This is a genomic window from Litchfieldia alkalitelluris, assembly GCF_002153425.1.
GTDB classification, from domain to species: Bacteria; Bacillota; Bacilli; order Bacillales; family Salisediminibacteriaceae; genus Evansella; species Evansella alkalicola.
Map to the genome: position 1 here is coordinate 115,071 of NZ_KZ119600.1, position 101,522 is coordinate 216,592.

Consider the following 101,522-nt stretch of genomic DNA (forward strand, 5'->3'; position numbering starts at 1 on the left):
GACGGCATCTACTTTTTACTGAGTCCCCTTGAAAAACTAAAGGTTCCTGTTGATGAAATAGCATTAATGCTATCCATATCCTTAAGGTTCATTCCAAACCTGTTGGACGAAACACAAAAGGTCATGGATGCGCAGCGAGCTAGGGGAACGGAATTCGGGGAGGGTTCCTTACTAAAACAAATGAAAACACTAGTCCCCATCTTTCTGCCGTTATATGAGAGTTCCCTCAATCGGGCAGAGGATATGGCCAATGTGATGGAGGTTAGGGGATATCAGTCTGGACTGACAAGATCCAACTTTCGCAGACTAACTTGGCACACCAAGGACACACTTGCACTAGTGACGATGGCCCTTCTTACATTGGGACTGCTCCTTTTACAGTAGGTAAGGATAGTGTTTTAGTATATAAAAGCAAAACTTCTAGTAGAATATGTAGTTTCGTTCGTGAGGAGAAAATTCAAATATGACCGTAATTCCTAGTCCAATAAGATATCTACTTGGACTAGGTTTTTTTATTGATTCAACGAGGTTTTTCCTTAATTTAGTCTTAAATTGGCTCCCGAATTTTCTTACTAAAAATAACAGACTAATGACTATTATTCAATAATTATTTTGTATTTAAAGTAGTTGCTATTTGTCTATCTGAAATGAGTTCAATTAGGCGGAAACTAATTAACCAGTAAAGATACATGTAAAAGAACCAACTATATAGGAGTAGTCGGTTCGTTAGGGTTAAATATAATTATTTCATCTTCAACTAACTCCCTCGTTACTTTAAGTGTAACTATTCACAATAAATGAAACAGTGGCCAACCCCTCTACACAAAAAAGACTAACCCCGCTTTGAGGATAGTCTATTCATTTGTTTCTATTATTTTAGTGAGTAATTTTTCCAATAAGCTGCTGTCCCCTTTAACCGTTCCATCCATATATAAATGATATATATCATCATCTAAATTTAAATTTATTTCTAGTATATATCCTTTAGTTAAAGCAAGTACTCGGATCACTTCCCTTTGTGTCCTGCCGTTTCCTTCTCTAAATGGATGCATATAGTTTAAATTATCCAATATCTCCGCTAAAGTTTTTATGATTGTGGACTTATCATTTGCTTGTCGATGATAATCTGTTATCAGTTTATTCATATATTCTGAACCGGTAACAAAGGCTTGCATTGCCATAAACGGATTTCCATCTTTTGATATATTAACTTGACGAAATTCTCTCCAGCCCAATGATAAATCTCTTCAAACAGGAATTGATGTATCTTCTGAATGTCTTTCATCGAATAAACATGAATGGGATTTTCGAACAAATCAAGTAATTTCTTCGTAACAATACGATATTCCTTGGTCTGTAATTCTTGTGCAGATTTAATGTTAAATTCATTCCGCAGGACTCCGCTGTCAGGGTCTACATACAAATAATCTGGGTCTTCATATTTGTATGATGCATATCTTTTCCTAGTCATCGGATTTTTCCTTTTGTTTTAAAATAAGATAATCCTTTACTTGTTCGACATCCTGTTTCGTAGGCTGCCAGCCTTCAATCATATTCGAACTAATTGCGTACAACGCACCTCTAAATTCTTTCTGATTCTTAAATTTAACACCCATAATAGTTAGTTGAGGTTTATTGACATCCAACTTCAATCCATACACCTCCAAGTACTCATACCCTTATTATATCATGGTTAAAACCTACATAGAAACATGCTTCTTCTGCAAGGATTGCCTCCGTTTGTTATACAAGAAAAGCACCCATTTTTTGAGTGCTAGTTATCTTTATAAAACCATCCCTAAGATTTCATCAACCCACTCAGGTTCTTCTTCAATTTCTACTTTTTCACATAAGCTCTTATGTGTTTTTTTAAATTCAGGAATAATTTTTTTCAGTACGTCCATTAAATCATTCGGTTCTCTACTACTATGCCAGTCTGCTAAAAGTGCAAGTTGCCAATTATCTAATTCGCTTCTTTCACCTTCATATTTTGCCCAATCCCCGAACGCATTTGGTTGCAACCCTTTGTCCATATACCAAGCCATTGCCATAGACATTCTTAGATTATCCAGGCAATTTAGGGCGTAATACATTTCTTTTCTGTTTACCCTTCGATAAGCCTCATGAACATATGCAAAAAATTTAGTTCTCCACATCTCAACTTCTTGAACATTTGGTCGAAAAAAAAGATTCATTGATTTTTTTAGGAGTTCTTCCATAAATCCTGTTGTGTCCAAAACAATGCTAATGTTTTGTAACCATACAGATGGTTGAATATCTTCTTTTCTATAATAAAATGTATCAACCTTTATGAAATTATCATAGTGAGCAACACTATATGTTCCCCAAGGGAAATCTTCGAAAAACAATACCTTCCCCCAGTTTTTAGCTCTCTCTCTTTTGTTCAATCTATATTCTTCAAACACTTCATCTTTAACAACTATACGGAGGTCAATATCAGAATATAAGTCTGTATTTCGATTTCCTATTGAACCCCCATAAAAAACAGCTAATACATTTTCATCTTTCAATAAATCTTGCTCAATTTCTTTTAGCATAGTTTGACGATATTTTGGTATATTTAAATCTCTATCACGATGTTTATATTCTAATCCCACACATTAAATAACCACTCCTTTAATGTTTCTTTTATATTTGTTCGCCATAAAGAAAAAAATTCCTTCTTCAGCTATTCTCCCAGTTACTTCAATATCTTTTATAATCAATTTTAATGTTAACACTATTTTCCTTTTATTTGGTATGAAAATGTAAAAAGGCATCTCTGCTTATTGCAGAAACGCTTTCCCGTATGATTAAGTGAATCATTCACAAATTATATAGTAATTAGCATACAATTCTATTATCTAGTACCAGTATCCATAAGATTTCCTAGTATATATATATTACTCCTGGTTATTCAGCTTCTGGCATAAAATTTCCTTCAATCTCAAAAGAATACCCTAAGCGCCTTTATATGTCCCAGAACCACCATCGCCTGCGATAACAATTGGTTATTACTAACTTGGTTAACACAAGAAGCAACTAGTCTATTCCTTACCACCCTGTCTATTGATTAAGTTATCAAAGTCTCCTCGTTTTATAGATATTATTGCAGACAGTAGCGCCAAAGATGCAAACAAAGAGGACCATTTAAGATGGAATTCTCCAGTTTCCTGCAATAAACAGTAAGCAACATATGGTACATCTGCAAAACTGATTACTGCAACAATCCCTAAAAACCAAAGTAAAAAGATTTTTAATTTATTATTCATTTTTAGTTAACCGCCCCAATAGCTTAAGTGTATTTTTCCACAATCAATGTCATTATTGTTTAATTATACCATAATATTTTCCATTAACTTTCCAAAAAAGCGGAATAATGTAGAAAATATGCTAATTAGATGTATATTTAATTTGTTTTTCATGGTAAAAAAACGAGACAAATTCACTATGTAAAAAGGGCTCGTTTTTGCTGTGTAATTTTCATTTACCTTCCTCTAAACGGAACTTCTTACTAGTAGAAGAGTACCTTTCATCTTTTGAGTAATAGTTGTAAAATATAAATGAACTGGAAAATTGTAGCTAGGGTTCCGCTTTCTTAGAAGGTCTGTGACCGAGGGCTACATCTTTTACCATAACGTAAAAGGCACCTATTGACATAAAAGGTCCGAGGGGAAAGGTTCAGCGTATTTGCAATGCGTTGAAATCCTTTTCTCCTCGGGCCTTTTTTATTATTTGAAGGGAGGATTATAAGTTGAAAAGAATTGATGAATTAAGAGCTGGCGTGGCAGTTATAGTTTTGAATGAGGAAAACCAAGTTTTGTTACAGAAAAGAGCGGATGTAGAACTATGGGGTATTCCTTCAGGACACATAGAAATTGGAGAAACCGTTTCTAACGCAGCCATTAGAGAAGTAAAGGAGGAAACTAATTTAGATATAAGAATTAAAAAGCTGATTGGAGTATACTCTGAGCCTAACTCGCAGGTTTTTACTTATCCAAATGGTGAGGTAGTGCATTTTATAACAACTTGTTTTCTTGCTGAAGTTAGGTGTGGAGAACTTAGATGTAATTCTGATGAATCACTTGAGGTGAGATTTTTTGATCCAGAAAATCTACCGCGAAACTTACTGAAAATGCACCCCCGCTGGTTAAAGGATGCCCTTGCTAATCGAGATCAGGCATTTATTCGATAAATGTTATCCTATTTTCATAGTTATAAAGACAACTCCAGGTACATGCTGGATTACTTTTAAACTATTATTACGATTAAAAAGTTATAATATTTTAATTTTTTAAAAATAGTGTTAAACTATGAACATAATAAAATTTACTTCAGAAAGATGTGCCCAAGTCAGGCGGTCATTCTTTCTGTAAATCTTATGATAAGGACGGGAAAAATGGATAGCAAACACACGAAAACAGACGTTATCTTAATAGGTGCAGGTGTCATGAGTGCGACATTGGGGACGCTTCTGAAGGAATTAGTACCAGACTGGGATATTACAGTTTTCGAGAAGCTCTCAAACGCAGGGGAAGAAAGCTCAAATGAATGGAATAATGCAGGAACAGGGCATGCGGCTTTATGTGAATTAAACTACACATCGGAAAAACCTGATGGATCTGTAGATATTAGTAAAGCAATTAAGGTAAATGAACAGTTTCAAGTTTCTATGCAGTTTTGGTCTTATTTAGCAAACAACAAATTGCTCAGAGAACCACAGAATTTTATTAAGGAATTGCCACACATGAGTTTTGTCCAAGGGGAAGCTAATGTCAATTTTTTAAGAAATCGTTATAAAGCGCTATCAAATAACCCCTTATTTGAAGAGATGGTGTTCTCTGATGATCCAGATCAGTTAAAAGAATGGGCTCCCGTTATGATGAAAGACAGGGAAATCACAGAACCAATTGCAGCAACGAAAGTGGATTCTGGTACGGACGTAAACTTTGGGGCATTAACGAGAATGATGTTTGACCATTTATCTAGTAAAGGTGTCAACATCCACTATAATAACAGTGTCACTAATATTAAACGTAATAGTGAAGGTTCCTGGGACCTACAGGTGCTAAACTTGAGAAGCGGTAGCCTTAAGACTTACACTTCAAAGTTTGTTTTTATTGGTGGCGGTGGTGGAAGCTTACATTTACTGCAAAAATCAGGTATCCCCGAAGGAAAGAATATTGGAGGATTCCCTGTAAGTGGTCTTTTTATGGTATGCAACAATCCATTCGTAACGGAGCAGCACCATGCTAAAGTATACGGTAAAGCAAAGGTAGGCGCACCTCCAATGTCTGTGCCCCACCTTGATACTAGATTCATAGATAATAAGAAATCGTTACTGTTCGGTCCGTTTGCAGGCTTTACACCGAAGTTTTTAAAGTATGGTTCTATGTTTGATTTGCTGTCTTCTGTGAAGCCAGATAACGTGTTAACAATGCTTGCTGCTGGTGCAAAAAATATGTCGTTGACGAAATATTTAATCCAGCAAGTTATGCTATCCAAGGAAAAGCGCATGGAAGAGTTACGTGAATTTATTCCAAATGCAAAGAGTGAGGATTGGGATTTAGTTGTGGCAGGCCAACGTGTGCAGGTTATTAAAGATACGGAAGATGGAGGAGTCGGAACCCTTCAATTTGGTACAGAAGTGGTAACAGCGGAAGACGGCTCTATTGCAGCATTACTCGGTGCATCACCAGGTGCTTCCACTGCAGTTTCCGTTATGCTTGAGATCGTGGAGAGATGTTTCCCGGAACACTTAAAAGAATGGGAGCCTAAAATCAAAGAAATGGTACCGTCATATGGTTTGTCCTTAATGGAAAACCCTGAGCTTCTTAAGGAAATTCAAAGATCAACATCTGAGTCACTCGGGTTTGTTGAACGTGAGGTTGTATACAGTAACGCCTGACAAGGGGAAAAAATCGCAGATTGACGTCTGCGATTTTTTTATATATTGAGGTTAACGTCGAGAGTTCTGTAGTGGTATAAAATATGACTTAGTTGAACGATAAAACAAATAAAGGCATGAGAATCAACGATAAGTAGTTCCATTTAGAGGGAGAAAAACTAATAATTATAACAAAAACGAGACCTGTTCACATAGTGCATTTGTCTCGATTTTTCAATCTAAAAAAAATAGTAAATATACATCTAATTAGCTCGTTTTTGTAGCGTTCGTACTCTGCTTATTCCGGAAGCGACTGGAGATTTAATGGTATAATTAAATAATGGAAATTAGATTGTTAAACAGTGTACTTAAGTGAATGGATAGAAGAGTGAAAGAAGCAATCATGTGCACGATATCATTTTATAGTAAAATATTGGAAACACCCCTGGTATACTTTGAAATTTCAAAATATTTATTATATACTAATATCATACCTAGTATTACTATGTATTTAATGAAAGGGTTAAATTATGATTGGAGGAGATTTATTATGAAAAAAGTATTATTGTTAATATTCTTAGTATTTTGTTGTGTTTCTTTAATTGCTTGTCAATCTGAAAATGAAGAAATGGCATTATTAGATACTATAGCTGATATTTTAATCTCCAAATCAAATGGTTATGGAGGGTTAAATGAAGATTATTTTCTTTCGTTTAACCAAGAAGAAACTATATCAGTTTTTGAAGTTATTTTGAAAAATACAAAAGGAATAAGTCAAACTGTGGATGTGACTAATGAAAAACCTGATTTCGACATATTGATACGTTATGAAGATGGTAATAATCAAGGATTACATCTTTCACTTGGAAATGAGGGGGAAGAAAGCGTAATAACGTATATCGGTCACGAAAGAAATGGCTTTATTGTTTCTGCTAAAGATACAAATGAATTAAGACTGTTATTAGGCGTTTAATAAGACATTATTAAATAAACGGGATGCGCTAGTAATATAAGCTGTCGAGACCTTGTAGAATAAACAAGGAGGTTACTTAAACAAATACCTTTGAAATGCAGAATAGTGAGAGTATAACTTAGGAGGTAAATTCTAATGGAAGCAACTATTCCAACACATATTGCTATTATGATGGACGGAAATGGAAGGTGGGGAAAACAGAGAGGGCTTACTAGAAGTCAGGGACATTATGCTGGTTCTAAAACGATGGAAAATCTTATTAAGGACTCATTAGACTTAGGTATTAAAGTTTTGACTTTATATGCGTTTTCTACAGAGAACTGGACAAGACCTATAAAGGAAATCCAATACTTAATGAATTTACCTGCAAAGTTTCTAAATGCAAAGCTACCTGATTTTATGGAGAATAATATAAAGATATGTATCTCTGGAGACATTGAAGGACTACCAAGTCATACTAAAAAGGCTGTAAAAATTGCTGTTAGTGAAACAAAAAACAATAATAAACTTATCGTAAATTTCGCTTTAAATTATGGAGGAAGACATGAAATAATTGCAGCTGTTAAAAAAATAGCAAATGATATTCAAAATTCAATAATAACTAATAAAAATATAGATGAAAAACTTATAAATTCATACCTCTATACAACTGGTCTCCCCGACCCTGATATAATTATTAGAACTGGAGGAGAGAAGAGAATTAGTAACTTTTTATTATGGCAATCTTCAAATTCAGAATTATGGTTTACTGATACCTACTTTCCAGATTTTAATAAAAGACTACTCCTTCAAGCAATTGATGAAGTTAATAGAAGAAAAATTAAATAAATTCAATACATTTATGTATTTTATAATCGTTTTTACTTTTAATGGTATTATTTTACCTACTTACATAGAATATCTATGTATCGGAGGAGTTGACTATAATATGAACAAAAGAAAGTTGTTTTGTTGGAATGTTGTATAAATGGGGAAAAATTATGGGATGTAACAAGAGGAGGAATATATGAAAAACATAATTAGTGCTGGTCTATTATTTTTAAATATAATTATATTTTTCAATGTTGCTGGTTGTGGCAATTATATAACTCGTGAAGAAGCTATGAATGAGGTAAAATCAATTGACTTATCAAACGAAAATATTGATGGGATTATGTTAGGAATGGTCATAACTGATGATAAATTTGTCGAAGAACATGGGCAATTTGTAGTTCACCCTGATAATGATGATAGAGCTCCAGATGCACCCAAAAAGCATTATGACTTGTATTGGAATGGAGATATTATTATTAGAGTCGACAAGGAAACAAATGAAATTCTAATGGTGCAACCATTGGAAAGCAATACCAATGCAACGACAATGAATGGGATTGCAATAGGAACTTCCCTTGAAGGTGTCATCGACTTATATGGAGATGATTACTATATATACGAGGATAGTAGTCAAACATTAAAAGAAATCGGTTATGCTGACCATAATAACAATATAAGAATATCATTTGGTCATTTTTATGAAAAGGTTACTTCTATTAGTTTAGGATATATTGTTGACTAACTAAAGGGTAAGCGTTTCTGCAATAAGCAGAGACGCTTTTTTACATTTTCAACCCAAATAAAAGGAAATTAGTGTTAGCATTAAAATAGAGTATAAAAGATAAAGAAGTAACGGAGAGGTTAGGAGAAAAAATAGAAATAGTATTGGAGATGAAAGTAATGAACGAAGAATTAGATAAAGCAATTGAATTACGGAAAAGGGGAAATCACAAAGAGTCGAACAAATTACTAATGAGATTAGCAGAGGAGTATCCTGATGATACTTCAATTAACTACCAATGTGCCTGGAGTTATGACATATTAGGGGAAGAAGCAAATGCAGTGCCTTTTTATGAAAAAGCCATCAAGCTAGGGCTGCCTGAAAAGGATTTAGAAGACGCATTACTGGGATTAGGTAGTACATACAGAACATTGGGAGAATACGAAAAGTCAAAAAACACATTTGAAAAAGGCATGGGACTATTCCCCAATAACAGAGCAATGCACACGTTCTATTCGATGACTCTATATAACTTGAATGAACATAGTAAAGCTATGGAGCTATTACTAAAATGTTTAATAGATACGACTAAAGACCCTGAGATTTCCAGTTATAAAAAAGCAATTGAATTCGATTCGAACAAATTAGATGAAATTTGGAAGTGATTTGTGAAAATATACTTACATTAACGGAAGCAATAGTAAAGTATCTTTCGCTTCTGTTGTGGTGCTAACGGGGAGTTCAACGGAAAAAACCAAAACTTTAACAAATGTGCTTACCAAAAATAATAAAAGTGTTAAATAGGGGGATTAGAGAGATGAAAACATCAGATTTGCCGAAAGTTCAAGTAAGAGAATTAACTCTCGACGATGTGGAAGACCGTTATCAATGGTGTTTAGATAAAGAAGTGACCAAACACCTAAATATGCCAGAGAAGTACCCACCGTTTAGCAAGGATGAAACCAGAAGTTGGGTTGAGAAGTGCATTAACAAAACAAATGGGTACGAACAAAAAGCCATTGTAACAGAAGGAGGAAAGCACATTGGTTGGGTTGACTTAAAGAACATAGATAAAATGAATAAGCACGCAGAATTAGGGATTGCAATAGGTGATAAGGAATATTGGGGCAAGGGCTTTGGACTTGCTGCAATGAAGGAAATGCTGCTATGGGGATTTAACGAATTAGGTTTAAATAAGATTTGGTTAAGAGTTGAAGTAGATAATGAAAAGGCAATCAAATCTTATATTCGAATGGGTTATGTGGAAGAGGGGATTTTGAGACAAGACCGATTAAGAAATGGAGAATTTGTAGACCGTTTAAGAATGAGTATTCTTAAGCAGGAGTTCTTCAAGTAACGGGGAGCGGGAGTTGCACAAGTCTTCGCTTTCGTTATGGCGCTAACGGGGAGTTTCCTTAAACAATTGCTATTAGTAATTGAAACTTTTTATTAAGTCTTTTCGTATGTAAGAGAAAATTAAATGATGGGGTGTTTGTTATGATGAGTAATGTAGGAATTCCAGGGTTAATGATGATTTTGGTTATACTTGCCGTAATTGTAGGAGGTATTTGGCTATTATTTCGTGCATTATCAAAAAAGTAATCGCTCTTGACTTTGAACTGAACGGGCATTGAACTGTCGCTACCCTTATGTCGCTAACGGGTAAGCGGTAGTGAAACTAGCTGGTGCTGCTGTTACGGCACTAACGGGGAGGTGAGCTTATTAACAAAGGTAAGATAATTACAGTTATTGTTGTTTTAGTTATCATAGGATTCTTTTCATACCACGGAATACGTTCTGGTTTAATTCATATGTATTTTTCACCTGATGTAGAGGAGAGGGTGGTAGAGGAAGAGAATTATGTAAAGTATAGTAGTGGAGATATAAGGTTTAATGTAGATGAACAACATGGTGGTCATGTAATGCCAATAACGATTGAAAACGAATCAAGTAAAATATACGCATATGCTGATAGAAAGTCATTCGGCTTTCCCAGCAATACAATAATCGTTGAATTGTGGGAATCTGAACCAAATACTCTTTTAGGTAAGTGTTTAGTAACCAGTGAAGAGTTATGTGATTTTGAAAAGAACCAAGTTAGTTATAGGGAGGAAGGTGGATTCAAATATTTGAGTGAAAGTAACGAAAACTTAACACTTTCTGCTGGAGATTATTGGGTGTATTTTATTTCACAAGATAAACACACTTGGGAACCTTGGGTTAAGGTGGAGTAATGAAAAAGTATTTATTACTGAACATTATTAAGAACACAATTGATTATAAAGGACAAAGTTTGTTAAACAAACGGGTTGCGTTAATGGAACAAGGTGCCACTACTGTTTTGACGCTAAAGGAAAGGATTCTTTAATAAGCGATGTTGTGTTATGCTTTTTAAGGACTAACTATTATAGAGGAGATTTGGATTATGATAGACCAACAGCTTTTTCACGGTTATGCAACTTTAATTCTTATTATTTATGTAATCTACGACCTCATTCGTAATAGAAAGAAGGAACATTCGCTACTACGGCGGTTTGTATTTTACAGCTTTATTTATTACATGATTAACGTAATAAAATTAACATTACTTCCCATAATGTTTATACCATTTACAGTTTCAGTTCAATTAGTTCCCTTTTATTTTGTTATTGATTCACTTAATAGTGGCTATATCGCGACGGCTTATTTGCAAAATATCATATTACTCTTACCTTTAGGTGTGTATTTACCTTTATTGTTTCAACGTTTACGTAATCTGAAATTAACAATTTTTGTAGCATTTTTAACAAGCACTTCAATAGAGACTATACAATTAATAAAAGGTTTAACTATTGGTTCACATAGAACTTTTAACGTAGATGACATTATATTGAATACATCTGGAGCTATATTAGGCTATTTTATTTTCAAAATAATATTTGTTATTTTAAAGAAATTTAACCTTTCTATTTTAGACAAGTTTGATGTTAGAACTTAGGGAATTATTGTTCAAGTAACGGGTAGCTTTAGTGGAACAAGCTGTCGCTTCCGTTGTGTCGCTAACGGGTTGCGTTAGTGACAATCCGATTACAACATTATAGTAATAATTTCAGACACTATATCACTTGATACAGTGTCTTTCTTTAACTCATTTCATTATTAGTAGTTTGTAATTGTTGAAGATTGCCAAAAACAGTAATAAAACTATTAAGGAGGAACTATGATGTTGTTATCGGAAGCTTGGGAGAACTATCAATCGGATAAGATGCTTGAAGGTTATTCACTACAAACATTAAAAGCCTATACCGTTCAATATAATCTATTAGTCAAGCACTTTCCTCAAGAAGTAAAATTAGAAGAAATAGAACATAGGGATTTAAAGGCGTACTTAGTGAAGGATTCTGAACGACTCAAACCAGCAAGCTTAGGGCATCGGATTCGCTTTGTTAAGTCCCTTTTTAAATGGGCAAATGATGAAGGATTTATTAAAAATAATCCTGCCAGAAAACTGAAGGAACCCAAAACATCTATAAGGATACCGAAATTTCTTACTGAAAAAGAAATCGAATATTTACGAGAAGCTTGTTGTAATTCATTTGAGAATGCATTATTTGAATTTATGTATTCAACAGGTTGTCGTATCGGGGAAATTGTATTACTAGATAAAGAAAGTATTAGCTTAGAAAGTCGGTCTGCCATTGTAAGAGGAAAAGGAGATAAAGAACGGGAAGTCTACTTCAATATTCGTTGTGAGATATGGCTAAAAAGGTACTTGGAAGAACGATTGGATACCAATAGGGCTTTATTTGTAACGGAGAGAACCCCTCGTCGGTTGAGTATTGCACAGATGAGATATGTAATAAAACGGATATCCAGTAGAGCTGGAATAAATAAAAGCATTCATCCTCACCAACTGAGACATAGTTATGCGACTCATATGTTGAATAATGGTGCTCCACTGGAAGTTATACAGAATTTATTAGGACATGAAAAAAGTGAGACAACAAAGATTTATGCACAACTTAGTGGTGCAATGCGGAGAGAATTATACCGCAAGTATTTCTGATAAAATGAATAAATATCCCCTTTGGTTAGACATTTATTTGGAAATTCATGTTAAACTAAAGGGGAGATTTGAAAAAAGGAGATGTCAAAATGGGTGGTTTAATTATTGTACTTCCAATTATTACAGTTTTGATTGGGCTATATTTAATAACATTAGGGTTATGGGAATTAAGAGAAGGCGTAAATAGAAACCAATACATAAAGTATATGTTCACTGGATTATTCTTACTAGTTTTAGTAACCCCTATGATTTGGCTTTTTGGAAGCAGCCTTCTAATCTGAATTGTTTAAGTGTGCGAAATGCTGTATTTAACAAACGGAGAGCGTTAGTTATAGATGAAATAATTACATTTAATCCTAAAGAACCGACTACTCCTGCGCAGTTGGTTCTTTATTATGCTCACCATATCACAAAGAGGTGAATGGGCTATTATACTTATTTGTATATATTGTTACATTTTTAACAAGTATATACGGAAGCATAATTATTGCTTTATTTAAATAACAAATTTATAATTACTTACATAAAGTAACTAACTTAATTAAAATAATATTTTACCCAAGAAAGGGTTGATCTTATGGAATCTAAATTTTTCAGTAAGCCAACTGTATATGTTGGTGAAGTTAGCATTAACGTGATCAATATAGAGAAATCACTACAGTTTTATAATGAATTTTTAGGCTTAAGTGTACTGGAAAAAGGGGGACGTAAAGCTGTACTGACAGCAGATGGTACTAATCCTTTACTTACTTTACATCAACCGGAAGATGTTACAGGTAAGAAAGCCCGAACAACAGGATTATTTCACTTTGCGATTCTTTTACCAACTAGAAGTGATTTGTCCGCGTTTTTAAATCATCTTGTTCAAACAGGGGTTCAACTTGGCGCGTCTGATCATCTTGTAAGTGAGGCATTGTATATTAGTGACCCTGATGGGAATGGGATCGAGATTTACCATGACCGTTTAGCTTCAGAATGGGATTGGGTGAATGGGGAAGTAGTGATGGCTACGGAACCGTTAGATGGACAAGGTCTCTTAGCAGAAAGCAATGAGAGTTGGAATGGTTTCCCACCTGAAACAGTGATGGGTCATATTCACCTCCATGTTTCTAGTTTAGAAGGTTCACAGGAGTTTTACACAAAAGGGCTAGGATTTGATATTGCTACAAGCAAATATCCAGGTGCTTTGTTTCTATCAACTGGCGGATACCACCACCATATTGGATTAAACGTGTGGAATGGCGAAGGGGCATCTGCGCCGGCGAAAAATAGTGTTGGATTTGTTAGCTATACGTTGGTTTACCCGAATCAGGAAGTGAGAGATAAAGTTGTCTCCAATCTTACTAATATTGGAGTAAGTGTAGATAAGAAGGATTATCGAACCGAAGACCCATCAGGAAATGAGATTGTTTTAGTAGTCGGTGAATAATCATATCTTCTTCACTAGATTTACTTGGTTCAAAAAAAGTTAGCTCCATGAAGGTGATATTGGAAACTCTATTTCCACGGTAGCCTTTAAAGAGGTGCTGTTTTGTGATAAATTGATTATAGATATTTTCCTTTGGCACGAGCGCAGGAGATAATAATCACAACAAAACAATAAACCTTTAGAATTGAGGAGAGTAACTGTGAAGAAAGACAAGTTATATACAAAGCCTTACAGGATCTTTCAAATAAGCCTGTTCATTATCATTATCCTAGCTTACGTACTATTTCTAATATTCGGTAACGGAGAACCACTTGGGGGATTACTTCCTGTTGAACTGGTCCACTTTGTCGTAGTATTGATTTTAATTATGCAAATTCAAACCCTTTTAGATATTTATAAAAAATTAAATAAGAAGCTTGAACTTGTTCTAAATATCGTTGTTGCAACGTATGCTGGTTTCCTAGCCTTATTATTTTATATGACGAATATCCATCTAGGTTTTACAATCGTTCTTGCTATTATCTCACTATCAATGGTTGTGAATGTGTACGCGTATTTTAAAAGTAAACAATAAATGATAAAGAAAAAGCCTATCGTCTCAACGATAAGATCAATTGAGGCAGACAGGCTTTTTTGTGTTCGCAGATGTCACACTTGTGCCTGTGGTAAAAGCGAGTACCTGTAACAAAAAATCAACATCAAAGTTTAATATAGCCTTCTTAGTAATGTGAAAGCAATCCTTTTTTCATGGCAAATCTCTCGCAATAAATAAAGAACACGAGACCAAGAAGTAAATAGAAAACCGCGTTGAACCCTAAGATTAAGAAGTCACCAGTACCGATTTGACTAAGGGTGGTGCCATCAATCATAATGCTGCGGACTAAGTCCACTCCCTTTACGAATGGGAAGTATGCTAAAAATGGCGCGACAGTTAGTGGGACAAACGTCAGTCCTGCTAATATAAATTGTAAGATCTGCAAGAAGGCCTCCACTTGTTTTAAAATAATCGAAATTCCCGCAATGATAAATCCGAGTCCAAACATGCTGATAAGAGTAAGTATTAGGATAGGCATGAGCGACACGACATCGATATTTAGCCATTGCCCTGTTGTTAGCATGGATGAATAAAGGAGCACGACGATAATAGTAAAGTTAATGATTGTAGAGGCAACTAACCTCATCATCATGATTTTCCAAATTCCCATGGGAGACATACTAAGCTGCTCCAATGTTCCCCTCATTGCCTCTCCAGTAATCTGCCAGCCTACAGAGTTAATGATCATCATTGCAAGGAACCAAAAGATGTAGTTGACGATGACATACTGAATGTTTGCGTCCTGTGTGGATGGATCTCCGACAATTTGAATACCAAAAAACATACCTAGAAAAATTATATAAAAAGTAAAGATCATGGCGATTGTATTTGGCAAATACCGCTTTAGTTCTATATATTCCTTCCTTGTATTTGCCTTAAGAAGATTTAACCATTGCATCGTTCGTTCCTCCTTTTACGATTTGCATAAATATTTGTTCGAAATTTACTGTATTGCGGTCAATGGATTCTACAGGTGTCGCTTCCATTTTTAAAACATCAAATAAGTTATAAATCTCTTCGCTCTTTGCGAGATCTACTTCTAATTTTGATTGAACCGTATCAGGGGTATAAACGTGATTAGGAAACTGTTGCAAAAGTAGCTGTTGTTGTTGGGCACTAAGCAAACCACTTAAAGTGACAGTATAGGAGCGAATGTCAAACAGCTTCATCAAGTTTTCCACACGGTCATCCGTCACAATCTTCCCCTGGTTAACGATAACGGTTCTTTCACAAAGGTCTTGTACAACATCCATATCATGCGTACTGATAATAATGGTTCGATTGTAGTCACGGACAATTTCCCTTAAAAGCTGCCTCACTTCATACCCAGTTTCCACGTCCAAGCCCAATGTTGGCTCATCGAGTAGAATAACATCACTTTCTGCAAGCATGGCCACAGCGATAGCAAGCTTTTGCTGCATACCGCGGGAAAGTCGATTCACGAGTTCATTTTCCTTATCTTTTAAACGGAATTTTTCCAACAGATCATCAATTTTCCCCGCGACCTCTTTGCGAGAGGCGCCACGATTTCCGGCAAAATACTCGAGGTTTTCCCTAACAGTTAATCGCCAGTAAAGATTTCGGTTTCCTTCCAGGACTGCACTTATATGTCGCAGGGAATCAAACCGTTTCTTTTGGTTATTCAACCCATTAACAGTGATGGTTCCGGAATCAGGAATGAGTAGTCCACATATCATTTTAATCGTCGTTGTTTTTCCGGCCCCATTAGGTCCTAGAAGACCGAGGATTTCTCCGCGATTTACGGTAAATGACACATCTGTTACTGCATGGACAAGTTCTTTTGTCCTTCTTTTCTTGTAAGTTTTCATTAGGTTTTTCACTTCAATGATTGGTTCCACGAGGCTCAGCCCTTCCTGTAAAAAAATAGTAGTGTTTTTCCTAAATACAATACTACCGCCACCTGTAATATCCTTCCACATGCTTTAGATGGAAATAGTATCCGCCTTTAGACGGAGATTTTTATTTTTTGATATTAATTACTTGACGTAACTATTTATATAATATATATTTAATTACATAAAGTAAGTAACTTATAAAAAACAAGTTTAAGCGGTGAAAAATGAGGAGGAGATTTTTATGTCAACATTTACATTAGACAAAGTACACAGTGGGATTTCGTTTCAGGTAAAACATATGATGATTGCAAAGGCTAAAGGGGAATTTAAAGACTTTGATGTGAAAGTAGAAGGGGATATTGATAACCTAGAGGCACTTAAGGTTGATGTGACAGTGAATGCAGCATCTATCGATACAAACAATGAGGATCGCGACGGTCACCTACGTTCCGCAGACTTCTTCGATGTGGAAAACTTTGAAACAATTAAAATTCAAGGAGATTCTATTAAAAAGGTTTCTGATGGAGAATATGAATTAACAGCACAAGTAACAATTAAAGATGTTACAAAAACAGAAAAATTCACTGTAGAGTTTAACGGAACATCTAAAAATCCAATGGACGGAAGCACTGTAACTGGATTTGATGTAGAGGGTAAATTAAACCGTGAAGATTACGGCCTTACTTGGAACGCTCCACTAGAAACAGGCGGAGTATTAGTTGGTAAAGAAGTTAAACTAAGTGGAAACTTCGAATTTATCGTAGAATAATAGATTCATTATGTTAGTCTAAACTTGATATAGTTTTAGCAGAGGGCGAAGAATTTTTCTTCGCCCTTTAATAGTTTATTAGGTGCCTTCCCGCTCTCTACAGCCGCGGCTTTTTGTTTTGCTGTAGTTTTGTTACTAGAAAAAACTAAATAGGTTTTGGTTTTCATTAAAAAACTAGATTGATTTTGGTGATTAAATAAAAAACCAATTTGATTTGGTGATTAATGGTCGGCAGTCTCGCTTGACCTATGAAGCGGTGATAGTTCTTGGTGGATCCTGGGCCACACTCAGTTTTAGGGCAGTATCGGGGGATGGTAGTGCCCGAAGCGGAGGTAGTGTGAAGGTTTCGGGCACTAAAAAGAGATGATAGTTCCCGAAGGAGAGATCATGCAAAGGTTTGGGGCACTAAAATGTGTTGATAGTGCCCGAAGGAGAGATCATGCAAAGGTTTCGGGCACTAAACTGTGTTGATAGTTCCCGAAGGCTAGACCGTGTAGAGGTTTCGGGCACTAAAAAGAGATGATAGTGCCCGAAGCCGAGGTCGTGCAAAGGTTTGGGGCACTAAACTGTGTTGATAGTGCCCGAAGGAGAGATCATGCAAAGGTTTGGGGCACTAAAAAGCGATGATAGTTCCCGGAGCCGAGGCCGTGCAGAGGTTTGGGGCACTAAAAAGCGATGATAGTTCCCGGAGCCGATGCTGCGCAAAGGTTTCGGGCACTAAATTGTGTTGATAGTGCCCGAAGGGGAGATCATGCAGAGATTTCGGGCACTAAATTGTGTTGATAGTGCCCGAAGGAGAGATCATGCAAAGGTTTGGAGCACTAAAATGTGTTGATAGTTCCCGAAGCCGAGGCTGCGCACTAGTTTCGGGCACTAAATTATGTTGATAGTGCCCGAAGGAGAGATCATGCAAAGGTTTGGGGCACTAAAAAGCGATGATAGTTCCCGGAGCCGAGGCTGCGCAAAGATTTCGGGCACTAAATTGTGTTGATAGTTCCCGAAGGAGAGATCGTGTGAAGGTTTCGGGCACTAAACTGTGTTGATAGTTCCCGAAGGCTAGACCGTGTAGAGGTTTCGGGCACTAAAAAGCGTTGATAGTTCCCGAAGCCGAGGTTGTGCAAAGGTTTCGGGCACTAAATTGTATTGATAGTGCCCGAAGGAGAGATCATGCAAAGGTTTGGGGCACTAAAAAGAGATGATAGTTCCCGAAGGAGAGATCGTGCAAAGGTTTGGGGCACTAAAAAGCATTGATAGTTCCCGAAGCGGAGGTCGTGCAGAGGTTTCGAGCACTAAATTGTATTGATAGTGCCCGAAGGAGAGATCATGCAAAGGTTTGGGGCACTAAAATGTGTTGATAGTGCCCGAAGCCGAGGCCGTGCAAGGTTTGGGGCACTAAAAAGCGTTGATAGTTCCCGAAGTGGATACCACGCTCTGGCTACGGTCAAATAAACGCAATTTAAATTCCCTTTACGCGATGTGTCAAGCAGCTTCGGTTAAATAAACGCATTTTAATTTCCCTTTACGCGTTGAGTCGAGCAGCATCGTTCAAAAACCCAAGGCAAATTACCTTTTTTTTGAACTAACTAGAGTTTCCGATACTGAACCGGAATTTTCTCTTCCATTCCCAATAAACCTACACCATCTTTAGCTACTCCCTTCCAAGAAGATTAATCCAACTGAAATTCTATCTTAAAGTAGTATGTCAGATTACATATGACATGTATTGCATTTCAATCTAAATTTGCTCTTCAAATTACACAAATTAATCCAACTGAAATTCCATCTAAAGTAGTACTTCGAATTCCCCCACACCGATTTATCTGATATTCCATCTGAAATTCCATCTAAAGTAGTATTTCAGATTACATATGAAATGTAATTGCACTTCAATTTAAAGTAGTTGTCCAAACTAAATATCACATTTTTCCTGAATTTTGATTTACGTCAAGGTTTAAGCTGAGCACTCCCGATATGATGAAGGTAATCAAACAGAAGGGGGAATGAAACCATGAAAATAGTAAAGCTACAATTAGAACCATTGTCTTGTCCAAGTTGTATTCAAAATATTGAGAAGGCGTTAAAGAGGGAGAAGGGGGTTCAAGGGGTGAAGGTGATGTTTCACTCAAGTAAGGTGAAGGTGGAGGTCGATGAGGGAGTGACTCCCGACCAGCTGAGGAGTGTTGTTGAGGGGATAGGTTACTCGGTTCAAAGAGCGATTTAAACAAAGGCTTTTAAACTAGGAAAGAAACATCAATTATTGTTTTCCAAAAAAGGTGGTGGTTGTTATGAAAACGAAGGGGAGTGCTCGGGTCTTTGTTTCTGGCGGTTTATTGTTAGTCGCATTGTTGCTCCACTTTCTAGAATTTCACGTTCTCAAGGATGCTACGTTAAATCTTGTGTCCGTCATAGCTGGGTATCCGATTGTCATCAAGGCGTTTAAGGCGGTTCGAAACCGTGTGTTCACGATCGAGCTGCTCGTTACCATTGCAGTTGTTGGTGCTTTAATCATTGGGGAGTATGTGGAGTCGGCGGTTGTCACGTTTCTATTTTTGTTCGGGGCTTACTTAGAGATCCGGACGTTGGAAAAAACGAGGTCGTCGCTCCAATCGCTCATGGACATGGCTCCGCAAGAGGCCACGGTGGTTCGAAGCGGGGAGTCGGTGAAGATTCCTGCTGAAGAGATTGTGGAAGGGGACAGGGTGCTCATTCAATCTGGTGAGAAGGTAGCGGTGGATGGCGCTGTGGTCTCAGGGCAAGGGTACATCATTGAAGCGGCGATCACTGGTGAGTCTGTTCCTGTGAAAAAAAGAATGGAAGATCATGTATTCAGTGGGACGATCGTGGACAATGGGTATTTAGAGGTTGTCGCAGAAAAGGTCGGGGAAGATACGACTTTTGCAAAAATTATCGAACTGGTGGAAGAGGCGCAAGAATCAAAGGCGAAAACACAGAAGTTTCTTGAAAAATTTGCTTCGTTTTACACGCCAGGAATTTTAGTTTTATCCATCTTGGTGTTCATGTTGACGAGGGATATTCGATTGACGCTGACTTTTCTCGTCATCGCCTGTCCAGGTGCATTAGTCATTTCGGCTCCAGTATCGATTGTTGCTGGAATTGGTAATGGAGCGAGAAATGGGATCCTTGTAAAAGGTGGAGAGATCATGGAAGGCTTATCGAAGGCGAGCGTAGTTGTTTTCGATAAAACGGGGACGTTAACGAAAGGGAAACCAGAAGTTACGGCGATCCGCTCCTTTGGTGTGGAGGAAGATGAGCTATTGAGGCTGGCTGCTTCGGCGGAAGTGATTTCAGAGCACCATTTAGGAAAGGCCATTGTGACTGAGGCGAAAAAGAGGGGTTTGGAGTTTTATCAAGCGCCTAGTGAATTTAATGTTGTTAAGGGAAGCGGAATTGTAGCCGAGGTGGAAGGCCGGAAGTTGTTTATTGGCAATCGTAAAGGGGTTGTGCAACATCTCGAGTTTGGGGAGGGTGTTGAAGGACATGAGTTCGTGGGTAAGCTTGCCCATGATTCATTAGAAGCTATTCCTGCAGAGGTGGAAGCATATGTACGTGACCAAGAGAATAAGGGGTGTACAGCTATTTTTGTAACGGGTCAGTCAGGGATATTAGGTGTTATTTCCATCGCAGATCAAATTCGTGACGATGCCTTGGACAACATCAGGGAGTTAAAGGGTAGTGGAATTAAGAAAACGATGATGCTTACTGGGGATAACCGTCGTACTGCTAAGTTGGTTGCGAATCAATTGGGAATCGATGAGGTGCATGCGGAGCTTCTACCAGAAGAAAAAGTGGAAAAGGTGAAGGCGTTACGTAACCAAGGCTATAAAGTAGTAATGGTGGGGGACGGGGTAAACGATGCTCCAGCTATTGCTACAGCTGACATTGGGGTGGCCATGGGTGGTGCAGGTACTGACGTTGCTTTGGAAACGGCGGATATGGTACTCATGTCTGACAAACTAGATCGCCTTTCTTATGCCTACAGTCTTTCGAAGGCGACGGTGAGGAATATGAAGCAAAACATGTTTTTTGCCGTAGGAATTGTGTTTCTATTGTTGGCAGGTGTATTGGCGAAGGTTGTTTATTTAGCATCTGGCATGCTCATTCATGAGTTAAGTGTTTTACTCGTCATCTTAAATGCTGTACGACTTGTGCGGTATAATAAAGGGAAGAGAAGTATTGGAGTTGCTGCGGGAAATGCTGATGGCCAAGATGGATTAGGGGAGCAGAAATCCTCCATAGGTGAGAAGGACGTGGCTTAAGCTTAAATTAATATAGGATTAAGTTTTGCTAGGTTTTAAAAAAATCGTGGCATATGCATACCTAAGGTTTAATTTCCTCAAAACGACTGGTCAGCGAAGGGAGGAGAATCAATGGAAAACAATGAGCATCGATGTGAATCATCTGGGACGCATTCTTGTGAGCACACTTCCTACCAACTATGTGTATCAAAGGTTCCGATTTTTAACCACTTGAAGTATGAAGAGTTGTTAGAGGTCGTGAATGCGAGTCAACAGAGGTTATATGATAAGGGTGAACATATTTATCAGGCGGGAGATTTGCTGGGATCCTTGTATATTGTTCATAAAGGTAAAGTGAAAATCTACAGGCTGACGGAGTCTGGCAAGGAGCAACTGATTCGGTTTATGGAGCCAGGGGATTTCATGGGGGAGCTATCTATTTTCTCCAATGATGTTTCATCAAGTTTTGCTGAAGCGGTGGAAAAAACAGAGATTTGCATGATAAGTAAGTCAGACATTATGAAGTTGCTAGAGAGTAAGCCTGCTATTGGAATGAAAGTATTGGAGGAGTTCAGCAGACGTCTAAGGGATACGGAAAAAACGGTGGAGAGACTTAGTACCCAAGATGCTGAAAAAAGGTTAGCCTCTTATTTACTGGAGCTTGCCGAGGGTCAAATTGGTGAAGGTATTAAAGGGGAAGATATACAGGTGTCTAGTATCCGTGTCGTTCTTCCAATGAGAAAAAAAGATTTGGCTTCCTATATTGGAATAACCCAAGAAACATTAAGTCGTCGCTTGAGTGGTTTTCAAGAAATGGGCGTTGTGGAGCTTGTAGGGCAAAGGGAAATAATCATAGTAGACTATGATGCACTTGTGGATATGGTGGAATAACCATTGTATCTACAAGTGTTTTTCATTATATTTTTGGGTGTCCGTCCTATCTGTCAACGCAACCGATCAGCTTCATCAGTTACGCTGCCATTCCATCCACTGTTACGCCCACCGTTCACTCCTTTTCATACTTTCTTTTTTCATAAATTAAGATACCAAAGAGAATACATAGAGACATCATGAGAAGTGCGACAAACCAAAAGATTTTAAATGGATCAATGATTAAAAATACGATGATGCATACTTGTGAAATCGCAGTAATTGCTATTAATAGATATTTAAGAAAATAACTCAATGGAGTTCCTCCTCTGCCTTCAAAAAGGTCAGTTTTTTACCAGCCTTGTCATTTCGACTAGTGGCAACTTTTTTCTATGTTTGCTGTTAGGAATTGCGTTTGTTCTACTAGTATCTTCAGCAAAGAACAAGATTAGTGTTCTTATATGATTATAGGAGAAATTCGCTTGTTTTTCGATAGATTCCTGCTTGGTTGTGTAAATTTCCAGGGGAATAATGGTGGCAAGCGCTTGAATGGATCAGTTATTGCAAAAAATATGTAGATAACAGATTTATTTGGTAAAGGGTGTACAATTTTGCTGACATATAATGAGATTTTTATAATAGTGGTAGTGCTTGGGGCATTTAGGCGGAAATTGTACTTTAAAGTGAGAAGTTGGAGAAAACGCAAAGGGTGTTGAAAAAAGGGGGACGTCACAACAGTCCTTGAGGAAGTCTCAGCAGAACTGTTGCACTAGAATATGAGGCTTGAAGCACCTGGAAAAATATATATACACTGTGGTAATGTTACTTTAAGAGGTGTTGTTCGGTAAATAAGGCATAAGATAAGGTCTTGTGCTTGTCTCAATTACTTATGGGAGGGATTGGATATGGATGAATCATCTAGCCGGGATCTTATGGGTGAAATTTATAAAGAGTATGAAAAACGGGGTGGATTCGAGCATTTAGAAGGAAAGGGGAAACCTTTATCACAGGAAACCCTAAACAGTGATCCCCTTAATAGCGTTATCAAAAATGCAAATTATCTTCCTGAATGGATTAAGGCACAACATAAAGTAAGGGATACTATTCTCGAGCTTTTACAGAAGCGTGAAAAAAGTACTGTAACAGAGAAGGAAGAAAAGGCAACCATTAAGGAAATAAATAATCTCATTAAGAAATACAACCGGCAATGTCCAGTGAGGCTTCAAAAAGCATTTGTGTCATTGGAGACATTAGAACGAGATCAACATAAGTGGTTATAATCTCCCACCAAACAAGCAAGAACAATCTTGCTTGTTTTTTGATGTTAGTATTTTGGACGAAGTGGGTAAAGCTTTATGGAGGATACTTGTACATTAGAGAATATTTCCAGTAGGAAAGGAACAAACTATTTGTGAGTGAACACATGGTAATTTTTACAAAAAATAAGATGCAAAGGGGTTACAAAAAATGGAAAAAGTAAAATTGGCAATTATTTATTATAGCTCAACTGGAACAAATTATCAGTTGGCACAATGGGCAAAAGAAGGGGCAGAGGAAGCAGGAGCAGAAGTAAAACTACTAAAGGTTCCTGAATTAGCTCCAGATGAGGCGATTGATTCGAACCCGGCATGGAGAGCACATGTTGATGCTACAAAAGATGTACCTGAAGTGAAACTTGATGATTTAGAGTGGGCGGATAGTCTGATTTTTAGCACACCAACAAGGTTCGGGAATATGCCAGCACAAATGAAGCAGTTTCTAGATACTACTGGCGGACTTTGGGCAAATGGAAAGTTAGTGAATAAGGTTGTCAGCGCCATGTCCTCTGCAAGTAACGCCCATGGAGGCCAAGAAGCAACCATATTATCCCTCTATACAACGATGTTCCATTGGGGCGCAATTATTGCTGCACCTGGTTATTCCGACCCAGTCATTTTTAGCTCAGGGGGAAATCCTTATGGTGCAAGTGTAACGGTGGATCAAGATGGAAATATGAAGGAAGATGTGCAAGGAGCAGTTAAGCATCAAGCTAAGAGAACTGTGGATATTGCGCAAAAAATAAAGTAGATCCAGCCGGAATGATGAGACGAAAGCCTTAGCTCGAAAAGACGAGCTAAGGCTTTATTTAATTCATATAAAGCAAAGCAGTAAAATAATTAAACAAATAAGGCAAGTAGAATTAATAAAGCAATTAAAGCAAGTAGAACTAATGCGATTAAAGGGGATTTAAAGCATTTGATCCAACAAAACGTACTTAATAAACAAAAATGTTTATTTATTTCCTTGTGAATAATTTAACTTTTCTGAATATTTTAGGCTGTTTTTGTTTGAAAATCAAATGGAAAAATGATACTTGATGATAACGGTTGATGATCTAGGCTTTACCGACAGATTTGAATTATTGGCGAGCAAAACTGTCAATAAGGCAAGGTGATACCGACAGATTTGCATTTTTCAGAAGCAAAACAGTCGATAAAGCGAGTTGATACCGACAGATTTGCATTTTTCAGAAGCAAAACAGTCGATAAAGCGTGATGATACCGACAGATTTGAATTATTCGCGAGCAAAACAGTCGATAAAGCGTGGTGATACCGACAGATTTGTATTTTTCAGAAGCAAAACAGTCGATAAGGCGAGTTGATACGGACAGATTTGAAATTTTCGCGAGCAAAACAGTCGATAAAGCGAGTTGATACCGACAGATTTGAAGTTTTCACGATCAAAACTGTCAATAAGCCAAGCGAGCTTTGGACTTATGCGCAAAAACGCAGATGAGCAAATACACAGATGTGCAAACTAAATGTACAACAGCAGCCAAAAATCAAGGAGTATCCTCAGAAAAAGACACCCCCTAACTAAGCGTCATTTCATTATTGATGGTAACACGCACAAAATGCACGCGACGATCATCGGACTCAGTAATTTGAAGATGAATATGTTCGTATGTTAACTCTTCATTTTTTTGTGGAATGCGTTGAAAAATATCCGATAGCCAGCCGCCGAGTGTGTGATAGGTTGTATCAGGCAATTCTATCCCAGTTAAACGAACGAAGTCATCAATAGGATAGTCGCCATTAAAAATGAAAGTCGATTCATCAATCTCCTGAAAATGTTTCTCATCATCATCGTGCTCGTCCCATATTTCACCTACTAATTCTTCAAGAATATCTTCTAATGTGATAAGACCTGAAGTTCCTCCATATTCGTCAATTACGATTGCCATATGCCCCTTATTCTTCTGTAATTGTGGAAGTAGTGTATGGATTTTCATTGTCTCAACAACAAAAACAGGCTGTCGTAATAATTCTTGTATACGGAAATTGTCTCCTTCCTTTATATATGCTTTTAAAAAATCACGTTCTGAGAGAATTCCAATGATATTGTCTATATCGCCATCGAAGACAGGGATACGGGAGTAGCTCTCCCTTATAAAAACTTCTTTAATAGCTTCGATAGGTACATTACTGTCTACAGCTATCATATCTGTACGTGGCTTAAAAACTTCTGCAACAATGATATCGTTAAAGTCAAAAGAACGATGGACCAGCTCTTTTTCAACTTCATCAATAATCCCTTCTTCATTGCTTATTTTTACTAGCTCCTTTAGCTCCTCCTCGGTCACGGAAGGATTATCACTTTTTCGAATGAGAGATGAAACGAGTTTTCGTAGCTGTAAAAAAAGCCAGGTCACAGGTGTTAGTATCTTCATTAATGTAACAAGAATGAATGAATACTTAGCGGAGGTGAATTCTGCAAATTCCTTAGCAAATGACTTTGGTAGTATCTCGCCAAAAATAAGTATGATTGTTGTTACAACAAATGTACTGATAAATACTCCTAGACTAGGACCGAATATATCCGTGGCTAGTTGTGCAGATATTGTCGCCAATGCGATGTTCACCAAATTATTTCCGACTAGAATTGTCGAAAGTGCATTATCAAAATGGTCGAGAATGTAGAGCGATCTCTTTGCTCCTATATTCCCTTCCTCACTTAAAGTTTTCACACGTAGCCGATTGGCACTGGAGTAGGCAGTTTCAGCTGATGAGAAAAATGCAGACATAATGGTTAGGAGGATGAGCATAATCGTTAATCCAATTGGAATTCCGGTCATTTTTCCCACCCTTTCTGATTGAGCTTTATGTATTCTTCGATTAGAACATTTTAAGTATTAGTCCTTTTTAGGATTATACTTCCCAAGTTTCCCGATTTGATCATCATAAAACACTAGAAACTGGGAGGAATCCTAAGGAGATCTAAGAGAACAATATAAGTACTGTTACTGTTAATTGGAAGTTTTGAAAGGTGAAATAGAAGTTAAATTCAACATTTGTTATATGTAAAAAGGTATGTCCTTATACAAAGAGTAGATTAATCAAAATAACGATTGGAGCTGAGTAATGATGAGGAAAAAAGACGCAAAAGAAACAGGTAATTATGCTGCTGATAAGGTCACATTAACAGACACGCCAACGGAAGCTGAATATACAATCCGTACTGATACAAGCTCTAGGGATCCGTTAAACACAAATCAATACTATCCTGGCGATTCAGTTAATGAGCATAAAAACTTAGAGGAAGCTAATCGTGATATAGCTAGGGAAGAGATCAGGCAGCAAAATGAAAATAATTCGTTGTAATTGACAGTATTCAAAAAAATAGAGTTGTTTTTTAATAATTGGTACTACTCGAAACGCTCATGAAAAACCAATTCAACCAAACATCTGTAAATTATTGGAACGTAAACAATCTCTAGATGAATAGGCTATGTTATGTGTGCTTTAAAAATAAGGTCCTGTTAAATCAACATCAATGTTTAACAGGGCTAAATATTCACAAGGAGAGGTTAAAGTATGGAGAAAAAACACTTAGCATGGCATGAAACCCTAGAGATTCACGAATTAGTTGCATTTCAGGCAAATGGACTTATGAAGCTAAAAAAGTCTTTGCCAGATGTGAAAAATGAAGAACTAAAGAAAATTTTCCAAAAAGCTATATCAGAAATAAGCAATAATTTAAATGAATTACTGTTATTTTATCCGAATATGCCTCGGGATGTAGAGGAGCCACCACAAATGCCTCGGGATGAAGAGGAGCCACAAGAAAGAGATGACATGACAGCTTTTTTTGCAGGTGATTTATTAGGTCTTGCAAAAGCAACAGTCCGCAATTATAGTATCGCAATAACAGAAACAGCGACACCACAGGTACGCAAGACATTAAAAAAACAGCTTACTAAGTCCATCGATCTTCATGCTGAGATGTATGAATTTATGGAAAAACAAGGCCTCTATCCAGCATATAATTTAAAGGAATTATTAGATGGTGATGTAAAAACAGCAAGAAAAGCAATGTCAATGAAGTCTTAAATAAGAATCATCATTTATTTCCCTTCAGTAAACAAAAGCTGAAGGTTTTTCTTTTATAGCCTAATTATGACATAGAGATTCCAAAATCTTTGTAGAGAGTTGTGGTTGTTAGGAAGCATACTACAAGAGAAGGCAAAGATTTGGAGGTGATCTGTTGCTTACAAAAGAACAGTTAACAGAGCTAAAATCATCACTTAAAGGAATGAAACATGAACTTGAAGAACGTCTGAGTGGTCAACATTATGGACTCGACTTTGAGCTAATAAAAGAATCAGTTGGAGAATTGTCTAATTACGATAATCACCCTGGTGACCATGGAACTGAATTATACGAACGAGAGAAAGATATAGCTTTAAATGAGCATTCTGAGCATTATCTCGATCAAATAAATGCAGCATTACAAGCAATAGATAAAGAAGAATATGGTGTTTGTGAAAAGTGTGGAGAACCTATTCCTTATGAAAGGCTAGAGGCTGTACCGACAACAAGAAGGTGTATTGAACACTCAGAAGAAAATATCGTTACAAATCAGCGACCTGTGGAAGAAGACGTGTTAAAGCCGGCGTTTGGAAAATTTGAGTACGATGAAAGTAATGAAAATCAAACCTTTTTCGATTCTGAAGATGCATGGCAAGCAGTAAGCGTGTATGGATCATCTGAATCACCATCAGACTTTAGCGATACGGAAAAAGACTATAACAGTATGTTTGTTGAATCAGAGGAAAACGTTGGTATAGTAGAAGACGTTGAAGGGATTATAACAGCCGATATTTCAGGTAACTTTTCTGGAGTTAGTGTTGATCACAGAAAATATGAGAATTATCTAGACGAAAATGATGCTGATTCCATTTTTGATAATAATGAGCAATAAATGACTAAGTACCACCTCATATAACCGATGGGGTGGTCTTATATAGTGTAATCGAACGAAACAGGGGTTTACTAGGGTAAAAATATTATTATATCAACAACCACCCTCCAAACATCAAACATCTTGAGGGTGGTTTATTTAATTTAATTAAATTTACAAATTCTTAATATATAAGTCATTGCTTATATAAGTGTTTGCTTATATAATGGGGTTGCAAGTAAAAGGAGGGGTATCATGACGATAGGAAATAAGCTTGATATTGACCAAGGTGCAAAAATTGTCAAGATTCTTGGGGATAAAACGAGACTGAATATTGTATCTTTGTTGATGCATGATGAGTGTTGTGTTTGTGAGCTTGTAGAATTATTGGAAATGAGTCAACCGTCCATTAGTCAACATGTCGCAAAGCTTAAAACTGCTGGAATTGTTAAGGAACGTCGACAAGGACAATGGATTTTCTATCGTGTAGACCCTGATTCTGAAGCATTTCCCCTCGTCGAAAGTATTGTGCAACACTTTCCGAACCAAAAGGATCGAATTCGAGAGCTAGAGGTTAAGGGTCTAAGAGTGTGCTGTGACTGACATATGTAAAATTAAGCTAATTTTTTTCTAAATAGTAATGGTTGGAGGAATGTCGAACATGAGTAATAATGAAGCCCAGGATAAGGGCCAAGGCCTCAGTTTTTTTGAACGATACTTAACACTTTGGGTCGCACTTTGTATTATTATTGGGATTGCTGTGGGTCATTTTATTCCTGCAGTACCTAATGCGTTGGAACAATTCGAATACGCAAGTGTATCGATTCCAGTTGCCATTTTAATTTGGTTAATGATTTATCCGATGATGGCAAAGATTGATTTTACTAGTATCGTAAATGCTGGGAAAAAACCAAAGGGACTTGTGATAACACTTGTTGTTAACTGGCTCATCAAGCCATTTACAATGTTTTTCTTTGCATGGTTGTTCTTCAGGTTTATTTTCACGCCGTTTATTCCAGAAACTCTAGCTACGGAATATATAGCCGGGGCAGTTTTATTAGGAGCGGCACCTTGTACAGCCATGGTGTTTGTGTGGAGCTATTTGACGAAGGGTGATGCAGGTTATACCCTTGTTCAAGTTTCCGTTAATGATCTCATTTTAATTTTTGCATATGGACCGATTGTTGCACTACTTCTCAGAGTTAATAACGTGATTGTACCATTGGATACTGTATTTTTATCCGTCCTATTATTCATTATCATTCCATTAGCAGCAGGTTATATATCCCGTGTCTTAATAGTAAAAAGAAAAGGGATGGATTGGTTTGAGAACGTTTATCTGAAAAAAGCAGGGAACTTTACGATTATTGGGTTATTACTTACATTGATTATTATTTTCTCCTTCCAAGGTGAAGTAATTTTAAACAATCCGCTCCACATTGGATTGATTGCTATACCATTGATCATTCAAACCCTCTTCATTTTTGCCATCGCATATTATTGGGCGAAGTGGTGGAGAATTCAGCATAGTGTAGCAGCGCCAGCAGCAATGATTGGAACTAGTAACTTTTTTGAATTAGCAGTTGCCGTGGCCATCGCCCTATTTGGTTTAAACCATGGTGCAGCCCTTGTTACTGTTGTCGGTGTGTTAGTGGAAGTACCGCTTATGCTGTACTTAGTAAAAATCGCAAATCGCACGAGGCACTGGTTCCCAGAAAGCAGTCTAATCAAAAATTAAATCATAAAGGAGAATACAATAATGTCAAAACAAATCATTTACTTTTTATGTACAGGAAATTCTTGCAGAAGCCAAATGGCAGAAGCTTGGGGTAAAAAATATTTAGGAGATCAATACGATGTGTATTCAGCAGGAATCGAAGCCCACGGCGTAAACCCTAAGGCAGTAAAAGCGATGAACGAAGTGGATATTGATATTACGGACCAAACATCAGATACGATTGATCAAGATTTATTGAAAAAAGCAGATTTAGTTGTCACCCTTTGTGGTCATGCAAATGATGTCTGCCCAGCAACACCACCAAATAAGGAACGCGTCCATTGGGGCTTTGATGACCCAGCAAAAACGGAAGGAACAGAAGAAGAAAAATGGGCTGTCTTCCAGCGTGTGCGTGATGAAATTGGAGAACGCATTAAAACTTTTGCAGAAACAGGAAAGTAAACATTAACTTGCTAAGAGGAGCCGAAAGCCTATTTCGGCTTTTCCTATATGTTTTTAAAAGGAGGCCTTTCTATGGCGAGAATTCGTATTTATGATCCAGCGTTATGCTGTCCAACGGGTGTTTGTGGTCCTAGTGTTGATCCAGAGTTAACTAGAATAGCTACAGCTATCTTTTTGCTAGAGAAAAAAGGTGTTGATGTTAAACGATTTAATCTTTCCAGTGAGCCACAGGAATTTGTGGAAGAGTTAAAGGTGCAGAAGCTATTAGAGGAAAAGGGAACTGATGCACTGCCTGTAGTGATAGTAAATGGTGAAGTCGAAAAAATAGGGGAGTATCCGTCAAATGATGAGTTAGCTTCCTGGACAGGTTTAAGCAAAGGGGAGCTTTCGAAAAAAGATAAGTCGAAAAATAATATTACCCTTTTGTAGAGGGAAGGGATGATAAAAATGTACCCAACATTTTCAATAGACTCTATGGAATTAACGCCATATCTATTTTTTTCCGGTAAGGGAGGGGTTGGAAAAACGTCCACTGCCAGCGCAACGGCAGTAGGATTAGCTGATCTTGGGAAAAAGGTGCTGATCGTCAGTACAGATCCTGCATCTAATTTACAGGATGTATTCCGTATGGACATTCCACCTACGATCACACCAGTTCCGACTGTACCTGGTCTAGATGCCGTGAACTTAGACCCTGAAGCGGCTGCAGCGGCATACAGGGAGAAGTTGGTGGGGCCATACCGAGATAAGCTCCCACAACCTGTAGTGGCACAGATGGAAGAACAGCTTTCTGGAGCTTGTACAGTGGAAATAGCAGCCTTCGATGAGTTTGCCAATTTACTAACTAAGGAAAAGGTAACGCAAGGGTATGATCATATTATTTTTGACACGGCACCGACAGGACATACATTACGGTTACTCCAGCTCCCATCTGCCTGGACTAATTTCCTTGAAGACAATACTCATGGTGCCTCCTGCTTAGGCCCTTTATCTGGACTAGCGGAGAAAAAAACGTTGTATGAAGCAACTGTTGAAGCCCTTTCAAATAAGGACCGAACAACCCTTATGCTGGTTACGCGGCCTGATCAAGGTGCTCTAGCAGAAGGGGAGCGGGCAGCGAGGGAGTTGTCTGATATTGGAATAAAAAATCAAGTTGTCATTATGAACGGAATTTTCGAAGTGAATAGTGCAGTTGATGATGACATTGCAGATTCCATCTATACTAAACAGCAACAAGTCCTTAAGGATATGAGTGAGTACATGCGAAGTCAAGCAATTTACCAGCTTCCATATGTGCCTTTCCCTTTAACGGGTATTGACTCCTTGAGAAAGTTCTTCACTTGGAGGTCTGAGGGTCTAGGTCCAGATTATGCCGAGGATATCAGCTTCTTACCTCAAGTTTTACCTGGACTCCAGGCTATCAAGGAAGACTTAATGGAAAAATCACAGGGAGTCATCATGACGCTTGGAAAGGGTGGTGTTGGGAAAACGACAGTCGCAACTGCTTTGGCATTAAGTTTAGCAAAAGCAGGTAAAAAGGTTCATCTTACAACCACGGACCCAGCTGCTCATATTGATCAAGTATTAAAGGACGAGCATATATCAGAATTTTTAACTGTAAGCCGTATTGATCCTACAAGGGAAACAGCAGCGTACCGTGAAGAAGTCCTATCTACATCAGAGAAGGAATTAGATGAGGAAGCCATGGCATTCTTAGAAGAGGATTTAAATTCTCCATGTACTGAGGAGATCGCCATATTTAGAGCTTTTGCGGAGGTTGTTGATCAGGCTAATGATCAATTTGTCATCATTGATACGGCGCCGACAGGACACACCCTTCTTCTTCTTGATGCATCACAATCTTTTTCCAAGGAAGTGGAGCGATCTTCAGGTGAAGTACCAGATTCGGTGAAAAAATTATTACCGAGGCTTCGAAATCCGGAGGAAACAAATGTTATTATTGTTACCCTACCAGAGGCGACGCCAGTACTGGAAGCTTCTCGGCTGCAAACAGACCTGCAACGGGCAGAGATGTCACCAAGCTGGTGGGTAATCAATCAAAGTTTTGCTGCTACAAAAACTACACATCCAGTACTAAGGGCAAGAGCAATAGAAGAAAGAATATGGATCAAGCAAATAGTGGATGTAGAAGCTGAAGAGGCAGTGCTTATTCCATACATGAAAGAGGAACTCATAGGCTCAGAAAAACTGCTAAAACTAGTAATGGAGGGGGATAATAATGCAAATTAGTAATGAAGCAAAAGAATTTTTAACTGGTGTCATGAAGCGGGAAGAGCGAAATACCCTTCGCATCTATTTCGCAGGAATGGGCTGAGGAAGTCCACGAATTGGCGTGGCTCTGGATGAGCCCGAGGAAAATGACGAAGTTAACGAAATAAATGGTGTACAAGTTGCGATTGACCCAGTGATTAAAGCCCAAACGGAAGGGATTACTTTGGACTATGAGGAGCGTGGCGGTCAAGGTGGCTTACTATTTAAAGGGGTAGATGATTGTTGTTAGAACTAGAATAGGTTCTTTTTATTCTGCTAGGCATTCTAAAAAGCCGAATTGATGGAATGAGATCCATCAATTCGGCTTTTCCCACTTATTATGCTGAGATGGATTATATGTCTTCAGTTGCATCATTATTTCTTCTAAGTTATCGTCCACGATCAAATTTTCGAGGAATTCTTTTTTCATAAATCCTTCTCTCACCATATGTAGTAGTAAGTCACGAAAAGGATTATAGAACTGGTTGATATTCCAGACAGCTACTGGTTTTTGATGATAGCCAATTTGCTGCCAAGTGAAAATCTCCGCTAATTCTTCGAGTGTACCAATTCCTCCTGGTAAGGCAATGAATGCATCTGCCAAATTGTACATCATATTTTTCCGCTCATGCATTGTTTCGACAATATGTAGTTCTGTCAGGTCGATGTGGTCCACTTGTTCATGGATTTTCTTCGGAATAATTCCTGTCACCTTTCCACCTGACTCAAGTGTGGTCTTTGATAAAGCGCCCATCAGACCAGAATTCCCACCGCCATAAATTAACTCGATACCATTTTCACCAAAGAGCCGACCTATTTTTTCTACCTCATGTTTGTATAATTCATTACTACCAAAACTTGAACCGCAAAAGACACAGATTTTATTAATCATAATCATTTCCCTCCTTAGGTTATTAAGTATAGAATTGTATTGAGATAAAACGTTACCTTATTAATGTAGTGGCGTTATCAAGTCAGGAGTGTAACTAGTGAACCTTCTTGAAAAACTGTATACAGTTATCATATTTGCCTCAGTCGTTATTGGAATTTTATTAGGTCAAATAGGTGTTATTAGTAAGAACGCAGAGCTCGCAATTCTCCCTTTACTAATTATTATGTTGTTTATTATATTCTTTCAGATTCCCCTGGAGGAAATAAAGGATTCAGTAAAAAACATAAAGTTTGCAAAATGGAGCTTAATCATCAACTTTATTTGGACACCACTACTTGCATACATATTAGCTACCATTTTTTTAGCCGATCATCCTGCACTCTGGGTAGGGTTTATCATGTTAATGGTAACTCCTTGTACAGACTGGTATTTAGTTTTCACAGGATTAGCCAGAGGGAACACAGCCCTAAGTGGAACGATATTACCAATTAACTTGATCCTACAGCTACTATTATTGCCAGGATACCTTTTCCTGTTTGCAGGAACTACTGGTATGGTAAAACTAGACTATGTATTGGAAGGATTTATATTAGTATTAGTTATTCCATTTTTATTAGCAGGTATGGTCAAACTTGTTTTTCGAAAAAGGGAAGAGACATATCATAGGTTATCTAATCGGCTCAGTCCGCTACCTATAGTATTACTCAGTTTAGCCATCGTCGCCATGTTTGCTTCACAAGGTCAGTATCTTATTGGAAATTTGCAGTTATTATGGGTATTATTGCTTCCAATTGTAGCTTTTTTTATTATCAATTTTATTGTTAGCCAATTTATTGGGAGAAAACTCTCTTTTTCCTATAAAAATAAAGTGAGTTTAACGATGACTACGTTGGCACGTAATTCACCAGTAGCTTTGGCGCTGGCCATCACTGCCTTTCCAAATGAGCCCTTGATAGCCTTAGCTCTCGTCATCGGACCATTGTTGGAACTTCCCATTTTAATGGTTGTAGTGCAGGTGTTATTGTGGAAAAAGAGAGTGGAAAAGTTACAATAAAAAAGGCGAACCGTCCGATCGGCTCGCCTTTCTAAAAACGTTCATAAAGCTGAACGTCATATTTATGATTCTTACTTTTTTACTGCCGCGGTAGATTTGCAATGCTCTTTGAAACTACTTAAATAATGAAAGCCCTACCTCTCTTTCATCCTTACGGCTCCGAGACCGTGCCAGTGTAAATAAGGCCACTCAGAGTGAAATACAAATTGCCAAACTTAACTATCCTTTTATTGCAAAAACATGTTCGTTTTATATAGTCAATGTAATTATCATTCAAAGTAAAAACCAAATGCTGTGAAATGCACAACTATTAGTATAACACAAATAAAAAATAAAGCAAATATAGGTTATCATAAATAGCTGGGGAGTGTACTTATAATGTCAGAAGTAATGATAAAACAATTAGATGTATCAGATGCTACGGTATATTGGGATCTGCGTTTAGAGGGGTTCAAGACCAATCCCAAGGCATTTGCAAATACTTATGAAGAAGCGATAAAAAGGGAAAATCCAATTGATACAGCCAAAAAGCAATTAAGCAGTAAGAGCTCCTATACTTTTGGGGCCTTTATAAATGGGGAACTAATGGGATCTGCTACATTAATGCTTAGTCAATATAAAAAAATGGCCCATAAAGGAGATATATTAGGAATGTATGTCTCACCAAAGGCAAGGAAAGCAGGTGTCGGAAAGAAATTAGTTGAAGCTGTGATTGTCCAAGGAAAGAAATGTGGGTTAGAGCAGCTACGCTTAATGGTGGTATCAGATAATGAGGCTGCAAAAGCTTTTTATAAAACGTTTGGATTTGAGACGTATGGAATAGAGAAAAACGCAATCAAATATGAAGGTGAATATTTTGATGAAGATCTAATGGTGTTGTTTATATAAACGAGTACCTATTATAAAAAATTCAACATCAAAGTTTAACTAAGATAAAAAGTTGTAACAAAGACAACCTTTAGTGAATTAGCTGATATTGAGCAAATTTGTTAAAGGAGATGTTTGACTATGTTTTATCACATAAAGGAACTTCAACATGAAGCAAGGCCTTCACGTCCAGATCCAATCATGGCTAGACAGCTACAAGAAATCTTAGGTGGGCAATATGGTGAAATTTCTGTTGCCATGCAATACTTATTTCAAGGTTGGAACTTCAGAGGAAGTGACAAATATAGGGATTTATTAATGGATGTAGGTACAGAGGAGTTAGCTCATATTGAGATGCTTGCCACTATGATTTCAAGACTCTTGGACGGTGCACCAGTAGGAGATCAAGAAAAGGCTGTGAAGGATCCAGCAGTTGGAGCGATCTTAGGTGGAATGAATCCACAGCATGCCATTGTATCCGGTTTAGGTGCGATGCCAGCAGATTCAAATGGAAATCGCTGGACAGCTGACTATATTGGAGCAAGTGGCAATTTATTGGCTGATTTTAGAGCCAACTTAACAGCGGAATCACAAGGAAGACTACAGGCTGTACGTCTATATGAAGCTACATCTGACCCAGGTGTAAAAGATATGCTTTCATTTTTAATTGCTCGTGATACGATGCATCAAAACATGTGGAAAGCTGCGATTGCTGAATTAGAAGCACAGGAAAATATTGTTGTACCAAGTACTTTCCCAAGAGAACTAGAGAAAAGTCAAGTTGCTTACGACTTCTATAATTTATCTGAAGGGGAAGAAAGCAGCAAGGGGAGATGGGCACACGGTAAGAGTATGGATGGCTTAAGCTCATTCAAATATTACTCCCAAGCGCCTGCATACGGAACAAAGCCTTCTTTGAAGCCTGCGCCTAAATATACTCATGATACGTTACCAAATATCAGGTCTGGATCTGACCACGAACCACCAAACAATGCCTAATTAAATTTATATTAAAACATCCACCACTATGAGAATAGGGTGGATGTTTTTTTGGCAAAGTAAGAGAAGTGCTGTAGGAGGTTCTGTGAGTTTGTTGACTAAAAACCCTTAATTATAATTATTATTATTTGATATCTAGTATACTTTGATATATAATATAATTAAAGAAAAGGAACACCAAACAACTAAAAATAAAATCATTATTAATAATTAAGGGGAGATTTTAAATGAGTAAAGAAAATTTGATTAAAGATATGAACAAACAATTAGCAAACTGGAATGTTCTGAATACGAAGCTTCATCATTACCACTGGTATGTGAAAGGACCTGACTTTTTTACATTACATGAGAAGTTTGAAGAAATTTATAATGAAGCAGCAGGATACATTGATGAAATTGCAGAGAGAATCTTAACGATTGGTGGGGAGCCTGTTTCAACTCTTCGTGACTACTTAAACTTGTCTACACTTGATGAAGCAACAGGTGGAGAGTCAGCGAATGATATGGTTGCGGCTTTATCACAAGACTTTACCAACCTTACAAGTGAACTTAATACTGTCATTGAGGTTGCAGAGGAAAGTAATGATCACCCAACAGCAGATTTATTCATCGGAATAAAAGCATCTGTTGAAAAGCACAATTGGATGTTAAAAGCGTATTTAGGGAAATAATAGAGGTATGAGGCTGGGCATTTAATGATAAAACATTATTGCCCAGTCTTTTTAGTAACGGAGGTAAATTTGGCTTATCACCAAGTCCATGTACTCTTATACTTACTAGTAAAATAAGCAGAGAATTACCGTTTAAAACCAATATTCACCAAATTTAGTGGCAAATAAGGGGAATTTTTCCGCCTAAGCAAAGAAAATCCCCTCTTTTTAAATAGATTCGAGTTATAAGTGGAATTTCTCCGGTTATATAGACTATTTTCCGTGTTATTTAATAAATAAGCGGAAATTCTACGTTTATTTATTTGTTATCAATGGAAACTGTCGCTAACCAAAAAAGGCCAGGACGTTTATACCAGATGTTTCTTATAGGACCTTTACACATATCACAAAAGAAGCCCTTTCTTTTTAAACATAAAGATAGGATAATAGTAAAATATTTAGAAAAAAGATATTTATTAATTTTTTACTATACTATTACCTTTATATGGGTGGGCTATATATGAAATTAAAGGGAAAAGTGATTGTCTTAAGTATTATAAGTGTGACTTCGTTACTGCTATTCCTATTTCTCCTTGTTAATCCCTTGCTATTAGAACGATATCGGGACTTAGAGGAAACGATAATGGCCGAAAATGTTAAAAGAGTCGAAAATGCTTTTAATAATGAAATAAATCGGCTAAGTATGATTGTCAGGGATTATGCTGTTTGGGATGATACGTATGAGTTCATACAGGATAAAAATGAGGACTACATAAGAAGCAATTGGGTAGATGATACATTTCTGTCAAACCAGATTCACATGGTGCTGTACTTTGATGAAAATGAAGATTTGATATATGAAAAGGGACTAAATCTTAATGATGAAACGACGTTTGATATTGCTGATGAAATTGATAAGGAGGACTTAGTCAGTTTTTATGAAACGAGAAAATCAGGGTTGATAGCAGGGAAAGAACACCCTATTATTTTGGCATCTCATCGGATCTATCCTAGCTTAAAGAATCAAACTTCAACTGGAATATTAATCATGGGGATAATTGTTGATGATGCTTTGGTGGACCGCATCGCAGATAATGTGCAATTACCACTAGTTATAGAAGAACAAATAATACTAGATACAGAGTCGAGTAATGATTATAACATTCAAATATTAGACAAAGAAAAGGTTCAAGGATCAACGTATTTTACGTATGATAATAATCTAGGAAATATGGAATTGAGTTTTATCGTAGATAGAACAGTATATCAATCGGGGTCAGATATACTTACGTGGTTTTATATTTTTTATGGCATTATAAGTGTTATATTGACATTTTTTATTGTAGTTATTTTGGATAAGTACTTTATTGTCAGACTTAAGAATTTATCCAATGAAATTAAATATATACAAGAAACGAGAGATCTTAGGAAACGAATTGTCCCTAGGGGAAAAGATGAGGTTGGGACGCTAGAACATGGTTTTAACCAAATGCTAGACTCTTTAAAATTATCACAGCATGAAATACAGGAGTTAGCAATGAAGGATAGTTTAACAGGACTTCCTAACCGAAGGCATTTCGTTGATCAACTAAACAAAATGTTAGAAGAAGATTCTCAACAGAAAGTAACTGTTATCTTTCTAGACATTGACTTATTTAAAAGAGTAAACGATACCCTCGGTCATTATTCCGGAGATAAATTGTTGCAGGAACTTTCCGCTCGTCTGAAAAGTTGTTTCGCAGATAATAGTTTAGTTGGAAGATGGGGCGGAGATGAGTTTGTTATCGCCATGACTGTTGTTGATGAATCTGCTATAGATAAAAAGGCAGAGGAACTGTTGAAATCTATTTCTGACCCTGTAGAATTAGGTTCCTTTGTATTTGATATCACCATGAGCATGGGAATCAGTCAGTACCCTGAAGATGGAACGACAGGGGAATCATTAATTCAAAATGCAGATATTGCTATGTATGAGGCGAAACGCTCAGGTAAGAGCCAATTTAAATATTATCGAGATATTAAGCAGTTATCTTACTTTCAGAACTATGTAACTCTTGAAAGGGAATTGAAGCAGGCTTTGAAAAATAAAGAATTTGTTCTATATTACCAACCAATTTTTTCAGATGGTGGAAAAGTGATTAGTGGAGTGGAAGCATTAGTTCGTTGGATACATCCAGAGAAAGGCTTAATTCCACCCTTTGAGTTTATAACAGCTGCTGAGGAAATGGGAATCATGCCTGATATCGGAGATTGGGTATTAAATGAAGGACTACGCCAGCTTCATCAATGGCATACCTTAGGATATGACAAGCTTACTTTATCGATCAATGCCTCGAAAACACAAATGATGGACGATAGGTTTTTCAAAGAGGTATCTGAAAAACTTAGGGAATATGATATTCGTCCTGACCGTTTAGGGATAGAGATTACAGAAAGTGATGTATGTGATTACTTAGATAAAATTACAGAATTTACTACAAAGCTAAAGCAATTAGGAGTTAAGATTTCACTTGATGACTTTGGTGTTGGACTTTCTTCCTTAAATTATTTAAAAGAGATAAAAGTAACACAATTGAAAGTAGACCGCTCATTTATGAGAAGAATCCCAGAGGACCAATATGACTGTGCGCTTTTATCGGGAATATGCACTTTATGTGAGAAATTAAATATTGAAGTAGTAACTGAAGGGGTAGAAACGAAACAACAATTTGAATATATAGCTAATCAAAACCATAAAATGCAAGGGTACTATTTTAGTCATCCAGTACTTCCAGACCAGTTGGAGGAACAGCTTCGCAGATTGAATTAAGTATACTTTACCAGTTTGGAGCAACATTATTAAATTAATCCTATAGAAATAGTAAGAAATGATTCACATCTTTCTCCTATGCCTTTATAATGAATATAACAAATGTAATTCGATCGTTCGGTGGAGGTGGGAAGGATGAAGAAAAGAATTCTTATTTCGGTGATTGGAGTTGCGTTGGTCTCTATCTTTTTTATTGTATCCTTCGTTTCTGCTACACCAACAGAGTATGTGTATGCGGAGCAATTTGCAAAGGAATTCATTGCAGATGAATATAGTTTACAAGAAGAAGAAATAGAAGTAGAGGTCATTCATTACTGGGAAGAAGAAGACAGGTTTGCACTTGGTTTGAAGCATGTATCTGAGAAGAAATTTGAAGTGGCACTTCGACTCGAAGAAGACTTGGATCTTGCCTTTATTTTAGATGTGACAGGTCTATATGATGAGTTTGGCTTAGCGTATTGTCATTGATATCATGAAATTAAATAAACGTTTAATTAATCTACGTGAAAAATGTGGGCTTCCAATTGGAGACCCACATTTTTTCTTGTGGTATTTTATGAATGAACTAATTAGTTTAAAATGTTATTCCCATTTACAACTTCATCTTTGAGATTTAGTGCAGTAGCGACAAGAAACAGTAGAGACCCACTGAAAAACAAAACTTTTATTAGTAAACTGAGGTTGTCCTCTTCTTTCATTTGCATCAAATCACTCCCATTTTAATGATCCATAAGAAGTTAGTACAGAGATAATTCATTGTCCATCACTTACATTTTATGAATGTATAAAGTGAGAGTGTTTGTCCCAGTAAAAAATTACAGGGAAAGCAAGTACCATGCAGCGGGTTAAATTACACTCAGAATCTATACTTTTATGAAAAAACATATTCTCGTAGTTGCTATGGGAATCTTGAAAGATCGAATGGAAAAAATAATAAAAATATATTAATATTGTAAGAAGTGAATTAAATAATTGTCGAAGTGAAGGAGTGTTCCAGATGTCCTGGAAAGAAGATTATAACAGGTGGATAAAATTTGAAAATCTAAATGTTGAATATAGAACTGAATTGGACAAGATGAGTGAAAATCAAGAGGCCCTTGAAGATGCCTTTTATAAGACATTAGAATTTGGGACTGGCGGTATGCGTGGAGAAATTGGTCCAGGTATTAACCGAATGAATATATATACTATTCGCAGAGCAACTAAAGGTTTAGCTGCACTGATCACAGAAAAGGGACAAGCTGAGATGGATCGTGGCGTTGCTATTTCCTATGATAACCGCCATTTTTCTAGGGATTTCGCTATAGAAGCTGCAAAGGTTCTAGGAACAGATGGCATTAAAGCCTATGTTTTTGAAGAACTAAGGCCAACACCACAGCTCTCATTCGCTGTTCGTCATTTAAATGCTACTGCAGGAATTATGATTACAGCAAGTCACAATCCACCAGAATATAATGGTTTTAAAGTTTACGGAGATGATGGAGCCCAACTAGTAGGTCGTGACTCTGAGGCACTTCTAGACCTAGTGAATGCTGTGGAAGATGAATTACAAGTACCTGTGAAAGAAGAAGAGGAATTAGTAGAAGCAGGGTTATTAAATTTCGTTGGACAAGAGATGGATGAAGCGTATGGAAAACAGCTCTTATCCGTAGTAAAGGATAATGACTTATTAAAAGCTTCTGGAGAAAAATTAAACATAGTTTTTACACCATTACATGGCGCATCGAAAAAGCCCCTAATGGAAAGTTTCAAAAACGCAGGTTTTTCGAATATCAGTCTTGTGGAAGAACAAGCAATGCCAGATCCTGATTTCAAAGGTGTTTCTTCTGCTAATCCAGAAGATCACATTGCTTTTGATCGAGCTATGGCTCAAGGAGAAGAGGTTGGAGCCGATATTTTAATTGCTTGTGATCCAGATGGGGATAGAGTTGGTATTGCAGCTAAATCATCAGAAGGTAAGTATCAAGTATTAACAGGGAACCAAACAGGTGCATTATTGCTTCATTACCTGTTCTCTACTCTAAAGAAAAAGAATAAACTCCCTAATGATGCAGTTATGATTCAGACTATCGTTACTTCGCCATTAGGGAAAGCAATCGCAGATTCTTTTGGTGTAGAAGCGATGGACGTTTTAACAGGCTTTAAATTTATTGCTGAAAAAATTAGGGAGTTTGAAGCTACTGAGTCGAAAACTTTCTTATTTGGTTATGAAGAAAGCTATGGTTATTTAATTGAGCCTTTTGTAAGAGATAAAGATGCCATTCAAGCTGCTCTCCTTGCAGCGGAAGTAGCTCTTTACTATAAAACGGAAGGAAAAACTTTGTTCGAAGGCTTGAACGAGTTGTATGAAACGTACGGTTACTTTTATGAAACTTTACGATCCTTTGTTTTTAAAGGAAAGCAAGGGGTAGAAGTAATGAGTTCAACTATGGAGGCATTTCGAAGGGAATCATTGGAAGTTGAAGGCTTTAGTTTAATGCTTTCAGAGGACTACGCTACAGGAAAAGCCTATGATCATATTAGTAAAAAAGAACAACCTATTGATCTCCCAAAATCAAATGTTCTGAAATATATGATGACAGATGGTTCTTGGGTTTGTTTACGCCCATCAGGAACTGAGCCAAAGCTGAAACTGTATTTCGGTGTTAATGACAAGACGTCTGACAGTGCTCAGAAAAAGATGGAGAATCTCATTGAACCAGTTTTAAAGCAACTTGAAATTTTACAAAGTAAATAAAGTAGCTTGCATGATAAGGGATGATTTTCGGTGTAAAAAGCCGTTAATCATCCTTTTTTTTCGTTGTAAAAACCAAGACGGGTGTGCTTTCTCCATATTATTTTTCCAAATCTAGTCTCCTCCCTATCCACTCTATTCATGTTAAGCATACGCTAATGTAGTGTGACATTGTAAGGAGGGATACCAGTGGGTAACCAAGATAAATTGATGGATGTTTTTATTGACCGTCTATTCAGGAAACACAATATCTCTGATGACAATATCGAATTATCAGAAGACGAAAGAGAACGTATGCGAGGAATTGTGGAAAACATTCAAGGTGAAGTTGAACAGTTTTTAGAGAATACAGAAAAAAAGGTCACAGAAGACGATATGCCAGCAGGCCTCAATACAACAAATGAATACACAGAAGATGCAGTAGAGAGTTTTCAAGAGGATAATAGTCCACTAACAAAGCCGAAAGTCTACTTGCAAAATAAGAAAAAGAAATAAAAATTGTGCGAAAAACCTAAGATGTTTGTCCAATCTAAATAATTATTCAAGCATACAGTGTAAGTGAAACCAGATAAAGGAGGAATTAAGAGTGAACCAAGAAGTGTATCGTTCAAATGAAGGGCAACAATCTTGGAGCGCATTGGACACATCAAGAAAGCATCCTCTATGCTTTGATGACCAAGATGAGACACAAGATGCCGCAAACAAAAATAAAACATTGCAATTAAATGAAGAATATATTTTTATTAAAGATTCTTGTGATGTAACAGTTAATACTACAGATACGAAGGCAGCAGTAAACCTACAAGCTGGTTTACAGGCAGCAATTGCAGTGTTAATCAGTATTTCAGTGGCAGACTCTTCAACAAGAGAGGAACTTACTCAAGAACTAATGAATACTGCCAAGGTAAAACAGATCTCTTATCAGAAAACAGTTGTAGAAAACTCAAGAAACGTAGACATTGCAACGACAGACACACAAGCAGCAGCAAACATTCAAATCTTATTGCAATTACTAATTGCATTAGCAGTTAAGCTAGATATTCTATAATAAATGAACGGAAGCAGGGTGCAATAAAGCATCCTGCTTATTTCATTTTAAAGTGTCCATTACATACACAGTGAAAATTTATAGGACTTTTAACTTGATTCAGTGATGTCGAAGTTTGACCAACTTTGATAGAATTTGTCATGGTATAGTAAAGGTATTCTTGATAAAAAAATGGGGGATCAACATGAGGTTAAGCAACATGAAGATGAGGAATAAATTAATTAGTAGTTTTGCATTAGTTTTAATTATTATTTTTACTGTTATTGCATTGACTTATAAAAATTTTACTGATCAATATGAAGCGATGCAATGGAATAATCATACATATGAAGTGGTTATTGAAGCTGTAGAAATTGAGGGTAGTTTTGTTAATATGGAAACTGGTGTGAGAGGTTTCGGGATAACTGGAGATGAAACATATCTTGAACCATTTACCCAGGGTTTAGAGGAGTTTGATAGGCATTTTTCAGCAATCAAGGAATTAACTTCTGACAATCCTAATCAACAGGAACGATTGGAGAAAATCGAAAGCGACAAGGAACAATGGCTTTCACTTGAAGCGTACCCTTTAATTGAATTACGACAAAACGCTGACTTGGATGATGTTAGGCATTTTGTTCAGGAAGGTAATGGGAAACGCGCGATGGACGAAATTAGACTTACATTAGTCGAAGTTATTGCAGAAGAAGAAGCATTACTTGAGGAGCGAAGTGAGTTAACAGAGCAGTTGTTTGTTCTTACGAGATCTACCATCATTATTGGAACAAGTATATGTATTTTATTAACTGTGGCAATCATATTTATATTAAATAAAACTGTTACACAATCAACAAAAAGGATTTTGGCTGGGATAACTAATGTGGCAAATGGAGATTTGTCACAAAAAGTTGAGGTTACAGGAAAAGACGAAATGGCAGAAATGTCAAAAAGACTAAATGATATGATTGATCGATTAAATGGCTTATTACACGCTGTTAATAGTTCAAGTGAATCAGTGTTACATTCATCAAATTCATTAAAAGAAATTTCAGATCAAACCGCTAAAGCTAATGATGAAGTTGCTATAACAATTTCAGAAATTGCTAATGGTGCTAGTAATCAAGCAACTGATATTGAAGAAGGGTCTACTAAGATAAATGAACTTGGCAAAGACATTGAAAATATTACGTTAACTTCAGAAAATATGAAGGACGCATCAAATAAAACTCATATCCTATCTAGTAAAGGCGAAGACATTGTAAAAGTTTTAACGGAAAAATCAGAAGAGAGTAATAGTGTAACAAATAAGGTTAACGACTCTATTATAAAAGTTAATGAAAGTACTGCACAAATTGGAACTATTATAAAAAGTATTAGTGATATTGCTGAACAAACAAACTTATTGGCTCTGAATGCTTCCATTGAGGCTGCTAGGGCAGGAGAAGCAGGTCGTGGATTTGCAGTAGTTGCAGATGAAATAAGAAAATTAGCTGAACAATCTACGAAATCTGTGAAAGATATAAATGATATATTAGTTATGATTCAAAATAACTCAGATATAGCCTTCACCTCTATGACAAGTGCAAAAGAAATTACTGAACAACAACATGAGGCAGTACTACAAACAAGTACCATTTTTAATGATATATCGGATTCGATTTTAACATTAATTGAGAAAATATCAGAAGTAACTAATTCCAGTGTAGATATGAATAATAAAAAAGAAAGTATTTTAAGTATGATAGAAAAACTGTCAGCATTGTCCGAGGAAACGGCTGCGTCTACAGAAGAAGCATCTGCAGCAACTGAAGAACAGGCGGCCTCAATGCATAGTTTGTTACAACATGCAGAAGGCTTACACGATTTATCAAATAGTTTAATACAAGAAGTGAATAAGTTTAAGTTAAGATAATCTAGGAAAAAATGAGTGTTATTTATTAACTCTGTTAAAGGATAATGTTGATATTTAACACTTTTGATTTTTTGTGGAAGGTATGCCTGTCTCTTCCTCTACGAGCAAATGCTTCGTAGCGTATCCGTCGAGACAACTCGCAGCATACTCGTGATGTTTATGCTCGTTCCTGCGGGATTAAAGGCAGGGGTAAGACCCCGCAGATGCAAAGCATCGAGGAGGCTTACCAGCCGCCCGCGGCAAAGAAGACACTGCGAAAGTTGAGCAGATGTCGCACTTGTACCTTGCGTGAAAGCGAGTACCTGTAACAAAAAATCAACATCTAAGTTTAACAGAGCCTATTTATTTAGAAAAACTTCATAAAATCTCAAGGCTCACATAACTTGATAACAGCATAAAAATTCCACATGTCATCTGCATGTGGAATTTTTATAATTAGTGAAAAGTAACTGTTCAAATTCAAATTTTCAAAGTAAACTGAATTTATAATAACCGACCGTATCGGAGGGGGAAAATGAAAGTATTTGCTATTATTCTTATTGCATTATCAACGATATCGTTTCGCGCTTGTGACCATCAACAACCACATGAAGATTTGGAGCTGTCATTATCTCCTAACTATTCAGAAGGGGTATTGTATTTAACACCAGTCATTACATATATTGGGGAGGATCCTATTAAATTGCATTATGGGAATAACATTGCATGGATTGAGCGTGTAGAAAAAGATGAGGAAACCTATTTTGAATATGAGGAACCTACCGCAGTGTTAGAGCATCGTTCAAAATTAGTGGAAGAAGATGAAAGAGCGGGTCAGACCATTAAAATTGAAGTGGATCCAGGTACATATGAAATTGTATTAAAGGCAGAATACACAGTGGAAAAAGACGGTGAAAGGGCTACAAATACGGACGGAAATAATGGGTTTCAACATACCAATCGAGTCGTTCAGACCATTGAAGTGAAACGGTGATAATCCCTACACGAAAGGAATGGCAACGCTATCATAAAAGGGTTGAGAAAGGAAAAATGTGTTTACAGAGGGAAGTGCTGTGTGATATGATCGAATGGTAAATTGTTTTGAAATCGAAAAACGTTTTCGGCCTCGAAAGCATTGTATTACATCAGGCATCAGGCATGAAATGGTTTTACGGTATTCAAAGATTTAACTTTTCTATTTATTTTTAAGGAGGCCGTTAACATGACAGGCAAAGTAAAATGGTTTAACTCAGAAAAAGGTTTTGGATTTATCGAGCGTGAAGGTGGAGACGACGTATTCGTACACTTCTCTGCAATCCAAGGAGAAGGATTCAAAACTTTAGAAGAAGGTCAAGATGTTGAATTTGATATCGTAGATGGCGACCGTGGCCCACAAGCTTCTAACGTTGTTAAGCTATAATTCAAACACTAACCTAAATATATAATTAAACAAAGGTCTGCTCCTAATGGGGTAGACCTTTTCTAATACTACATACATTTGCAAAGGGGTGTAACTAGTGGAAGGAAACAAATCGCATAAAAGTTTTGAGAGAAGAATATCTGGTGTGCATGGTGAAAAGGGTAAAGAGTGGCTACGTAAACTCCCAAACATTCTTAATGAGGCAGAGACTAGGTTTGATATATCCATTGGTACACCATTTGATTTGTCATATAATTATGTCACACGTGCTTTCTTAAAAGATACGTATGAACCTTGTGTTTTGAAATTAGGAGTTGACGGTAAGGAATTCTTAACTGAAGTAAAAACTTTAGAAAAGTTTCGTGGGCAAGGGTATGTACAGTTAATTGATAAAGAAGAAGAATTACGTGCGTTTTTACTATCTTACAAAGAAGGAGATACTCCACCATTAGATGATGTTGAGGCAATATCATCTGTAATGAAGAGATCCCCTAAAATAAAAACAGATATTGAAATTTTTCCAACAATAGAGGAGCAATTTCATAGTCTTCAAAAGTATAGAAACTCAAAAGACTTATATGAAAAGGGTTATGTAAACGAAGCGTTATTAAGAAAAGCCGAAGATATGATAGAAGTGTTGTTAAATAGCGAGACGGAAAAAGTACTCTTGCATGGTGACCTTCATGCTGGAAATATTATATATGATGGTGAGCGTTACACAGCCATTGACCCTAAGGGAGTCGTGGGGGAACTTGCTTTTGAACCAGCACAGTTCTTTTTAAATGCTCCAATTTCACTATTAAAGGATGAAAAGATAGTAAATAAGTGGCTATTATTCTTTAAAGAAAATAATCACCTCGACCCTGATAGAGTTATCCAGTATGCATTTTGTAAAGCTGTCTTATCATTAGTTTGGCTTGTGGAAGATAACGACCCTAATTGGGAAGAGGGGGTTGAATATGCTAAGGTTATTGAAATGCATGTATAGGAGGCTGTTCTCAAGAATTATATTTTTATGGCAATTGTAAAAAAGGGATGAGATGTTCTTCATGAAAAAACATGGATTAATTATATTAAGTATTTTTATCGGAGGCGCCATAGGGACTATGTTTCGCTATTTCATTAACTTACACTTCCTCGGAGTTGGTGGCGTGATTTTTCCTTTTGGAACCCTTATTGAAAATCTTGTTGGAAGCTTCCTTCTTGGAGCATTAACGGGATATATAGTCGCAAAAAAGTTACCAGCTTTTTTAGAAAAAGGAATAGGTGTAGGTTTTTGTGGAGGATTTACAACAATGTCTACCTTGGCAGCAGACACTGTTTTTTTAAGTAGTGCGGCAATTTCCTGGCATGTAATGGTATACATAATCGCCTCCTTATTTGGAGGCATATTATTAGCTCTCCTAGGGCTCACTCTTACCCAAGCATATAATAAAAAGAGCTTGAGAAGGGAAGGGTTCGAATGAATTTAATAATCGTTGCAATTGGTGGAGGTTTAGGGGCTGTTATACGTTATATTTTAGGAATATGGATAAAGGATAAAACAAAGGAGAGGGCTATTCCAACGGCAATGCTTGTAGTAAATGTGGTAGGAGCGTTTGGGCTTGGGTATTTTTTAAGTAGCTTTTATGGCGAAATTCCAGTAAATGCATATGACGAGAGGCCTTTTCTTATAATTGGTATTGGTTTTTTTGGCGCGTTTACGACCTTCTCTACCTTTAGTGTTGAAGCAGTTACGTTAATGCAGAAAAAGAAATGGGGTGCATTGACCACTTATGTTTTGTTGAGTATAGGTGGAAGTGTCTTAACATTTCTCATAGGATTCTACCTAGGGTTGTAACAGGAAAGTCCTTTCTTAATAATTTCATTGGACTCACTCGGACCAATAGAATGAAGGAAGCTGCAACAAGGGTTGATGTAACTATAAGGGGAGAAACTACCCCTATTAAAGAAATGGCACTGAAAATAGTTTAAATAGATGGAGAAATTCCCCCTATGACTCAAATAAACATGATAATTTGATTTTTGTGTATCCTTAAAGGGAAAACTTACCCTTATTTATGCCAATCTAGCAATATTCTAGAGTTTAAAGGGAAAGTCTCCCCTTATCTAAACTAAAGATAAGGTTCTTCACGTTGGGGGTTCTCTTTCAAGTGGTGTGAGTGGATCAATGGTTGTTGCTTAGAAGTAATAATCATTGTTTTATCAGGGTAGCTTTTAGCTTATTAAATAAAAAGGTGCGAGCCAAAAATTAGGCCCGCACCTTTTCCTTCAATACTTATTATTTCTTATCATCTTTTTTCTCAGACGTGGAATCATCCTTAGGTGGGTCTAAGTCACCATTTAATTGATCACCTAAGTCATCCCGCAGATCTTCATATATTTTCTCTTTAAATTCTTCATACACTTCTTCTCTTATTTCATCGTATACTTCTTCTTTAAAGTCGTCATATACTTCCTCTTTAAATTCCTCGTATACCTCTTCTTTTACCTGTTCGGCAACTTCCCCTCTAATTTCATCATACACTTCTTCTTTTACATCATCATACATGTTTTCCTTCATCTTATCGTACATTTCACTGTGTACTTCTTTTTTCATTTTCTTCGTTCGCTTACGAACAGTCCACAGTTGTTCTGCCTTCATGTCTCTCCCCATCATCATCAGTAAGGAGAAGATCATGGCGACCATGATGATGGCAAATGGAAGGGCAGCGACAATGGAGGCTGTCTGAAGTCCTTCTAATCCACCACTCCAAAGAAGGACACTGGCAGTACCTGCAATAAGGAAGCCCCAAACGACTTTTATGATGAGTTTAGGATCTAAACTTCCGTCACTAGATAATGCTGCTAAAACATAGGAAGCAGAATCTGCCGATGTGATGAAAAATATTAAAATTAATAGGATGGAAAGGATGCTCATTATAAAGCCTAATGGAAGCTCAGCCAGCGTAACAAATAGAGCGACTTCCACATTACTCTGAACAAGATGTCCGATTTGTTCGTTACCATCCATAATCATATTTAATGCCGTACCACCAAAAGCAGTAAACCATATTGCAGCAAGAATAGACGGTACGATTAACACACCTGCAACAAATTCACGGATCGTCCTTCCCCTAGAGATCCTTGCAATGAAAATACCCATAAACGGTGCCCAAGAGATATGCCAAGCCCAGAAGAAGATGGTGTTTGCGCCAAGCCAAGCGCCGTCATCGAAAGGATTCAAGTCGAGACTCATATGAACGACATTATAAATGTAATCCCCAATCGTGGACACAACACCATTAAAAATAAAAATAGTAGGACCAACAATTACCATAAAGATAAGTAGAATAGCAGCAATAGTTAAATTTAATGTACTGAGTATCTTAATCCCTTTGTTAACCCCTGATGCTGCAGAAAAAATAAATAAAACAGTTACGATCGCAATAACGATAAAGTGGGTAAGTGATACATTTGGTATGTCTGTTAAGTGAGATAGACCACCAGAAATTTGTAATGCACTTAAACCAAAGGTTGTTGCTACCCCAGTGGAAGTAGCTAATACAGCTAGAACATCGATACCTTTACCAATAGGACCTCTAGTGTGGTCACCTATTAAAGGTTGGAATGCTGAACTAATTAAAGCTGGCTGGTCTTTTCTAAATTGAACATATGCCAAGGTTAAAGCAACTAATGAAAAAATCGCCCATGGGTGTAGTGCCCAATGGAAGACAGCATAACGGAGTCCTGCACTTGCCCTTACTTCGTCAGGAGATCCAATGTAATTTGGATGTGGATCCATAAAGTATAAAGCAGGTTCTGCAACTCCCCAGAATACGAAACCTACCCCAATTCCTGCTGAAAACAACATACCTAGCCAAGTGTAGAATTTGTATTCAGGACGTTCTCCTGGTTTTCCTAAGCGAAGCTTTCCAAAAGGGCTTATTGCTAAAAATAGTACGAATGCAATAAAGAATGCGGTGGAGAGCATATAGAACCAGCCAAAATTACTCAATGTGGATGCGAGGGCACTGTTCGAGAAAGATTCTAAAGATCCTGGTGATAAAGCCCCCCACAGCACGAATAATGCGACTAATGGAGCAGATATCCAAAAGACAATACTTTGTTTCTTTGTTTTATATTCATAATTGTTTTCCATAAAATTCATCCGCAGTATACATCCTGCAGATACTCCTCCTCTCTAACTTTAAATCCATAAATATAGACTTTGTAGAAATAATGGTTTTTATTAATTCAAGTAACAAAGAGAAAACTTATGTATATTATTGGTCTTAAAAAGACAATGCTGTATTAATGGAAAAGTCCCTTGGCACAAGACCAAGGGCCCTTACTGTAACAACAATTACCCAAATTTATTTATTAATTTAGTGATTTAAAGTTCACTATTTTCCATTGCCTCAAGAAGCTTTTTCTTTTTTACTTCCCGTTCTAGATCATTTAGAAACTTTTCTAAACGTATTTGGAATTGTTCATCTAATTGCAAATCAGAATTCGTATCCTTTTTACTGATTGCAAATTGTTGGGGAATAACAAGACCATGGAGATTTCGAAAAACTAGTCGGAGATGGTTTACAGTATTCGTACCTGACTTCACTCCGCCTGTCGTTGTTACTAAGCCGATAGGGGTGTTTTGAAATTCTTCAAACCCTAAAAAATCAAGGAAGTTTTTTAAGGCACCTGTATATGAACCATGATATTCTGGGGAACCAACAATTACTCCGTCTGCATTTTTAAGATCTTGAGATACCTTCTCCAGTTGATTTGGGGTATCAAGGTCAGGAGCGAAAATAGGTAGTTGCAAATCTCTAACATTTAATATTTTGGCCGCAGAACCATTTTCATTAAGTTGTACTGCCATTTTATCTAACAGCTTTTTAGTGAAGGATTCACGATTCATACTCCCATTAATTAAAATAATGGAATGCTTCGTATTTCCTATCATAATAAACGTCCTCCATTTTATAAAAAATCTAGTTGTTACATGATTAAAAACCATTGATAATTATATCATATATAAGTAACCTGAATAAAAGTGACGGATTTTTTGTACATTATGACACAATTTAGTAAATTACTAGTTAAGAGGTGATAATGATGGCAACCATTGAAGATTTTTCAAAGCTTGATATTAGAGTTGGAACAGTAATGGAGGCAGAATCCTTTCCTGAAGCTAGAGTCCCTGCAATTAAATTAAAAATTGACTTTGGGGAAGAGGTGGGGCTAAAGCAAACTAGTGCACAAATAACAAAACGTTATGACCCCAGTGGCTTAATTGGACGGCAAGTAGTTGCAGTTGTGAATTTCCCACCAATTCGAATTGCCGGCTTTAAGTCAGAAGTACTTGTGCTTGGAGGAGTACCAGGACAGGGAGATGTCGTATTGTTAAACCTTGATGAGAAGGTCCCAAATGGAACGAAAATTGGTTAAACGAAAGCGTGGATGTGAGAAGTAGCTATTTCTCTGTCCACGCTTTTGTTTTTGTATTTGATTTACATACTTATTTTAAACATACTTGAATCAGCTAATTCATCATCTAAATAGACTTCCACTAAATATTCTCCAACTGAGGTCATGGGGTTACTCGCATTAATAAGATCAAGTGTTACTTTATCAGATGTGAAAAATGGATATTTCCTTTCTCTAATTTGCTCCCATTCCCCTGTATTAGTGTCGTTATAATAAAGAATTATTTTGAACTCTTTATCTCCAACAGGTTCATCACCGTGATACAATAGCATTATTTCAAAGTGAACATACTTCTCAAATATAGGCATCTCAGATTGGTTGGAAGAAGTATATGCACCTGCTTCTTCTTCATAAATGTGAATGCCATGCTGGGTAGGAGTTAACTCCCATAAATAGATCCAATGTAATGGTAGTAAGAGTAATAAGTAAAGAAGTACAGGTCCAATGATTCCGCTAATTATTGATCTTCCAGATTTGTTGAATAGTGGTGCCTTGTACTTGTTGGCTTCTGCATTTCGATTAACGTAGAGATAAACGCTTCTTCCATACATAGCATTTCCTTTTATACCAAAAAAGATGGCATTGATAACAGCTGCAGAGATATACCAAAAAGGAAGACGATCTATAGGTAAAGAGGTATAATTAAGGAAGATGGGTGTTATTGTGTGCAATATTGCTGCAACTAGATAAAGGGAAAAGTATAGGACTAACCATGAATACAAATGGCGAGAAGCAAGCCAAAACGGCGCTAATATAAATGCAGACCAATTCCAACCAGAATTAGACAATGGTCGATGATGTTTTTGCCATCGTTCTAAATAATAATTGCTGTTCGTTTGTATTTTTTGATTACAGTCATTAATAAAGTTCTCATCATGACGTACAAGCTGAGAGAATTGCTCGTTATTCACGTTATACACCTGCCATTCCGTATTTGTAAATTTTAATCAAACGTTTATTTAGGAGTGAGTCATTTGAATAGATTTTCTTTATTTTCACGAATAAAGCTTACCATCCTTTTCTTGATAATAGTTAGTTTTACATTTGCTTGTCAATCAGAAGGGGCTGTTGAACCGGACGAAGTAGTTGCGGAATACATACATACCGATTTTAGTTATTCTCCTTTCCAATATCCAGAGGACTGGGAGTTAGTTGCTGTCTCATCAGATGTACAACTCCTTTACCAGGACTGGGACGAGCCTGAGAAGCATCGTTATGCAGACGTTCCGTATAGATATGGTTTTACATTTGGGGAAAAAGCGGAAGAAAATGTAGTCACAGAAGAGGAATTAGAGACATTTAATGAAGATAAAGCTTTAATGGGAGAAACGACTAGGCAGCACTATTACCATACTTATTATCAACACTATGGCAATCTTCATTTGAGTAAAAATGGTTTTATACGTCTTGTCTCCCAGCATGAAACAGGCGAAGAATGGGTTATTAATGGGGAAGAATTTCGAGTATTACGTGATGGAAATGAGTGGGTTGTTAATTGGTTTAAAAACGGCACGTACTATGATTTAATCGTTCTTGGAGAAGCTGGAATTAGCGATGAAGAAAACTTTGAGGAATTACTTGAATTTATGTTTTTGCAAGGATTATAAAATTTGCACTTGATTTTGTAATAAGTATCCATTATGATAACTTTCAATAACTTAGATCGATGAGGAAGAGAGTACGTACGTTGAGTCCTCCCAGCGAGTCGGGAATGGTGAGAGCCCGATAGAAGGCAACATACGGAAGCGCACTTCTGAGATGTTTACTCGAACTTGTAGAACGAAAGTAGAGTGAAAACCGGTTGACGCCGTTATCTGTCAGGAAAGTGGTTTTTCAAACAGAGTGGTACCGCGGGATAAGCTCGTCTCTATATTAGAGGCGGGCTTTTGTGTATTTTTAAACTATATAAAGTAGGTGAATAACATGAGGTTTGATGAAATAGCAGTGGACGCCCTAGAGGCTCACGTCAAAAATGTTTTAACCAAAGAAGAGATAACAAGGCTTATTGAAACACCAAAGCACGCTGAACATGGGGATATAGCATTTCCTTGTTTTCAGTTGGCCAAAACATACCGCAAGTCTCCACAGCAAATTGCAAAGGAGCTTTCTGAGGTGTGTGAACATCCTTTCATAGAAAAATTTGAAGCCAATGGTCCTTACCTAAATGCATTTCTTAAGAGAAAGTTGATCAGTAAACAATTGATAGAAAAGGTTACTCAGTTAAGTGATCATTATGGAAGTGCAATTGATGGCATTGGGGCGCGTGTTGTAATTGATTTCTCATCACCAAATATAGCAAAGCCCTTCTCAATGGGGCACTTACGATCAACCGTGATTGGGAATTCCCTTGCATTACTTGCTGAAAAAAATGGCTGCGAGCCAGTAAAAATTAATCATCTTGGCGACTGGGGAACCCAATTTGGAAAACTAATTGCTGCTTATAAACATTGGGGAAATGAGGCTGAGGTTAAGGAGAATCCAATTCCGACCCTTTTGAAGCTATATGTGAAGTTTCATAAAGAGAGTGAAGAAAACCCTCAGTTAAGTATTGAAGGGAGAGGTTGGTTTAAAAAGTTAGAGGGTGGAGATTTAGAAGCCGAGTCCTTATGGAAGTGGTTCAAAGATGAGTCTTTAAAAGAATTTGAAAAGGTATATCAAATGCTTGGAATATCCTTTGATAAAGTACAAGGAGAAAGTTTTTACAACGATAAAATGGAAGAGGTAGTGAAGGAATTATCGGAAAAGGGTCTCCTTCATGAGTCAGAAGGAGCGAGGGTTGTTAACTTAGGGGAAGATCAACCACCTTGTCTAATAGAGAAAACAGATGGAACAACACTCTATGCCACTCGCGATTTAGCTGCAGCGATTTACCGTTACAAAACTTATGATTTTCAACAATGTCTCTATGTTGTGGGTGGAGAGCAACAGCTTCACTTTGAACAGATCTTTCAAGTGTTGGGCATGATGGGCTATGATTGGAATAAGAAAATGACTCATGTTCCATTTGGACTTATCTTAAAGGACGGCAAGAAAATGTCCACTAGAAAAGGTAAGGTTGTCCTACTAGAGGAAGTACTACAAAATGCAATTGATAAAGCGAAAGATAATATGATGGAGAAAAATCCTGAGCTGAAAAATCTAGAGGACGTGGCTAAACAAGTTGGTGTTGGAGCGGTCATTTTCCACGATTTAAAGAATGAGCGATTGGGAAGCGTGGAGTTTGACTTAGAACAAATGCTTAAATTTGAGGGGGATACTGGTCCATATGTCCAATATACGAATGCTCGGTGTCAGACAATCTTGACGAAAGCGGAAAGAAAAGGGCATATGGATAAAGTTAGTGGTTTAGAAGATCCCTATTCATGGGAAGTTGTGAAGCTGTTAGAACGATTCCCAACAGAAGTTAAAAGAGCGTTTGATCTATACGAACCTTCTGTGATTGCAAAATATTTGTTGAAGCTATCCCAAGCAGTTAACACCTATTACGGTAATGTGAAAATTCTTCAAGGCGATGCTGGGGAAAAAGATAATAAACTTGCTTTATTAAAGTCAGTCACTATTGTTTTGCAAGAAGGATTGAGATTATTAGGAATAAAGGCTCCTAAAAAAATGTAGGTTCATAAGGAGGGGGCAAGTCACTTATTCAAAAAGTGTTGCCCCTATCTATTAATCTCACATATGATGTCCGCCAATATTTTCTTGTCCCTGGAATGGAGGATACCAAACAAAGAGGACAGCAATACAGATTAAATAAAGTAGGGTTAAAATGTGAAGGAATATCCACTTCTTTTTTCCGGACTTCTCATTGTTTTTCCAAAAATGAATACTCCAAAAACCACCTAATCCAGACAGGAGTAAAAAGAATAATAGAATAATCCTTATTTCAGCAATGGATAACATTTCAGCAGTCATGGCCCCCATCAATCCAGCCATTGCTCCAGTAAAAACGCCTTCGACTGTAGCTAAAGGTCCATGTGGTATGCCAATGAATAAACCGAAAAATACTGATATGAAGATGCTAAGGACGATGGAAGAGAAAAACACTCCTTGAAACAATCCACCTACATAAATACCGACTGTAAAACAAATAAGCATGGATGCTCCCATAGCTAGCATCATTTTTTCCATACGTGTCCTTTCTGACTTTCCTTGTACACCAATATGATAGAGAAGTAAGGGGATGATGATAAACCCTGTGTATAAAAGCATAGATGGTCACTCCCATTTATAGGTAATTAATGAATGAAAGACAAGCATTTAATATATATGTATTCAGTAACTTTGATAATAGAAGGAGTGGGGACATTTTCCATTGCAAGCGTGATAAAATAGGAATAGGTAATCGTAAAAGAGATTAGCAGAGGTGGGGTGCCAGATGGTATACGTTGAAATAGATCAAATTAGAAAACGATTTGTTGTACATGAAAATGAGACTTGTCAAAAAGTAACCAAATCGAGAATAGTTTCAAAGAAATATAGAGACATTCAGCGTGCGAAGTTTGCTTACTTAAATGAATACTGCGACTATACTCTCATCCACCACTGTCAAAGTGCCAAAGTGCGAAATGTAGCTAGCAACGGTGCTAGTGATGCTCCTTTTAATGATTACATTCGTTTCCATCAGAATGTTTATGGCCCTATTGGGAAGCGAGTTAATATCTCTGCTTTACCAAAGTGGATTCGTATATTTTTTTATTTTGTAATGTCAGTAATTATCATAGGTACTATAATTATATTAATCTATTCATAATGTATTTTTGTTGATAATAAAAAGCTTACTGCAATTTAGTGTTTTCATTAAATGATTTGCAGTAAGCTTATTATTATTTTTTGTCTAGAACAATTTCCTTTTTAGATGTAGAGCTATCTGCAATTAAGTATTTCGATTGCCCAAGGTAAAGTGGCAGCTGTAGCGCATTTAAGTTTGGAAGCATGCCATCAAATTTAGCTTCATCTTGATGGAATTTCTTAATGTTTCCAACAATCCAATCGTGATCTCCATATGAATTAATATCTAGTACTTCACATTCATAAGCTACATATGCATCCACAAGTATAGGGGAGTTCGTAACTTCTCCTTTTTTCCAAGGAATGTCCATTTTCTCGAATTTATCGCCGTCAGAACCTGAAAATTTTCCAGAAGCTTCGATATAGTGTGCGTATTCTGCTGGGACAAAATTAATGGCAAACTCATTGCTGTTTTTGATTAGGTGGTGGGTAAATCGCTCTTTCGCAACTGCAACTCCATAGATCGGAGGATCATAGGAGATGTAGGAATGCCATCCAGCAGCCATAATATTTTGGACATCTTTGTCCTTTGCAGTAACTAGAGCAATTAATCCAGGATAGCAATGTAAAACGGTTTGGTCTGTACTTTTTAACATGAATCTCTCCCTCTCTAATATACGTTCATAGAAACTAGTATAGACGAAATCGTAGTTTGTTCCCATATAATATAGAATTCTTCACAATCTTAACAAGATTTCACAGAAAAGGGCCACCAGATCGACGCTTGAACAGGTATGAAAAAGAGGAAAAACTAAATCTCATACCTGATCGACGCTTGATCAGGTACTAAAAAGAGGAAATCCCAAATCTCATACCAGATCGACGGCTGATCTCATGTCGGTCCGAGTGGGTCCACTCTTTTCAGGTTGGTTGGGCTCCGGACATCTTTACATTTTTAGATAAAAAAATAGTCCGTGAACGAGATTGTCACGGACTATCAAAATATATTATTACTCTGCTGTTTTGAAATCGCTAGGATTTTTAGCTTGGAATGGTTCGGAGACATCCATATGCCCTAAGAAGCCATCAGGTACTTCTCCATCAATTAGAATTTGAGTTTTATTATATCCGAATTGATGGGCAAGCATTGTAATTTGATCAATTAGCATTGCTTCACCACTAGAGCCTAAGTTGGCATCTAAGATATCCTCACTAAAAGATACTTTAGCTACATCTCCATCGAAGGTAATTGATTGGACCTTCGTTGTTTCTGGTACAAGACTTACTAAGTTTTCTTCTAAAGGACCAGCAATCCATAGTTCATATACTTGCATAGCTCCAGCTTCATCGGCTGTTACAGAAACGTCAGTAATAACACGATAAATGTCCATGACTTGATCATCTGAAAAATAGAATTCAACATTATTAACTTTGGCAACTTCCTCATCAGATTCTGTTACCTCTTCGTCAGCCAATTCACTACTATCTTCTGCACTGTCTTCTTGTGCTTCATCTGAAGATTCCTCAGATGCTTCATCAGCTTCATCTACTTCTGTTTCGTCTTGATGATCTTCCACTATGCTATCTGTATCATCAGTACCACCAGTAGAATCATTACCTTCTCCTTGACCACAGGCAGCTAATACTAACAGGAGGCTTAATCCCAGTAGTAACAACCATGTTAACTTTTTCATCTTAACCCCTTCTTTCTATAAGCTATATTTATTAGTTAGACGGTAAAATGTAGAATATGTTACAAGCATAGCATAAAGTTTATATATGTAATATTTAATTTAATGAAAAATGTCGAAAGTCCTATTAATTTTGTGGTTAATCCTATTGATGAGTATCTATAAGAAGCCCGATAAGATTAAATTATGTTAAAGTTAAGATATCTTATTTTAAAGCTGGTGGGATCATGGGGACAAAGGAGAAGAAAACGATCTTAGAAATCGTATACGAATCTATTATGTTTGTCCTTGCTTTCATGGCAGTGGCAACCATTTGGTATGCAACACAATATGATTCAGTCATCGTTTGGGGGACTTGGGCTATATTTTTTGTGGATTTCATCATTCGCTTTTTTACGGCAGAAAAGAAGTGGCATTTCATCAGATCTAATCCGTTTATGCTCATAGCAATTGTTCCACTAGACGCAGTATTTCAGTTGGCTAGAGTTGCTAGGTTGTTGCATTTTATGAGACTAAAAGTAATTACTCAGTACTATACTAAACCTTTAATACGAAAGTTAGAAAAACAGAAGTTTTCTTATGTTATTCCAGTAGGATTTCTCATCGTCTTTATATGTATACTTCCATTATACTTATTAGAGCCTGGCCTCGAGACGTATTTTGACGCATTTATTGGAGGAATGTTATCCCTTGTATTCTTTGGTTATACGGCTATAAATCCTCAAACAACAATAGGAACTGTCATTATTACTCTATTAACGATCGTAGGGGTTGTTATGCATGGTGTAGTTATTAGTATTTTATTTAATACAATAACTAACTTTCCTTTTGTTAAAAAGTTATTATTGAAGATAAAAATGAAAAGTGAAAAACAGAATCAGCAATTATAGAAAAAACCGTTGGGAACCTCAATCCCCAACGGTTTTACTAAGCTTTACTAATTACTCGATTCCTGCAAGCCACTCTGCAACTGTATCTTGGTTAGCTTCTACCCAAGCAGCAGCAGCTTCTTCTGCTGGTACATCTTGTTGGATCTCAAGCATTACTGATTCCATGTCAGAAGTAGTCCAGAAGAATTGGTCTAAAATTGTGAATGCTTCAAGATCATCTTCCTCTAATCCTTCACGAACCATTGTTGCGATAATTTCTGCATCACCGAAAGTACCTTCTGGATCTTCTAGATACTTCAGGTCGTAAGAAGCGAACTTCCAGTGAGGAGTCCAACCAGTAACAACAATTGGATCACCATTTTCAACTGCGCTACCTAATTCACCAGCCATAACACCACTTGAAGTAGGTACTACTTCCCAACCTTCAAGGTTTTCATAATCAGTTTCAACAGCAGCTTCTGCTGCACCAACTACACCAGCACCTGCTTCAATACCAGTGATTTCCATGTTCAATTCGTCTGCATATTGATCAAGATCAGCAATGGAATCAACATTCATGTATTCTGGAACAACTAAACCAATTTTTGCACCCTCTAAGTTTGGACCAAGTTCAACTAAGCTATCAGCGAACTCTTCATATTGTGAAGCATGAGTAGCTGGCAACCATGCTGCTACCATAGCGTCAGCCTCACCAGAAGCTACTGCGTCCCACATAAGTGTGTTATCAATTGGTGTATACGTTACATCGTACCCTTGATCTTCTAATACTTTACCGATAACGTGAGTAGATGCGATTTCAGAATCCCATTCTACGTAAACTAGTTCAATAGCTTTGTCGTCATCGTTGCCACCGCAACCTGCTGCTAGTAATGATAATGAAAGTCCTGCTGCAAGACCAAGACGTTTCCAATTAAGTTTCTTAAACATAATAGTAAATTCTCCCCTTTTAATAGTTTTTAATATATATGGAACTTTTCTTAGTGAAAAGGAACCAACGAGTAATATTAGCCTTTCTTTTTTCCATCAAAGCCTTGTGAGAAGCGGTCAACGATAATTGCTAAAATAACAATACTTATCCCTGCCACAAATCCAGTACCCACATTTGCGCCTTGTAATGCTCGAGTTACTTCTCGTCCTAAACCAGGTGCTCCAATTAATGAAGCAATTACAACCATAGAGAGTACGAGCATAATTGTTTGGTTAATCCCGGCCATAATCGTTGCTTTGGCCATTGGAAGCTCTACCTTAAATAACTTTTGAGCAGGAGTACTACCGAAAGCATCTGCTGCTTCAACTAATTCTGTAGATACTTGGCGTATTCCGAGATTAGTTAGACGTACCGTTGGTGGTACAGCGAAAATAAGTGATGCAAAAACACCAGGTACATAGCCGATGCCGAAAAAGGCTGCAGCTGGAATTAAGTAAACAAATGCTGGCATTGTCTGCATAAAGTCTAATACAGGTTTCATAATTGTTTGAGCTATATTATTTTTGGCCATTAAAATACCAAAAGGAACACCTATTATGACTGATAATAAACTAGCAATTAATACGAGAGTGAACGATTGCACTAATTGAGTCCATAAACCTTGATTGTAAATTAACCAGAGACCTACAATGGAAAATGCAGCAAGTCCGAATTTTTTTCCTGAAATGTAAAATGCATATAAAGCAACTAAGAGTATGATGAATATAGGAGGAACTGCCCCTATAATATCTACCATCCATTCCATAAATGCCCTTAGATAGACACTAATAGGATTGAATATAAAAGAAAATACATCTTTGATTACATCGATCGTTGTATCGGCCCAACTTGCTAACGGGATTCTAGGAATAAAGTCTAATAAATCATGAAGAAAATTAAGCATTTTCTAAGTTCACCTCGCTATCACTTGCAAGAGCGCCAATGACTGCTCCACGTACGATAATACCAACCAATTTGCTGTTATCTATGACTGCTACAGGAATTGGAGAGTCGTGGATAATATTAAATATGTCATTCATCGGTGTCTCCTTGTCTACTTTAGGAATATCATTTCGCAAGATCTCTTGAAGATGCTTGATGTCATTTTTCTTCGCAAGAGAAGCATCATCTGCAGTAATATATCCTTTTAAGGTTCTATTACTGTCGACTACGAAAATACTAGAAAGCCCTTCTTCACGCATACGTTCTAGTGCAACGCGGGGACCATGCTTATCCATATTCACTGTTTCAGGACGTTTCATAATATGTTGTGCCGTAAGCACTTTTGATCTATCAATGTCTTCAACAAATTTTTCTACATAATCATTTGCAGGGTGTACAAGAATTTCTTCTGGTGTACCGATTTGTACGATAGAACCGTCTTTCATAAGGGCGATTCGATCACCAATACGTAACGCTTCATCTAAATCATGTGTAATGAAAATGATAGTTTTCTTCATAGTAGATTGTAGATCTAATAATTCATCCTGCATGTCTTTACGAATTAATGGATCTAGTGCGGAAAATGCCTCGTCCATTAATAAAACTTCTGGGTCATTCGCTAACGCACGTGCTAAACCAACACGTTGCTGCATTCCTCCGGAGAGCTGATCTGGATATTGATGCTCATATCCTTTTAATCCAACTAATTCTAATGAAGTCAATGCTTTTTCTTTTCGCTTCTCTTTTTCGATATCTTGTACTTCAAGGCCGTACTCTACGTTTTCAAGAATTGTTCTGAATGGGAATAGTCCAAACTTCTGGAAAACCATACTCATTTTTTTTCTACGAACCTCGCGTAATTGCTGGTCATTCATTTGTGCAAGATTCTCACCATCGATCCATACATTTCCTGCGGATGGATTGATTAAACGATTTAATAATCGAACAAGTGTTGATTTACCACTTCCTGATAGCCCCATAATTACAAAGATTTCTCCATCTTGTACTTCAAAAGAAGCTTGGTTGACACCAACGGTCATTCCTGTCTCTTTTAAGATGTCATCTTTTGATCTCTTTTGATCTAGCATTTTTATTGCTTGCTTAGGGCGTTTACCAAAAACTTTTGATAAGTTTTCTACTTTTATTTTAGCCAATCTAGCCACCTCAATCTTTTCAGTCGTTCGTAATTCTATTTATATAGTAGGAACAGAATGAATCTCATAATATACACTTGCTAAAAATGAAGTCTAATAAGTATTCATAACTTGGCTTCAGAATTAGACACAGTCATTATTATTAAAATGGAAAAAATAATCATTATGGCCCACATGCCGCTTGACCTATTTAACTATAAACTTTTAAAAGAATTTGATCAAACGGTGTATACTCACTAATTTGTATCAAAAGTTTGTTCAGTTAAAACTGTACGTAATAAACGTACTATATTCTTTTAAATGCTACTGATTGCTCAATTTTTAACATCTACTGGTCGCTTTCATCTCTTAAATAGTTTTGCTACCATTTAAAATAGTAGAATGGAGGAGGGTAACGATGCGATGCCTAGTAATAAAGATTATGAAATAGAATTAGAAAAGCTAGATGGCGCACGCAATCGTTTCATAACGGAGATAGCTAAAAATATTCACTTATATAACATCACACCATCGGCAGGACGCCTTTATGGAACTGTCTTTTTTTCTGAAGAACCCATGACTTTAGATGAAATGAGTCGAGCTTTAGGTATGAGTAAAACTAGTATGAGTACAGGTATTCGGTCATTACTAGAAGCTAATATGGTTGAGAGGGTCTGGGAACGGGGAATTAGGAAGGATTTATATAAAGTAGAAGACGATTGGTATAAGTCATTTTCTAATGTTTTTATTAATCGTTGGCGTAATGCTACAGAGTTGAATATGGGAGCTATTCAGGAAACGAAAGAAATGTTGTTGCATTTAAAAGAAGAAACTGGATTTGATGACGTATTGGAAAAAGTTGAAACAGATTTAGAAAAATTGGAAGAAGCGGAAAACTACTATATATGGTTAACCGATGTCATTTCATTATTTGAATCTGGGAAAATATTCGAATTAGTTCCTAAACGAACAAAAAAGACGTTAAAATAAACTGTACTTAAAAAACTATAACTATAACGGATATGAAAATGTGATGGATCATTTTTCATATCCGTTTTTTCGTGTCTAATTTTTGTTATAATAGACTTACAACCTTATTGTAGAATGTTAATCAAAGTGGATGAAAAGAAGTAAGGAGAAATAAAAATGAAAAACTACCAACTTGCATTGTTGTTATTAGTGATAGGTTTTATTGGTGGAGCCTTATATTGGGTATGGGCGTTATTATAAGCGAACCTACAAGTGCCAAACACACAAGCCGTTTGGCACTTTTTTATCGTAGTACCATTTTCACTGCAGACCTTTATACCGAAATTATTGGCGACAATGAGGGTGATAATTAAATTATCTATATTTTGTTCGAACAAACGGAAGTCTACGAGACTCCTGTGGAAAAGGAAGTCAGGGCAAGACCCTACAGTCTTTGGAGGAAATAAGACGTTACTTGTAACCTAAAGCTGAAAATGTCGACAAATATGATAGAGAGGGAGGGAAGGGCGTGCGTGAGGAATTTGATCGTTTATATGAAACGTATCATCACACACTTTTCCAGTACTTATTTTACATGGTTCGTAACCGTGAAGTTGCTGAAGAACTAGTGCAGGAAGTTTATATTAAAGTTTTACAATCATTTCAATCATTTGAAGGAAAAAGTAGTGAAAAAACATGGCTTTATTCCGTCGCAAAGCATGTAGGGATTGACTGGATTAGAAGTCAGAGCAGGAAAAAAAGAAAGATGGATGGTGCTCAGTATGAGTGGAGTGAAAAGGAGTTTGAGGTTAAGGACCACGCCCCTCTCCCTGAGGAAATCCTTCTCCAAAAAGATGAAATGCAACAGGTTTACCGAATGCTGGCCCTTTGTTCAGAAAGTCAGCAGCAGGTAATAATCCTGAGGTATATACAATCATTTAGTATTGCAGAAACTGCAGAAATACTAGGTTGGACGGAAAGTAAAGTGAAGACTACACAGCATCGGGCAATTAAGACTTTACAGAAACATATAGAGGATCATGAGCTTAAGTGGAAGGAGGCAAGCGAATGACTCGGGAAAATCACTGGGATGAAGAAAAGGTGGAGGACCAGCTTCGCAAGCTGCCTTCAATTGAGGATAAACAGAATAAAGAGGATTTATTTCTAGCGATTCAAAGGAAGATGGATGAAAGGGAAGAGAATCAAAAGATCATTATACCGAAGAAAAAGAAAACGTGGTTTTTCCCTGCCATTGCTTCTGCAGTTGCGGTATTATTGATTATTTTAATTGTTCCTTCTATGTTTAATGATTTGCAGTTTTCGTCTAATGATGAAGCAGCTGAGGATCGAGCGAGTGAAATATTTGAACTCAATATGGGCGATTCAGCTGACGATGCAGATTCAGGAGATATGGGTATTTTCGTTGATGAAGCGGAAGAAACGGAGGAGTCAGTAGAAGAGTCAGGAGATATTACCATGATGGAAGAAGATGGTACGGATCCTTTGACCGTAACTGTTCCAGCACCTTACATTAAAGCAGATGTTAATTTTGGATCAAGTATAGGATCATTTGTGTTTTTAAAGGGGACGGAATTACTAATTGAGGATGCTGGAGAGACTTTGGAAGAACAGATTTACTACGCATTAACAGATGAATCAGCTCAAGAACATGTTTTATTCAAAGATTTACAGTCAATTGAAATAGATGAGATGAATAACACCGTTACTCTGGATTTTTCAGAGAATAATACGTTAGAAAGTATGAGTTCTACTCAAGCGCAGGCATTACCACAAGCTATTCAAGAGGTATTTGGGTTTTACGGGATTACAAAAGTCATTTTCACAACAGAAGGGGACTTGGGCGTTAACTTTGGGCAGACCGGACCTCTTGATGATCTGGGATTATACACCACTAATCGAGGTTACTATTTGTATGACTCAGGGGAAGATGGTGAAAAGCTTCTTTTCCGAGCAGTTGGTGTGGATGAATGGATATTTAATGAAGTTGGGGAACTTCTTACTTTTGAAGAAACGGTCGAAAAAATGAGGAATGTGGCTGATGATGCCTGGTATTCATCACCAATACCAAGCCATTTGGAGTTTGACATTATGGTTGAAGATAATATCGTATTCGTTACGTTTGAGGAGGGGAGTGCCCTTTCAGATACAAGAGATATGGAACTATTTGTAGAAGCGATCTTGCTCACTGCAAGGGATTTCCCTTATGACTTTATCCAATTCCAGAATGCACAAGTGTATACAGTAGGGCAATATCAGATGGAAGAGCCTATTGACGTTCGTGATGTCGTTCCAAACTTAAATTAAATCTATGATAAAAATAAGCCGTATCAGTATCTTTCTGCTGATACGGCTTATTATGATGGTGCGAACTGTGTAAACTAATGAAACAGGTTTGTTGTTGTAAAAAGTGGCAGGAGGTTTATGTCGGAATGGATACAGTAACGCACACGTTGTTTGGTTTAGCATTATATGGCGTAGTGGATAAACGTGATTTTTCAAAGAATGAGAAGAGAGCGTTGTTATTTACGACAGTTGTCGGAAGCCAAATTCCTGATATTGATGTGGTATCTCAGTTATGGGATACGCAGGGACAATATCAAATGTGGCACAGAGGCGTTACACATTCTATTTTTATGGTACCTGTATTTTCGTTCCTTATTTATATGTTTACTCGTTGGAAATGGGGAGTACGGAGCAGGCTGTATTTATGGTTGGGAATGCTAGCTGTCTTCATACATAGTACGAGTGACTTGTTTAATGCATGGGGTACGGGATATTTAGAACCCATTTCACAAATGAGGATCACATTTGGGACAGTACCAATTGTAGATTTTGTTATATGGGGAATTTTACTGATAGGTTTTTTGGTCGCTAGAAGATCCAATACGAATAGAAAGCACCATATTTACCGTTATTCATGGTTATTGATTGTCCTTCATATTTTTAGCCAAACAGTCCAAGGATATTTGATATATGATCAGTATGCCGATCAGTATGAGCAGGGGGCTTTATCTGCTTCCTTTGTACCAACACACTTTTCTTTTATTGGGAAAAAAGATAATGAAATATCTATTTATGAAAGCTCCCTATTCCGTCAAGACCATTTAGAAGTTAGGTTGGAGAGTCAAGAGGAGGCGGATTTAGATAAGCTATTTGCACAAAAACCTGAAGCGGCAACTCTCTATGAATGGGCTCCATTTGTTGTTGTGGTAGATGAAGAGGAAGAGGGTGTGTTAGGCATTTATGATCCTCGTTTTTATAGGGATGGTCAATCGTTCTTATTTGAATATATCGAACGGGAAGTTGAGGGCGGTGAAGGGTAATAGTAGCTAGTTGGTTGCGTGTGAGAGAATCGATTTGAGTCTTCATTTTCACAGAATGGAGACTCAAATGAGTTATTGAGTCGAATTGAGTCTTCATTTTCTCAAAATGGAGACTGAAATGAGTTATCGAATCGATTTGAGTCCTCATTAGTCAAGTCCAACATTATGTGTAAAAGGGTAATTACAATGTTTTCGTCTTTTATCTAGTTAGTAGTATTTTAGAAGTACCATCGTAGATGGTGCTTCTAAAGGTTTTAAGAACTTAAGGTATTACCCCCGAGGGGGTAAAAAATTCCCGTTAAATGGAAATATCTTTGTAAGCGCTTACCCGCTTCTATTGTTCATTGATGAGGTAATGATAAGCGAAATTAAAAATTTATCATATTTCCCAATGAAGCATGGCTCACTTAAAGGGACCGTATTATTTTAACCCCTTTAAATATACTGGTTTTTTATCATTCCAATCTGCCTCAATATCCATGAGAACAGATCCAATAATACGTATAGCTGATTGATCATTTGGGAATATTTGAATGACTTTTTCCCTTCTACGGACTTCCCTATTTACTCGTTCTAACATATTTGTTGTACGTAAATGTTTGTGATGATCTGTATTATGGGCATGAAACTGCATGGCATCATCAAATCCTGCATCTAACGTTTCAATAACTTTGGAAAATCCCTTTGTATCTTCATACTTTGCAATAAAACGATCTTTGAGTTCTCGAACAAACTCTATGTCTGGTGTTCTAAAAATAGCTTTAAGCTCCTCACGGGCTTCTTTGGTCCCTTTTTTAGGAAGAGTATCCATGATGTTTCTTAAAAAATGGACACAGCATCGTTGCCAGGAGGTTCCTAAGAATGACTGTTTAATAGAGGTTACTAACCCTTTGTGCGCATCTGATATGACCATTTTAGGTGACTGGAGGCCACGAGACTTTAAGTATTCAAAGAAATTGGACCAGCTGTCGGTTGATTCACCATGAGTAACCTGTAAACCAATGATTTCTCTTTGACCTTTTTCGTTTACTCCACAAGCAATATGAACTCCTTTTGAGACTACTTTATTATTCTCGCGGACTTTAATGTACATAGCATCTACGTAGATATAATGGTAATACATCGTGTTTAATGGACGATTCCTCCATTCATTAACGATAGGATCTAGAGACTTTATTAAATTAGAGACATGTGATTTAGATACACTTTTACCACAGAGCTCCTCTACAATCTTAGTCACCTTGCGAGTAGAAACTCCATTCACAACCATTTCAATCATTGAAAGGATCAATGCTTGTTCGCAGCGATCATACTTTTGAAAAACAGAAGTAGAGAATTCTCCATCTCGTGTACGAGGAACTTTCAACGAAAGAGCTCCAACTCCAGTAACTAGTTCACGTGTATAGTAACCATTGCGTTGGCCCTGGCGTTCTTTTGTTCTCTCATGTGGAAGAGCATTAATATACTCATCTCTTTCTTTATTCATCAGGGAATTTAACAAAAGTGACAGGGAAGCTTTTATAGGGGATCCTAATGTACTTTTTTCTACCTCCTCTTTAAGTTCTTCTAAGTTTATTGTAATATTAACATTGGTCATAATCATATACCTCCGTGTGTTAGTTGTTTTTTTGGTCGAAAACATTGTAACACGAGGTCATGATTATGACCTTTCTTTTTACACAATTATATGGACTTTATCTCCTCATTTTCACAGAATGGAGACTTTTCACAAAATGGAGACTGAAATGGGTTGTCGAATCGATTTGAGTCTTCATTTTCTCAAAATGGAGACTGAAATGAGTTATCGAATCGATTTGAGTCCTCATTTTCACAAAATGGAGACTGAAATGAGTTATTGAATCGATTTGAGTCCACATTTTCACAAAATGGAGACTGAAATGAGTTATTGAGTCGAATTGAGTCTTCATTTTCGGAATTGAAGGAATGCGGTAATAGTTTCAAGTGTTCTGAATCTCTATCCCATTCCAAAGAATACGGCTAGACCCCTAACAACAAAAAACGGGCAAAAAATTGCCCGTTTTTCTCATTGGCTAGATAAACCCAATTTTTTTAATCGATATTGTAAACTTTGGCGACTCAAACCAAGGCTTTTTGCAGCTCGTGTAATATTGTTATTATGCTGCTTTAATGATTGTTCTATATACAGCTTTTCCACCCTCTCCATGTGCTCCTGCAATGTTTTTGAATCACTAGAATTGTGATTAACTAATGTCGCTGTAGGCTTCTTTGTTGCCTCGAATAGGGGAAATTTCGTACGGACATGGGTTGGGAGATGGGTATAATCTATTTCTTCATCGTAATTGATTAAGTTCATCGCCCCTTCAATAATGTGCTCAAGCTCTCGCACGTTTCCAGGCCAATCATATTGAATAAATAGATTCATAACATCTTCACTAATTCCAGGGACATTTAGCTGGAAACGCTCATTATATTTCCCTATGAAATGATCAACTAAAAGTGGAATGTCATCTAGCCTTTGCTTAAGTGTAGGAACAACAACCGTCACTACGCTCAATCGATAGTATAAGTCTTCACGAAGGGTGTTTTTTTCAATAGCACTTAAAGGATCTTCGTTAATGGTTGCTATGATTCTTACATCTATTTTCCTGTCCTTTGTATCTCCAATTCTTCTTATTTTTTTTTCTTGAATAGCCCTTAGCAGTTTTGCTTGTAGAGGAGCACTTAATGAATTAATTTCATCGAGCATCAATGTGCCACTATTTGCTTGTTCAAAAAGGCCAGGGTGTTCCGTTGCTCCAGTAAAAGCCCCTTTCACTGTTCCAAAAAGAATACTTTCAATTAATGTATCTGGCAATGCAGCACAGTTTTGACTGATAAAGGCTTTAGAGGAACGATCACTCCCACTATGTATGCTCTGTGCAAATAGTTCTTTACCAGTTCCCGTTTTGCCCATAATGAGGACAGAAGATGTCGTTCTTGTTGCCTTCTTTGCTCCTTCAATCACCTCAGTAATTGCTGTACTTTCCCCAACAATCTGGTCAAAAGTATAATTCGTGTCTTGTTTATCTAAAGCACTGACGCGTGATAATCTTTCTAGTTTTGTGATATCCTTTGCAATTTCAACTGCACCAATAATGAGTCCTTCATGCATAAGTGGGAATGTATTATTTATTGTCGTAATCTCTTGTCCTTTGAATGTAAAGTAAGTTTGTTTAGCATTTTTGCGAACGGTTCCTTTTCTCAATGCCTGTAAAAGTCTACTTTCCTCTTCAGAACTAAATAAAAAGATATCCATAATATTTTTATTCAAGACATCTCTTTTGTCCATGTCTTCGATTTCCGCCATTTTAGAATTATAAAGGATAGAGATTCCTTCATGATTGACAATGTGTATACCAACGTCCAATGAATCAAGTACTTGTAAATAAATTGGGTGCAGATTTGGAAGAGTAATAAGCTCGTTCATGAATACACGCCCCTTAATATAGGAAGGTTGATAAGTTAATTGTAAGTTTGATATGGGAGGGGTGCAAACATTTTTTGCGATTGTGAGCAAAAAATTTTTTCACTCGCAAAAATATTTTGCGTATTCTGACATGTAAACCCTTACATAGCGGGGTTGTAAAGTTGGCATGAGTCTTGCATTACTTATTACATGTATAAATACTAAATCAAAAAGTATAAAAAGGAGTGGGGTTATCCATGGTAGTACCTTACAAGCATGAACCATTTACTGATTTTACGGTTGAAAAAAACGTAGAGGATTATAAGAAGGCATTAGCGTTCGTGAAAGGGGAGCTAGGTAAAGAGTACCCTCTGATTATCGGTGGAGAGAAAATCGTGACGGAGGATAAATATGTGTCAGAAAACCCTGCCAATAAAACTGAAATTGTAGGGTACGTATCCAAGGCCAACCAAGAGTTAGCGGAAAAGGCGATGCAGGCAGCTAATGATGCTTTTGCTTCATGGCGAAAATGGGATCCTGCTGCTAGGGCAAATATTCTGTTCCGTGCCGCTGCGATTATCCGAAGACGAAAGCATGAGTTTTCTGCTTGGTTGACATATGAGGCTGGTAAACCGTGGAAAGAGGCAGATGCAGATACTGCAGAGGGAATTGATTTCCTCGAGTATTATGCACGCCAAATGCTTCGTCTAAAAGATGGTGTTGAAATTGAATCCCGTCCGATCGAACATAATACTTTTAATTATATACCTTTAGGAGTGGGTATCACGATCTCACCTTGGAACTTTGCCTTTGCTATTATGGCAGGAACAACGATTGGTCCTGTTGTAGCAGGTAATACAATTTTATTGAAGCCAGCAACAACAACACCAGTTGTGGCGTATAAATTTATGGAAGTATTAATGGAAGCAGGTCTTCCAGCAGGAGTTGTAAACTATATTCCTGGTAGTGGAGCGGTGATCGGAGACTACTTAGTGGATCATCCGAAGACACGATTTGTAAACTTCACAGGATCAAAAGACGTTGGATTAAGAATTGCTGAACGAGCTGCAAAAGTACAAGAGGGTCAAATATGGATGAAACGGGTTATTGCAGAAATGGGTGGAAAAGACACGATTATTGTTGATAACGATGCTGATTTGGATCTTGCTGTAGAATCTATCGTTTATTCAGCTTTCGGTTTCTCAGGACAAAAATGTTCTGCATGTTCACGAGCAGTAATCCATGAAGATGTCTATGATGAGGTTTTAGAAAAAGTAGCTGCAAAGACGAAAGAGCTAACAGTTGGACCAACATTCAACGATAATTCTAACTTTATGGGACCACTGAACGACCAAGCAGCCTTTAATAAAGTGATGGATTATATTGAGATAGGAAAACAAGAAGGTAGATTAGTAGCAGGTGGAGATGGTGACTCGTCAGAAGGCTACTTCATTCACCCGACGGTGTTTGCTGATGTAGATCCAAAAGCACGCCTCATGCAAGAAGAGATCTTTGGACCTGTAGTCGCTTTCTCTAAAGCGAAGGACTTTGATGAGCTGATTGACATTGCGAACAACACAGAATATGGCTTAACTGGTGCAGTTATATCCAATAACCGTGCCCATTTAGAGCAGGCTCGTCAAGATTTCCACGTAGGTAACTTGTATTTTAACCGAGGCTGTACTGCAGCGATTGTAGGTTATCACCCGTTCGGTGGGTTTAACATGTCTGGTACAGACTCCAAAGCTGGTGGACCAGACTATCTACTTAACTTCCTACAACCAAAAACAGTGTCAGAAACATTTTAAAGTTTAAAATTCCTCGTAGCCACCCGGGCGGAACAGTTGCTTATACTGTGAACCGTCCGGGTGTAGAGGTTATAGATTCGAAGACTATCATTTAAGTCAGTGAAGAAGGTCGTGAAAGGGGTGCGTTTATGAGTAAGACAAAACAAATCATAGACTTAACGGAAAAATACGGTGCAAAAAACTATCATCCATTACCTATTGTTATTTCAAAGGCTGAGGGAGTCTGGGTAGAGGACCCTGAAGGAAATAGATATATAGATATGTTAAGTGCTTATTCAGCAGTCAACCAAGGCCACCGTCATCCAAAACTCATAGAGGCCTTAAAAGAGCAAGCTGATCGAATCACTTTAACATCGCGAGCCTTTCATAATGATCAGTTAGGTCGATTTTATGAGAAGGTATCTAGTCTAACGAACAAAAGTATGGTTTTACCAATGAATACAGGTGCTGAAGCTGTAGAAACAGCTGTAAAGGCTGTACGTCGCTGGGCATACCGTGTGAAGGGTGTACCTGAAAACCAAGCTGAGATTATTGTCTGTGAGGAAAACTTCCATGGAAGAACAATGACCGCTGTTTCCTTATCATCTAACGAGGCTTATAAAAAGGATTTCGGACCGATGTTACCTGGGATTAAAGTTATTCCATTTGGTGACATTGAAGCGTTAAGAGAGGCAATAACGTCAAATACAGCTGCGTTTCTATTCGAGCCGATTCAAGGGGAAGCGGGTATTAACATTCCACCAAAAGGGTTTTTAAAAGAAGCCTATGAGATCTGTAAAGAGAATAACGTGCTTTATGTGGCTGATGAAATACAAGCTGGGCTTGGCCGTTCTGGAAAACTCTTTGCTTGTGATTGGGAGGGAGTCGAGCCAGATATGTATATCCTCGGTAAAGCATTAGGTGGCGGAGTGATGCCAATTTCTGTTGTAGCAGCGAATGAAGATGTTTTAGGAGTATTTGAACCAGGCTCCCATGGATCAACGTTTGGTGGAAACCCTCTAGCCTGTGCCGTTTCCGTTGCTGCCTTGGAAGTAATTGAAGAGGAAAACCTAGTAGATCGTTCTTTAAAACTAGGAGAATACTTTATGAATAAGCTGAGAGAAGTAGACAATCCAAAAATTAAGGAAATCCGTGGTAGGGGGCTTTTCATTGGGGTGGAGATGAATGGTCCAGCACGCCCTTACTGTGAAAAACTAAAAGAAGAAGGACTCCTATGTAAAGAAACACATGAAAATGTGATTCGCTTTGCACCACCTTTAGTGATCACCCAAGAAGACTTGGATTGGGCAATTGAGCGAGTTCAAAAAGTCCTTTCTAATTAAGGGGCATATCATAAAATGATAAGCAAGTCTGCATAAAGGTCTTGGTGACCCCTACCCAAACTTGTTTTCTGCGGGCGGCGGTTCGTCCGCTGAAAGCGAGTGAATTGTTTTGAAACAGCAATAGGGATAGGAATTTTCAGGGTAGAAAGTAAAAAGAGTAAATTGCGTTGAGCAGAAGCGTGAGAATGGAAGGGGTTGAATGGTAATGATAACAAGGAACTTTTTCCTATTTTTGTCCCAGAATAAATTTGTTAAAAAGCGAGCCGTTCGTTGGGGTCCAAAGTTAGGGACAAAACAGGTTATTGCTGGTGAAAGTATTAAAGAAGCGATGGAAACAGTTGCTAAACTTAATGAACAAGGTCTAGTTTGCACTGTCGACCATCTAGGAGAGTTTGTATACAATCGAGAAGAAGCGATCGCTGCAGCAGAAATGTGTGTACAGACATTGGAGGCAATTGCGGAAGCGAAAGTAGATAGTAATTTATCTTTAAAGCTGACTTCTTTAGGATTGGATGTGGACCGTAACTTATGTCGGGACAATATGGTGAAAATCTTAAACACAGCCAAAAAGTACAATAATTTTGTTCGCATCGATATGGAGGACTATTCTCATTTAGATGCTACCCTTGATTTACTTCATGAGTTAAGACGAACATTCGATAATGTCGGGACTGCCATTCAAGCCTATCTCTTCCGGGCAGAAAAGGATCTTCGTGATTTAAAAGGTGTTAATTTACGTCTAATCAAAGGGGCATATAAAGAGTCCCCTGATGTGGCTTATCAAAAGCAAGATGAAGTGGATAGAAACTATATAAATATCATTAAAATCCATCTTCTTAACGGTAGTTATGCAGCAATTGCAACGCATGACCATCGGGTAATTGAAGAAATTAAAGCGTTTGCAAAAGAGCATCGGATACCAAAGAAGCAATTTGAATTTCAAATGCTCTATGGATTTAGAACTGAGCTTCAGAAGGAAATTGCTGATGAAGGCTATAAGATGAGGATTTATGTTCCATTTGGAGAGGACTGGTATGGGTACTTTATGCGTCGCCTAGCGGAGCGTCCGCAAAATATACGTTTTGCAGTGCAAGGACTATTCTCGAAAAAGTAAGGCATGATGATAGTTTATGTGGAATATTTTCATAGATTGATATTGTTTTAATGTTTGTATGAAAGGGTTGGTTGAACAGGTGAAAAAGAAAATTTCTATCATAGGTGTTCCCATGGATTTAGGTCAAACACGGCGTGGGGTTGATATGGGTCCCAGTGCGATGCGATACGCAGGTGTTGTAGAGCGCTTAGAAGCTTTAAACTTTGAAGTAGATGATCGTGGAGACGTTGAAATTGGAAGACCTAATAAGTTAGATGTAAAGAATGATAAAAACTTAAAGGATCTAAACGAAGTTGTAAAGGCGAATGAAATTTTAGCTGATGCAGTTTCGAATGCAGTAGAAAAAGGTAATTTTCCACTTGTTCTTGGGGGTGACCACAGCATAGCAATTGGAACTTTAGCTGGAGTGGCAAATAAATATGAAAACTTGGGTGTGATTTGGTTTGATGCACACGGTGATTTAAATACGGGCGATACCTCCCCATCAGGAAATATTCATGGGATGCCACTAGCAGTAAGTTTAGGGATAGGAGATACTTCCCTTACAAAAATAGGTGGTTATGCGCCGAAAATTAAGCCTGAAAATATTGTTATCATTGGTGCCAGATCTTTAGATGATGGGGAAAAGGAATTAATTAAAGAAAAGGGGATCAAAGTTTTTACCATGCATGAAATCGATCGTCTAGGCATGACCAATGTTATGGAGGAAGCCATTTCCCATGTCTCTCAAAAAACAGATGGCATCCACCTGAGCTTGGACCTAGATGCTTTAGACCCAATTGATGCTCCAGGAGTAGGTACACCAGTAATAGGTGGAACGACGTATAGGGAAACACACCTAGCAATGGAGATATTAGCAGAACGAGACCTTATTACATCTGCGGAATTTGTTGAGGTCAATCCAATACTTGATAACAAAAACTCTACAGCTGAAGCGGCAGTTGGTCTCATTGGTTCATTATTTGGTGAAAAGCTTCTATAATAGTGGAAAATAAAAAGGAACTTGGAGCAAATACTTTGTCCGAAGTTCCTTTTTGGTGACCCGTGACCAAAGCGCGTATGCTTGCTTTTTTTTCTAATCAAATTAACAAGTGCAACAAGCTTGTGGCGATTCCAAAGTATATTAGTAAAGAAAAAATATCGTTTAGAGTCGTAATTAATGGTCCAGATGCAACTGCAGGATCGAATCCGATCTTGTATAAAACAAGGGGTATGATCGTCCCTGCCATTGTTCCAATGATCAATGTAACGAATAATGAAAAGCCAACTACGAAACCGAAAATGAGACTTTGCCATATTGTAGCAACTAGAAAAACTAGAATACCACATGTAATCCCAATGATAATTCCAACCTTCAATTCACGCCACACGAGTTTTAAAATCGTATTCTTCTCAAAATCGTTAGTTACAAGCCCACGTACTACAACTGCGAGGGACTGTGTTCCAGTATTTCCTGTCATACCTGCAATCATAGGCATGAAAAAGATTAACGCCACTACTTGCTCCAATGTTTGTTCGAAACCATCTAAAATACTTCCTGTAATAAGTCCAATAAATAATAAGAGAACAAGCCAAGGTAATCTTCTAAATGATGCAGTTGTTGCTTTTGTTGCAAAGTCGATGGATTTACCAGATGCAGATAACTTCTCAATATCCTCATTTGCTTCTTCTATAAAAACATCGATGATATCGTCGACCGTAACGATACCCTTCAATCTGTTGTCATCATCTACAACTGGTACTGCGAGAAAGTCATATCGTTGTATGAGTTGTGCTACTTCTTCTTGGTCTATATCAATAGGTACTGAAATAACACGGCTGAACATGATATCGGCTATTTTTTCATTCATGTCAGCAAGGAGTAAATCTCGGTAGGAAACAACCCCAACGAGTTTTTTATTTTCATCAATAACATATAAATAGTAAATATTCCTTGTTAACTCGGCAAAGGTTTTAAACTTATCCACTGCTTCTCTGACTGAATAGTAGTCTTGAATCCATACAAATTCATTCGTCATGATCCCCCCAGCAGTTTCAGGAGCATAGCTCATCAACTGCTGAACAGTAGTTGACTCATCTTTCTGCATGGCGGATAAGTATTCTTCTAATTTTTCTTCAGAGATTTCACTAAGCATGTCCGCCAAGTCATCATTATCCATGACGTCCATGACCTTTGAAGATTTCTCAATACCAAGTTTCTGGAGAACCTCCATCTGTAACTCTTGTTCCAATTCCATTAACAAATCAGCTATTTGTTTAGAAGCTAGAAACGATAAAAATTTGTAATGATGCTTCTCTGGAAGGGCACGGTAAAGTTCAGCCATATCATATGGATGAAGTTCCTCTAAAGCTGTTTGTAATGCTTCTTTTTTTGCTTCGCGTAAATATTTAATTACTAAAACTGTAAGCTGTGTAGTATTCATGTGTGTTCCACCTCATTCCCGAGTATATAAGCCTTTTAACGAAAAAATTGAAGGGTGAGAGAACCTTTTCGTGCAATATCCTCCATAATATTATCATTGATTGGAGGGAAAAAGTAACAAAAAAAGTTAAAAATTCGTTACATCTTATTTTAGGTGGAAAGGTGAAATACAATCAACCATTTGGTTGTGTTTGATGGATTTAGCGCTTGAGCTTTTCTTATAACTTGAGTTGTTTTCCTTTTAAAAATACATTGGTTAGTAAAAAAACAGGATACTGTTTAAGTATTATGTAGCTCTATATAGGATAGATGGATGAAAAGAGGAAGGAAAAGAGGAAGGAAAAGAGTAATGAGACCTGCTTCACATAGTGATGTTTGTCTCGTTTTTTTCGTTAAAAAACAGTTTATGATGTAGGATTTCAAACCTGATCGCCCTTTGATCAGGGAGCTAATTAGATTTTTTTCTAGTATTCCGTACAGTTACTTTCTTATCTCACGCGAGTTTTACATATCTAGCGATTTTCGTGTGTGATAACGTGCTAATCTCACGTGAGTTTTTCATTTTCAGCGATTTTCGTGTGTGATAACGTGCTAATCTCACGTGAGTTTTTCATTTTCAGCGATATTCGTGTGTGATTACGTTCCAATCTCACGTGAGTTTTTCATTTTCAGCGATTTTCGTGTGTGATTACGCCCTAATCTCACGTGAGTTTTTCGTTTTCAACGATTTTGGCGTGAGATTATGTGCTAATCTCACGTGAGTTTTTCGTTTTCAACGATTTTGGCGTGAGATAGACCCCTTATCTCACGCGAGTTTTTCATTTTCAGCGATTTTCGTGTGTGATTACGTTCCAATCTCACGTGAGTTTTTCATTTTCAGCGATATTCGTGTGTGATAACGTGCTAATCTCACGTGAGTTTTTCATTTTTAGCGATTTTCGCGTGAGATAGGCCCCTTATCTCACGTGAGTTTTTCGTTTTCAACGATTTTCGTGTGTGATTACGTTCCAATCTCACGTGAGTTTTTCATTTTCAGCGATTTTGGCGTGAGATTACGCCCTTATCTCTCTCGGAATCAGGTATGAAAAACAGAAAAAGCGAAATCTCATACCAGATCGACGCCCGATCAGGTATGAAAAACAGAAAAACCCAAATCTCATACCAGATCGGAGCCTAATCAGGTACGAAAAACAGAAAAACCCAAATCTCATACCAGATCGCTTGCTCGTCGGTCCAAATGAGTCCACCCTAGGATAGTGGTCTGAGAGTGCGACAATTATGATGTAAGCTAGCTATTAGACTAAAATCTAATTTATCAAATTTAACAAACTACATTCACAAGCAAATAGGAATTCACAATTCACAAGCAAAAAAAAAGTGGCACGAAGAACTATTAATCAGTTCTTTGTGCCACTTTAACATGCAAATTAAAAATTCATCCAAGTTGTAAAAGTTAATCACTCTTTCCACCTAACAGATCCTTTGATACCGAATAGAAAAATTAACATTCAATTTCCCTTATCTAATCAAGAAATTAAACGGTGGTGATCCAGGTGGTGCATCTACAATCATTTCATAGACTGGAATGGTATATGCAAAGATGATCAATAAGATCACTATTCCAATCCACAGCTTCCAGTTTTCAAGGAACGCTGGAATGTGTGGTGTGTCGTCTGGGTCTGGAGTGATAGGGAACTCTGTATTTCCTTTTGGCGCCCTAAATGCTAGATATATAAAGTTATAAAACATTAATACACCAGCTGCAGTTAAAATGACACCACCAATTGCTACAGTAATGTGACTTGCAAATATTCCTTCGAACCATTGTAAGGCTTGTGGGTGATCGCCATATGTTGCATAAGCTGTACGACGTGGTGCTCCGAAAAGTCCTAATAAATGCATAGCTCCAGACATAAAGAACATACCAATCATCCATAACCAGGTTTGAACGATACCGCAACGGTTTGCGTGCTTCGTAAATCGTCGCCCTGTAAGCGCTGGTATCAGCCAGTAAGCGGCACCGAAAAATGTTAATAACACAGTTGTTCCAACAGTTAAGTGGAAGTGACCAACCACCCAAAGGGTATTATGAACAACAGCGTTCAATTGAAAGCTAGCATTGATAATTCCCCCTGCACCAGCAGGAATAAAAGCTAGCATCCCCATAAATGGAGCGAAGAAGCGGACATCTCCCCAAGGAAGTGTTTTAATCCATCCAATAATGCCTTTACCACCTTTTTCCCTTGCCGTTTGTTCAAATGTTGCAAAAATGGAGAAGGCCGTTAATAAGGATGGTACAACTACTACAAAGGTGAGTACTGTTTGTATAAACTTCCATAGCTCCGAAATCCCTGATTCCATTAGTTGATGGTGGAATCCAACAGGGATAGAAAAGAGAAGAAACAGGATGAAAGCAAGTCTTGCTAATGAACTACTAAATAAACGTCCCCCAATTACTTTAGGAATTACTACATACCAAATCATATAGGCTGGCATAATCCAGAAGTAAACAAGAGGGTGGCCGAAGTACCAGAATAAAGTACGAGTCAATAAAACATTAACTTCGTCAGTTAGCCCAAGGGCCCATGGCAAGATTTGATATAAGACGCTTGTTGCTACCCCTAAACCAGCGACAATCCACAGAATTAAGGTTGCTGTAGTCATAAAGCCAAAAAGAGGTGTTGGTTTACCTGGATTTGCTTTTTTCCACTTAAAATAATGAGTTAGAAGTGCTGCTGATGCTATCCAAGAGCCGACTATAACAAGTGTTAAACCTACATAAAATAAGGAATGAGCTTGTAATGGAACATAAAATGTATAAAGGACAGATGCTTCATTAAGTAGAATCATGATGGTAGTAATAATGGTCCCTGCCAACATCGTGATGTAACCTGCCCAACCTATTTTTCTTAATCTATTAGAAAATGCACCATGAGTTTTGCCCATGCCTGCAAAAAAGAAGCCGTAGATAAAGAAGGTTGTAAAAACGAGTGCAAGTAGGACGCCATGCGCCGTTAGAATTTGATAATAGCCCAGCCAGCTAGGTAGTTCAATCATTCCACCCCTTGCAAGACCTTGGAGAAGTCCCCCGAATACTCCAATGATAAAGGCTACAAATGCTACATACATGTGCACCATACTTAATTTTCTATCTTTAGGATCTACTAGCACGTTTATATTATTATCAGAATCATTTAGAGAATTGATTGCTAAGTTTGATTGATTCATTATTCTGTCACCTCAATTCTCATTTGCATGTGATGATGCCCTGTTCCGCAGTATTCATTACAAATTACGAGATATTCACCAGGCTCATTAAAGGTGTGCTCTGCCATATTTACATGACCAGGTGTTACCATAAAGTTTATATTTGTCTCTGGAATAGTGAAACTATGTACCACATCGGCACTAGTTATTTCGAAATATACAGTGGATCCAACAGGCACCTCAATTCTACTTGGCTTATAGCTAAAGGCTTGAGCAATAATCCTTGCCTGATAAGTGTTGTCATTAATTTGAGTAACTCCAGGTTCGGAGAATGCAACATCTTGATCTAAATTTTGTGAATCCACTTTAGCCATATGACTCGGTGGTTGGTGTCCAAATGCAAATGCAGCAACTCCCAATACTGCAAGAAATAAAACTAATGAGCCAATGCCAAAAACTAGCCATATTTTTTCATACTTGTGTAAATGCATCGATTTAAGTCCCCCCAATTAAATTAAGTCCTCGATAAGAATAAGAAAAAAACGACTAACCAAGAAACTAAAATAAAGCCACCTACAAAAAATACAAAGATCAATGTCCCTTTTAATGATGACTCGTCTTCCTTTTTAGTCACTGTGACATTGTGGTTTGTTTCTAGGTTTGTTTTGCTCATAGCTGAGTCCCCCTCTCCAGTCATCTCATTTCTTATTTATAAATCAAATAAGAATTCCCCCATGGAATTATCATAAGTGATAGGTAATGTGTGATGAGAGTCAAATTGTGAAAAGTTAGTGAAAATTCAAGTATGAAAAACGTTGTCACTGTGGTAATAGTGGTAACTCAAGAGGTAGTTTTCGTTTGTGAAAAAAACACGAAGTTAATAACTTTAATGTACATTTTATGTTATTTACTATGGAAAACTTTGAAAAAATTGTGAGAAGGTTTTGAACATCATTGACGTAAAAAATTCCCTTATGCTATAATTCACTTGTAATGAAAATCATTCTCAACTACTTTTTAATAATTCTAATTTAATAAAGTTATTAATGTAGGTGTGGAGTGGAACGCGGGAATACGATCTGTGGCAAACTGGGAGGTAGAGTATAGTGAGTTTTATTCAGTTAAATAATTTAACTAAATACTTTCATGATTCATCAAACCCTGCTGTTACAGCATTGAATTTAGATATTCAAAAAGGGGAAATCATTTCACTGCTAGGGCCAAGTGGTTGTGGAAAAACGACAACGTTAAGAATGATTGCAGGTTTTGAACACCCAAATAAAGGTGAAATTCATATTGATGGAAAAGAAGTTTTTAGTGAAACCCACTCACTGCCCCCTGAAAAAAGAGGTATCGGGATGGTGTTTCAAGACTATGCCCTATTTCCACACATGACTATTTTAAAAAATGTAATGTTCGGACTAAATAAATGGAGTGCAAGGCAGAAAAAGCAACGGGCTAAAGAAGTATTGGAGCTAGTTGGACTGGAAGGCTATGAAAAAAGATATCCAACACAACTATCTGGTGGACAGCAACAACGAGTAGCATTAGCTCGTGCATTAGCCCCTAATCCTCATGTTGTGTTGATGGATGAACCATTCAGTAACTTAGATGCTGGGCTGCGGGAAAAAATGAGATTTGATGTTACAAATATCCTTCGAAAAGCCAATACAACGGCAATTATTGTGACGCATGATCAAAAGGATGCTTTTGCAGTATCTGATCGTGTAGTTGTAATGAAAGACGGTGTTATTCAGCAAATTGCTGCACCAAAAGAAATGTATCGATGTCCGAAGAATTGCTTCGTTGCCCAGTTTGTCGGTAAAACGAATTTACTTACAGGTAGAATGGACGACGACTTAATGAATATCCATACCCATATTGGGAAAGTAACGTTGCCAGAGCAATGGCAAGAGAGGTTAGAAACGGTTAAGCTTTCGATCAGACCAGAAGGGTGTCACTTAACTGATCAAGGAGCTTTCTGTGGAGAAGTAGTACGTGTTACTTATGGTGGGGAATATCAAGAATTATATGTCCGACTTCATAATGAGCCGAACTTGTCTAAAGAGCCGATGTTAATATATGCTCCTATTGATCAAGATGTGGAAATTGGTACTATTGTTACCTTTGATATTAAGCCAGAGCTAGTTGCTCTTGTGGAATAGAATAAATTAGAAGTTTTACAGCTGACCCTCATTAATGACGGTTAGCTGTTTTTGTTTTGGTCAGCTTGAATAAAGAAAAAAAGGACAGGCTACTCAAACGTTAATGGAGTGACCTGACCTTATTAATAGAATGATATTTGAAAATTTATGAAGGGAATTCTAGAACCCTCTTCCTATTACAAAATAGCGAAAATAATAAATAAGAACAGTGCCAAGGCTCCAATACAAATAAACGCAACCTTCATTCTCTGCTTATTCCTGTCTCTTTTTCGCCAACGATCTGGGTCAAACCCGATATCACCAGAATCTCCTCTTCCACTAGAACGATTATATCTACCGTATCTTGTCACTCCTAATAAAATAATCGGTGCTATTGCAGCGCCAGATATTAACCCGAATATGTGGGCAATTCGATTAATTCCTGGATTCACAAATGTCATGATGACCCCGATGACCATAATTGTAATAATTAACTGAGCACTTCCTGGATCAATGAGGTCTTTCCGAACTAATACCATATAAAGATAAAGTCCAAATAGTCCATAGATGGCACCTGACGCTCCTAAATGGGCGTACATAGGACCTTCAAGGAAGAGCGTAACAATATTTGCAAGAATACCAGCTGTGAAATAAGCAGCAATAAACCTAAACTTTCCTAACATGCTTTCAAGAGCTGGACCAAACAAGACGAGAGAAAATGAATTAAATAGCATATGCATTAAGGACCCATGAAGAAAAATTGGTGTCACCAGTCTCCAATACTCTCCCATTTCAATAAGATAGTTGATACCCAGTCCCCAATCCATTACTAGCTTCCCGCCTAGAAATGGGAAAAAATAGACCCATATATAAAGAATGATGTGGATAGCCACTAATGTTGTGATAACAGGATATGACCTTGTGAATCCTTGAAAACTTTCGTTTCTAACAAACATAATTAGTCTCCTTTATAGCAAGATACTTAATAAATATTTGAAAACAACTTGTTTATGAATTTTTTATATTTTTAAAATAGATACCTTGGTTATTGTTGGAACAACCGACGGTCTACTCCCTTTCACACAAGGTACAAGTGCGACATCTGCTCATTTCTTCGCATTGTCTTCTTTGCCGTGGGCATGCCGCTTGGCCTCCTCGTACTTGCAGGGTCTAGCTTTTCTAGTTCTATTTTAGCACACAAGAAAACGGTGGTGGAAATGCGAGCCTTTGTTTTGGGAAGAATGGTAAAATGGAACAAAAGAGGAGGGAGAGTGAAAACTTTGATTAAAGGTATTGGTTTGGATTTAATTGAATTAGAACGGATAGAGTCACTTTCTCAACGGAAACAGTCGTTTATAAAAAGAATATTAACGGAAGAAGAGCGAGACAAGTATTCATTGTTAAAGGGACGACGTCAGGTAGAATATTTGGCTGGTCGTTTTGCAGCTAAGGAGGCTTTTGCTAAAGCGCTAGGAACTGGAATTGGAAAGGACCTTTCGTTTCAAGATATTTCTATAGTTAATGATCTAAATGGTAAGCCTTCAATAAAATACAATAATTTTTTAAAAGAAAAAATTCATTTATCTATTACACATACGTCTACATACGCTGCGGCACAGGTAATTATCGAGGAAAAATCTTAAAATATACGATGCTTGTCATGCTAGTCTGCATATTGTATAGGACAGCCTCATATAGTGATAGTGCGGATGGGAGGGAATCTTAAATGTACGTGGTAACAGGTGAAGAGATGCACCGAATCGACCGCTATACCATGGAGAAGATTGGTCTGAGTGAAGAAACGTTAATGGAAAATGCGGGGCAAGCCTTTTGTCGTCAGTTATTTCCAACAGTAGGTTTGGAAGATAGACTCGTTGTGTTAATTGGTACTGGTAATAACGGTGGAGATGGTTTTGTTATTGGACGTATCTTGAAAGAGGCTGGTTTCCTAGTTGATGTCATTGTCATTCCCCGTGAAGAAAAAATACGTGGAACTGCACTTAAGCATAAACGTATTTTTGAAAATTCAGGGCATGAGTGGATTACTTTTAGAGAGGTGCAGGAGCATTTTGAACAATTGCTAACTAAGTATACTATCATTATCGATGCAATGTTAGGTACTGGGATGGTTGGCACTCCCCGTTGGCCATATTCGGATGTGATCGAAAGTGTAAATGGAGCAACAGGGAGAGTTATTGCAGTAGATATTCCAAGTGGTGTAACCGCCACAGAGGAAAAGCATGAAGTTGGGATCAATGCTGATCAGACCTACACTTTTCAGGCAGCGAAAATTAGTAATTTTTTGTATCCAGCAGCTTTCTGCTTTGGAGAAGTTCACATTCTTGATATTGGGATCCCGCGAATAGCGCTGGAAAACACATTTGAGACTCGTAAGCTGATTACGGATGAAAAGGTGAAGAACTCCTTAGCTGTGAGAAAGCAAAATGCCCATAAAGGAGTTTCGGGGAAAGCACTGATCATTGGAGGGTCAATACCAATGACAGGGGCAATCGTATTGACTACGGGAGCTTGCTTAAGAACAGGTGCAGGTTTAGTAACAGTAGCCGTTCCGGATAAAATATTACTAGGAATTGCACAAAAGACAACAGAGGCCATGTTTTATCCACTTCCTCAGAAAAATGGGGAAATAGAGATTATACCGTCTCATTTTCCACAAGACAAGACGCTGAGCGCGTACGATGGGATTGCAGTCGGACCTGGACTAGGGAGAAATAATAAACATAACCTGTATGACACCTTCAATGATTTTAAAGGGAATTTAGTCATTGATGCAGATGGCTTATATCACCTTGTAGACGAGCTTGATAAGTGGAGGGGCGGTAGAGAAGGTGGACCAACAATCATTACACCTCACCTAGGTGAAATGGCAAGGCTCACTGGAAAAACCGTTGAAGAAGTTGAATTGCAACGCTTCCGAATTTCAAAACAGTTTGCAATGGAATATAAAGTTTACTTAGTCCTAAAGGGGCCATTTACGATTATTACAGCCCCAGATGGAAGGCAATGGGTGAATCAAACAGGGAATGAATCCTTAGCAAAGGGCGGCACAGGCGACACGTTAACAGGTATGATTCTTGGGTTTCTTCTTCAGCATGAGTACATTACAGATGCAATTTGTAATGCAGTCTATATCCATGGTAAAACAGCGGACGAACTAGTCAAAAGTCAAGATATTCTAAGCGTAACAGCTAGTGATATTATCGAAGTTTTGCCAAAGGTGCTTCATTCCTCTCGTTACCAGACGTGACTATATCCCTCCTTTGTCGTCGAAAAGAGACAGAGGGGTTGAGTAAATGAAGAAAATCATTTCCTTATTCGGTGTGCTTATAGCATTTACATTAGTATTAGCAGCATGTGGAGAAAAGAGCCAAGAAGATGTCATGCAAGATCTGGATAAGATTTTAGATGATCTCACAGGATATAAGGCAGAAGCAGAAATGACACTTCAAACAGGAGATGAGCCACAGGATTATCAAGTAGAAGTTTATTATCAACATCCTACGAATTACCGAGTTGCTTTAAGCAATGATGAAAAAGATCCGAGTCAGATTATTTTAAGAAATGATGAAGGGGTCTTTGTTTTAACACCAGCTTTAAACAAGAGCTTCAGATTCCAAAGTGATTGGCCAGAAAACAATAGCCAGGTTTATCTCTATGAATCTTTGATTAATGACATTTTAATGGATCCTGAAAGATCATTCTCTGCAACAGAAGATCACTATGTTTTTCAAACAAACACAAATTATACTAACAAAAATCTAAATCAACAGGAAATTATGTTAAACAAAAAAGATCTTACACCTGCTTCCGTTAAGATCATGGATGTTGATTTAGATGTCTTAGTAGAAGTAAATTTCACTCACTTTGAAATGAATGCTGAATTTAGTGAGGGAGACTTTGATATGGATCGTAACATGACAGGTGCACAGCTCGAATCTAATGTACCTACATTAGCAGAAGAGGAAGAAACTGGAGATGCTGATGATTCATTTACAATATTCTATCCAATGTATGAACCTCAAGGTACTGGTTATCCAAGTCACCAAGAGGTAATTACGGAAGAAGGTAAACGTGTCATTATCACATATGAAGGGGATCAGCCGTTTACACTTGTACAACAGCAAGCCCGTTATGTGGACGCATCAACGCCAGTTCATATCTCTCAAGGAGATCCGGTAGATTTAGGGTTCACTTATGGTGCTTTAGCGACCGAAGGAGAGACAAAAACAATTTCCTGGTCTTATCAAGGAACGGATTTCTTCCTTGCATCTAAGCACTTAAGTGAAGAAGATATGATTGCTGTAGCAAGAAGTGTTTATGGCACAGAGGAAAAATAGAATGCAATGATGCCCACTTGAACACAAGTTTCAGTGGGCTTTTTTATTTGGCGATTACGCTTTTCTTATTTGACATAGACTAGGATGGTGATAATAATGAATAATATGAAATAGTATATAGTATTGAGGGTGTAGATTGGAGGACTCTCCGTGGAAGGCTTTTACCGTGATACATGGGTTGAAATAAATTTAGATGCATTAAAGGAAAATGTAAGAAATATTAGAAAGATGCTTCCTGAGAATGTCCGTTTTATGGCTGCAGTAAAAGCGAATGGTTATGGACATGGTGCAGTAGACGTCGCAAAGGCAGCATTAGAGGAAGGGGCATCTTATTTAGGGGTAGCCATTCTAGATGAGGCTTTGGCAATTAGGAAAGCTGGTATAACGGCACCAATTCTTGTTATGGGGTATGTTAGGCCTGAAAATGTGAAACTGGCCATTGAAAAAGATATTGAATTAACAGTGTTTCAAGGAGAATGGCTTGAAAAGACGTTGGAATTCCTAGATGGTACAACTAAGGAGTTAAAGTGTCATATAAAAATTGACACAGGTATGGGGCGAATTGGTATAAGAACAAAGGAAGAAGGAAATGCTCTAATTAGTGTGTTAAAAAATTCTTCAAATTTCATTGTGAATGGGATTTATACGCATTTTGCAACGGCAGATGAGTTAGATGTAACCTACTACAAAAAACAACAACAGCGTTTTCGTGAAATGGTAACATGGTTCGAACAGGAGTTAGAAAAGGAAATAGAGTTAAAGCACTGTGGAAATAGTGCTGCCACTTTAAGATTTCCAGATGAACTATATAATATGGTGCGAGTTGGAATAGCAATGTATGGTCTCACACCATCTACTGAAATGAAAGATTTAATTCCAGTATCATTAAAAGAAGTATTTTCACTTCATAGTACAGTAACACACATCAAACATCTGCCAGAAGGACACGGAGTTAGTTATGGAGCAACATATCGGGCAACTGGTCAGGAGTGGGTGGCTACAGTTCCAATTGGTTATGCGGATGGTTGGATTCGCGCCAATAGTGGTGGCTTTGTGTTAATAAATGGAAGTAAAGCACCGATCGTTGGCCGAATATGCATGGACCAAATGATGATAGCATTACCTGAATATGTAGCAATTGGTACGGAAGTTACTCTCATTGGCAAACAAGAAAATGAAATAGTTTCGATGGATGATGTTGCGAAAAGGTTAAATACAATAAACTATGAAATACCTTGTACGATAAGTTATCGTGTTCCTAGAGTTGTAATAGAAAATAAAGAAGTTCGTCACGTTCATAATGAAATCTTTTAAGATTATTGAAGGATTTCAAAGTTTTTTGCCGAAATTCTTATAGGCAGGAATGAAAAGTCACTTTGCAATCTCCTGTTCCAAATGATATGATAATATAGGATAAAAAATGGTTGATGTTGCCCTGGAGGTGTTTTTTGTGTCTGAAGAAAGCACAAAAAAGATAATGGTTAGTTTACCACAGCATTTAATTAATGAATTAGATGTGATGCTTGAACAACAAAAGGTCAATCGAAGTGAAATTATTCATCAAGCTACTAAAATGTATTTGAAGGAACACAAGAAACAACAAATTCGTGAAACGATGCAACAAGGCTATTTAGAAATGTCAAAAATCAATTTAAACATTGCTACGGAAGCCTTTCTTGCTGAGGAGGAAGCCGAGCTAACGTTGGATCGCTTAGTTAGTGGGGTGTAACAGATTGATAGTAAAACGTGGTGACGTTTATTTTGCAGATCTATCACCCGTTGTCGGTTCCGAGCAAGGTGGGATTCGGCCAGTTTTAGTCATCCAAAATGATATAGGGAACCGATTCAGTCCAACAGTCATTGTTGCGGCAATTACAGCACAGATTCAGAAGGCAAAATTGCCAACTCATGTGGAGATTAATGCTAAACAATACGGTTTTGATCGAGATTCTGTTATTTTATTGGAACAAGTCCGTACAATTGATAAACAGCGGTTAACGGATAAGATTACGCATTTAGATGATGATATGATGGCAAAAGTGAATGACGCCTTGATGATTAGTCTTGGCTTGATTGACTTTTGATATCGTTAATAATGGAAAAAAGAAGTTGCTGGAGGATCAGCAGCTTTTTTTGTCGTTCTAAGAGATAAAACGTAGGGTCTATTAAAGTGAGATCCTTCATATTTATCACAGAGTAATTTAAAAGTGCTATTTTAATGGTTTCACATTCGTTGCAATCAAAAGAAATCAATGAAATAATAATAGAATATTATATTGAATTGTAAGGTGGGGGAAATTGGATGAAAACGGAGATAAGAGAAGCAATCTTGCAACATCAGGAAACAATTATAGAACACTGGACTACTGAATTAGATAAGTTTCGTACGGAAGATAACTTACAAAGTATCACTAAAAAAGTCTATGAAAATACAAACCGTGAGTTTATAGACAAGCTTTTCTTAACAGTCCAAAATGGGCAGGAAGATGTTCATCAAGAATTAATTCAATATGCAGAGCGGTTAATTCAATTAGGTTGGCCATTAAACTATATTACGAGAGGTCTACAAGAGTTTCGTAAAGTGACGGTTGAAACCATATCAAAATCAGGCGTCAGCTATAATAATAGTATTGAATTTTTCCAAGAGTTCGAGAACTGGTTAGATGGTATTGTAAATGTTCTTGTGAATGAATACTCAGGGTCATGGGAAAACACAGTATTTTTACAAAAGATGGCCTTAAAAGAATTATCAGCTCCTCTCATTCCAGTATTTGATAAGATTAGTGTGATGCCGTTAATTGGTACGATCGATACTGAAAGAGCTAAGTTAATTATGGAGAACTTATTGGATGGTGTGATCGAACATCGATCTGAAGTTGTGTTAATTGATATTACTGGTGTGCCAGTGGTGGATACAATGGTAGCACATCACATCATTCAAGCGTCGGAAGCTGTGAGACTTGTTGGAGCAAAATGTATTTTAGTTGGGATCAGACCGGAGATTGCACAAACAATTGTTAATTTAGGTATTGACCTAAGAAAGTTTCCAACGAAGAGTACATTGAAAAAAGGAATAGAGTCCGCCTTAGAATTAACTAAAAGAGAAATTGTCCAAATTGATGAGTAGAGGAGGAATTGCTGATGCGTATTCCAATACTTAAATTACATGAATACTTATTAATTTCAGTACAAGTTGATCTTGATGATCAAACGGCCCTTCAGTTTCAGGAAGATGTACTTAATAAGATTCATGAAGAAGGATCTCACGGGGTTGTGATCGACTTAACCTCAGTTGAAATGATAGATTCATTTATTGCTAAAGTATTAGGTGATGTGGTAGATATGTCGAATCTAATGGGGGCAAAAGTCGTCCTAACCGGCATACAGCCTGCTGTAGCTATAACCTTAATAGATATGGGAATTGTATTAGATGAGGTTCCAACTGCCTTGGACCTAGAACAAGGGTTGGATAAGCTCCAGTCCGAATTGGAGGGTTGAACATGCAAGTCCATACCCATGTTGAAATTACTAGCGAGTGGGGTATTGTAGCTGCTCGACAGGCGGGCCGAAAGCTTGCCAGGGAGGTAGGCTTTGGTTCTGTGGATCAAGCTAGAATTACGACAGCTATATCTGAATTAGCAAGAAATATATACCTATATGCTAATAAAGGGCAAATAAAAATTGAGGAACTTGCAGATGCGGGGAAGCGTGGAATTAAAATAACTGCAGTAGATAATGGGCCAGGCATTAAAGATGTACGCCGCGTAATGGAAGATGGATTTACTACATCAGGGGGATTAGGCGCTGGACTTCCAGGTGTAAAACGTCTCATGGATGAATTTATAATAGATTCTGAATTAAACAATGGGACAAAAATCAGTGCAATTAAATGGCTCCGCTAAAGGAGGGGTATCGTTGGAAGATAAAAAACTGACGATGTACCATTTATATAAAGAAATGTTAAATAATTATATGCAAAGTAAAAGTGAGCATACATTATACTCTGCACAGCAGTTTAGTAAAGAGATGTTAGAGAAGGATATGTCCCCAGAAGAGGTAGTTAGCCTTCATAAATCGGTGATTACCGAACTCGTCAACGACCCTTCAGGTGAATTGTTGGACTCATTTGATTTATTACTAGAGGTAATGATCGGATACGGATTAGCCCATAGGGAGCATTTGAGTTTACGAGACAGGCAACGACAGCTGGATTCTGAACTAAATGTTGCTGCTAGAATGCAGCAATCGCTTCTACCGAATAACAAAATTGAAGTAGAAGCAGTTGACTTTGGTGTGAAAAGTGTTCCCGCGGGGAAAATGAGTGGAGACTATTATCATTATTTTGTTGATGAACATGGAAATATTGGCGCTGCAGTGGCTGATGTTATAGGTAAGGGAGTCCCTGCGGCGATGTGTATGTCGATGATTAAATACGCGATGGATAGTCTTCCGGAACAACGACTACAGCCTGCAGCTTTATTGGAAAACTTAAATCGTGTGGTTGCGCGTAATATAGACGATGATATGTTCATAACAATGGTATATGGTTCCTATGATTCGAAAAAACACCAATTCCATTTTGCTAGTGCAGGTCATGAACCTTGTTTATATTACTCCGCAGATACTGACGATTTCCATGAATTAAAGACAAAAGGCTTAGTGCTTGGTGTTTCTTCTAAAGTCCGTTATGAGGAGTATGTAAGGGATTTAAACCCAGGTGACTTTATTGTGCTCTTATCAGATGGTGTTACGGAATGTAGGATTAATGGAGAGTTTATTGAAATGAAACATATTAAACAAATCATCCGAAAATATAAACATTTATCTGCACAGCAAATGGTGGATCAAGTGTATTCGGAATTGGAAAAAATTCAGGAGTTTCAGTTGCGCGATGACTTTACCCTCTTAATACTACGAAGAAATGTTTAATGAAATATTCAACGGGGTATAGAGAAAGACTGACTGATTTCAGGAGGGGAAATATGAATTTAAAAATAGACTTGCAGGAAGGAAAAAAAGAGAGTGTTTTATACTTAGATGGAGAAGTGGACGTTTATACTGCACCTAATTTGAAAGAATCTTTATATCCTCTGGCAGAAGAAAGTGGTAAAAAAGTCATAGTTGATCTGAAAAATGTCAATTATATTGATAGTACTGGTCTGGGAATTTTTATTGGAGCATTAAAAGCTACAGATAAATCCAACAGTAAATTAGTAATTCGCGGAGTAGATGCGAGGGTTAAACGACTGTTTGAGATTACAGGCCTCAATGAAGTGATGGACATAGTTTCGGATCAAAGGGAGGAAGTTTAAGCATGGTCCAAACATCTGATTTTATAGAAATGAAAATGCCTGCAAAACCAGAATACGTTGGGGTTGTTCGGTTAACGGTGAGTGGAGTAGCGAACCGTTTAGGGTATACTTACGATGACATAGAAGACATAAAAATAGCTGTTGCAGAAGCTTGTACGAACGTAGTCAATCATGCATACGAAGACGGGGAAAAAGATGCATTCATGCGCGTGACGTGTGGAGTGTATGACAACAGATTAGAATTAATGGTAGCTGATAAGGGTGGAGATACAGATGTCGATGCTTTTAAGAATGGCAAAGGACCCATTAAGAAGGATCAACCGATCGAAGAATTGAAGGAAGGGGGTCTAGGTCTTTTTTTAATTGAGACTCTTATGGACAAGGTGGAAATAAGTGGAGATTCAGGAGTAGTCATCGTCATGACGAAGTTCCTTCAAAGAGATGGGGTGGGACATAATGACAGCGGAATCTCAACCGAAGCACCAAAACAGTAAAGAAGATCTTATTAAAAGAATTGAAGAATATCAACAAACTGGAGATAAGGAATTACAAACAAAGCTTGTCATGGAATTTGAGAGTCTTGTTCATGCCCTTGCAAGAAAGTTTTCTAAAGGGCAGCGGCATGACGAGGACTTAATACAAGTTGGAATGCTCGGCCTCTTAGCAGCACTCCGACGTTTTGATACATCCATAGGCCGAAGTTTTGAATCTTTTGCTGTACCAACAATTGTTGGTGAGATTAAAAGATTTATTCGGGACAAAACATGGAGTGTCCATGTCCCACGGCGAATCAAAGAACTTGGTCCAAAAATTAAAAAATCTGTTGAAAAACTCACTACTGAACTCCAAAGGTCACCAAGGGTCGATGAAATAGCAGAACATCTTGGTGTTACGGAGGAAGAAGTTTTAGAGACAATGGAGATGGGGAAAAGTTATCAGGCTCTTTCAGTTGACCGTTCTATTGAGGCGGACGATGAAGGTAGTGCCGTAACGTTACTAGATTTGGTAGGAACGACAGAAAAGGGATATGAAAAAACAGATCAACAGCTACTTTTGGAGAAGGCGTTTGATGTATTATCAACCCGGGAAAAACAAATACTAGAATTGACCTATTATGATAACTTAAGTCAGAAAGAAGCTGGCGATAAATTAGGAATTTCTCAGATGCATGTGTCTAGACTTCAAAGGAGGGCTCTGCAGAAATTAAGAGACTCCATTCGAGTCGAGCCTACGGAGTGTTTATAATGTTTGAACATCAATATTTAAATGGGATCAAAATAAGTGCATACAAAGCAGCGAAAAAAGGTAATTGGTGTTCTGGAGATTCATATTTTATAACTAGAACGGATCAATATATTCTTTGTGCAGTTGTGGATGGGCTAGGTAGTGGAGAGGAAGCGATGGAAGCTTCTACTGCTGTCATTGATGTTATTAAAACAGACCACTCTAGAGATGTTTCTGAATTAATGGAACAATGCAATCGTGTCCTTTCTCAAACGAGGGGAGCGGTCCTGGCAATTCTAAAAATTAATACGGACGATAAAGAGGTTATCTATAGTAATGTTGGTAATATCGGATGTGTTTTTTACTGTAAGTCAGGTCAATTGAATCGTCCAATTCCATCTCGAGGGTATTTATCAGGTAGGAAACTTAAAATCAAGGTTCAGCGCTTACCATATGAGGAAGAGATGGCATTCGTTATGTATACAGATGGATTTTCCTTTAATCCAAAATTCCACTCCCTTTTTAATGGGATTGATAATCCAAAAGACACGATGCAGCAGTTAGTTGATGAAATGGAAATCACGAACGATGATACAACATTATTAGTTGGAAAAATAGAAGTTTGAAGAAAAGTGCTAGAACTGGAAAATGTTTCGAAAACTAAAACTTATATTTAATTACAGTAATCCAAAACCACCGAGATATCTCTCGGTGGTTTTATTAACGCATGAATTAAAGTATAATCGAAGTTGTACAAGTATAGGGATGAGTCATTAAAATGGAGGTTTTATATAGATGGAATGGACAGATCAAAAACAATCAATTCTTGCCCTAGTGACGGAACAGACTAAATTAAAGCGAGATCGTGTGAAAAACGTTATTGAACTATCTGAAGATGGAAACACCGTTCCTTTTATTGCGCGCTATAGAAAAGAGCTTACTGGTGGAATGGATGAAGATCAAATCCGAGATGTTTTAGAAGCTTGGACTTATTCAACAAACCTCGCAAATAGAAAAGAAGAGGTTATTCGTCTCATTGATGAACAAGGTAAGTTAACGGAAGAGTTACAGAAAAATATAATGATTGCCACCAAGCTTCAAGAGGTAGAAGATTTATATCGTCCATATAAACAAAAGAGACGTACGAAGGCTACTGTTGCAAAAGAAAAGGGGTTAGAACCTCTAGCGCTTTGGTTATTCTCTTTACCTACTACTGGTTCAGTAGAGGAGGAAGCAGGGAAGTATTTAAGTGAAGAGTTCGAGTTACATACTGTAGAAGATGCGTTGCGAGGTGCAGAGGATATTATAAGTGAGTATTTAGCAGATGATCCTGAAATTCGTAAAAAGATTAGATACATGACATTTAATGAAGGGAAAATGCAATCCCTTAAAAAAGCAAAAAGTGAAGATGAAAAAGGTATCTTTGAAATGTACTATGAATATGATGAGGAACTTAAGCGAATCGTCCCTCATCGTGTCTTAGCCCTTAATCGTGGAGAAAAAGAGGGAGTCTTGAAAGTTTCTGTTGTAGCCCCAAAAGACAGAATCATTAGTTGGCTGGAAAAACATGTTTTGAAAGGGAAAGAAACGATTGCAAAGGATCACCTATTAGCTTCTATTGAAGATGGTTATAAAAGACTAATTGAGCCATCAATTGAGAGAGAGTTACGTAATGAGGTTACTGAAAAGGCAGAGGAGCAGGCAATACATATTTTTTCCGAAAACTTAAGGAATCTCTTATTACAACCTCCATTGAAGGATCGTATCATCCTTGGAGTTGACCCGGCGTTTCGGACAGGCTGTAAGCTTGCGGTGGTTGATGAAACAGGAAAGGTATTGGCTATAGATGTTATTTATCCAACGCCTCCAAGAAACAAGGTGGAAGAGGCCAAGAGCAAAGTGTTGTCCTATATTGAACAATTTAATATAGATATGATTGCTGTTGGGAATGGTACAGCTTCAAGGGAAACGGAACAATTCATTGTTGATGTTATGAAAGAAGTGGACAAAAAACTATACTATTTGATAGTCAATGAAGCAGGAGCTAGTGTTTACTCTGCATCTAAGCTAGCGAAAGAGGAGTTTCCAGAGCTTCAAGTAGAAGAAAGAAGTGCTGTATCCATCGCAAGAAGAATTCAAGATCCCCTTGCAGAACTTGTGAAAATTGATCCGAAGTCAGTAGGTGTTGGTCAATATCAGCATGATGTAACGCAATCGAAGTTAAATGACTCCTTAACTTTTGTAGTTGAAACGGTTGTTAACAAGGTCGGCGTAAATGTTAATACTGCTTCTTCCTCTCTCTTACAATATGTAGCAGGCCTTTCGAAAGCTGTAGCTAATAACATCATTAAGCAAAGGGAAGAAGAAGGGAAATACGTAAGTCGTACGCAATTGAAGAAGGTTCCTCGCCTAGGTGCGAAAACATATGAACAATGTATTGGTTTCCTGCGTATTTTAGATGGTAAACAGCCACTTGATCGTACTGGTATTCACCCTGAGAGTTATCCAGTTACTAAGGAAATCATGAATCATTTAAATATTTCAGTGGACGAATTAGGGACAGATGGCGCTAAGGAGAAGATCCAGAGTGTGAATGTTAATGAACTTGCGGAAAAATTTGATGTTGGTGTTCCAACATTGAAGGATATTTTAGAAGCCCTTAGTAGTCCAGGGCGAGATCCGCGAGACGATGTTCCTAAGCCAATTTTAAAAACAGATGTCCTTACTCTTGAAGATTTATCTCGTGGTATGGAACTTCAAGGTACAGTTAGAAACGTAGTTGACTTTGGAGCCTTTATTGATATCGGTGTGAAGGAAGATGGTCTTGTCCATATTTCCAAGCTTGCCAATCGTTTTGTAAAGCATCCGATGGAGGTTGTGTCAGTCGGAGATGTAGTTACTGTATGGGTAGAGGACGTTGATCTCAAAAAAGGCCGAATTGCATTAACGATGCTTCAGCCTAAGAGCCAAACAGCTACTACTTAATGGAAAGTGTTAAAGTTACTTGTTGATGGCACTTGTTAAAAGGCAAGTGGTGCGCTGTTAGTGTAATCTACATTTACAAAAACTCCCTTCACTTTTGTGATTTACTTCCTAAAGGTGAAAGGGAGTTCTCTTTTATAGTTAACTTGTATTTACTTGTGAACTTGTGAAAAGTTATATTTTTTAGTACATGTTAGCTTATTTTGGACAAGGTTATTTTGTAGAAGAGAGCTCAGGAGTCTGTTTATAATAAAACCAACACTGGTTTAAAATTTTTATTCGTTGCCGATCCTTCCTTTGGTAAGCCTCTTGTAATTGACGCTGAAGCCAAGAAGGCATTTATTAATCACTCCTTTTACAATGATATATCTAGTTCCTTCATTTGATTTTTGTTCCACTTAATAAACTATATGAACAAGAGCTTGTTTTCGTTATACTGAAATGGGTGTTTTAGATGTAGATATCGACCTGGTAAAAAAATGTGGGTCATTTTTGAGCTGCCATGAGTAAACTAGTATTAATTTTATAATCAATGAAAACGAAGAGCTGTTCTTTGATCTGTTCTTGGAACGGATAGTATCGTTTTTTTTAATTATAAAGGCTGTAAGGCTTAGTGAATGACAGGCTATTTTATGTGGAGGGGTATTAGTAGATGGGAAATGATGAATTACAGCGTTTAGTAGAAAAAATATCATTAGATTCATTTAATAAACCATTCATGCACGAAGCCTATTTTAATCCACGATTACGGACAACTGGTGGTCGATATTCATTACTGGACCATCATATAGAGATAAATCCTAAACACTTAGAATTCTTTGGGGATACGGAGTTAATCCAAATCATTAAACATGAACTATGTCATTATCACCTTCACCTTGAAGGGAAAGGATATAAACATAAAGATAAGGATTTTAAAGATTTATTAAAGGTAGTGGGCGGTTCTAGGTATTGTCAATCGCTTCCTGGCATGAAAACAAAGGTGTCTAAAGTACATGTATATCAATGTACTAAATGCGGGGTTGAATTTAATAGGAAGAGGCAATTTAATACGAAAAAATATGTTTGTGGAAAATGTAAGGGGTGGATAAAAAAGGTAAGGACAATTTCGTGAGGTCATATTGACCTTGTTTTTTAATTGTGTTACATTATAAAAGTCGCTTAAACAAGCATAGAATGCTCATTTTTGATCAACATTTCATTGCTTGATTAAGTCATTGACTTTTATAGGTATTTTGGATAAAATAATAAAAGTCCATTTAAAGACAAGTGTTATTCCACAGTAGCTCAGTTGGTAGAGCAATCGGCTGTTAACCGATCGGTCGCAGGTTCGAGTCCTGCCTGTGGAGCCATATGGAGAAGTACTCAAGTGGCTGAAGAGGCGCCCCTGCTAAGGGTGTAGGTCGTGTAAGCGGCGCGAGGGTTCAAATCCCTCCTTCTCCGCCATTCTTTTAATGGCCCGTTGGTCAAGTGGTTAAGACACCGCCCTTTCACGGCGGTAACACGGGTTCGAATCCCGTACGGGTCACCATTTCATAGAATAATTGCTATTTTATATAGCGTTATTTTTGTTCTGAAAAATGAAGTGTGCTTTATTAAAGGTGCGGAGGATTAGCTCAGCTACGAGCGAAACTTGAAGACTCTACTACGGAGTTGTTTCGACGGATAGACATCGAAGCATAACTAGTAGAGGAAGAAACAGGGACCATCACTGAATATGCTTCATCAAAGCTGCGGAGGATTAGCTCAGCTACGAGCGAAACTTCAAGAAAAGCTACGAGTTGTTTCGACGTGTAAACATCGAAGCATTACTAGTAGAGGAAGAAACGGGGATCATCATGGAATGTGCTTCATCAAAGCTGCGGAAGATTAGCTCAGCTACGAGAGAAACGACAAGAAAAGCTACGAGTTGTTTCGACGTGTAAACATCGAAGCATTACTAGTAGAGGAAGAAACGGGGATCATCATGGAATGTGCTTCATCAAAGCTGCGGAAGATTAGCTCAGCTACGAGAGAAACGACAAGAAAAGCTACGAGTTGTTTCGACGTGTAAACATCGAAGCATTACTAGTAGAGGAAGAAACGGGGATCATCATGGAATGTGCTTCATCAAAGCTGCGGAAGATTAGCTCAGCTACGAGAGAAACGACAAGAAAAGCTACGAGTTGTTTCGACGTGTAAACATCGAAGCATTACTAGTAGAGGAAGAAACGGGGATCATCATGGAATGTGCTTCATCAAAGCTGCGGAAGATTAGCTCAGCTACGAGAGAAACGACAAGAAAAGCTACGAGTTGTTTCGACGTGTAAACATCGAAGCATTACTAGTAGAGGAAGAAACGGGGATCATCATGGAATGTGCTTCATCAAAGCTGCGGAAGATTAGCTCAGCTACGAGAGAAACGACAAGAAAAGCTACGAGTTGTTTCGACGTGTAAACATCGAAGCATTACTAGTAGAGGAAGAAACGGGGATCATCATGGAATGTGCTTCATCAAAGCTGCGGAAGATTAGCTCAGCTACGAGAGAAACGACAAGAAAAGCTACGAGTTGTTTCGACGTGTAAACATCGAAGCATTACTAGTAGAGGAAGAAACGGGGATCATCATGGAATGTGCTTCATCAAAGCTGCGGAAGATTAGCTCAGCTACGAGAGAAACGACAAGAAAAGCTACGAGTTGTTTCGACGTGTAAACATCGAAGCATTACTAGTAGAGGAAGAAACGGGGATCATCATGGAATGTGCTTCATCAAAGCTGCGGAAGATTAGCTCAGCTACGAGAGAAACGACAAGAAAAGCTACGAGTCGTCTCGACGTATAAACATCGAAGCATTACTAGTAGAGGAAGAAACAGGGATCATCATTGAATATGCTTCATCAAAGCTGCGGAGGATTAGCTCAGCTGGGAGAGCACCTGCCTTACAAGCAGGGGGTCGGCGGTTCGAGCCCGTCATCCTCCACCATTTATTTAAATAGGAATAATAGTGGTCCCGTGGTGTAGCGGTTAACATGCCTGCCTGTCACGCAGGAGATCGCGGGTTCGATTCCCGTCGGGACCGCCATTTTAAAACATTATACACATGATTAATATGCGGGTGTGGCGGAACTGGCAGACGCGCTAGACTTAGGATCTAGTGCCTTCGGGCGTGGGGGTTCGACTCCCTTCACCCGCACCATATTAAATTAGTGTCTAGATGTTTTAATTTTTTTCACTCAATACTATTGACGTAATGCGATAAATGATGTATAGTGTTAATTCCGCTCTGAAATTCATATTTTTAGCGGTCGTGGCGGAACGGCAGACGCGCTAGGTTGAGGGCCTAGTGGGGGTTAACCCCGTGGAGGTTCAAATCCTCTCGACCGCACCAAACGAATTCAAAGTTTAATAAATATTAACATAAGAGTGCGCCCGTAGCTCAATTGGATAGAGTGTCTGACTACGGATCAGAAGGTTAGGGGTTCGACTCCTCTCGGGCGCGCCATTTTTACGGGAAGTAGCTCAGCTTGGCAGAGCACTTGGTTTGGGACCAAGGGGTCGCAGGTTCAAATCCTGTCTTCCCGACCATTATTTTTTATGAACAGTGAGACAAGCTTATTTATAAGAACAGTAACTAAGTAAGAAAACCATTACAAAGTTAAATTGAACCTTATATTAAGCGGGTGTGGTTTAGTGGTAAAACCTCAGCCACGAGCATATCATCTTCGAACTGCTACGAGTTGTCTTGACGGATAAGCGTCTTAGGGTAACTAGTAGAGGAAGAGACATGATCAAGGCGAGTGGTTGAAAACAAAAACAGAGTATTATAGAAAAATTTAATTCTTATTATTAAGCGGGTGTAGTTTAGTGGTAAAACCTCAGCCTTCCAAGCTGATGATGTGAGTTCGATTCTCATCACCCGCTCCAAAAATTACCTCTTGCATCATTCTAAACAAGATGTTATAGTAGTTAATGTTGCTTGAGGGCCTGTAGCTCAGCTGGTTAGAGCGCACGCCTGATAAGCGTGAGGTCGGTGGTTCGAGTCCACTCAGGCCCACCATAGAAAAATTGACCTTTGAAAACTAAACAAAAAGCCAAGCGAAGTGGGATAAGAAGTTATTTCATATTATATGAAGTAATGAAGTATATCCCGTCAATGAATTACAAAATTAGCCAGATGAAAATCTGCAGCTAGACATCAAACACTTTATTGGAGAGTTTGATCCTGGCTCAGGACGAACGCTGGCGGCGTGCCTAATACATGCAAGTCGAGCGGACTTCTTTAAAGCTTGCTTTAGAGAAGTTAGCGGCGGACGGGTGAGTAACACGTGGGCAACCTGCCTTACAGACTGGGATAACTTCGGGAAACCGAAGCTAATACCGGATGATCAAATGAACCGCATGGTTCAATTGTAAAAGTTGGGATTTATCCTAACACTGTGAGATGGGCCCGCGGCGCATTAGCTAGTTGGTGAGGTAACGGCTCACCAAGGCAACGATGCGTAGCCGACCTGAGAGGGTGATCGGCCACACTGGAACTGAGACACGGTCCAGACTCCTACGGGAGGCAGCAGTAGGGAATCATCCGCAATGGGCGAAAGCCTGACGGTGCAACGCCGCGTGAACGATGAAGGTCTTCGGATTGTAAAGTTCTGTTGTTAGGGAAGAACAAGTGCCATTCGAATAGGTTGGCACCTTGACGGTACCTAACCAGAAAGCCCCGGCTAACTACGTGCCAGCAGCCGCGGTAATACGTAGGGGGCAAGCGTTGTCCGGAATTATTGGGCGTAAAGCGCGCGCAGGCGGTCTCTTAAGTCTGATGTGAAAGCCCACGGCTCAACCGTGGAGGGTCATTGGAAACTGGG

General features: G+C 37.7%; 106 protein-coding genes, 11 tRNA genes and 2 other annotated features (1 of these 119 only partly in view). Of the genes, 90 read left to right on the forward strand and 27 right to left on the reverse strand.

Annotation, left to right across the window (positions count from 1 at the left end; translation table 11 throughout):
• Positions 1–384, forward strand: partial view of an energy-coupling factor transporter transmembrane component T family protein gene (locus BW724_RS00655; protein WP_088073196.1) — the end only. Its footprint begins 408 nt before the window's first position; 384 of the gene's 792 nt are visible here — the last part of the coding sequence; its start codon lies beyond the left edge, outside the window; its stop codon occupies positions 382–384.
• 470 nt (positions 385–854) lie between these two features.
• On the opposite strand, the gene BW724_RS23920 is transcribed toward BW724_RS00655, so the two are convergent.
• The 4 genes from BW724_RS23920 to BW724_RS00675 form a co-directional block, all read right to left on the reverse strand.
• Positions 855–1,235, reverse strand: coding sequence for a Fic family protein (locus BW724_RS23920; RefSeq protein ID WP_205160350.1), 381 nt, complete (start codon positions 1,233–1,235; stop codon positions 855–857).
• Between the two features lie 228 nt (positions 1,236–1,463).
• Positions 1,464–1,652, reverse strand: coding sequence for a hypothetical protein (locus tag BW724_RS00665; RefSeq protein WP_088073197.1), 189 nt, complete (start codon positions 1,650–1,652; stop codon positions 1,464–1,466).
• Between the two features lie 132 nt (positions 1,653–1,784).
• Positions 1,785–2,618 (reverse strand): nucleotidyltransferase family protein, encoded by an 834-nt coding sequence (locus tag BW724_RS00670; RefSeq protein WP_088073198.1) that lies wholly within the window; start codon positions 2,616–2,618, stop codon positions 1,785–1,787.
• Between the two features lie 429 nt (positions 2,619–3,047).
• Positions 3,048–3,272, reverse strand: a complete 225-nt coding sequence (locus BW724_RS00675; RefSeq protein ID WP_088073199.1) for a hypothetical protein — start codon at positions 3,270–3,272, stop codon at positions 3,048–3,050.
• A gap of 482 nt (positions 3,273–3,754) precedes the next feature.
• On the opposite strand from BW724_RS00675, the gene BW724_RS00680 reads away from it, so the two are divergent.
• The 14 genes from BW724_RS00680 to BW724_RS00740 all read left to right on the forward strand — a co-directional run bounded on the left by BW724_RS00680 (position 3,755) and on the right by BW724_RS00740 (position 14,442).
• Positions 3,755–4,195, forward strand: a complete 441-nt coding sequence (locus BW724_RS00680; protein WP_088073200.1) for an NUDIX domain-containing protein — start codon at positions 3,755–3,757, stop codon at positions 4,193–4,195.
• A 147-nt stretch (positions 4,196–4,342) separates the two neighbouring features.
• Positions 4,343–5,908 (forward strand): malate:quinone oxidoreductase, encoded by a 1,566-nt coding sequence (locus tag BW724_RS00685; protein WP_088073201.1) that lies wholly within the window; start codon positions 4,343–4,345, stop codon positions 5,906–5,908.
• A gap of 529 nt (positions 5,909–6,437) precedes the next feature.
• Positions 6,438–6,860: a YhfM domain-containing protein gene (locus tag BW724_RS00690; protein WP_088073202.1), complete on the forward strand. Its 423-nt coding sequence runs from the start codon at positions 6,438–6,440 to the stop codon at positions 6,858–6,860.
• A gap of 135 nt (positions 6,861–6,995) precedes the next feature.
• Positions 6,996–7,688, forward strand: coding sequence for an isoprenyl transferase (locus BW724_RS00695; protein ID WP_088073203.1), 693 nt, complete (start codon positions 6,996–6,998; stop codon positions 7,686–7,688).
• Positions 7,689–7,866: 178 nt separating this feature from the next.
• Positions 7,867–8,415: a hypothetical protein gene (locus BW724_RS00700; RefSeq protein WP_088073204.1), complete on the forward strand. Its 549-nt coding sequence runs from the start codon at positions 7,867–7,869 to the stop codon at positions 8,413–8,415.
• 158 nt (positions 8,416–8,573) lie between these two features.
• The gene (locus BW724_RS00705; RefSeq protein WP_088073205.1) at positions 8,574–9,059 is read left to right on the forward strand and encodes a tetratricopeptide repeat protein; all 486 of its coding nucleotides are present in this window, start codon (positions 8,574–8,576) and stop codon (positions 9,057–9,059) included.
• Positions 9,060–9,211: 152 nt separating this feature from the next.
• The gene (locus BW724_RS00710) at positions 9,212–9,751 is read left to right on the forward strand and encodes a GNAT family N-acetyltransferase (RefSeq protein WP_088073206.1); all 540 of its coding nucleotides are present in this window, start codon (positions 9,212–9,214) and stop codon (positions 9,749–9,751) included.
• Between the two features lie 484 nt (positions 9,752–10,235).
• On the forward strand, positions 10,236–10,628 hold the full coding sequence (locus tag BW724_RS00715) for a hypothetical protein (protein WP_176371238.1): 393 nt from the start codon (positions 10,236–10,238) through the stop codon (positions 10,626–10,628).
• Entirely contained in the window at positions 10,628–10,762 is a 135-nt protein-coding gene (locus tag BW724_RS24210) for a hypothetical protein (protein ID WP_268876127.1), read from the forward strand. Before BW724_RS00715 ends, BW724_RS24210 begins: the two co-directional genes overlap by 1 nt.
• 57 nt (positions 10,763–10,819) lie before the next feature.
• Complete coding sequence (locus BW724_RS00720) at positions 10,820–11,371, forward strand: VanZ family protein (protein ID WP_088073208.1); 552 nt, start codon at positions 10,820–10,822, stop codon at positions 11,369–11,371.
• Positions 11,372–11,596: 225 nt separating this feature from the next.
• Entirely contained in the window at positions 11,597–12,439 is an 843-nt protein-coding gene (locus BW724_RS00725; protein WP_088073209.1) for a tyrosine-type recombinase/integrase, read from the forward strand.
• A gap of 89 nt (positions 12,440–12,528) precedes the next feature.
• Positions 12,529–12,720: a hypothetical protein gene (locus BW724_RS00730; RefSeq protein ID WP_088073210.1), complete on the forward strand. Its 192-nt coding sequence runs from the start codon at positions 12,529–12,531 to the stop codon at positions 12,718–12,720.
• 296 nt (positions 12,721–13,016) lie between these two features.
• A complete protein-coding gene (locus BW724_RS00735) occupies positions 13,017–13,868 on the forward strand; it encodes a VOC family protein (RefSeq protein ID WP_088073211.1) in 852 nt (283 codons plus the stop codon).
• Between the two features lie 199 nt (positions 13,869–14,067).
• A complete protein-coding gene (locus BW724_RS00740; RefSeq protein ID WP_088073212.1) occupies positions 14,068–14,442 on the forward strand; it encodes a hypothetical protein in 375 nt (124 codons plus the stop codon).
• Positions 14,443–14,587: 145 nt separating this feature from the next.
• On the opposite strand, the gene BW724_RS00745 is transcribed toward BW724_RS00740, so the two are convergent.
• Positions 14,588–15,361: an ABC transporter permease gene (locus BW724_RS00745; RefSeq protein ID WP_088073213.1), complete on the reverse strand. Its 774-nt coding sequence runs from the start codon at positions 15,359–15,361 to the stop codon at positions 14,588–14,590.
• Complete coding sequence (locus BW724_RS00750; protein WP_088077573.1) at positions 15,339–16,322, reverse strand: ABC transporter ATP-binding protein; 984 nt, start codon at positions 16,320–16,322, stop codon at positions 15,339–15,341. Before BW724_RS00750 ends, BW724_RS00745 begins: the two co-directional genes overlap by 23 nt.
• Positions 16,323–16,560: 238 nt before the next feature.
• Between BW724_RS00750 and BW724_RS00755 the strand changes: the two genes are divergently transcribed.
• From BW724_RS00755 to BW724_RS00770, 4 genes are all read left to right on the forward strand, one after another.
• Entirely contained in the window at positions 16,561–17,088 is a 528-nt protein-coding gene (locus tag BW724_RS00755; protein ID WP_088073214.1) for a YceI family protein, read from the forward strand.
• 2,008 nt (positions 17,089–19,096) lie between these two features.
• Positions 19,097–19,309, forward strand: coding sequence for a heavy-metal-associated domain-containing protein (locus BW724_RS00760; RefSeq protein WP_088073215.1), 213 nt, complete (start codon positions 19,097–19,099; stop codon positions 19,307–19,309).
• Between the two features lie 64 nt (positions 19,310–19,373).
• Positions 19,374–21,365, forward strand: a complete 1,992-nt coding sequence (locus tag BW724_RS00765; protein WP_088073216.1) for a heavy metal translocating P-type ATPase — start codon at positions 19,374–19,376, stop codon at positions 21,363–21,365.
• A gap of 111 nt (positions 21,366–21,476) precedes the next feature.
• On the forward strand, positions 21,477–22,235 hold the full coding sequence (locus BW724_RS00770) for a Crp/Fnr family transcriptional regulator (protein WP_088073217.1): 759 nt from the start codon (positions 21,477–21,479) through the stop codon (positions 22,233–22,235).
• Positions 22,236–22,350: 115 nt separating this feature from the next.
• On the opposite strand, the gene BW724_RS00775 is transcribed toward BW724_RS00770, so the two are convergent.
• The gene (locus BW724_RS00775; RefSeq protein WP_088073218.1) at positions 22,351–22,530 is read right to left on the reverse strand and encodes a hypothetical protein; all 180 of its coding nucleotides are present in this window, start codon (positions 22,528–22,530) and stop codon (positions 22,351–22,353) included.
• Between the two features lie 589 nt (positions 22,531–23,119).
• On the opposite strand from BW724_RS00775, the gene BW724_RS00780 reads away from it, so the two are divergent.
• Both BW724_RS00780 and wrbA read left to right on the forward strand, forming a co-directional pair.
• Positions 23,120–23,494, forward strand: coding sequence for a DnaJ family domain-containing protein (locus BW724_RS00780; protein WP_088073219.1), 375 nt, complete (start codon positions 23,120–23,122; stop codon positions 23,492–23,494).
• Positions 23,495–23,681: 187 nt separating this feature from the next.
• Positions 23,682–24,281, forward strand: a complete 600-nt coding sequence (gene wrbA, locus BW724_RS00785; protein ID WP_088073220.1) for an NAD(P)H:quinone oxidoreductase — start codon at positions 23,682–23,684, stop codon at positions 24,279–24,281.
• A 785-nt stretch (positions 24,282–25,066) separates the two neighbouring features.
• Here the strand turns inward: wrbA and BW724_RS00790 are convergent.
• Positions 25,067–26,329 carry a hemolysin family protein gene (locus tag BW724_RS00790; protein WP_088073221.1) on the reverse strand — a complete coding sequence of 421 codons (1,263 nt, stop codon included), beginning with the start codon at positions 26,327–26,329 and terminating at the stop codon, positions 25,067–25,069.
• A gap of 286 nt (positions 26,330–26,615) precedes the next feature.
• Here BW724_RS00790 and BW724_RS23095 point away from each other — a divergent pair, with 286 nt between their 5' ends.
• From BW724_RS23095 to BW724_RS23390, 9 genes are all read left to right on the forward strand, one after another.
• Entirely contained in the window at positions 26,616–26,855 is a 240-nt protein-coding gene (locus tag BW724_RS23095; RefSeq protein WP_205160396.1) for a hypothetical protein, read from the forward strand.
• 213 nt (positions 26,856–27,068) lie between these two features.
• Entirely contained in the window at positions 27,069–27,584 is a 516-nt protein-coding gene (locus tag BW724_RS00800; protein WP_088073222.1) for a spore coat protein, read from the forward strand.
• Positions 27,585–27,738: 154 nt separating this feature from the next.
• Positions 27,739–28,455 carry a TraR/DksA C4-type zinc finger protein gene (locus BW724_RS00805; protein ID WP_088073223.1) on the forward strand — a complete coding sequence of 239 codons (717 nt, stop codon included), beginning with the start codon at positions 27,739–27,741 and terminating at the stop codon, positions 28,453–28,455.
• 234 nt (positions 28,456–28,689) lie between these two features.
• Positions 28,690–29,037 (forward strand): ArsR/SmtB family transcription factor, encoded by a 348-nt coding sequence (locus BW724_RS00810; RefSeq protein ID WP_088073224.1) that lies wholly within the window; start codon positions 28,690–28,692, stop codon positions 29,035–29,037.
• Positions 29,038–29,095: 58 nt separating this feature from the next.
• Positions 29,096–30,172 (forward strand): ACR3 family arsenite efflux transporter, encoded by a 1,077-nt coding sequence (gene arsB, locus BW724_RS00815; RefSeq protein WP_088073225.1) that lies wholly within the window; start codon positions 29,096–29,098, stop codon positions 30,170–30,172.
• A gap of 21 nt (positions 30,173–30,193) precedes the next feature.
• Positions 30,194–30,613, forward strand: a complete 420-nt coding sequence (arsC, locus tag BW724_RS00820; protein ID WP_088073226.1) for an arsenate reductase (thioredoxin) — start codon at positions 30,194–30,196, stop codon at positions 30,611–30,613.
• Positions 30,614–30,685: 72 nt separating this feature from the next.
• Positions 30,686–31,042, forward strand: a complete 357-nt coding sequence (gene arsD / locus BW724_RS00825) for an arsenite efflux transporter metallochaperone ArsD (RefSeq protein WP_088073227.1) — start codon at positions 30,686–30,688, stop codon at positions 31,040–31,042.
• A gap of 18 nt (positions 31,043–31,060) precedes the next feature.
• Positions 31,061–32,863, forward strand: coding sequence for an arsenical pump-driving ATPase (gene arsA, locus BW724_RS00830; RefSeq protein ID WP_088073228.1), 1,803 nt, complete (start codon positions 31,061–31,063; stop codon positions 32,861–32,863).
• A gap of 103 nt (positions 32,864–32,966) precedes the next feature.
• Positions 32,967–33,134 (forward strand): hypothetical protein, encoded by a 168-nt coding sequence (locus tag BW724_RS23390; protein WP_176371239.1) that lies wholly within the window; start codon positions 32,967–32,969, stop codon positions 33,132–33,134.
• 66 nt (positions 33,135–33,200) lie between these two features.
• Here BW724_RS23390 and BW724_RS00835 read toward each other — a convergent pair whose 3' ends face one another.
• Positions 33,201–33,776 (reverse strand): LOG family protein, encoded by a 576-nt coding sequence (locus BW724_RS00835; protein WP_088073229.1) that lies wholly within the window; start codon positions 33,774–33,776, stop codon positions 33,201–33,203.
• Between the two features lie 97 nt (positions 33,777–33,873).
• Here BW724_RS00835 and BW724_RS00840 point away from each other — a divergent pair, with 97 nt between their 5' ends.
• The 6 genes from BW724_RS00840 to BW724_RS00865 all read left to right on the forward strand — a co-directional run bounded on the left by BW724_RS00840 (position 33,874) and on the right by BW724_RS00865 (position 40,623).
• Positions 33,874–34,830, forward strand: a complete 957-nt coding sequence (locus BW724_RS00840; protein ID WP_088073230.1) for an arsenic resistance protein — start codon at positions 33,874–33,876, stop codon at positions 34,828–34,830.
• Between the two features lie 378 nt (positions 34,831–35,208).
• The gene (locus tag BW724_RS00845) at positions 35,209–35,718 is read left to right on the forward strand and encodes a GNAT family N-acetyltransferase (protein WP_235848857.1); all 510 of its coding nucleotides are present in this window, start codon (positions 35,209–35,211) and stop codon (positions 35,716–35,718) included.
• A 120-nt stretch (positions 35,719–35,838) separates the two neighbouring features.
• The gene (locus BW724_RS00850) at positions 35,839–36,696 is read left to right on the forward strand and encodes a manganese catalase (protein WP_088073231.1); all 858 of its coding nucleotides are present in this window, start codon (positions 35,839–35,841) and stop codon (positions 36,694–36,696) included.
• Between the two features lie 227 nt (positions 36,697–36,923).
• On the forward strand, positions 36,924–37,367 hold the full coding sequence (locus BW724_RS00855; RefSeq protein WP_088073232.1) for a Dps family protein: 444 nt from the start codon (positions 36,924–36,926) through the stop codon (positions 37,365–37,367).
• A 499-nt stretch (positions 37,368–37,866) separates the two neighbouring features.
• Entirely contained in the window at positions 37,867–40,155 is a 2,289-nt protein-coding gene (locus tag BW724_RS00860) for an EAL domain-containing protein (RefSeq protein WP_176371240.1), read from the forward strand.
• Positions 40,156–40,290: 135 nt separating this feature from the next.
• Complete coding sequence (locus tag BW724_RS00865) at positions 40,291–40,623, forward strand: hypothetical protein (protein WP_088073234.1); 333 nt, start codon at positions 40,291–40,293, stop codon at positions 40,621–40,623.
• A gap of 101 nt (positions 40,624–40,724) precedes the next feature.
• Here the strand turns inward: BW724_RS00865 and BW724_RS24215 are convergent, their stop codons facing one another.
• Positions 40,725–40,859 (reverse strand): hypothetical protein, encoded by a 135-nt coding sequence (locus BW724_RS24215; protein ID WP_268876128.1) that lies wholly within the window; start codon positions 40,857–40,859, stop codon positions 40,725–40,727.
• A gap of 293 nt (positions 40,860–41,152) precedes the next feature.
• Between BW724_RS24215 and BW724_RS00870 the strand changes: the two genes are divergently transcribed.
• The 9 genes from BW724_RS00870 (at position 41,153) to crcB (ending at position 49,067) form a co-directional block, all read left to right on the forward strand.
• A complete protein-coding gene (locus BW724_RS00870; RefSeq protein WP_088073235.1) occupies positions 41,153–42,892 on the forward strand; it encodes a phospho-sugar mutase in 1,740 nt (579 codons plus the stop codon).
• Positions 42,893–43,078: 186 nt separating this feature from the next.
• On the forward strand, positions 43,079–43,384 hold the full coding sequence (locus BW724_RS00875) for a hypothetical protein (RefSeq protein WP_088073236.1): 306 nt from the start codon (positions 43,079–43,081) through the stop codon (positions 43,382–43,384).
• 91 nt (positions 43,385–43,475) lie between these two features.
• Complete coding sequence (locus BW724_RS00880; protein WP_088073237.1) at positions 43,476–43,937, forward strand: spore coat protein; 462 nt, start codon at positions 43,476–43,478, stop codon at positions 43,935–43,937.
• A 199-nt stretch (positions 43,938–44,136) separates the two neighbouring features.
• Positions 44,137–45,828 carry a methyl-accepting chemotaxis protein gene (locus BW724_RS00885; protein ID WP_176371241.1) on the forward strand — a complete coding sequence of 564 codons (1,692 nt, stop codon included), beginning with the start codon at positions 44,137–44,139 and terminating at the stop codon, positions 45,826–45,828.
• A 514-nt stretch (positions 45,829–46,342) separates the two neighbouring features.
• Positions 46,343–46,801: a hypothetical protein gene (locus BW724_RS00890; protein ID WP_088073239.1), complete on the forward strand. Its 459-nt coding sequence runs from the start codon at positions 46,343–46,345 to the stop codon at positions 46,799–46,801.
• A gap of 228 nt (positions 46,802–47,029) precedes the next feature.
• Complete coding sequence (gene cspD, locus BW724_RS00895) at positions 47,030–47,227, forward strand: cold-shock protein CspD (protein ID WP_088073240.1); 198 nt, start codon at positions 47,030–47,032, stop codon at positions 47,225–47,227.
• A gap of 97 nt (positions 47,228–47,324) precedes the next feature.
• Complete coding sequence (locus tag BW724_RS00900; RefSeq protein ID WP_088073241.1) at positions 47,325–48,215, forward strand: aminoglycoside phosphotransferase family protein; 891 nt, start codon at positions 47,325–47,327, stop codon at positions 48,213–48,215.
• A 61-nt stretch (positions 48,216–48,276) separates the two neighbouring features.
• A complete protein-coding gene (locus BW724_RS00905) occupies positions 48,277–48,693 on the forward strand; it encodes a fluoride efflux transporter FluC (protein ID WP_088073242.1) in 417 nt (138 codons plus the stop codon).
• On the forward strand, positions 48,690–49,067 hold the full coding sequence (crcB, locus tag BW724_RS00910; RefSeq protein WP_088073243.1) for a fluoride efflux transporter CrcB: 378 nt from the start codon (positions 48,690–48,692) through the stop codon (positions 49,065–49,067). The genes BW724_RS00905 and crcB overlap by 4 nt, the downstream gene beginning before the upstream one ends.
• A gap of 441 nt (positions 49,068–49,508) precedes the next feature.
• On the opposite strand, the gene BW724_RS00915 is transcribed toward crcB, so the two are convergent.
• Both BW724_RS00915 and BW724_RS00920 read right to left on the reverse strand, forming a co-directional pair.
• Positions 49,509–51,368 (reverse strand): BCCT family transporter, encoded by a 1,860-nt coding sequence (locus BW724_RS00915; RefSeq protein WP_088073244.1) that lies wholly within the window; start codon positions 51,366–51,368, stop codon positions 49,509–49,511.
• 234 nt (positions 51,369–51,602) lie between these two features.
• The gene (locus tag BW724_RS00920) at positions 51,603–52,172 is read right to left on the reverse strand and encodes an NADPH-dependent FMN reductase (protein WP_176371242.1); all 570 of its coding nucleotides are present in this window, start codon (positions 52,170–52,172) and stop codon (positions 51,603–51,605) included.
• A gap of 152 nt (positions 52,173–52,324) precedes the next feature.
• Between BW724_RS00920 and csaA the strand changes: the two genes are divergently transcribed.
• Complete coding sequence (gene csaA, locus BW724_RS00925) at positions 52,325–52,657, forward strand: chaperone CsaA (RefSeq protein ID WP_088073246.1); 333 nt, start codon at positions 52,325–52,327, stop codon at positions 52,655–52,657.
• A gap of 62 nt (positions 52,658–52,719) precedes the next feature.
• On the opposite strand, the gene BW724_RS00930 is transcribed toward csaA, so the two are convergent.
• A complete protein-coding gene (locus tag BW724_RS00930) occupies positions 52,720–53,607 on the reverse strand; it encodes a DUF2628 domain-containing protein (RefSeq protein WP_176371243.1) in 888 nt (295 codons plus the stop codon).
• Between the two features lie 63 nt (positions 53,608–53,670).
• Between BW724_RS00930 and BW724_RS00935 the strand changes: the two genes are divergently transcribed.
• Together BW724_RS00935 and argS are read left to right on the forward strand one after the other, a co-directional pair.
• Entirely contained in the window at positions 53,671–54,303 is a 633-nt protein-coding gene (locus tag BW724_RS00935) for a hypothetical protein (RefSeq protein WP_088073248.1), read from the forward strand.
• Between the two features lie 50 nt (positions 54,304–54,353).
• Positions 54,354–54,568, forward strand: a binding site (T-box leader).
• A 51-nt stretch (positions 54,569–54,619) separates the two neighbouring features.
• Positions 54,620–56,311: an arginine--tRNA ligase gene (argS, locus tag BW724_RS00940; RefSeq protein ID WP_088073249.1), complete on the forward strand. Its 1,692-nt coding sequence runs from the start codon at positions 54,620–54,622 to the stop codon at positions 56,309–56,311.
• 57 nt (positions 56,312–56,368) lie between these two features.
• Here the strand turns inward: argS and BW724_RS00945 are convergent, their stop codons facing one another.
• On the reverse strand, positions 56,369–56,905 hold the full coding sequence (locus BW724_RS00945; RefSeq protein WP_088073250.1) for a hypothetical protein: 537 nt from the start codon (positions 56,903–56,905) through the stop codon (positions 56,369–56,371).
• 166 nt (positions 56,906–57,071) lie between these two features.
• Here BW724_RS00945 and BW724_RS00950 point away from each other — a divergent pair, with 166 nt between their 5' ends.
• Complete coding sequence (locus tag BW724_RS00950) at positions 57,072–57,446, forward strand: hypothetical protein (RefSeq protein ID WP_088073251.1); 375 nt, start codon at positions 57,072–57,074, stop codon at positions 57,444–57,446.
• A gap of 73 nt (positions 57,447–57,519) precedes the next feature.
• Here BW724_RS00950 and BW724_RS00955 read toward each other — a convergent pair whose 3' ends face one another.
• Together BW724_RS00955 and BW724_RS00960 are read right to left on the reverse strand one after the other, a co-directional pair.
• The gene (locus BW724_RS00955) at positions 57,520–58,080 is read right to left on the reverse strand and encodes a flavin reductase family protein (RefSeq protein ID WP_088073252.1); all 561 of its coding nucleotides are present in this window, start codon (positions 58,078–58,080) and stop codon (positions 57,520–57,522) included.
• A gap of 354 nt (positions 58,081–58,434) precedes the next feature.
• On the reverse strand, positions 58,435–59,118 hold the full coding sequence (locus BW724_RS00960; protein WP_088073253.1) for a GerMN domain-containing protein: 684 nt from the start codon (positions 59,116–59,118) through the stop codon (positions 58,435–58,437).
• A 224-nt stretch (positions 59,119–59,342) separates the two neighbouring features.
• Between BW724_RS00960 and BW724_RS00965 the strand changes: the two genes are divergently transcribed.
• Entirely contained in the window at positions 59,343–60,005 is a 663-nt protein-coding gene (locus tag BW724_RS00965) for a hypothetical protein (RefSeq protein ID WP_088073254.1), read from the forward strand.
• Positions 60,006–60,056: 51 nt separating this feature from the next.
• On the opposite strand, the gene BW724_RS00970 is transcribed toward BW724_RS00965, so the two are convergent.
• The 3 genes from BW724_RS00970 to BW724_RS00980 all read right to left on the reverse strand — a co-directional run bounded on the left by BW724_RS00970 (position 60,057) and on the right by BW724_RS00980 (position 63,068).
• Positions 60,057–60,932, reverse strand: coding sequence for a glycine betaine ABC transporter substrate-binding protein (locus tag BW724_RS00970; protein WP_088073255.1), 876 nt, complete (start codon positions 60,930–60,932; stop codon positions 60,057–60,059).
• A gap of 77 nt (positions 60,933–61,009) precedes the next feature.
• Complete coding sequence (locus tag BW724_RS00975) at positions 61,010–61,876, reverse strand: ABC transporter permease (RefSeq protein ID WP_088073256.1); 867 nt, start codon at positions 61,874–61,876, stop codon at positions 61,010–61,012.
• Positions 61,869–63,068: a quaternary amine ABC transporter ATP-binding protein gene (locus tag BW724_RS00980; protein ID WP_088073257.1), complete on the reverse strand. Its 1,200-nt coding sequence runs from the start codon at positions 63,066–63,068 to the stop codon at positions 61,869–61,871. The genes BW724_RS00975 and BW724_RS00980 overlap by 8 nt, the downstream gene beginning before the upstream one ends.
• A gap of 402 nt (positions 63,069–63,470) precedes the next feature.
• Between BW724_RS00980 and BW724_RS00985 the strand changes: the two genes are divergently transcribed.
• The 4 genes from BW724_RS00985 (at position 63,471) to BW724_RS01000 (ending at position 67,360) form a co-directional block, all read left to right on the forward strand.
• Complete coding sequence (locus BW724_RS00985; RefSeq protein WP_088073258.1) at positions 63,471–64,037, forward strand: GbsR/MarR family transcriptional regulator; 567 nt, start codon at positions 63,471–63,473, stop codon at positions 64,035–64,037.
• 508 nt (positions 64,038–64,545) lie between these two features.
• A complete protein-coding gene (sigX, locus tag BW724_RS00990) occupies positions 64,546–65,088 on the forward strand; it encodes an RNA polymerase sigma factor SigX (RefSeq protein ID WP_088073259.1) in 543 nt (180 codons plus the stop codon).
• Entirely contained in the window at positions 65,085–66,341 is a 1,257-nt protein-coding gene (locus tag BW724_RS00995; protein ID WP_088073260.1) for a hypothetical protein, read from the forward strand. Before sigX ends, BW724_RS00995 begins: the two co-directional genes overlap by 4 nt.
• Before the next feature lie 125 nt (positions 66,342–66,466).
• Complete coding sequence (locus BW724_RS01000) at positions 66,467–67,360, forward strand: metal-dependent hydrolase (protein WP_088073261.1); 894 nt, start codon at positions 66,467–66,469, stop codon at positions 67,358–67,360.
• Positions 67,361–67,781: 421 nt separating this feature from the next.
• Here the strand turns inward: BW724_RS01000 and BW724_RS01005 are convergent, their stop codons facing one another.
• Together BW724_RS01005 and BW724_RS01010 are read right to left on the reverse strand one after the other, a co-directional pair.
• Positions 67,782–68,957, reverse strand: coding sequence for an IS256 family transposase (locus tag BW724_RS01005; protein WP_088073262.1), 1,176 nt, complete (start codon positions 68,955–68,957; stop codon positions 67,782–67,784).
• A gap of 447 nt (positions 68,958–69,404) precedes the next feature.
• Positions 69,405–70,808 (reverse strand): sigma-54 interaction domain-containing protein, encoded by a 1,404-nt coding sequence (locus BW724_RS01010; protein ID WP_088073263.1) that lies wholly within the window; start codon positions 70,806–70,808, stop codon positions 69,405–69,407.
• Positions 70,809–71,044: 236 nt separating this feature from the next.
• On the opposite strand from BW724_RS01010, the gene pruA reads away from it, so the two are divergent.
• The 4 genes from pruA (at position 71,045) to rocF (ending at position 76,013) form a co-directional block, all read left to right on the forward strand.
• Positions 71,045–72,595 (forward strand): L-glutamate gamma-semialdehyde dehydrogenase, encoded by a 1,551-nt coding sequence (pruA, locus tag BW724_RS01015; RefSeq protein WP_088073264.1) that lies wholly within the window; start codon positions 71,045–71,047, stop codon positions 72,593–72,595.
• 128 nt (positions 72,596–72,723) lie between these two features.
• Positions 72,724–73,917 (forward strand): ornithine--oxo-acid transaminase, encoded by a 1,194-nt coding sequence (locus BW724_RS01020; protein WP_088073265.1) that lies wholly within the window; start codon positions 72,724–72,726, stop codon positions 73,915–73,917.
• 199 nt (positions 73,918–74,116) lie between these two features.
• Positions 74,117–75,031: a proline dehydrogenase family protein gene (locus BW724_RS01025; protein ID WP_088073266.1), complete on the forward strand. Its 915-nt coding sequence runs from the start codon at positions 74,117–74,119 to the stop codon at positions 75,029–75,031.
• A gap of 58 nt (positions 75,032–75,089) precedes the next feature.
• On the forward strand, positions 75,090–76,013 hold the full coding sequence (rocF, locus tag BW724_RS01030; RefSeq protein WP_088073267.1) for an arginase: 924 nt from the start codon (positions 75,090–75,092) through the stop codon (positions 76,011–76,013).
• Positions 76,014–76,110: 97 nt separating this feature from the next.
• Here the strand turns inward: rocF and mgtE are convergent, their stop codons facing one another.
• From mgtE to BW724_RS01050, 4 genes are all read right to left on the reverse strand, one after another.
• Positions 76,111–77,454 (reverse strand): magnesium transporter, encoded by a 1,344-nt coding sequence (mgtE, locus tag BW724_RS01035; protein WP_088073268.1) that lies wholly within the window; start codon positions 77,452–77,454, stop codon positions 76,111–76,113.
• 1,517 nt (positions 77,455–78,971) lie between these two features.
• Entirely contained in the window at positions 78,972–80,591 is a 1,620-nt protein-coding gene (locus BW724_RS01040; protein WP_235849055.1) for a b(o/a)3-type cytochrome-c oxidase subunit 1, read from the reverse strand.
• 89 nt (positions 80,592–80,680) lie between these two features.
• On the reverse strand, positions 80,681–81,151 hold the full coding sequence (locus tag BW724_RS01045) for a cytochrome c oxidase subunit II (protein WP_088073270.1): 471 nt from the start codon (positions 81,149–81,151) through the stop codon (positions 80,681–80,683).
• A 23-nt stretch (positions 81,152–81,174) separates the two neighbouring features.
• The gene (locus BW724_RS01050; RefSeq protein ID WP_088073271.1) at positions 81,175–81,333 is read right to left on the reverse strand and encodes a cytochrome c oxidase subunit 2A; all 159 of its coding nucleotides are present in this window, start codon (positions 81,331–81,333) and stop codon (positions 81,175–81,177) included.
• A 433-nt stretch (positions 81,334–81,766) separates the two neighbouring features.
• Here BW724_RS01050 and BW724_RS01055 point away from each other — a divergent pair, with 433 nt between their 5' ends.
• On the forward strand, positions 81,767–82,825 hold the full coding sequence (locus BW724_RS01055; protein WP_088073272.1) for an ABC transporter ATP-binding protein: 1,059 nt from the start codon (positions 81,767–81,769) through the stop codon (positions 82,823–82,825).
• 176 nt (positions 82,826–83,001) lie between these two features.
• Here the strand turns inward: BW724_RS01055 and BW724_RS01060 are convergent, their stop codons facing one another.
• Complete coding sequence (locus BW724_RS01060; RefSeq protein ID WP_088073273.1) at positions 83,002–83,760, reverse strand: rhomboid family intramembrane serine protease; 759 nt, start codon at positions 83,758–83,760, stop codon at positions 83,002–83,004.
• A 324-nt stretch (positions 83,761–84,084) separates the two neighbouring features.
• Here BW724_RS01060 and acpS point away from each other — a divergent pair, with 324 nt between their 5' ends.
• The 15 genes from acpS to BW724_RS01135 all read left to right on the forward strand — a co-directional run bounded on the left by acpS (position 84,085) and on the right by BW724_RS01135 (position 96,683).
• Positions 84,085–84,447 carry a holo-ACP synthase gene (gene acpS, locus BW724_RS01065; protein ID WP_088077579.1) on the forward strand — a complete coding sequence of 121 codons (363 nt, stop codon included), beginning with the start codon at positions 84,085–84,087 and terminating at the stop codon, positions 84,445–84,447.
• Positions 84,448–84,530: 83 nt separating this feature from the next.
• Positions 84,531–86,072 carry an NAD(P)H-hydrate dehydratase gene (locus BW724_RS01070; protein WP_088073274.1) on the forward strand — a complete coding sequence of 514 codons (1,542 nt, stop codon included), beginning with the start codon at positions 84,531–84,533 and terminating at the stop codon, positions 86,070–86,072.
• A 46-nt stretch (positions 86,073–86,118) separates the two neighbouring features.
• Positions 86,119–87,162, forward strand: coding sequence for a LolA family protein (locus BW724_RS01075; RefSeq protein WP_088073275.1), 1,044 nt, complete (start codon positions 86,119–86,121; stop codon positions 87,160–87,162).
• Positions 87,163–87,312: 150 nt separating this feature from the next.
• On the forward strand, positions 87,313–88,476 hold the full coding sequence (gene alr / locus BW724_RS01080; RefSeq protein ID WP_088073276.1) for an alanine racemase: 1,164 nt from the start codon (positions 87,313–87,315) through the stop codon (positions 88,474–88,476).
• A 136-nt stretch (positions 88,477–88,612) separates the two neighbouring features.
• On the forward strand, positions 88,613–88,891 hold the full coding sequence (locus BW724_RS01085) for a CopG family ribbon-helix-helix protein (RefSeq protein ID WP_088073277.1): 279 nt from the start codon (positions 88,613–88,615) through the stop codon (positions 88,889–88,891).
• A gap of 4 nt (positions 88,892–88,895) precedes the next feature.
• A complete protein-coding gene (locus BW724_RS01090) occupies positions 88,896–89,246 on the forward strand; it encodes a type II toxin-antitoxin system PemK/MazF family toxin (protein ID WP_088073278.1) in 351 nt (116 codons plus the stop codon).
• 218 nt (positions 89,247–89,464) lie between these two features.
• Positions 89,465–90,289, forward strand: a complete 825-nt coding sequence (locus BW724_RS01095; RefSeq protein ID WP_088073279.1) for an RsbT co-antagonist protein RsbRA — start codon at positions 89,465–89,467, stop codon at positions 90,287–90,289.
• Between the two features lie 14 nt (positions 90,290–90,303).
• Positions 90,304–90,660 carry an STAS domain-containing protein gene (locus tag BW724_RS01100; protein ID WP_088073280.1) on the forward strand — a complete coding sequence of 119 codons (357 nt, stop codon included), beginning with the start codon at positions 90,304–90,306 and terminating at the stop codon, positions 90,658–90,660.
• Between the two features lie 2 nt (positions 90,661–90,662).
• Positions 90,663–91,064 (forward strand): anti-sigma regulatory factor, encoded by a 402-nt coding sequence (locus BW724_RS01105; protein WP_088073281.1) that lies wholly within the window; start codon positions 90,663–90,665, stop codon positions 91,062–91,064.
• A 13-nt stretch (positions 91,065–91,077) separates the two neighbouring features.
• Complete coding sequence (locus tag BW724_RS01110) at positions 91,078–92,091, forward strand: PP2C family protein-serine/threonine phosphatase (RefSeq protein ID WP_088073282.1); 1,014 nt, start codon at positions 91,078–91,080, stop codon at positions 92,089–92,091.
• 53 nt (positions 92,092–92,144) lie between these two features.
• A complete protein-coding gene (locus BW724_RS01115) occupies positions 92,145–92,474 on the forward strand; it encodes an STAS domain-containing protein (protein ID WP_088073283.1) in 330 nt (109 codons plus the stop codon).
• 2 nt (positions 92,475–92,476) lie between these two features.
• Positions 92,477–92,968, forward strand: a complete 492-nt coding sequence (gene rsbW, locus BW724_RS01120; protein ID WP_088073284.1) for an anti-sigma B factor RsbW — start codon at positions 92,477–92,479, stop codon at positions 92,966–92,968.
• The gene (sigB, locus tag BW724_RS01125) at positions 92,931–93,719 is read left to right on the forward strand and encodes an RNA polymerase sigma factor SigB (RefSeq protein ID WP_088073285.1); all 789 of its coding nucleotides are present in this window, start codon (positions 92,931–92,933) and stop codon (positions 93,717–93,719) included. Before rsbW ends, sigB begins: the two co-directional genes overlap by 38 nt.
• Entirely contained in the window at positions 93,719–94,324 is a 606-nt protein-coding gene (locus BW724_RS01130) for a SpoIIE family protein phosphatase (protein WP_088073286.1), read from the forward strand. The genes sigB and BW724_RS01130 overlap by 1 nt, the downstream gene beginning before the upstream one ends.
• A gap of 169 nt (positions 94,325–94,493) precedes the next feature.
• On the forward strand, positions 94,494–96,683 hold the full coding sequence (locus BW724_RS01135; protein ID WP_088073287.1) for a Tex family protein: 2,190 nt from the start codon (positions 94,494–94,496) through the stop codon (positions 96,681–96,683).
• Between the two features lie 210 nt (positions 96,684–96,893).
• On the opposite strand, the gene cmpA is transcribed toward BW724_RS01135, so the two are convergent.
• The gene (cmpA, locus tag BW724_RS01140; RefSeq protein WP_088073288.1) at positions 96,894–97,019 is read right to left on the reverse strand and encodes a cortex morphogenetic protein CmpA; all 126 of its coding nucleotides are present in this window, start codon (positions 97,017–97,019) and stop codon (positions 96,894–96,896) included.
• A 313-nt stretch (positions 97,020–97,332) separates the two neighbouring features.
• Between cmpA and BW724_RS01145 the strand changes: the two genes are divergently transcribed.
• The 16 genes from BW724_RS01145 (at position 97,333) to BW724_RS01200 (ending at position 100,717) form a co-directional block, all read left to right on the forward strand.
• Entirely contained in the window at positions 97,333–97,794 is a 462-nt protein-coding gene (locus BW724_RS01145) for a SprT family protein (RefSeq protein ID WP_088073289.1), read from the forward strand.
• Positions 97,795–97,956: 162 nt separating this feature from the next.
• Positions 97,957–98,032: transfer RNA gene (locus BW724_RS01150), tRNA-Asn, on the forward strand.
• A gap of 3 nt (positions 98,033–98,035) precedes the next feature.
• Positions 98,036–98,126 (forward strand) — tRNA-Ser (locus BW724_RS01155).
• 10 nt (positions 98,127–98,136) lie between these two features.
• A tRNA-Glu gene (locus tag BW724_RS01160) sits at positions 98,137–98,211 on the forward strand.
• A gap of 378 nt (positions 98,212–98,589) precedes the next feature.
• Positions 98,590–98,733: a hypothetical protein gene (locus BW724_RS23395; RefSeq protein WP_176371244.1), complete on the forward strand. Its 144-nt coding sequence runs from the start codon at positions 98,590–98,592 to the stop codon at positions 98,731–98,733.
• Positions 98,734–98,845: 112 nt separating this feature from the next.
• Complete coding sequence (locus BW724_RS23400) at positions 98,846–98,989, forward strand: hypothetical protein (protein WP_176371244.1); 144 nt, start codon at positions 98,846–98,848, stop codon at positions 98,987–98,989.
• 112 nt (positions 98,990–99,101) lie between these two features.
• Positions 99,102–99,245, forward strand: coding sequence for a hypothetical protein (locus tag BW724_RS23405; RefSeq protein ID WP_176371244.1), 144 nt, complete (start codon positions 99,102–99,104; stop codon positions 99,243–99,245).
• 112 nt (positions 99,246–99,357) lie between these two features.
• Positions 99,358–99,501 carry a hypothetical protein gene (locus tag BW724_RS23410; protein ID WP_176371245.1) on the forward strand — a complete coding sequence of 48 codons (144 nt, stop codon included), beginning with the start codon at positions 99,358–99,360 and terminating at the stop codon, positions 99,499–99,501.
• Positions 99,502–99,567: 66 nt separating this feature from the next.
• Positions 99,568–99,643: transfer RNA gene (locus BW724_RS01165), tRNA-Val, on the forward strand.
• Positions 99,644–99,666: 23 nt separating this feature from the next.
• Positions 99,667–99,742 (forward strand) — tRNA-Asp (locus BW724_RS01170).
• A 29-nt stretch (positions 99,743–99,771) separates the two neighbouring features.
• Positions 99,772–99,856 (forward strand) — tRNA-Leu (locus BW724_RS01175).
• Between the two features lie 105 nt (positions 99,857–99,961).
• Positions 99,962–100,048: transfer RNA gene (locus BW724_RS01180), tRNA-Leu, on the forward strand.
• A 37-nt stretch (positions 100,049–100,085) separates the two neighbouring features.
• Positions 100,086–100,162 (forward strand) — tRNA-Arg (locus tag BW724_RS01185).
• A gap of 6 nt (positions 100,163–100,168) precedes the next feature.
• A tRNA-Pro gene (locus tag BW724_RS01190) sits at positions 100,169–100,245 on the forward strand.
• Positions 100,246–100,510: 265 nt separating this feature from the next.
• Positions 100,511–100,584: transfer RNA gene (locus BW724_RS01195), tRNA-Gly, on the forward strand.
• 56 nt (positions 100,585–100,640) lie between these two features.
• Positions 100,641–100,717, forward strand: a tRNA-Ile gene (locus tag BW724_RS01200).
• Positions 100,718–100,872: 155 nt separating this feature from the next.
• Positions 100,873–101,431: a sequence feature (16S ribosomal RNA rRNA prediction is too short), on the forward strand.
• Positions 101,432–101,522 lie beyond the last annotated feature (91 nt).

Coding starts and splice junctions, on each gene's coding strand:
- arsD (WP_088073227.1), top strand. CDS start 30,686: ATGGCGAGAATTCGTATTTATGATCCAGCGTTATGCTGTCCAACGGGT.
- BW724_RS00770 (WP_088073217.1), top strand. CDS start 21,477: ATGGAAAACAATGAGCATCGATGTGAATCATCTGGGACGCATTCTTGT.
- BW724_RS00860 (WP_176371240.1), top strand. CDS start 37,867: ATGAAATTAAAGGGAAAAGTGATTGTCTTAAGTATTATAAGTGTGACT.
- arsC (WP_088073226.1), top strand. CDS start 30,194: ATGTCAAAACAAATCATTTACTTTTTATGTACAGGAAATTCTTGCAGA.
- BW724_RS01040 (WP_235849055.1), bottom strand. CDS start 80,591: ATGGTGCACATGTATGTAGCATTTGTAGCCTTTATCATTGGAGTATTC.
- BW724_RS00835 (WP_088073229.1), bottom strand. CDS start 33,776: ATGATTAATAAAATCTGTGTCTTTTGCGGTTCAAGTTTTGGTAGTAAT.
- BW724_RS00950 (WP_088073251.1), top strand. CDS start 57,072: ATGGTATACGTTGAAATAGATCAAATTAGAAAACGATTTGTTGTACAT.
- BW724_RS00730 (WP_088073210.1), top strand. CDS start 12,529: ATGGGTGGTTTAATTATTGTACTTCCAATTATTACAGTTTTGATTGGG.
- BW724_RS00915 (WP_088073244.1), bottom strand. CDS start 51,368: ATGGAAAACAATTATGAATATAAAACAAAGAAACAAAGTATTGTCTTT.
- mgtE (WP_088073268.1), bottom strand. CDS start 77,454: ATGAATACTACACAGCTTACAGTTTTAGTAATTAAATATTTACGCGAA.
- BW724_RS00955 (WP_088073252.1), bottom strand. CDS start 58,080: ATGTTAAAAAGTACAGACCAAACCGTTTTACATTGCTATCCTGGATTA.
- BW724_RS01070 (WP_088073274.1), top strand. CDS start 84,531: ATGTACGTGGTAACAGGTGAAGAGATGCACCGAATCGACCGCTATACC.
- BW724_RS00780 (WP_088073219.1), top strand. CDS start 23,120: ATGGATGAATCATCTAGCCGGGATCTTATGGGTGAAATTTATAAAGAG.
- BW724_RS00800 (WP_088073222.1), top strand. CDS start 27,069: ATGGAGAAAAAACACTTAGCATGGCATGAAACCCTAGAGATTCACGAA.
- arsB (WP_088073225.1), top strand. CDS start 29,096: ATGAGTAATAATGAAGCCCAGGATAAGGGCCAAGGCCTCAGTTTTTTT.
- sigB (WP_088073285.1), top strand. CDS start 92,931: ATGACAGCGGAATCTCAACCGAAGCACCAAAACAGTAAAGAAGATCTT.
- BW724_RS01075 (WP_088073275.1), top strand. CDS start 86,119: ATGAAGAAAATCATTTCCTTATTCGGTGTGCTTATAGCATTTACATTA.
- BW724_RS24215 (WP_268876128.1), bottom strand. CDS start 40,859: ATGCAAATGAAAGAAGAGGACAACCTCAGTTTACTAATAAAAGTTTTG.
- BW724_RS01050 (WP_088073271.1), bottom strand. CDS start 81,333: ATGAGCAAAACAAACCTAGAAACAAACCACAATGTCACAGTGACTAAA.
- BW724_RS01115 (WP_088073283.1), top strand. CDS start 92,145: ATGAATTTAAAAATAGACTTGCAGGAAGGAAAAAAAGAGAGTGTTTTA.
- BW724_RS00945 (WP_088073250.1), bottom strand. CDS start 56,905: ATGCTTTTATACACAGGGTTTATCATCATCCCCTTACTTCTCTATCAT.
- BW724_RS00865 (WP_088073234.1), top strand. CDS start 40,291: ATGAAGAAAAGAATTCTTATTTCGGTGATTGGAGTTGCGTTGGTCTCT.
- BW724_RS00710 (WP_088073206.1), top strand. CDS start 9,212: ATGAAAACATCAGATTTGCCGAAAGTTCAAGTAAGAGAATTAACTCTC.
- BW724_RS00690 (WP_088073202.1), top strand. CDS start 6,438: ATGAAAAAAGTATTATTGTTAATATTCTTAGTATTTTGTTGTGTTTCT.
- BW724_RS01025 (WP_088073266.1), top strand. CDS start 74,117: ATGGTAATGATAACAAGGAACTTTTTCCTATTTTTGTCCCAGAATAAA.
- BW724_RS01010 (WP_088073263.1), bottom strand. CDS start 70,808: ATGAACGAGCTTATTACTCTTCCAAATCTGCACCCAATTTATTTACAA.
- BW724_RS01095 (WP_088073279.1), top strand. CDS start 89,465: ATGAAAACGGAGATAAGAGAAGCAATCTTGCAACATCAGGAAACAATT.
- BW724_RS24210 (WP_268876127.1), top strand. CDS start 10,628: ATGAAAAAGTATTTATTACTGAACATTATTAAGAACACAATTGATTAT.
- BW724_RS01105 (WP_088073281.1), top strand. CDS start 90,663: ATGCAAGTCCATACCCATGTTGAAATTACTAGCGAGTGGGGTATTGTA.
- crcB (WP_088073243.1), top strand. CDS start 48,690: ATGAATTTAATAATCGTTGCAATTGGTGGAGGTTTAGGGGCTGTTATA.
- BW724_RS00975 (WP_088073256.1), bottom strand. CDS start 61,876: ATGCTTAATTTTCTTCATGATTTATTAGACTTTATTCCTAGAATCCCG.
- BW724_RS00970 (WP_088073255.1), bottom strand. CDS start 60,932: ATGTTTAAGAAACTTAATTGGAAACGTCTTGGTCTTGCAGCAGGACTT.
- BW724_RS00685 (WP_088073201.1), top strand. CDS start 4,343: ATGTGCCCAAGTCAGGCGGTCATTCTTTCTGTAAATCTTATGATAAGG.
- cspD (WP_088073240.1), top strand. CDS start 47,030: ATGACAGGCAAAGTAAAATGGTTTAACTCAGAAAAAGGTTTTGGATTT.
- BW724_RS01000 (WP_088073261.1), top strand. CDS start 66,467: ATGGATACAGTAACGCACACGTTGTTTGGTTTAGCATTATATGGCGTA.
- BW724_RS00755 (WP_088073214.1), top strand. CDS start 16,561: ATGTCAACATTTACATTAGACAAAGTACACAGTGGGATTTCGTTTCAG.
- BW724_RS00905 (WP_088073242.1), top strand. CDS start 48,277: ATGAAAAAACATGGATTAATTATATTAAGTATTTTTATCGGAGGCGCC.
- BW724_RS01020 (WP_088073265.1), top strand. CDS start 72,724: ATGAGTAAGACAAAACAAATCATAGACTTAACGGAAAAATACGGTGCA.
- BW724_RS01145 (WP_088073289.1), top strand. CDS start 97,333: ATGGGAAATGATGAATTACAGCGTTTAGTAGAAAAAATATCATTAGAT.
- rsbW (WP_088073284.1), top strand. CDS start 92,477: ATGGTCCAAACATCTGATTTTATAGAAATGAAAATGCCTGCAAAACCA.
- BW724_RS00790 (WP_088073221.1), bottom strand. CDS start 26,329: ATGACCGGAATTCCAATTGGATTAACGATTATGCTCATCCTCCTAACC.
- BW724_RS00720 (WP_088073208.1), top strand. CDS start 10,820: ATGATAGACCAACAGCTTTTTCACGGTTATGCAACTTTAATTCTTATT.
- BW724_RS00765 (WP_088073216.1), top strand. CDS start 19,374: ATGAAAACGAAGGGGAGTGCTCGGGTCTTTGTTTCTGGCGGTTTATTG.
- BW724_RS00810 (WP_088073224.1), top strand. CDS start 28,690: ATGACGATAGGAAATAAGCTTGATATTGACCAAGGTGCAAAAATTGTC.
- BW724_RS00725 (WP_088073209.1), top strand. CDS start 11,597: ATGTTGTTATCGGAAGCTTGGGAGAACTATCAATCGGATAAGATGCTT.
- rocF (WP_088073267.1), top strand. CDS start 75,090: ATGAAAGGGTTGGTTGAACAGGTGAAAAAGAAAATTTCTATCATAGGT.
- BW724_RS00885 (WP_176371241.1), top strand. CDS start 44,137: ATGAAGATGAGGAATAAATTAATTAGTAGTTTTGCATTAGTTTTAATT.
- BW724_RS00705 (WP_088073205.1), top strand. CDS start 8,574: ATGAACGAAGAATTAGATAAAGCAATTGAATTACGGAAAAGGGGAAAT.
- BW724_RS01060 (WP_088073273.1), bottom strand. CDS start 83,760: ATGTTTGTTAGAAACGAAAGTTTTCAAGGATTCACAAGGTCATATCCT.
- BW724_RS00850 (WP_088073231.1), top strand. CDS start 35,839: ATGTTTTATCACATAAAGGAACTTCAACATGAAGCAAGGCCTTCACGT.
- BW724_RS01130 (WP_088073286.1), top strand. CDS start 93,719: ATGTTTGAACATCAATATTTAAATGGGATCAAAATAAGTGCATACAAA.
- BW724_RS00695 (WP_088073203.1), top strand. CDS start 6,996: ATGGAAGCAACTATTCCAACACATATTGCTATTATGATGGACGGAAAT.
- BW724_RS00965 (WP_088073254.1), top strand. CDS start 59,343: ATGGGGACAAAGGAGAAGAAAACGATCTTAGAAATCGTATACGAATCT.
- BW724_RS00960 (WP_088073253.1), bottom strand. CDS start 59,118: ATGAAAAAGTTAACATGGTTGTTACTACTGGGATTAAGCCTCCTGTTA.
- cmpA (WP_088073288.1), bottom strand. CDS start 97,019: ATGCCTTCTTGGCTTCAGCGTCAATTACAAGAGGCTTACCAAAGGAAG.
- BW724_RS00870 (WP_088073235.1), top strand. CDS start 41,153: ATGTCCTGGAAAGAAGATTATAACAGGTGGATAAAATTTGAAAATCTA.
- BW724_RS00760 (WP_088073215.1), top strand. CDS start 19,097: ATGAAAATAGTAAAGCTACAATTAGAACCATTGTCTTGTCCAAGTTGT.
- wrbA (WP_088073220.1), top strand. CDS start 23,682: ATGGAAAAAGTAAAATTGGCAATTATTTATTATAGCTCAACTGGAACA.
- BW724_RS00985 (WP_088073258.1), top strand. CDS start 63,471: ATGCCTAGTAATAAAGATTATGAAATAGAATTAGAAAAGCTAGATGGC.
- BW724_RS01045 (WP_088073270.1), bottom strand. CDS start 81,151: ATGCATTTACACAAGTATGAAAAAATATGGCTAGTTTTTGGCATTGGC.
- BW724_RS23095 (WP_205160396.1), top strand. CDS start 26,616: ATGATGAGGAAAAAAGACGCAAAAGAAACAGGTAATTATGCTGCTGAT.
- BW724_RS00745 (WP_088073213.1), bottom strand. CDS start 15,361: ATGCAATGGTTAAATCTTCTTAAGGCAAATACAAGGAAGGAATATATA.
- BW724_RS00735 (WP_088073211.1), top strand. CDS start 13,017: ATGGAATCTAAATTTTTCAGTAAGCCAACTGTATATGTTGGTGAAGTT.
- BW724_RS00890 (WP_088073239.1), top strand. CDS start 46,343: ATGAAAGTATTTGCTATTATTCTTATTGCATTATCAACGATATCGTTT.
- csaA (WP_088073246.1), top strand. CDS start 52,325: ATGGCAACCATTGAAGATTTTTCAAAGCTTGATATTAGAGTTGGAACA.
- BW724_RS01005 (WP_088073262.1), bottom strand. CDS start 68,957: ATGACCAATGTTAATATTACAATAAACTTAGAAGAACTTAAAGAGGAG.
- BW724_RS01100 (WP_088073280.1), top strand. CDS start 90,304: ATGCGTATTCCAATACTTAAATTACATGAATACTTATTAATTTCAGTA.
- BW724_RS00845 (WP_235848857.1), top strand. CDS start 35,209: ATGTCAGAAGTAATGATAAAACAATTAGATGTATCAGATGCTACGGTA.
- BW724_RS01135 (WP_088073287.1), top strand. CDS start 94,494: ATGGAATGGACAGATCAAAAACAATCAATTCTTGCCCTAGTGACGGAA.
- argS (WP_088073249.1), top strand. CDS start 54,620: ATGAGGTTTGATGAAATAGCAGTGGACGCCCTAGAGGCTCACGTCAAA.
- BW724_RS00855 (WP_088073232.1), top strand. CDS start 36,924: ATGAGTAAAGAAAATTTGATTAAAGATATGAACAAACAATTAGCAAAC.
- BW724_RS00995 (WP_088073260.1), top strand. CDS start 65,085: ATGACTCGGGAAAATCACTGGGATGAAGAAAAGGTGGAGGACCAGCTT.
- BW724_RS00675 (WP_088073199.1), bottom strand. CDS start 3,272: ATGAATAATAAATTAAAAATCTTTTTACTTTGGTTTTTAGGGATTGTT.
- pruA (WP_088073264.1), top strand. CDS start 71,045: ATGGTAGTACCTTACAAGCATGAACCATTTACTGATTTTACGGTTGAA.
- BW724_RS00920 (WP_176371242.1), bottom strand. CDS start 52,172: ATGATAGGAAATACGAAGCATTCCATTATTTTAATTAATGGGAGTATG.
- arsA (WP_088073228.1), top strand. CDS start 31,061: ATGTACCCAACATTTTCAATAGACTCTATGGAATTAACGCCATATCTA.
- BW724_RS00700 (WP_088073204.1), top strand. CDS start 7,867: ATGAAAAACATAATTAGTGCTGGTCTATTATTTTTAAATATAATTATA.